Below are 100,230 nucleotides of genomic sequence, written 5' to 3'. Positions count from 1 at the left end.
TCCTAGAGTTGGGCGTGCTTGGGATTAGCGCGGCGATATTTGCCGTTGTGATCGCCAGCGTTGGCGCATGGGCAGCAATCACGCAATGGTTTAATCTACAATTTAGTGTGCCGTGGACGAGCTTGGCTATTGGCGGTGCGGCGTTAATCGTCTTACTGTTTGCCATTGCCATTATTTATGTGAGATTGGTGATTGGCCGTGGAATTATGGCTAGGGTAAGAGCGATGATTTAACAATAGTTTATTTTACGATTCCAACTCGTTTAAAACTGACTATTTGCTATACTAACGCCCATATTATCATTAGGGGTATGCGTGCCTATACCTCATTAACACCCTCTCAAACAGCATGGTAGCCTTATGAAATTCTCAAAGTTCGGTCAAAAATTTACCCAACCCACTGGCATCTCACAATTGATGGATGATCTGGGCGATGCGCTAAAAAGCGATCAACCTGTCAACATGTTGGGCGGTGGTAACCCTGCCAAAATTGATGCCGTTAATGAGTTGTTCTTGGAGACCTATAAGGCGCTAGGTGTTGATAATGATACAGGCGTACCCAATAGTAGCGCGATTATCAGCATGGCGAACTACTCTAATCCGCAAGGGGATGCCGCCTTTATCGATGCGTTGGTTAGCTTCTTTAACCGTCATTATGATTGGAACCTCACCTCAGAAAACATCGCTCTGACCAATGGCTCACAGAATGCGTTTTTCTATCTGTTTAATCTGTTTGGTGGTGCTTTCGTTGATGAAAACAGTCAAGATGAAAAGAACCAATCTATCGACAAGTCCATTCTACTGCCATTGACCCCTGAGTATATTGGCTATAGCGATGTGCATGTGGAAGGTCAGCATTTCACCGCGGTATTACCGCATATCGATGAAGTGACGCATGATGGCGAGGAAGGTTTCTTTAAATATCGTGTGGATTTTGACGCGTTAGAGAACTTGCCCGCACTAAAAGAAGGTCGTATCGGCGCGATTTGCTGCTCACGCCCAACCAATCCGACTGGTAACGTGCTGACTGATGACGAAATGGCGCATTTGGCTGAGATTGCCAAACGCTATGACATACCGCTTATCATCGATAACGCCTACGGTATGCCCTTCCCGAATATCATCTACTCTGACGCGCACCTGAATTGGGATAACAATACGATTCTGTGCTTTAGCCTGTCGAAAATTGGTTTGCCTGGTATGCGTACGGGTATCATCGTGGCCGATGCCAAAGTAATCGAAGCGGTCAGCGCGATGAATGCAGTGGTCAATCTAGCACCGACACGCTTTGGTGCAGCGATTGCTACGCCACTGGTCGAAAACGACCGTATCAAGCAGTTAGCCGATAACGAGATTAAGCCGTTTTATCAAAAGCAGGCGACCCTTGCCGTGAAGCTGTTAAAAGAAGCATTGGGTGATTATCCGTTGATGATTCATAAGCCTGAAGGCGCGATTTTCTTATGGTTATGGTTTAAAGACTTACCGATTACCACGGTTAAGCTGTACGAGATTTTAAAAGAAAAAGGTACGCTCATTGTGCCAAGTCAGTATTTCTTCCCTGGTGTCGATGTCAGCGATTATCAGCATGCGCATGAATGTATTCGTATGAGTATCGCCGCTGATGAGCAGACGCTGACTGATGGTATTGCAGCGATTGGTGAAGTGGTTCGTGAGTTGTATGATGAAGCCAAAAAATAAGATTAGCGGTGTCAAACTCGTTTAGCCTACCATACCTAGTACTTACACGAGTTTTTCTTGCTGCTCTAATTTTTGTGAATAGAACCATCATAAACTCGAATAGCAAAACAAAAAAAACGGGCTGATTAATAGTCCGTTTTTTTATGGCGCTTGGTCAATGATTTAGGCTTATTGATGGATGCCTGAAAGAGTGTCGTCCACTTATTCAATGCATAGAGCACGTAAGGCAGCAGGCACGTATTGATCAAATCGCGGAGGCTTGCGACCAGCTGTTCGTGGCTTAAGCCAGCCATGCCTGATGCTTCAATCGTATTTCGATTATCTAAATACTCGCCCAATAAGGCAATGCCCGTCACGACGACTAAAGCCATGAATGATCTGATGCTTTGCTTTTTAACGATAGGACGCAGCACAAGCAAACACAAAAGATAGATGCCGACGCCGACATAGATATGTAAGGCGTCTTTGGCAAGGCCAGATACTTCAATAACATTGATTTTAAAAGCGGTAAAATCCACTAGAGTATTCCAAATATAAGCAAGTAGAAAACGACTGAGAGTATCACTAAACCATGATGGCTAAACTATAATAGTTAAAGAGTGGCAGCTACAAAGTGATGGCTGAGCATAAAAAAGGCAGATTATATTATGGATAATCTACCTTCTACTAAATTAAATATTCACTTCACGTTTATCGCCTACTTACACATTCCACTCGACGAAATTTTTCAACAACTGCAAGCCAGCAGTATGACTTTTTTCTGGGTGAAACTGGGTGGCAAATAAATTGTCTTGGATGACACTGGCACAAAACGGTTGACCATAGTCACATATCGCTGCCACTTGTGAGCTGTTAGTAGGCTCGCAATAATAGCTATGCACAAAGTAAAAATGCGCATTGTCATCAATACCCTGCCACAATGGGTGGTCAAAATCCATACCGCTAATGGTATTCCAACCCATATGCGGTACTTTGATGGTAGCGCCCTGCTGATCCTTCCACATCGGGTCAAATGCTTCTACAGTGCCGTTTAAGATACCCAAGCAGTCTGTACCACCATTTTCAGCGGACTGCTCAAACAATGCCTGCATGCCCACACAAATAGCCATAACGGGCTTATTAAACACCGCATGGCGTATGACGTCATCAATCCCTGCTTCATGCATGCCAGCGATACAGTCACGCATCGCACCGACACCGGGGAAGACAATCTTGTCTGCCGCAGCGACAACCTTAGGATCATTGGTGATAGAGACTTCTGCCCCTACCACTGACAAGGCTTTACTGGCGGAATGCAAATTACCCATGCCATAATCTAGTAGCGCTATTTTGGTTACTTTAGCCATTAAAACGCCTCTTTAGTCGATGGTAGCGTATTAAGTGCACGCTCATCATATTCACAAGCCATACGTAGGGCGCGAGCAAAAGCCTTAAAGGTTGATTCGATTTGATGATGGCTGTTTTTGCCTTTGAGATTGTCTAAATGCACCGTCATCCAAGAATGATTGACGAAACCATAGAAAAACTCACTGAACAAATCAACATCGAAATTACCGACATGCGAACGGGTAAAGGGAATGTCCATGTGTAAACCCGGACGCCCTGATAGATCGACGACAGCGCGGGTCAATGATTCATCGAGCGGCGCATAAAAATGCCCATAACGACGAATGCCTTTTTTGTCACCCAATGCTTTGTTAAATGCTTGTCCAAGGGTAATACCAGTATCCTCAACGCTATGATGGTCATCGATAAAGGTATCACCGTTGCATTTAATTTCTAAGTCAAACAAACCGTGACGCTTGATTTGGTCAATCATATGATCCAAAAACGGCACGCCAGTATCTACAACCCCTTGACCCGTACCATCAAGATTGACGGTACAAGTCACTTGGGTCTCAGCAGTAATGCGCTCAACGGTCGCAATACGTTCAGGGCGACCGTGTAGATTTAGGTTTTTCGGTACATTTTGCTCAGGTGTATCAGCAGTCGTCATTGCATTGGCGGTCATGGCTACTCTCTATCAGTTTTTTATCAGTGAAAAGCGGTCAATAAATAAGGCGAAACATGCCTAAATATTTTACTAGTGTCTGGATCAGCGCTAGCAAAAAATGTATTAGAAAATGATATATACAAAAGATATCAAGGTATTAGGGTTTGTACGTACTAAATATCATCTAGCCTCATCATAGCAAACCCTAACATTTACTGCCACGACCAAGCGGTAAACCACGCACAAAATTACCGCATTCTGCTAAAATAGTGTGTTCAGTATTATTAATCATGACTTGCACTGACTTTTAGATATCATATTCTACAGCCCACTTTCTATGACTTTTTGCCGTGTTATAACTTTGTGCTGTGTCATACTGCTACTTTATACGATAGAAACTCTCTGTTTATAGGAACTGCTATGCCTTTAGAAGCGATCGCCATTAATAGCTTGGATGCACCACTTATCAAAAAACCTGCGCGCGACAATGAGCTAGCAGAGCGCTTGCAGGCATTATATGATAGCGATGATGCGCAGCCTGATGGTATCGAGGTATTAAATATCGTTGAGCAGGGTTTTAAGCGCGGGCAATATCTATATGTCGGTATGTTTAATGACAAGCCTATCGCTGCAGTTGCCTGTTTTGATGATGGGCAAACCGACGCCAAGCGTCTGCAATATTTAACGGTACATCAGCAAAATCGCGGTCGCGCTATCGATGCTAAGTTTATTAAACTGGTTTATGATGCCGAGGTAAAAAAAGGCGTACGTCAATTTGTCCCTGCCGATGCGGATATCCATCGTATTATGAGCGAGTATGATTTACTGCGTGTTAAAGACTAAATCGAGAGCAAAAACTGTTAATTTTGCCAATATTTGATTATTTATCGTCTTTTATCTTCTATTATGCAAAAACTACTTGACAGCAACGCCTATATTTAGTTTAATAGCGCCTCAACGAAGACGGCTCGATAGCTCAGTCGGTAGAGCAACGGATTGAAAATCCGTGTGTCGGCAGTTCGAACCTGCCTCGAGCCACCATTCGTTTAAGAATTCTAAAAAGCCCCAAACAGCAATGTTCGGGGCTTTTTTTATGTCTAAAATAAAAGCTTATGACAAACGCCTTCTTAATAACACCTCGCAACGTTCACGCGAGTCTAAGTCATAAACCGTCGCGCGGTAATCGATACCATGACGCCCTTCAAAAAATATCACTCTATCGCCCACTGCTAAAAAGCAAGAAGTGCGCGCATCATAAATGAAACCATCAATCACGAACGCCAAATCACGATCTATCTCGCGTACCGTATAAGTTTCTCCTTGCGGAATCAACCGCTCAAACCATGCGCTATGGGCAGCATTGGTGCTTAATACGCTGATGAGCAGCAGCACCGATATCATAAATATACTTTTTAACGACATCGTAACAGTCGAGCCAGCTAGACTGATGCTATTGAGGATGTTTTTATTAACTGTCATAACTTTAACCTACTCAGACCTGCTCAATGATTAATTCTATTCGCCATGCTTCTCATGCTAAACGCTTACTGTCACGGTTGCATAACATTTTTGTGCTGTTTTTTAGACAGCGGCGCTCAGTATACTCGATAGTATTGATAATGATAAATTTGACAGATGACGAATACTAATAGGGAAAAGCGATGAGAGCGTTCGATTACGATTTGGATTATAAAAACCTAGATTTGCGCGCGCAGCCAGAGCTTTACCGTGTCGGTCGCGGCGAACAAGGTGTATTATTGGTAGAGCCGTATAAGTCTGAAATCCTGCCACACTGGCGCTTTGCGACCCCTGATATTGCGCTTGAGAGCAGCGAGACAATTTATCAGATGTTTTTAGATTATCTGGCGGCCGATGACTTTGTCGGTGCAGATATGGCGCGCAAATTTATTCAAATGGGCTACACCCGCGCCCGTCGTTGCGCCAATCACAAAGGCGGCAAAAAATACAAGGGTGCTGTTCCCGATGATAAAAAAGGTCAGAGCGGCGCACATGGTCGCGAAGAGTTGCCACGACAAATCGAAGACCCAATCAAAGCAGAGTCAGCGCGCATATTTAAACAAAAATGGGACGAGTGTCGTGAGAACGAAGAGTATCTAAGAATGAAAAAGGAACATCGCGAACGTTATAAAGAGGTTGAATAAACATAAAAGATATCAATAAAAATTATCCTCAGCCTGAAAAGATAGAAACATTTATAATGACAGACTGTTAAATAATTGAATTCATGATTTGCTGTGCTAAGGTAATGAGGGCTTGGAGCTAATACTCCAAAGAAGTATAAAATTGATAGCGTGGGCAAATAATAATGACTGTAGATATTAAGCAACTTTTGATTTTTGATTTTGATGGCACGCTCATTGATAGTGTGCCAGATTTGGCTGATGCGACTAATGCGATGTTAACCACGCTGGGCAAAAAGACTTACCCTATCGAGACCATACGAAACTGGATAGGCAACGGCTCAAGATTGCTGGTAGAGCGCGCACTAGCAGGTAAGGTAGAAGTGTTAGAAGGCGAGTTGACGGTCGAGGAAGCCAATTACGCAGAGCACCTGTTTTTTGAGGCTTACAAAAATCTCAGTGGTAGCAAAACCGTTGCTTACCCAGATGTCGATAGCGGACTAAAAAAGCTAAAAACAGCAGGGTTTACGCTGGCCTTAGTGACCAATAAACCCATTCGTTTCGTACCGAAAATATTACAGTCTTTTGGCTGGCAAGACTTATTTAGTGAAGTGCTGGGCGGTGATAGTCTCTCAACTAAAAAGCCTGATCCAGCACCGCTACTGCATGTCTGTAAAGCGTTGAACGTCACTCCAGAACAAGCTGTGATGATTGGCGATTCTAAAAACGATATCTTAGCCGGACAAAACGCCAATATGGATACTTTCGGGCTGTCTTATGGCTACAACTACGGACAAGATATCCGTGAGCTAAATCCTACTGAAGCCTTTGATAATTTTGCGGCATTGGTAGAATATATTTTCAAAAATTATAAGATAGACAGCTAAAACTTGAACATTAGAATGATTGATTTAAGCCATTCTTTGAAATTATTATTTGCTCCGATAACTGAGCGCCTCAGACACATGAGCGCTTGTAATATCGATACTGTCAGCCAAATCAGCAATGGTACGCGCCACTCGCAATACTCGATGATAACCGCGTGCCGATAAATTCAGACGCTGCTGCGCGAGTTGTAAGAGCTGCTGTTCGCCTTCTCCTAGTTGGATATATTTATCAATCTCGCTAGGGCTAAGCTCATTATTGACCTTTTGTTGCCGCTGCATCTGATGTTTATGTGCGGCAATAACTCGAACGCGCACTTGTTCAGAGGTTTCGCCAGCTTGAGCATTTTGCAAATCTGCAATCGGTAATGCAGGCACCGTGATATGCAAATCAATGCGGTCGAGTAAAGGCCCTGACAGCTTATCTTGATAGCGTTTAATCTGTTCAGGTCGGCAGCGACAACGCCCTGAGGTATCGCCATCATAGCCGCATGTGTAATAATCCCAAATTACTGGCACAATACCCTTCAATATCACCTCTTTTCTATTCCAATACTTACCAATTAAATGGCAAAGATATACCAAATAGCTGTCATAAAATTTAATAAATGCTAAATAAGCGACAAATTATTATGAGACAAATGCGCAAAATAAAACCGACTAGAATGAGCGTATCAGGAAGAATTCCATATAAAGGTAAATCATTACCTTATGAATCAACTTTAGAGCGCGATTTAATTATAGTCTATGCCTTTCGAGAAGATGTGGAGGATATAGTTGCTCAACCAATTACTATACCTTTCGTCAAGAATGGCATTACTTATAAGTACACCCCTGACTTTTTTATCAAATTCGTAGAAGACGATGGTAAGCCAAATATGATTATTGAGGTTAAACCACATGATCTATGGCAAGCGAACTGGAGAGACTGGTCGGATAAGTGGAAGACGATGCAGCGCTATTGTAAAGACAATGGTTATGTATTTCATATTTATGATGAGAGTCGTATTAAGAATACAGCTTTAGACAACATTAATTTCTTAATGAAGTTTAAGAACTCCGCAATCGAAGAAGAGGATAAGGAAGCGGTTTTAGAGCAGGTTAGGCTTATGGGTACAACTACTATAGATTACCTATTAACACGTTTTTACATAGGCTCTTTCTTGCGCAATCACGGATTACGAGTAATTTATCATTTACTTGCTACTAAACGATTAAAATTTAATTTATTCCTCGAAATTAATGACTTAACAGAGGTATGGGTGGATTATGAATAATAGTAGAATTGCAGAAACTAACTCATCTATCTTCGAAAAACATTTAGATAATTTTCAAAAACTAGGTATCGATGTAGATACAATAAATGAGTCAACACCAACAACGAAAGGGTATGGTTTCATGATTGACCATGATGATGAGGGTTTAGATAGGTTTGAGATCAGGCGTGGACGTATTGATTTGCGTAAGGGGAAAACCTATCTAAATAAGTCTGATAATAAACACTATGAGCTAGTCGAGTACTTAAACGAGAGTACAGAGGTCGTAGTTCGTAGTGTTGAAACGGGTAAAACCAGTATTGTTAACATACAAAATTTGTCAAATATTAAAGATCAGAATAATGATCATATCAATGTCGATATTAGTGCTATTGGCGATGAAGAGTGGCAAAAAGCACAATCTAAGTTTGAGGCAATCAAGCCTATTATCAATACTGAGCATAGCTATAATCATCGAAAATTAATTATGGAACGCTCAAAGGAGATCAATGTCTCAATTCGTTCATTATATCGTTGGATCAAGCAGTATCAGGCTGTTGGATCTATTGCAGGACTGGTAGAGAAAAAACGAGGCTGGAAGGAAGGTGGATCGCGTCTAACTAAAGAGCAGGACGGTATTATTCAAAGAGCTATAAAAGCATTTTATTTGACTAAGCAAAGGGCTAGTTTAGAGCAGACTTATCGTGAAGTTTTTCGCCTTTGCTCTATGGAAAAGATCGACAAACCCAGTAAAAAAGCTATTAAACTACGTATCGATCAAATTTCAGAGTATGAGCAGCTCAAAAAGCGCGGTCAAATAGAGCTAGCTAGAAAAAAATTCAAACCCACACCCCATTCTTTTCCTAACGCAGATTATCCATTGAGCGTGATTCAAATAGACCATACACCTGTTGATTTAATGCTAGTCGATAACGAACACCGAAAATCTATTGGTAGACCATATCTAACACTAGCTATTGATGTCTATAGCCGAATGATTACGGGATATTACTTATCATTAGATCCACCGTCAGCAACCTCAGTTGCAATGTGTGTCGCAAGAAGCATCTTGCAAAAAGAGAGTCTTTTACTTGAGCATGGTATTGATCATACAGAATGGCAAGTGTATGGCTATCCGCAAAAAATACACGTTGATAATGGTGCTGACTTTCGATCAAACACCTTGGCTCGTTCGTGCGAGGTTCACGGGATTAACCTTGAATTTAGACCAGTAGCAAGACCTCAGTTTGGTGGACATATTGAACGTCTCATTGGTACGTTTATGAAAGAGGTTCATGGCATCAATGGTACAACATTTTCTAATATTAAAGAAAAAGACAATTATGACTCTGAAAAAGAAGCGACCCTTACTTTAGATGAGTTTGAGGTTTGGCTTCTTACCTTTATAACAAAGGTTTATCACAAGCGAATTCATAGCACTTTAGGGCGAAGTCCTACGGAACAATGGTATCTAGGTATTCATGGTGATGGTGAAAGCATTGGTACAGGCTTGCCATCATTACCAGAAGATTCAAAAACCTTACTATTAGACTTCATGCCAAGTTTTGAGCGAACCATTCAGCATTTTGGTGTAACTATCGACTCCTTACGCTATTACGACCCTTGTTTAAATGTTTTTATTAATGCCAAAAATAAAGATGGAAGTAAGAAACACTTTTTATTTAGACGTGATCCACGAGACATTAGTAAAATTTGGTTCTACGATCCAAGCTTACACCAGTATTTTACCGTCCCCTTTGCTAACCAGCAGCTACCAAGTATGAGTCTGTGGGAATATAAACAGATTCGTAAGCAGATTTCTGATAAAGGGAATGAGTATATAAGTGAACATCAAATTTATGAAGCTTTGACCGAGATGCGAGACTTAATCGAAGATTCTTCTAAAAAAACGAAGTCTGCTCGTAGACAAGCGCAACGTCAAAAGACACATGCAAAAAGTCAAACTATCGTAGCCAAAACAATAATGGCGAGTAAAAGACACAATGCCAATACTTCTAGTGATCTAGAGCCGTCCAACAGTAATGATATTCAAACAAACTTGCAGCCATCAATACAGACTTCTAAAAAATCTGAAAAGAGTGTCGTTGAACAAAATGGCCTACTTCTAGATACGACTGATTTTGATTTTGGAGATATTGAATAATGAATGAAATTATCGCTGATAACAAAGCGTCTTACCTTCATGTATATAAAGATTTCCGTCATCTTGTAGAATATTCTGATGACGATCGATTAGATTTTATTAACGAAGCTCGCTGGGTCAATTATGATGTAGCAGACAATATAATTTTAGAGCTAAACGGGCTTTTGAGGTTCCCAAAAAGACTAAGAATGCCTAATCTTTTAATAGTCGGTGATTCAAATAACGGCAAAACCAGTATTGCTCATCGTTTTTTCAGAAAGCATGGTATGCCAGTCGAAGAGAATGGCAATTTAGTCAAGCCTGTTATTTTTGCAAATGCTCCTTCAAGCACTAATGAAAAAGACCTTTATATGTCTATTCTAGAGGCGCTTCATATGCCCTATAGAACAAAGGATTCAGCATCTTCATTGCTCTATCAAGTACTTCATTTGTGCCGCGAGTATCAAGTCAAAATGATCATGGTTGATGAGCTTCATTCATTACTTACAGGTACACCAAGACAGCAACGTCAGGTAATGAATGCTTTGAAGACATTATGCAATGAATTACAGATACCGATTGTCGGTATTGGAACGCAAGATGCGAAACGTGTACTACACACTGATCCTCAGCACGCTAGTCGATTCGATATTGTAGAAGTTCCTCTTTGGAAATTAGATAAAAAATTTCAAGAATTACTTTTTCGACTCGAAAGCGTTTTCCCACTTAAAAATCCATCAGAGTTGCATCAACCCAAAACTGCTGCCCTTATTCATGCCGTTTCAAAAGGAAATTTAGGCAATATTCATAGGCTTCTGTCAGTTTGCGCCAAAGATGCCATTCTTAGTGGCACAGAACAAATTACCGAAGACATTCTGACTAAAAATAAAGATGTTCGCTCAACCGAAGGACTCAGGTAATGGTTAGCGTAAAACCATTACCCGTTGCTACGCCTCTTTTAGATGATGAAAGCATAAGCTCATGGTTACTACGGGTATCTTTAAATCAAGGCTGCGATCTTTCTACAATTCTTTTTTATCACTGGTCTAAATACAATTTGCGTCATCATGATTTTGATAAAGGCTTTCATCATATTAACAAGCAAATACATCAAGATATGGCTGTACTTGCTCAAACTGATACTAAATTTTTTGATAATAGAAGCTTGATACAGTTCAATGAAGATATTGGATTAGAGTATCGACCAAATATTAGCCTTACTTGGGTGTTACCTATTCCCAAATTTCATTCTAAAACGATGGTAGGCCATCAATATTGCGCTCAATGTATGCAAGAGGACAAAAGTGCGTATTTGAGATTAAAGTGGCGATTTAGTTGGATAGTTTACTGTGAACAGCACTTAATTTCACTACAAAGTTCGTGTTCTAGCTGCGGATTGCCGTATCAACCACATTTGATCAAAGCGAATCACCGATTTATCAATAGATGTCCTCATTGTCGAGAAAAGCTAAGCGCTGAAGCAGTAAATCAACTTTTATGTACAGATGCTTATGAGTTTCAATTGAAGGCTGAACAAGTATTGAGCGCTAATCAAGCAATAGTTTTTGGACATTCAATAACCTCTGGTGACTGGTTTGAGCTGACATTATTTTTCATCAACCTCATAAGAAAGAGTACTTTAGAAAAAGAATTAATCTATAAAAATTTAGTAGAAACCCTTGGTATATGTGGTATCGATGGTCTTAGGCTAAGCAAAACTAGAACGGGGCTAAAGTTTGATTACTTATCCTACGAGGAAAGAGTAATGCTTATCGCCTACGCCAACCAGATGCTCAAAATCAAATTTGATGACTGGCTATTAGCTTGTAAGAAAAATAATTTAACGCAAAATAGCTTTAGGTTGGGTAAGCGACCTATCATACCAAAAGCCTTTTTACCTATCTACAATGAGCTTCCTTCAGCTGTAAAGCGTCAAATTAAAGCAAACAGGATATCTGCTAAACCTAAGTCAGCAAGGGCGGTTAATAATTCTTGGGAAAGAATGCAATTACGAATTGAGAAGTTGAAAATATATGATAAATCAAAACCCAACAAGAGAGCTAGAAGAGCAACTAAGTCATAGTATATTCCAAAGCTACACTGATTTTAGTAAATTTCTTCGTAGTCGGACGGGCAAAAGAAACTTCGTTGCCCCTGCATACAGGTTTGATGAGTTTTTCAAAGAATGCGACTTACAATGGGGCAAGATACCCTCCTATAAGATTATAACTCACACCTTTGATAATCACTTTGTCCAAAAAAATATGCCTGTACTTGGATGGCTTTTAAAAACTCGTCAAATCTTTGTCGATGATACAACAGAGCAAATTATTATTTCACAAGCAGCTATCCAAGAAATGTTCGTCGCCTTTAATGATGATCCACCAAGCATACTGCAAGAATACTTACTTTTTTTGAATCAAAGACAGAAGCGTCGTCAGAGTAAGCCAAGTTCTGTTAGAACGGTCTTTCAACCCATAATTAGTTTATACCACCACTATGGCTTACAAGGCTGCCAAACGCCGTCACAAGCTCAAATAGATAGGTACTTGATCAAGAATAAGGGACATATAACGGCTATGATTTCTTTTGTTCAATACTTAAACGGTCATCACCAACTTAATCTCGTTTGTAAACGATCATCTAAGAAAATACCAATTAAGCCAGCTTATAGAATAGTTGGAGATAAGGATCGGCAAAAATTTGAGAGGCGATTTATAGCACTAGCTATGTTAACCAGACCGATAAACGATAAGGAAAAGATCCAATGGATCAATTATGGTATTAGGTACTTTCATCGATTTTTTATCAGCATAAAAACGCTATCAGATGTAGATATCAAGCCATGTAATGAGTATGAAAATTTAATGTTAGTTCAATATGATAATAAACAGTTTGCGTTACCCAAATTTTAATTAGCTTTTAATATTTTGTATTTTGTATACAGGTCTATAATAATGAGAGACATCATGTTTCACTTGATAATATGACACCCGCTGAGTACAGACGGGTGGCTTAGTTATTCTATAATGAGGTTATATTAAGAATGGGGTATTTACATATTGACAACCTTCAAGCCATATTTTCAAGCTTTCCATATACATGGCTATCTTAATTTGAGATTATTAATTAAACGACTACCATGTTAAAAAGAGAGGTTACCGATAATAAATACAGCGAGAACAATACTAAAATAAATAGGAACGAGACATTTTAAGCCAAACCTGAGCATCACTTGCTCCATACTGGAAGAGCTTTTTTGCGTGTTTTTTGCGAGAGTCAGTATCAAGACAATAATAGGTACTGAAGTAAAGACTGCAAATCCCGCACTGGCATTTTGTATCGCCGAAAATAGAAGCTCTCTATTATAAACTACCCCTAAGCTACTTTGCATATCCATCAATAAAGCATTCCCGCCAAGATTAGACCCTGTTATGAAGCCACTTAGCATACCTATCAAAGGTGAAGAAACATGGTATAAAAATGAGTTTTCATTACTATTTAAAATAACTACAATTTCATCTATGAATTGTGAAAAGTTCATTAACTGAGATAATAATATAAACACAAATAGAGTTGAACAAGCTTTGATTGTTTTATTAATAGGAATACTGATTTTAGTTGATTTGTTTTTGCTCATGATCAGTAGTATGGCTATCACGATAGCTAAAAAAGGACTTTTGATGAAAACTAAATCGACACCAACTCCATGAAAGGTAGTTGACTCTATTAAATAAGGAAAAAGAGATACTATAATTTTAAGAATAACAAGAATGATTATCACTAGAATATATGGAGATATATTCATCAATATGTTCTTATACTCAGAAATTAGACTAGAATTATTCTTAACTAACAAGAAGCTAAAGAAGATTAGAAAAGTTATCAGTCCAGAGAGTACTCCAGCAATCTCAACTTGTCCCATATAATTAAAAATCATTAATAATATTGAAATCGTTGAAGCAATAGAGATGCCAAAGATAAAATTTTTGTATTTTATTTCGTTTTCATTGAGGACGAATGAGCAGATTCCTCCTAAAACAATAAATACAAATAAACTCATACATGCTGTGAGAAAACCTAAAGATTCAATAGGTTGACTGGAAATTTTGGAACCAACAACCGTTGCTAAACCCAAGGTTCCCCAAGGCATGATATTCATACTTAACATAGAAACTTTCAAAGCAGTCTCTTGCTTCAAAAGAGAGATAAAAACAGGCACGGCTAGTATTAGAGATACACCGAAGCCAGTAATAGACTCTAGTGCAGGCAAAAGACCAAAGACCAGAAGCATAACCTTATGGTTTCTATCAATAGGCATTTCTTTTAAGTAGCCTTGCAAGCTCCTGTTGTACCCATGATCTTCAAGTATATTATTCAGAGTTAAGCCAGGTAAGATAACTAAGAATGCACTTAATGTAAGAATGATAGTATTCAATAAAGAATTGTAAAGGACTCCTAAGTCCAGTTGTAAGGACTCCATCATGTAACTAATAACGAGGGTAGAACACACGCCTATTAGTCCTGATACAAAACCACTTTTCTTAAATCCTATGATAAGCAACAGGCTTAGGATTAACGGCAGTAATAATAGAAATATCATTAAAATCCTTTGTAATATTCATACATTCTATCGTAAGCTTCTACAGCCGTTTTAATTGCTAATTTGGCTCCATAATGGATTTTTTCTACCTCATCAGAAGTTAGCTGGGGAACTTGATTACGGACTGACTCAATAAGCTCATATGTATGATGAGGATCTATAGTTTTATGTTTATCAAAATATATTAAACTATCATTAGATGTGATACCTACTCGTTTCATCCCTCTAATGATTTTTTCAAAATGACACTCAACCCATTGCTCTGTTGTAGTAAAACATCCATAAGCAGCAAGCTTCAAAGATGGTTTAGTTAATAAGGCATTAAAAATATTTGAAGTTAAGGAAAAGAACCACGGTTTTGTACTTCTCCATGTCAAAAATTCGTCATATGAGGATAGATCTCTTATTAACTGTCTCAACCAATAAGTATGAAAATTCTTTAACACACCACAGCCGCATTCATCCCATAAGTTTGATGCAGCCACTTTTTTCATCTGTCCTTGCAATCCAAACACTAGTAGGGAAACTTCATCATCTACATATTCATTTCTACAAATCTCAGTTTTTAAAAAGTGAATCATAGCTTCTCGAGACATCTCTTCTGCTACATAGTCGAAGAAATAATGGTTCATACCCTCGTTCCCAGTCGAATCGTCTTCAAAGTAAACAGCTAAAGACTCTTGGTCTTTAAATTCAGAGCTTAAGCTAACATCCAACCAATTTCTCAAAAAATGGTCTTCAAGTTCTACTTTCTTTTTAAGAAAGTTAGTCTCTAAAAAGGAGTCAGTTTCATTATATATAGGACTATCTTTATAATTATATATGTATGAATATATATTACTGAGAGCTACATTGATTTTTTCACCTCGTACCTCATAAGAGTCATTCTCACTAATATAATCTTTTAAGGCTAGTTCAGTGGTTATGTACGAATGAGATATATTGTCGATTTTATAAGTATCTACGGGTGGCCAATAGTTATCTTGCAGTTCGGGGTTATCTACGCGAATGCTATTTTTCTTTAACATGGTTGCTCCTCATATTATGGATTAAAGTGATCGGTAGAAAAACTAGGAGTTATATCTTTATAGATTTCACGAGCAACAGCTAAGTCTAGAACACCCATTCCAAAAGGAGAAAATATTCTTGGTTTGTTATATTTTATTTCTATAGTTTCCTTTATAAGACCCTCTGCACCAGAAACCATAAAGTTCCTATTTCCTGTTTCCATTTCGGTAAGGTGTAAAGAAGATCCTGCTTTAATACTATGATCGATATCATCAGAAAAATTATATGAGTTTTTGATAATATTGGTTGCTAAGTCTCTTAAAGACATATGTAAGACGGTAGGGTTGTGTCGGAATAAAGCCATATCGTCAACATAAGGCTCGACGGCTGAAGTGGCAAATAATATAAGGTCTGATTCCTTGATCGTATCCTCTAAACTTGCAATTTTTACCGAGACCTTCGAAACTATAGATTCTACTTTCTCTCTAAAATCTTCAGCTCTAGACTTATCTCTATCATGGACTTTTATTTCATCAATTCTGTATCCTACATTTATCAGGAACTGTACGGTTTCAAGAGAAATTAAGCCTGTTCCAATAACTCCTAGGCATTTGATCTCCAGACCCTTATGCAGGTATTTAACCCCTACAGTAGCAGAGGCTGCCGTACGAGACGAACTAATTTGACTCCCTTCTAAGCAAGCTATAGGATATCCCGTTACTCTATCATTTAAAATAATTGCGGATGAAGCCCTATTAAGTCCATTATTCACATTGGCAGGAAAACTGGAAATCCATTTAATACCAGCTATAGGTTGAGAGTCATCAATATGAGCAGGTAGAGCTATGATTCTATTTATACTAGAATCAGGAAACCTTAAAAAATAACTATCGGGATTTCTAGCTATTTCCTGACTAAATTGTAAATATGTTTTTTCTACTATATTTAAAATCCTCTTAGCATTACTAGCTATCCATGGTTCTACATCTTGCGAAGTAAATAACTTAAAATTTCGTGTATTATTCATAAAAGATCATCCCAAATTTTTCTTTAACCCAACTATCGCTGTATATAGTATCCAAATACTTATCTCCCATATCAGGAGATATTGCAACAACCACTGATTTTTCGTCTATTTTATCCAAATATCTGTCTACACCAGATAGAACTGTCCCCGTAGAACCGCCAAAAAAATAGCCTTTTTTTGCTAATTTTCGGCACATTGAAATAGTTTCATTCTCATTTATGTAAATTATATCGTCGTAGCTTGAGAACCTTCTAATAGCTGGTGGCGAGCTTGTTCCTAACCCTGGTATGAATCTTTTCCCTGGCTTACCTCCAAATGTGACAGAGCCTGTTGTATCAACACCTATAACCTTGGTAGTTGGAGAATACTTTTTAAAAAATGAAGACACACCACCTAATGTTCCTGTTGTTCCGATACCAACAAACAAATAGTCTACTTTTGCAAATGAGTTATAAATAGATTGGGCAGTAGAATAATAGTGAGCCTTGACGTTATTCTGATTCTCATATTGATTAACCCAAATTAATTCACTTTGAGTTTCCAATAGTGTCTTGATGTATTTTATGCGGCTTCCAAGATAGCCACCGTTTTCATCTTTACAATCAATAATAACTAACTCAGAACCATAGGCTTTGATTAATTGTTCGTTAAAAGGAGATATATTTACATCTGATACACAGATAAACTTATACCCTTTGTTGGCGCATACCATACTTAAAGCCAATCCTAAGTTCCCTGAAGAACTTTCAATTACTGTCATTCCCTTCTTTAAAACTCCCTCCTTCTCTAGTTGTTCAATCATATATACAGCTGATTTAACTTTTATAGAACCTGTCAATGATAGTCCTTCTATTTTTAGATAAATATTATGCTTCGACTCTTGGTCTAGAATATCTAAATTTAAGAAAATATCATCAAACATTAAATTAATCGGACTATCATATAACATACTCGTATATTCCTTTTACGAAGCTTAGTATTTAGCTAAAAAATAATGATAGTTGGCTTAAACTAGTCAGGACTCCTTTCTGAGAAACAAATAAATGACTACAAAAAATACAGACCTGTCTGTCTAACAAGCTATATTTATACCTAACAGCTGTTTGGAAGTCAACAAAATATCTCAAGTAAGATATGTTTGTGCATTAGTGGGTGTAATGGACGAGCGACATGCTAGAGTAATAAAATTTAGATAACTCGTTGTAAAATAATTAAATATTTTCTAAAAAAATGGTTTGATATTTAATTCTAATCTACCGGAATGCTCATATTTTATAAAAATACAGACAGGTCTGTATACAAAGAAATAAATCTAGTCTATACTTTTGTCTGTAACGAATATATTCAATATTAGACTTTGTTACTGCCTTTGAAAAATGAGACTAGAGCGTGCCCTACATTCAATCGATAGTAATCCAAATGGCTAGATCTTGCCAAATAGTATCCAATAGCTATGTAATAGCTCGATATTATCTACGCTACTTTCCTTGCTTGATTGCTATTTCTTGAAATCAGTGCACATCCTAAAAAGAGTGAATGATCTGAGACAGATACAATTGACATAATACTTAAGGATAGTATGTAGTGTTTACTAACTAAAATCTTACTACAGTTTAAGACCGTGATTCATATACCTAAAGGCTTATCTCAATTCCAAATGACCACATCATTCAATAAACTAAAACTAAGCAAGGACAAGCAAATTATGTTAGAGATAAGTCTGAAAGATCAAGAAAAATTCAGAAAGGAAGGTTTTTTACTGCTTAAGAATTTTTATCCAAAGGATTTTATAAGCTATATTAAAAATAAAATAGACGATCAGATAGACGCCCCTACTGATAAGTATCAGAGCGGGTTTAATCGACTAGCCTTTGATCTCTTCGAAAACGACCCAGTTGTTATCGACTTTATACAGTCTGATCGCTTTAAAGGGTTTATGAGTATGTTAACTCAAAGAAAAATGATCTTTGCTCAATCATTAGCTTTTGAACTTAAGAAGAAGGTAGATAAGGGATTTCCATATCATATTGGGACACAGAGTTTTGGATACCATCGTGCAGAGGATTTTGGCTGCACAATTTGGGCTCCTTTAATACCAGTTAGTGCCCCCCATTATGGAGGTATGAAGTATATCCCAAGAGATAAAATCTCAGGTTCATTCATGTATACGCAGGTAGATCCAGCAGTTTTTGAGATTGTCGAGAAAAGTACGGATGATGAAAATAGCAGATTAATTCTAGAAGATTACATGAAGATGCGAGATGAGCCTTTAAATAGTGACGGAATGAAGATGATACTAGATCATTTCGCCGTTCAAGACGATTTCGAGGTTGGGGATGCTCTTATTTTTGATAAAAATGTTATTCATAAAAGCGTGATGCTCGAAGATGGAGACTATGATAGTCGTACTGCATTTGTTATGAGATTTTTCTGCAGTGAATCAAAGTATGACCTTCAAAGAGCAATAAACCTAGAAGTGCCTAGAAAAAAATGGGAGTATGCAGGCCCTACTAGCTACCACCTAGATGTAGCAAAAGAAAATGGTCAATCTATCAAAGATAGTGAGTTCTTCAAAGAAAAATCGTATTGCTTTTTATAAGCTTGCTCTTTGATAAAGTTTAATAGTCTATTCATAGTATTCAGCCTAAAATACTTATATGTTTAGTCAACCACTCTATTCTTTTTGGACATGCAAGCTACCAAAGCTAGTAGTTAGGGCAGCTTGCACGTTTAAGCGTTTTTCAAACTAAAAATATCTAGATGGTAATAATCTTTTATGAATAATATTGTCATATATCTTCTTATAGCGTCAGCTACTATAGCAAGTCCAGGACCAGGTGTTATCCTCAGTATTACAAACTCACTCACCTACGATAGAAAGAGAACTACTTACGGCATACTAGGACTATCTCTAGGCATGCTGGCAGTAGCTATAGTTTCAGCTACAAGCATCGGTCTACTAATAGCTACATCTAAAAAAGCATTTCTAACAGTGCAGATAATTGGAGCGATTTATATCCTTTATATGGGTGCTAAAATGCTCCTTGGGAAAAGGAACTCTCTAAAAATAACATCTACAACAGATAATGTAGAAACTACAAAAACTTATGATGGTTGGAATCTATTTAAGCAAGGATTATTTACATCTTCTTCAAATCCAAAACCTATTTTATTCTTTATGGCAGTATTCCCTCAATTTATTGATTCTAACCAAGCCTACTTGCCACAGTTTCTACTACTTTCTTTGACATTTTGCCTTTTAGTAATCATTATCCACTCTTGTTACGCTGAGTTATTTTCAGTGGCCAGTAAGTACCTTTGGAAAGCTCAGGATAAACTGTATTTAATTACAAAAACAGGCGGCATTATTTTAGTAATACTAGCATTAATGTTAGTTGTAAATGCAGGGGAAACTCTACTAGGTGTTTGAAAACACTATATTTTCAACATAGTTTTAATAATTAGCCCTGAACTTACAATAGACTTTCCATCTCTAAAAGTAGTTTCATTAATTATAGCACCATCTAAAATAATTCTAATTTGATCAGCCATAAGTTCTGGGTTTTCTATAGAACATTCTTTTAAGATGTTCTTAATAGTATTAGTTATCCACATCTTATGGTTGATTATTATGGAGTTAAGCTTAACATCATGCATAAATTCATCTGTAGCTTTAATGAACATACAACCGAAAAAATCTTTCTGGTTGAACCAACTCTCATACCATTTTAAGAAGATTTCAAGCTTCTTTATCCCTTTTTCTTTATGTGAATTTAAAGTTTGTGTGATGCTGTTTCTTATAAGATTGTCACGATTTGTCAAACATTCTTGTATGAGTCTATCTTTGGATGGAAAATACTTATAAAAAGTCATCTTAGATACACTTGATTCACGTATGATCCTATCTACACCCACACTGACATATCCATGCTCATTAAACAGCTCACTAGCAGTTTTTAAAATATCTAGTTGCTTTTTTGACATAAAATAACTCTTTAGTTTTGAATCTGTTCTAAGTATAATCAGTAAAAATCTGTTCACTACAACTAGATATAGCTTGGCACAATAAGCTATATCTTATTTTTTACTCACAAGTATACAGAAAGGTCTGTATTAATATTAGGAGAGTGTATATTGTATAATTTAGATGAGAAAATTGCCAGACGAAATACAATAAGCCTACTTAGCAGTAGCATCCCAGAATCCTTATGGAATAACAATCAGGACAAAGTTTTAGACCTTAAGGCAGAGCTCGCAGAACATCATTTATTCAAGCATGACATCATTCAAACTCTTAACCAGGATAGCATTTGCTTAGATACATTGAAGTATATACATTTGGAGTATGAGAATAGTATTGTAGAGATTTTTACTGATGCTCTATTGATGGCACAGTTTCAAGCTAAGCAGTTAGATAAAAAAATATATTCGTCCGTGAAAATGTATCCTCGTTTTTTGCTAGGACTGAATATAGCAGACGAGTTTGGTTTTTCTTTTGAGACCAATGATGGCCTGACTCCTCTTAACTCACACTTCTGTCTTTTCAAAAAAGTCTTAGGGCAGTTAAACATAAGTTCAGAAATTGATTCGAATCACGCATATACAGAAGAATCTACCGACCTGAGAATATATTTGGAAGAAGCTTATGATGATTATATAAAGCTACTTTTATTACTTGCAGTTGCAGAGCAACAAGTTATAGCGTTTTCAGCTCCTTTAAAACAGGCTGTTGAGAATGCTGGAATAAACACCAAAGATGGCTATTATTATGTTCATGGTACTACCTCTGATATAACTACAGTAGCTTCAGATGACTATCATGAAAATGATCTATGGCTATTAATCACGCACTCACTGCACCTGCACTCTGTAGAAGACCTCCGAACTTACGCTTTAGAATACTGTCAACTATGGGATAATTTTTGGAATAAAATGTTAGTTTCTGTAAAGTCTACCTCTGTTAATATTCTATGAAAGAGGCTTTTTAAAAGAGTTCAATCCAAGTTAAGTGTAACTTCCGTTTGGATAAATATGCATCAATCCAAACGGAAGTTACACTTAATCCTAAAACGACTTAGTACAGATGCTCAGTTATGAATTAGTATCAACCACTTTTTAGATGCCGACTGGGTTGCTAAGCACACTACTTTAAATGCTGCCTGATCAGAGGAAGATACCTTACGCTTATTTACCGCAGTACAAAACACACTGTTTAGATAATCAATAGTATAAGTGGCTTTTTTAATGTCTTGAGGATAGTTAAGAAATACAGTTAAGCACTCCCAGTTATTACACCAAGGCTTAACCACCTGTGGGTACTTACTGTTCCCCATACTTTTAGATGATTAAGACTAGCCTTCGCTATTTCAAACTTATCAGCGCCACAGATCGCCTCTAAATCAGGCATTACTGCCTTTTTATCTATCTGTGGTACACACTCCATTGAATAACAGACCATTTGTACAATACACAGCTGAAGATTAGCGCTGGGGTAAGCCATGTTAATAGCATCGGAAACCTTTTTTACCATCAAGTTCCACACCTAGAGTCAGATAAACAGCCATATTCATAATATGCTTATTTTGACGCACATTAACTACAATGTAGTCTAGATAGACGATAGAATAGATATTGCTAATAATCTCATTCCCTTTTAAAAAAACTGCGAGCCCTAGTGTTATCTACTTTAAATACATAATAAGAGAGATTCAAAATGGATAAAGAATTTAGAATATTAACGCTTTCGGGAGGCGGTTATAGGGGATTATATACGGCCAAAGTTTTAGCCGATTTAGAGGAGCAAACTAATCAGCCTATTGGACGCTACTTCGACCTTATAGCAGGTACATCGATTGGTGGAGTAGTCGCTTTAGCAGTGGCGTATGAAGTTCCAATGAAAGACGTTGTCGATATGTTTGTAAAGCATGGAGAACGGATATTTACGAAACAGAGGTTCAGTTTCTTCTCCATATTCAAAGCCACTTATGGTAATGACTATCTGAAAGCACAAATAAGCCAATTCTTCTTAGATAAAAAAATAGGTGATTTAAAGCACAATGTGATAGTGCCTGCTATTAACTTCTCCGCTGGACGACCAGTGGTTTTTAAAACACCACATCACCACAGCTTTTTTCGTGATGCCAAACATGACATCGTGGATGTAGCTATGGCAACCTCCGCTGCACCCATATACTTTCCTAAATACCATTTCAAAGATGCAAATTATGTAGATGGTGGACTTTTTGCTAATAATCCAAGTCTACTGGCAATACATGAAGCCCAGCATTTTTTTGAAATACCTAAAGAGAATATATATTTATTACATGTAGGTACACTATCTTCTCATACTTCTGACGTATATAGGAAAAACCAGCAAGGGGGTATGACAGATTGGGCTAATGGTCTCTTTTTGAACAAAGCTCCTAAGAACATAATAGAACTCACTCTTGCAAGTCAGCAGCAAATGATGACTCATATGACTAAGCATATGCTAGGTAATAGGTATTTTGATATAGATTCAGATGTATCTAAAAATGCAACAAATTATATAGGGTTAGATAGAGCTGATGAATATGCAACCAAAGTATTACTTTCTCATGCCCACGAGGCTTCTAAAGATGCGTTAGGGACTCCATTTATATCAGCTTTACTTAAAAAACAAACTACTATACCTACTTGGGTAAATACTGAGGAGCAAGATAATGAATAATGAAATACCTACTAATAATTTTCATCGAGTTTTACGTAATGAACCAGAAGGTTTTTTTACTCAGTTATTGCCTACAAAAGATCAGCTAGATATTTTTAAAAACTGCAAAGATCTTGTGCAAGGAGCGCTTGAAGTTAAGCTTGAAGAAAAATATGGTACTAAACCAAAGTTTAGATTACAAGGTTCATGGGCTTATGGTACTTGTAATGTACCAAATCGCGAAGGTCAAGAAATAGATTTTGATTATGGGTGCTATCTGCCTGAAAATTGTTTCTCAGGCGATCAAGAAAATGATGCAGAAGTATTAATAGGCCATGTTAAGCAATGCTTATCTCAACTTTGTTTTAATCAAAATTGGCAGCTAGATGATACCAACCCAAGTTGTCTACGTATAAGGGGATTCATGGCAGACGCTCATTTCGATATTCCTTTGTACGCCGTTCCTAACGATATGTTTAATGACTTAAAGGATGTACCTATTTCAAGTCGTAAGAACTCAGACGTTGTCGAAAGTAACGAAAGCTTTGATGGTTTATCAAATCGGAAATATGAAGGATCTTTAAATTTCAGTGAAGATACTCAACCACAAGATTTATCAGATTTTTTTGGAGAGTCTAACTTTACTCGTAGTTCAGGCATTATTAACTTGAGTGAATCTTTTGAAAGTAACCAATTTGACAGTACACAAAAAAACGAGTCGACTCAATCTTATATAAAGGATATTTCGCTAATCAGAAATGATGGTAAGTGGAAAGTATCTAACTGTGAACGTGTTCGTGAATGGTTTTTGAAGGAATGTAGTGAACTTCCTGGTGAAGGCCAACAGTTAAGATCTATAGTTCGCTATATTAAGGCGTGGAGAGACTATAATTTTAACCCTGAACACCGCAAAGCACCTACTTCATTAGCGCTTATGATATTAACAGTTGATACGTATAAATACACTCAGCAACGAGATGATAAAGCGCTAATACAAGTAGTCTCGATGCTTCCTGATAGGTTTTTGCAAGACGTTACTTGCAAAGATATAAAAGATCATGAAACTGAAGTATTTAACGATTATAAAGATGATACACATGAGTATAGAACTGAAGATAATCGTTTGGCTAAACAATTTTATGAATCACTTGAATATTGTTCAACTAAGGCAACCGCCGCAAGACAATGCCTCACTCTCTTAAAAACAAGTCTTGGCGATAAAATAGCAGATAATGAGGATTTAGTTTCTATTAGTGTCATAGAGCCTAGTTCTAGACCTGTACAGGTAGCAGCAAGTGCAGCTATTATCCCGCCACAAATTGGCGGTTGATTTAGATTTATGAATCGTACTGATGTAATAATAGGTATTAGTAGTCGCTACCCTAACTGGACGTTTTCACGTAGAGCGCAGCCTTCATTGTATTTAAGAGGGCAAAATGAAGTAGTATCTAATCGAGCTTATCTCGATACATGGATTATACGTTTAAATATAAGTAGAAAATACCAGATAGAGCTACTAATACAGGTGTCCGATTGGGATTTTATAGAGTTGCCTTCTGTATATGTAAGGTCTATACCAGAAAGCGCTATCGAAAATCTTCTACCTTCACCTCACCTATTTCTTAAACGATGGGTGCTTGATGATAAGGTCTATTATTACCTGTGCTACGCATTGGTCAATACGATATCATTTGATACTTACGATAAATTATCTGTTGTCGAATATTGTTTCAATCAATCTAAAAACATAGTTACTAAACTGCTAACTGATCAGCATTATCGATCCAAAGATACAATGCAAGAAATCGTTTTTTTATGGCAACAAATAGCAACTCGTAATAGTGAAAATCATCAATATCATTTAAATAATACTACTGATATTGATGCTAATCCAAAATATTCAAAACACTACAGCTCTATTCTTTCTATAGTTAATGATACATCAGGCTACCATAATTTTGCAGTCTTAAACTTAAAAGAGCGTTCGAACACTCTATGTCATGTGATTAATTTAGGCAGCTCTTATCAGCCTCATTTCATTCCACGCCAATTTATAGATGAAAGCTCATTGAATGGAATCCCTTTTAAAACATTTAGCAACTGGTTGAAGAAGATTTCTTTGAGCGCCTATTCTCAACTTGAATCAGCTATCTTTGGATACGTTAATCATATCAAAGATATAGACATATCTGAGAAAGAATCCAACTATGATTTTACAGGATGCTTAATTATAGATAGTGAAACACTTAGCTTTAGAATTGACCTATCTTTATTAAACAAGGCTTATCAATACAAAGGAGACTTACATCTCTCAAAAAATTATCGACAAAAGATATTGAGTCAAAGTAAGATTTTTCTGCTAAGTTCTTTTAATTATACACCTCATCACATTTTTGAAAGGAATATCAAAAAGTTGGAACAGCCTAGTTTGATCGACAAGAAGGTATTAATAATTGGTTGCGGTGCTATCGGTGGTTATATCGCGTTAGCGTTAGCCCGTTTAGGTGCTGGGGCTAATAATGGAAAGTTGATCTTAATTGATAATGATAAATTATCTTCATTAAACTTAGGAAGGCACGTTCTAGGTAAAAACTATTTGTATCAAAACAAGGCTACTGTTCTAAAAAAAGAGATTGAGAATCAATTACCTAATATGAATATTGAAGCTTATCCCAGCTCTATTTTAAATAAGATGGGTCTTATGGCAGATGTGGATTTAATAATTGATGCTACGGCAAGTTCTGCTGTGTCTCAACGTATCAATGAAAATTACGATCAATCAGAAAAGATAACTGCACCTATTATCCATGCTTGGATTAGAAATAATGGTGAATGTGTCCAGTCTTTATTTTACGATAAGATGGTCGCAAGTGCCTGTCGCTCTTGTATTAATAAGAATGGACATCATATTCGAGCCGAATACGACGCACTAGAAGGAGGCGTAGAACCTATTACTGCTATTAGAGCCTGTACTGACTTTACACCCTATGCCGTTTCATCAAGTATGTCTACTGCCTCTTTAGTAACTGATATGGTATTAGACTGGTTGAAAGGAGAGGTAAGCCCACGTTATAGAACACGGTATAGTGAAAAGTGGCACGGGAAGAAACTACAAAGTGCTGACTTTTTACCACATGAGGACTGTCATGTATGTGCCAGACCATGATTAACAATACTTGGTTTTTTAAAAATGAATGTCCGATCCGTATGGTCAGCTTTGAAGTTCATGTCCTAGAAATAATAGATAGGTTTAGACAAAGGAAATATTATTCACAGCTAGAAAGCTGTGGCATTTTAATGGGTGAAAAACGGGGATTGCATGGCGAGGACATTCACGTTATGCACCTGTCTACACCGAAGATAACTGATTTTAGAACGCCCGTTTACTATAAAAGAGGCGTACATGGTCATCAAGAGCATTTAAATCAATTGCATGATTCTAGTCAAGGTCGTATTCAGTATTTAGGAGAGTGGCATACGCATCCACAAAAGAACGCTAAACCTTCTTCTACAGACTATAGAGAATGGAGTAAAACGTGCAAATACTTCAAAGAACAACCTGTATTATTTTTTATTGCAGGGGTGCATGAGGATTGGCTTGGTATCCAAAAAAATGAAGTATTGCATTTACCTACCTATTTTGTAAATAGAGGATCTTATTAGCTGGTTTTTCAGACAATAGCAATAAAAAACTATTCTAAAAAAGATGTTGACATATACGCCGTTAAACCGATTATTAGTAATGAATACATCAATCGACTAGTTAAAAAGAAGCTAGATGCTGTGTTAAATATAAGGCGTTTACATAACAAAACTTATAGAAATGACGCTGTCAAACTACTTCAAAGATTAATAAGCTATTAATGAAAGTGGTATAATTTTGCATATAATTTAAGTTGTAGAGAGCCTTTCCCAAACTTTGTGTAACTGCTTATAATCCACTAACAGGAGAATAAGCAATGACTACTCAATCTGACATTAAAAAGCTGGCTGAGCAAATGGCTGGTAGCATGAACAGCTTCGATGACATCAAAGACTTTCAGAAGCAGCTCATGCAGTCGTTTATCGATACTGCCTTAGAGGCTGAGATGGAAGACCATCTCGGCTACCCCGAGCATGAGAAAGCAGACAAGCCTAATAAGCGTAACGGGCACACTAAAAAGAGAGTCCGCAGTGACATAGGCGAGCTTGAGATCTCCACCCCCAGAGACCGCGACAGTAGCTTTGAGCCTGTACTTGTCAGTAAGCATCAAACCCGTATTAGTGGCCTTGATGATAAAATCATATTCCTTTACGCCAAGGGTCAAACCACCACTGAGATCGTAGAGAGCATTAAAGAGCTCTACGATGTCGACATCTCAAGCTCTCTTGTCTCAAGAGTCACCGATAACATATTAGAGGACATCACCGCTTGGCAGAACAGGCCGCTGAGCAGTGTTTATCCTATCGTCTATTTGGACTGCATCGTCGTGAAGATACGTCAAAACAAGCAGATCATCAACAAAGCCATTTACTTAGCCCTAGGCGTCAATCTTAGCGGTAAAAAAGAGCTGCTTGGTATGTGGCTATCAGAGAATGAAGGCGCTAAGTTCTGGCTGGGTGTTCTCACTGAACTACAAAACCGCGGGGTGCAAGATATCCTGATTGCCTGTGTTGATGGTTTAAAAGGCTTTCCTGATGCCATCAATACCGTTTACCCCAACACTCAGGTTCAGCTGTGTATCGTGCATATGGTGCGTTACTCAATGAAGTTTGTGCCGTGGACGGATAAGAAGGCCGTAGCGGCTGATTTAAAGGCAATTTATGGTGCTGATACGCTTGAGATAGCAGAGGCCAACCTTGAGCACTTTGATGAGACTTGGGGCACAGAGTACCCACATGTCATCAAGTCTTGGCGTAATAACTGGGAGGGCTTAACGGTGTTCTTTGAGTATCCGAAAGATATCAGAAAAGTGATTTATACCACCAATGCTATTGAGTCTTTAAACAGCGTGATTCGGACAGCGGTGAATAAACGTAAGGTGTTCCCGTCTGATCAGGCAGCATTCAAGGTAGTCTACCTAGCAACTCAGCAGGCGTCTAAAAAGTGGTCGATGCCAATCGCTTCTTGTACTAAAAGTTCTTTAAACTCAGCACTGTAAGTTCTACGTTTGGGTTTGTTAGGTGGTTGTGTTGTCATGTTAGTGTCCACGATTATTAATCGTGGACACTATCTCGCATTTTTTAAGTGAGGAAAAGATGGGATGGTCGGATGCTTACGTAATACCGCCATTGATAGTGATAAAGACTGTATCCCTTGTGAAGCGTTATGTTCAAATTAAAATATTTGCAGTCAACCCGTTGAACACTCTACGATTCTGATCAGCCTACTTACCACTATCTTTTTGCTAAAAAAAACCAGAAACTCTAGTTTCTGGTTTTTACATTGTCACTGATTATTTGCAAACTTTTAAGCCTCAACTTTCTCTTCGCTGAGGAGCCCTTTATTTATTAAACTTTGTTTAAATCTAGCTGATGCTTTACTAGCTATATGGTCTGAAATACGCTCACGATTTTTATAAATATCACTGTACATCTCTTCTTCAGTTAATTTATCTTTTCCAAGAAGAAATACATCTTTATTCTTTCTTACCGTGCTGTAAGTGTTACTATCAAACGCAAATGGAAATTCAGTTTTGTTTAACATGGTATATCTCCTTATTGGAATAATTGCAGCAACTCACTAATCAAAGTAATTTTGAAAGAAATGTTGATTGAGCTTATCTTCAAAATAATGTTTTCGCTTTTTCCAAATAAAGCCATCGCCTTTACTAATAATTGCTACATCAATCGCACCACCAACACTTTCCAATGAGGACGTAGTTCGTCTTTTCAGAAATGTTAGATAGATCAAACTCTCTGCAAGTTCCGCTAAATCTTCCTTAGATAGAAATCTTAAAGCTTGTAAAGTTGGTTGTATATGGGAGTTATGTAGAACAGATTCTATATTATTTTGCATCGATACCATAATACTTTCTTTAAACTCTTGCTTTAAAGTTTCTAGAAGCCCCTCATCAACTTCTCCCTCTGTATTCGCAATAATTGTATCGTTATAAGTATCTAAAGTACTCGATAGTGACTTATATAATGAATCATTGACAACATTATACACCTCAGGGTTCATGCCTCGAATAAAAGTATTCATTACATCAGTCTGTGCAAACGGAACAAGGTCGCAGTGATGTTCATCACTAATTGAGATATCACCAGTAACACTGTAACGAAGGTTCCCACTGACCACTCCATCCGTCTGGATAGAATATAGAGCTGGATATAATTGTTCATTACCGTAGCCTACAAAAACTAATCCTGTAAAGCCTAACAAAAAGCAATTAGATGATAAAATACTAATGAACAAATCAGCAATTTTTGCTCTTAATCCTTCAATATTATCTGAATGTAGTAGTAATGGAGTACTATTTATAAGTACATCATCAATAACTTCATAGATAAAATCCTCATTACTCTGCTTAAAACTTTTTAGATCTACCTCATCTAGACCTTCTATCTTATCTAAGGCATTGAAAATTAAGATATCTTGATCAACTATACTGTCTAGTATAGCTGCTACTTTTTTCACGCTGTCGATTTTCTCAGATGGTATATCTTCATACGAATCTAAATCTTGTAATACTAACAAAGTGTCATAATCACCCTGATCTAATAGTTGGTTTCCTACATCATTTATAATTTTATTGACTATGATCTGTAACTTCGTTGTAAGAAAAGCTTTTTCTTTTTTTCTAAAGTTCAATAATTCATTTTTTATAAGAAATTTCCTGAAATCATCGCTGTACTCTTTAACAGTTCTGAATGATCTTTTCTTTAAACTTTTTCTATACAACTTGATGATTAGCTCCCAAGGTGTATAAAGAAACTCTGCATTGTTAAAGATCATGATCGCAACTGGATGGTGTTTTGATAAAGTGAAGACTTTGTTAGCTGTATTAAAAACCTTGCTAGTTGATTTATCACCATTAGTAATTGTCGCAGCACTATCTGCGGCTAATGCCATACCTGTCTTATTTAAGATCGCTACAACTGCTGTCATATAATTCTCTTTGGTTTAAAAGCTCAAATACTCAAAATACAAACAAAACCTGATTTGCTTCATTTATCTGTTTTATAATCTATATATACGGCATTAAATATATATCAATCAATGGCTTAATATACTAAGCATACACTTTCCCCTATTAATATTTATATCTCAAAACTATTTTTTTAATGTTAGATTATCCATATCACCTATAGCTTCTATAAAACTCTGATCATGAGATACCAAGATAATTGCACCTGTATAGTCGTGTAATGCTTGCTGGAGCAAGTTTTTTGATTCTATATCTAAATGGTTGTCAGGTTCATCTAGTAGCAGTAAGGCTGGAGCAGTAGGACCACAAAACAAGCATGCAAGGGCTACTTTTAATTGTTCGCCACCGCTTAATGTATTGACTGGCTTGATTGCAGCATCTCCCTTAATTCTCAGTTGCGCCAATCGAGTTCGATATAAATCTTCTGTCCAACCAGACGCCTGCTGACGAAAATTATCTAATGCGGACAGATCTTTATCGAGAAAAGAAAAATGCTGATCCATAAGGCGATAGGACTGAGTAACTGCTATTTCACCTCGCAACGCTTCAAGCTGACCTGATATTACTTTTAGTAAAGTGGATTTGCCACTACCATTCTTACCAGTAATGGCAATGCGTTCGCCCTTATTCACGATCAAACTCAATGTAGTTGCCATGCCAAAAGGTAAGACAACATCAGATAGATGCAGCAGTGGATTACTGGTAACTTCGGGAGTAGCCGTTACGATGGCAAGCGGTTCTATAATCTCTAATTGTGCCTTAGCACTAGCTGCTTGTCCGCTAGCATTTTGTATTCGATCATCGTGTAGCTTCGCTTTACGTGATTGAGTAGCCTCTGAGCGCCCTAACTCACGATCTAGAATAATTTTACTTTGATTGCTATCTTTACGTTTATTTTTACCGCGACTTTGGCGCTGTTCGGTCTTCTCTTGAGCAACCTGCTGTTCTCGCTTGGCTTGCTGTAGTTCTTTTTTTGCCTGATCAGCACTTCTTTGCGCACCTAAAAGTAGCTGTTCTTGACTCTCTAGCCAATCATGCCAACCACCACGACTTATTGAAATCCCCATACTCGTTAATTCATAAACGATCTGTACTTGTTCTAATAAAATGGGATCATGTGACACTAATAAAACACCGCCATTAAAACTCTCTAGCCATTGAGCTAACCACACGCGACCATCCTGATCTAAATGGTTGCTAGGCTCATCAAGTATTAAAAACTTACATCCTTGCCTTTTTAATGCTAACAGTTTTAAACGTGTCTGCTCACCACCGCTAAGTGACTTAAATGGACGCTTAAGAACATCTAGTGATAGCTCACCTTCTGCCAATAAGGCGTCTGTTTCAGCTTCCCAATTCCACTTACCGTCCATAAAACTAAAATCTTCCGGTGTACCTTCACCATTGAGAATACGTGAGCTTACTCGTTGTATCTCACTAACACCTAAAACATCACCTGCGGTTCCTACTATTTCAGTTTCTCCCTGAGCCAAGTAGCCTATTTTGCAAAAGCGTTGTACAACACCTTCACTAGGCTGCAACCTATACTAGGCTGCAACCTATCTGCTAGTATTGCTGCTAAACAGGATTTTCCTACTCCGTTTCTGCCAATTAACGCATGTAACTCATTAGTCAAAAAAATATCAATTTCTGAAAATAAAGGCAATGATGATTCAGGAAAAACTAAACTTAACTGTCTTGCTTCTATTAGGTTTTGCATAAACCCTCTTTTAAAACGTATTACATTAGCCAAATAAATACAATCCAAGCTCCAATAGATGCTAAAAAGCAAAGTAGACTAGCTCTTTTACAATATGAGAATATGCGAAAGTTGCTAGAAGGAATAATGGACTCGTACCTATTAGCTCCTTCTAAAAGTAAGTATAAACGTTGAATACTTAGTTTATCAGCTAAATCTCTTTCACTTCTTATATCGGCATACAAATAAACAGCTCCAAAGATAATACCCAAGGCATTAGCGATAATGGCTCCTTTAAATAGAAATAACTGATTACTCTGTATGAACAGCAGGGAACTGTCAAGTGCTGGGGACATTCTAGTAATTTGAGACACTATGACTGAGAATACTCCAGAAGCGATAACAATAAGCCACTTCATCCATTCATAATCTTTTTCATTAGCAGTATTGTGCTTCTTTGCAAGCGCTCGGCCTATTTCGTCTAGTGTAGGTTTCAAAGCTTCATGACGATTATAAAAATCTACCGTGATTCCCTCTTTATCTAGTTTGTTATTGAACCTCCTTTGAAGAGCCTTCAACTCTCGCTTACTCATCAGCTCGTTACTCGCTTAATTGTCCAATGCAAAACTAATACCCCTAATAGAAGTAGGTAGCCAAACAACCAGTCTCCTTGTAATGTATCAATAACAACTAAAGGCGCTTGATTAATACCAACACTACCAGTTGTATTAGAAATATGGTTTTCAGCAATAAAGCTCAACGCAAAGTATCCGATTAAGGCAAAAAAAGTAAATATTATTGATAATTTTAAGAATTTTTCGTCGATTTTACGCATAGCTTACTTTTCCGTAATTAGCTTTTCTTTGAACATTAGTATGAACCCAAAGCTAAATATGAGACAGCCTAGACCAGCTACCAGTTGCTCTGACACAGTTGTTTGATGCTCCCAGTCATACGCTATGATGATTATCAGGATAGATATAATCCAAGATATAGTCGCAACTAAAGCAAATAATATTCTATTACTTGGCAGAAAGTTAGTAGACTGTAACCATTTAGGTTTCAAACACAGCCAGAAAGCCACAAGTGGGATTGCCAGCATGGGGAATACTAGGAAAACAGCTATATAATTGTTCATTCTAATCTTATAAGTTGTTAGAGTACTTTTATAGTTTATGAAATCCCACATGCAGCATGGGTCAACCCATTACCACAGAAAAACTTAATTTCAGTACCTTTTCCTATTTTAGTGACATAATAATTAAAGTACTATAGTCTAGTTATTTTTTAAAGTATATTCTAACCTTATTTGACAGGAGCAAACTCATGGCTGTCTACGTAGATTTTGCAAATATAAGTTTTAGGCAAGATAAGTGGTGTCACTTGCTGGCCGACAGTCTTGATGAGCTGCATGACTTTGCTTTGCTTATTAATGTAGACAAACGATGGTTTCATAAAAATGCCAGTTATCCTCATTATGATATTACTGTCAGAACCAGAGAAATAGCTATCAGTAGAGGAGCTTTACCATCAAATAGAAAAAAAATAATTGAATGTGCAAAAAAGTTAAAAGCTGAGCTTGAATACAATCGCTCTTTAACCCTGAATACGAATCAAATGAGCTTATTTTAAGTAAGGTGTTAAGATGATTATTAAAGAAGATTCGTTGGATGATCTATTGAACTCAACTTTCTCTCAAATCGTAAATTGCGGAGATGAGGTAGAGTCTTCAAAAGGGGGAAACAATGAAATTAGAAATGTTCAACTTATTTTAACTAACCCCAGAGCAAGACTAAGTATCTCAGAATCTAGAAGCAAACTGATCAGCTGTATAGGCGAGTTTTTTTGGTACGTGAACGGAAGTGATAGTATTGAGTTCATAGAGTATTACATATCAAACTACCGAGATTTTATCGACTATAAACAAGGTGAAAACGCCCCTGTTTTGGGTGCGTATGGTTCTAGAATGTTTGGTATAAAGAATCAATTTAAAGCGATTAAAGATCTTCTCAAACGAAAGCCTGAAACACGAAGAGCTGTAATATCGATATATGATAAAGAAGATCTTTTTAGGGACGACTCTAGAGACATTCCTTGTACCTGTTCATTACAGTTCTTCGTCAGAGATAATGCTCTCCACTTGACTACAATAATGAGATCTAATGATGCTACTAAGGGCCTAATACATGACTTATTTAGTTTTACCCTTATCCAAGAACTCATGTGGGCAGAGTTAGCGAAGGATAATGAAGCGTTAGAATTAGGCATCTATACACACTTCGTTGGCAGTCTACATATCTATCATGAGGATAAAACTACAGTTGATAATTTTTTACATATTGAAGGATGGCAAAACAAAGCTACGATGGAACCCATAAACCCTTCTTATTTAGAGAATGATTTTAATACCATTAAAGAATTAGAAGAAAAGCTGAGAACAAAGTCTTTACAGGACGACTTTGATATCCACAGCATTAAAGATATATTTTGGCAAGAGATAGCTATAATTCTATTGTCTTATTCATACGCTAAGCAAGGTAGACAAAGCGAATTAAAAGAGCTTAGAGATTTATGTAGAAGTGACCCTATACTCTATTTTCTAGATAAAAAAATTAATGAAATTAACAGAAAAAATTTTAAGTAGGGCGTTTATGAAATATCAAGAAAGAATCGATTATTCAGTCATATTAGCTAATGACATTACCGAATACCTTACAAACGAAGGGCTTTCTTGCGGGCTTTCTAGAATTTCATATGAGGTTTTAGCTATGCAAATTATCGAAAGCATGAAGCGGGTTAAATACTTCAATGCTGTTTCAAACAGAGATATTGATACCCGAAGGTTAGACCCTCAAGACACCATTTTTGACCCAGTAAGAGCAATTTTATACCTAAAAGACAGAAATTATGATGAAGCATGTTGGTTGACTTTTTTGTTAGTCTATACAGCAGAGAATTACCAATCAAATTGGAATTTCTTGAGGCAACTATACTCAGGTGTAGATGAAAAATTGACGTGGGAAGTTGCTAGTAATAATACTCAAATACTTCCTAGGTTAGCAGATAATCTTATCAACTCACAAAACAAACCAAAATTTGGTAATCATGCGAAGTTTAAGACTTTAAGAGATATACCTAGAGTGCTTGAAGATTACATAAACTTTGTTAAAGTTAATGGTGGTCATTATAACCTGTTCATAAATAACAGTTTAGAAGATCCTAAAGAACATTTTAGAATTCTTTTCCCAGTAATTCGACGCAATATACATAGCTTTGGGCGATTATCGACATTTGACTATTTGTCTATGCTATCTAAGACTGATTTGGTTAACGTTGAAGCTGATAGCTGCCATATCGTTGGGTCAACTGGTCCTAAAGACGGGGCTAAACTTATCTTTGGTAGTTTCTCAGATAAGCAATTAGATAGCTACGCTATGGGTCTAGCAGATCACCTCGAAATTGGCTATCAAGAGATGGAAGACGCATTATGCAACTGGCAAAAATCACCTAATGTATTTTATACTTATAAAGGGTAGTCAATTTAAACCCTACCCTTTATCACCTGTTATTTACATAATATGCCAAGGTTTAGCTAAGTACCTCTGGTATAGAGGAGTTATCGAATATAGGCCTATGTCTATCATTAAAATACCTGTAATCTATTTTTTGAGAAGATTTCAATACTCCTATAAGTAGGCTTGGTGACAGATTAACTTCGTTAGCGACCCTACACAAATTTGCAAAGCTAGAACGTTTGTCTCTACGTACTAATTTAAAATCAACTTTTTGTTCAATCTCTTTTAAGGTGAAAGGGTAGATTAACTGTGAAACCATAAATTCATCAGCTTCCTTTTCGCACTCATCATGCTGTTCATTATCTTTAGGTTCACCAAAATCGTAATGTGTCATTTCATCTTGGTGTAAAATTAGATGTGCAGCCTCATGAAAAAAAGTCTGCCAAAAGAGGTGGTCTTGATTGTATTTGTTAGTAATAACAATCATTCCTTTGCCCTCTATGAACTTTGATACGCCCCTTATAGGGCATTTATCCAAAGTGCTTAAGAACACTACGGCTACACCGCATTCAATACAAATTTCTAGTAAATCTTTCTTAAAATTCCTTAACCCTCTTTTTCTAGATAAGGTTTTAATTTCTTGTAATTTTTCTATAAAAAGAGACTTATTGAAATCGTTTAGGATATGTTGCTTCTTAAACTCTAACTCTGCCATACGCATAAATGCTGCAATGTTCAATGTTGAAAATTCATAGCTTCCAATTTTTTTATACCTTGATCCTAAGAAATTCTTGTATATACTTTCTTCGTTTAATGGACTCAAGTCTGAAATACCAAAAAAACTTTTTAAGTTCAATTGATCAAGGTATTTATAATCTGAACTTGGTAACCACGATCTTTTTTTCATCTCTTGAACAAGTGTATAGTAATCTTCAAAATTGCTATCGATATTGCTCTCTTGAAATCTTCTAATACTCTTCTCATAGTTGTTTTGTATATTTAACCAAAAATCTTCACTCCCACCTATAAGTCGAGCTAGGTAAATAGCTGTATCGGAATCGATATCTATCTGTTGATTGTTTAGCTTCTTAAGAAAACTGCCACTCAGACAAGATGGGTCAACATTACTTCCTTCCAGAAATTTTAGTATGGTTTGAGAAGGGTGGTAAACCCAATTAGGCTGAAAATCGTGTATCATTGCTATTTTCTCCTATGTATTTGAGTTTTAGTCTACTAACTGTTTCCCAGTCGTAACTTGCACTTTTACCCAAGTGTGACTTATTGGCTATAGAAAATTGAGCTACAATATCACTAGTCAAATTGACTTGCAAAGTATCTTTTTCAAAATAGAAGTCATTTTGAGTAGGTATATCTTGTAGAGTGTCCCCTGCTGCTAAGGTCGTCAAGATAAACTTTAGCTTTTCTCTAGCTTCTTCTGTAAGCTGATAGAAACTAAGAAAGTCGTCTATTGAGCTATCTCTTAGTTCTCTTGATTGATATGAAATGATCATCTTTTTTCCAGTAAGAGGCTGTTATGAGTGTGATTAGTGTTGTTGCCGCAGTAATAAAGCACGACGATAAATATCTATGCGCACAAAGGAAAAGAAGTAAGTTCGAATATCTATCGTATAAATTTGAATTTCCGGGTGGTAAAGTTGAGTCTAACGAGACTCACGAACAAGCACTCCACCGTGAGATATTAGAAGAGCTAGATGCACATATTGAAATAGTATCAATATTAAAAAAAATAGAACATCAGTACCCAGACTTTAAGGTTCATATCACTTTTTATAGATGCAGCATTTATGAAAAAGAATCTATAAAAAAAGTAGAACATAATAACCTATCGTGGCTTACAAAGCAGGAACTTCATGAGCTAGACTGGGCAGAAGCAGATATACCTATTATTAGGTTACTCTGAATATAATCGCGTTGTCGATAATAATACTAATTTTTATATTTGAATTGATTAGATTTTAAGTGTGTTATAAGTTATCTATACCGTTTCTGACCCAATTACTGTTAATCGAGTTAGGATGCTTAAACAAAGCTAACTTCCCATTGTAAAAGTTAGTAAATTCAGAGTTTAGAGTTCCGTTTAAACTTACAACTTTTGCTATCAATTCAACTAGCTTACCGTCCTTACTGAAAAAATCTTCATCATTGTCAGTTTTATAAGCGATGCCATTAAAACCTTTTACTCTTGTTCCATTGCTTTTTGAGTCATTTTTCTTCTTTAACTTTACTTCTCCAAACTCTAAAATATAATACTTATTTTCCGCAATTTGCAATTCTATGACTAAAACATACTCAGGCCAGTATAAATCATGAGCAGTAGAGTGTAACTTGGCTAAAGACATCACATAGAAATCGTCCTGCTCTTGAAGACCCTGACCAAAAGTAAACCAGCGTGCGGTTCCATGATTTTGTTTCGAGTACTCTTTAGCATGATTCCAAGTTTTATTAAAGCGAGATTGATCGTCTTCTTTTACATCAAAAAGTCCCTTGGCTAAACCTGTTGATCCTCTCCCAATTTTCTCTCCTACACCTAGTTCCTCTGGCATCTCTTCTTTTACAAAGCGTGTGCTATCATCAATAGGTTTAGAAATTATACCGTTTGTTAGTTTGTTGATTATGACTAGATCACCAATTCTCTCCAATCGTTCGAGTAATATTAAAGTCGTTAGATTATTTACAGGGTTGTGAGTAAAATCTAGATCTTCAATATTATCTGGTGGTATGTACTGCCTTACTGTCAAAAAATCTTGAATCTCTATAGATTCATCAGTGCTAAGTCGTCTTTTTGGTTGAAGAACAAGGTTAATAGGATCAAGTTTAGGTTCACTGATACCGATAATATTTGCGCATAATATTTTATCCCCGATAGGGATACCCTTAATATGTAAGGTCAAAGGTTGATACCAAAAATCAATTCGAACGTTTCTTTTTTTATTATCTTTAGCCTCTTGAATATTGTTGTGTATTTTCTCAACTTTTTTCCATACGTCTAAGTTATATTTTAACTGATGTAGAAATACTGCGTCTCTTTGAGTGAATTTTGGAGGTAATACAACATATTCATCAACTCCCTCGGCCTTCATTTTTTCTTCGATCTGTTTGTTTCTTGGAATCAGTTTTTTCTCTATAGTATCCAAATTATATCTACTAATAATACGTTTTATATCCATGGAATACCCATAATGGGTAATGAATAAAGATAAAGGGTGAACGATAATTTTATGTTCACCATCTTCAATATTTATTAATTGATTTTTATCATAGCCATTTATTTTTTCAAAGTATTTTGTACTATCGAATGGCATTTCATTTATTAGTTGGCTTCTTTTGATAGTTTCCTCAAATGTAGGATTTTCTTTAAGGTCTATTTCTGCTCCAACTCTCATATCAAAATATGCTTTTGAAAAAGAGTGAATATTATAATTATCTTCAACTTCAACTTCATAGGAATTAAGAACAAAGCGCTCTTCTGACTTACCATTTTTCCAAATACTACCGAAAGGTAATTTATGTATGTGGTTGATATGAATTCTTAACTTTAAATAGCTAGTAGCTTCTTCTCCATTTTCTTTTTTAATATACTTAGGCTCTGTTAAATTAGCGAATAAAACATCTACATAGGTAACTGTTCCGTTGCTGTTGGAGCTTGAGCTTGCATTAGTAGGTGCAATAAAATCCTTGTCATACCAAACGACCACATATTCAAAATTCTTATTAAAATGATTTATCGTATAATTACGGTCAGGTTCAGAATTAGCATCTGTATCATAATCAACCTGAGAATGAGGCTTTATGTAGTTACTAATGTCGAAGGAATTTTTATATTTTTCTCTAGGACTGTCTTTAGTAAAAAAATGGCTCATATAGTTCTCACATTTATCAATGATATTATTGTGCCATCAATTTAGATTTTTTGCCATTAATTTGGAACTATTACACCTGTAAATAACAGCGAATGACCACCAGCAGCGGCAATCTCTAGCGCGCGCCGTGCATGATGCTGTCCTTTGACATCAGCCAAATCCACTTGATAGCCAACATGCTGCTGTGCTGGACTCGGTTGTACAACGTCCAAAGATTCATAGGCTGCGCTTGGGTTCGCTAACGACTGTAAGTGGTCACAAACTGTCTTTAAGCTTTGCGCGGCTAGTATCGTCACACCATCCACACGGCTAGCCTCAGCACCATTATCAATCGGTACGATAAGCTGCGGTAGTTTTGGCTGCGGTTCGCTCAGCTCTTGTTCAGTTGTCTTTGCCACCTGCAATACTTTGGACGCCAGCGCCTCAGCTTTGATCGCTCGTGCCACCGCTAAGCTGCCTGTCACTTGCCGTAAATTCCCATTGAGCGCTAACTCACCGATAAACTCAAACCCTGATAATACTTCTGGATCCAATTGATCACTGGCTGCCAAGATTCCGATGGCAATCGGTAAATCAAGACGCGCGCCATCTTTAGGCAAATCAGCGGGGGCTAAATTGATAGTGAGACGACGATTAGGAAATTGAAAGCCAGAGTTCAGAATCGCAGAACGTACACGATCTTTGCTCTCACGTACCGCCGCCTCCGGCAAACCGACGATGGTCAATGCTGGCAACCCTTGTGACAGATGCACTTCAATAATGACCTTGGGCGCATGCAGTCCGACGACTGAACGAGTATAGACTTGGGCAAACGACATCAGCATTTTCCTAATATAGGGAATAATTGATAATAGAGCATTATGTATCAGTGCGCAAATGTCGTGTTTTCTTGTCTCATTTTATTTACTAGCATAGTTATCAACAGTTGTTATATGATAAACGGATGCTCTTTCGCTCAGTCTTATTCGGCTATGCTGCTCCAAAGATTATCCAAAGGTTCTCACCCCTGTTAACCACGTTATTAACGTATTGGATAATTTTAATCGTGCTACAAAGCACTAAAGATTAGCAAGAGTATTGGCAATAAAAGGATTTTATTGATCATATAAAGTTTGCTGGCGGCTTTTTGCTGCAGATTTATATAACACCTACTTTATATAATACCTACTACCATGGATGGATAAACTTATGAGCATAAAGATGCATAATCGGCGTGTGCCCACACTCACGCTACTGACAGTAGCAGTATCCTTAGGACTATTCGGCTGCTCAGATAGCGACAGTAGTTTCAATGACGATGATGTCATATCCCCTTCCACTAATTATGAAGCCGATATTCAGCGCACTGAGTTCGGTATACCGCACATCACCGCAAAGGATTACAAAGGCCTTGGTTATGGCGTCGGTTATGCATTCGCAGAAGATAATTTCTGCTCACTAGCGCGTGAAGTTGTAGTCGCTAGCGGTCAGAGTATGCTGTATCTAGGCGCTGACGGTAATTTGGCTAGCGATGCTTTTTATACGTGGTACAACACTGACAAGCGAAAAGCTGAATTTTTAGCAGCTCAAGACCCTGAAGTCATTGATGCTGTGACAGGTTATGCAGCAGGCTATAGCCGTTATCTACGTGATAAAGGCGTGGCTAATATCGATCCTGCTTGTGCCAATGCTGAATGGGTACGAGAGATTACTCTCGATGATTTATTGACGGTCTACGGTAAAGCCAATCTACGTGGTGGCTTATCTAATTTTGTCGGTCCCATTGTAGCAGCGGCACCGCCCTCTATTGCTGGCGTTCAGGGTAGCTCAAGAATGCGTAGTGTTCCAGTCGCAAACCCTGTCGTAGAGTCAGCACCTGCATTCAATATGGATACGATTAATGCGATGAGTGGCGGTAGTAATGCCTATGCCTTTGGCAAGGAGGTGACTGGTACTAGTAGCGGGGTCATGTATGGCAATCCGCATGAGCCATGGGATGGCGTCCAACGCTTCTATCAATTTCACTTAACGATGCCAGGTGAGCTGGATGTGATGGGTGCGGCTCAACAAGGTCAGCCTTTCCCTAACATCGGTTTTAATAAAGACGTGGCTTGGAGCCATACCGTATCCACTGCCAAACGTTTTACGCTTTATCAGCTTAGCTTAGTTGATGGAGATCCTCTCAAATACAATTATATTAATAGCGCTGGTGTGACTGAGCAGCGTGATATCGAAACCGTTCCTGTCACTATTCAGCTACCAAATAATCAGACGCAGGTTCACAATATTTATGTCTCACAATATGGACCTATGTTAGCGGTCAATTTACTCAATGGTCAATTACCAGCATGGGGCGCTAATAATCTAGCTTATACTATTCGTGATGCCGCCTCTGAAAACCCAAGAGCACTCAATCAGTGGCGTAGTATGAATAAGGCTACAAGCGTTGAGGACTTAGTCGATAGAATGCAAAGCGTCCTTGGTCTTGGATTTGTTAATACTATTGCTACCGACCGTAATGGTAAGGCACTCTATGCTGACATCTCAACCGTACCAAATGTGACCAAAACTAAGCTTGAAGCTTGTAGTAGTGCTGCATCTGGCCCCTTCCTTGGTGCGTTAATTGCCTCTGACTTGCCAGCACTGAATGGTAGTACCGCTGCCTGTGAATGGGGAGTTGATACAGACTCACCGCAAGCAGGTATTTTTGGGCGCTCAAAATTACCTTTCTTGATCCGCGATGATTATGTTGCTAACTCAAATGATAGCTATTGGTTAAGCAATTTAGAGCAACCACTGACTGGATTTTCACCGCTCCTACGTCGTCGTTTAGCCCCCTTCTTAGGTGCTAGTCCAGCAGCTGGTGTTCCATTGCTTATGCGCTCACGTATGGGACTGGTTCAAATACAAGATCGATTCAGTAATAAAGATAACTTAGGCGGTACTAACTTCAATTTAAACAATATGCAAGAGGTCGTCTATGGTAACCGCAGTTATGTCGCTGAGTTGGTACTCGACGACGTACTAGCAGATTGTCGAGCGAATGCTAGCATGCCTTTGACGGGTGGCTCTACTATTGATGCAACCAATGCTTGTAATATCTTGAGTAATTGGGATCGTCGTAATAATTTAGATAGCAAAGGTGCTCATGTCTTTAGAGAGTTTTGGCGTAATGTGGACTTTAATGAAACGACGGATACGATATTCAGTGTTAAATTTGATGCAAAAGACCCAGTCAATACGCCTCGTGGTTTAATTATTAGTGCGGATACACGTACTGCTTTAGGAGATTCCATTAAGTTCTTCCAAGATAAAAACATCGCTCTTGATGCGTCTTTATCTGATTTGCAGTATATCGTTGATGCTAGTAAAAACGACGAGCGTATTGCTATGCATGGTGGCTTTGGTCGTGAAGGTGTATTCAATGTTGCAGAAACGAGAGGCACAAGCGCTAATGATGGCGCAAACTACCTCATTAATTTTGGTCCAACATATATGCAAACCGTTACCTTTGATAAAAGCGGCCCTGTAGCAGAAGCCTTATTAGGTTACTCGCAAGCTTCTGATACTACTCGACCGTTCCATCGTGACCAGAGTGGTCGCTACTCAGCTAAAGAATGGATTCGTTTACCCTTCAATGCTAATGACGTTAGCAAGCAAGCCGTTGGCAATAAAATCCAGCTAAAAGAATAAGTTTGACGTAACTTGAATTAGTGATAACTTAAATTAGTGATAAAAAGACCTCAGATATATGCTGAGGTCTTTTTTACTTTATGGAAGCAGTCTGTTTGAATATCGTCGATGCATCATGATGCCAGCACTTAGCCAGCTAACCGCAAGAGGGGTATGAGTATAATTGCCAAAACCAAATGGACTTATCATAGACAGTTTGCATGTAAGAAAACTCGCCGACCACCCCACTGCAAACAAGGATTTGTTATACTAGTGCTTATTGATGGCTATAACTTTAGCAGCATATAGCGCTGTGAAAATTATTATTGATAACAAAGTTATTATGGTTATTAACGATCTATCAAACACCTACTGGCTTTTAAATATTTGGTCGTTAGAGATGTAAGAACAGTAATACTCAAGGTCAAAACGAGGAGTACCGCATGACAGAACATTCAGAATCAAATACTCAGCAACCTTACAATCGTGCAGGAGAGCAACCGACCACGACACGCCCTGTTATGCAATCAGAAAGTCCTTATGCCAGTACGCGTGGCAGTATGATGAGTAAGCAGCTACCTGCCTTTGATGAAGCTATTATTAATAAATACAATCGTTCAGGACCACGTTATACCTCCTATCCGACCGCTTTAGAGTTCTCACCCATCTCTGATGGTCTTGAGGCAAAGATCCTTCAGAACCGTGAAGCTCGTGCACCACTGTCTTTATATTTTCATATTCCTTTTTGTCGTCACCTCTGCTATTACTGCGCTTGCAATAAAATTATCACCAAGAAAAATAGCGACTCAGGCGATTATTTGCAGTATTTAATCGCTGAGATTAAGCACAAACGCCGCCTGCTATCTGTCCCAGAAGGTAGTAGTAAACCCCTCGTTAAACAGCTGCATTTGGGTGGGGGTACGCCAACATTTTTGCGTGATGAAGAAATGGTTCAACTGTGGCAGTTTTTACAAACTCAGTTTGAATTCTTACCTGAAGACAAAGGCGATTACTCTATTGAAATTGACCCACGTGAGCTGAGTGGCGAGACGTTAAAAGTATTGCGTAACCTTGGCTTTAACCGTGTCAGTTTAGGTGTACAAGACCTCGATGAAACGGTACAAATCGCCGTCAACCGTGTACATTCAGCAGAGCTCATTGAAAATGTGTTAAATGAGGCGCGGGATCTAGGTTTTCACTCTATCAATATCGACCTGATTTATGGCTTGCCGCATCAAACACCCGCAACCTTAGATAAAACGGTGCGCCGTATCATCGAGATGTCGCCGGATCGCTTGTCAGTATTCAATTACGCACACTTGCCAGAACGTTTTAAGGCCCAGCGCCAGATTAAAGAAGCCGATTTACCAGACCCAGCAGCCAAGCTTACAATGCTTGGCAATAGCATCAATACGCTGACCGAAGCTGGCTATCAATATATCGGTATTGATCACTTCGCCAAGCCTGATGATGAATTAGCCGTGGCGCAGCGTGAGGGCAAACTGCATCGTAACTTTCAAGGTTATACCATCATGGGCGATTGTGATTTATTGGGCTTCGGCGTCTCCTCTATCAGTCAAATTGCCAATGCCAATACCCGCTATATTTTGCAAAATGATACAGATTTATCAGTTTATCAAGCGAGCATCGATGCTGCACAAAGTAACTCGGCTGCCATGCCTGCAGTAAAAGTCATCAAAACATCTATCAAAGATCGCTTGCGTGAATATGTGATTATGAATCTACTCTGTCACGACTATATCGACTTTAAAGACGTCAATCAAAAATTTGGTATCGATGCCATCACTTACTTTATCAATGAGATTCAACAGCTTGGCGCCATGCAAGAAGACAAGCTCATCGATATGGACGCGGCTGGCATTCGCGTGCTACCAAAAGGTCGATTGTTAGGTCGTAACGTCGCCATGGTATTTGATGAGTATCTTGAGAAAAAACATAAGAATCGTTTCTCAAAAGTTATCTGATTGAGTGATTCCATACATTAAAAGCAGTCATAAAAAAGACCTTAATCGAGGTCTTTTTTACGGTGTTTAATAAAGCTGATGATTGACGAAAAATACCTCTAGGGCGTGTCCTCATTTCAAAAATGGTGATAAAAATGAGATAAATTGCAGTCAAACGAGGAAAATAGCACAGATAATATCGGGATATTAACCAGCTATTTAACGATGTTTGGCAAAATTTAGCCATTTTTTGTCCGTTTAGATATGATCAATTGAATTGAGGACATGCCCTAGCCTACTCAGTAGCCATCACCACATTCAGAAGGCATCACCATATATAGCCTATTTGCATCTTCTATTGTTTTTTCACTGTCCAAATATTTTTGCTCGATTGTGCTTTTAGCGTTGGCAATCATTGAATCCGTCATCGCAAAGTCATCGTCATTCAGTAGACCCAATGAGCCATCTTGACGCAACCATAAACCTTCTAACTTATCATGTGGATACTCTACAGTTGCGAGAACGTCGACTGCCAAGGTTTTCTTGACTGGTTTGATTGCCAATTCCTTCAGCAATTGCCAATTTTTTTCATCGGCTGCAATAAGCTGCTCCAGCGTTTGTTCATTAATCGTTAAACCCAATACATGATCTTGCTTGATATTATCTGTATTTAAAATATTCTCAATATCAGTCGCCTGCGAGAGATCAATTTTATAAATGAGCTTTTGCGCAGACTTGTCTTGCAGCGGAAACTTGCGATCATGTTCAATCAAATAAAACTCGTGATTGTTAATCGCAACGATACCCGAAGTCACATGGTGAGCATGATCGAGACGATACAAATACTGTGCTATTTGACCAGAGTATAGATTGATAGTGACGATGCGCGTCAAACTAGAAACACGACCTGAGTGATCAGGGTTGTCCATAGAAGACTCCATAATACCCACCAGTGTGCTCTGATCTGGAGTAATCGTTAATGCTTCCATACCGCGATTTGCACGACGTTTGATAAATTCTGCTGGTAGTAAAATCGGCTGACCATTAGCCATCACATTATTGCGCTCATCGCTCGCAAAGGCATTGATACGCTCAATCTCCACCCCCTGCGCATTGTAATGAACCAAATGAGGACCATACTCATCACTGATCCAAAAACTACCATCTGTGAGCGCAGCAAGACCTTCAGGATCTAAACCATTGATATCGTTTTTGATAGGATTGGTCACTGCATCAAAAGGTAGGTTGGGATTAATGGTCATCGGCTGGCCGTCGACATCGTAAGGGACTTCATTAGTTCCGCCGAGTGCTTGTGGATTCGGTAGCCCAGAGATAGGATTGCCATTTGCGTCTTTTAGCAGTATCTCTTTGATCTTAATAATTTGCCCAGTTGCTTGTAGCTCAAACAGTCCGATGCGCGGTGTATAGTCAGGTACTAAAAACTGTTTACCTTTGCCTGCACTACCTTCGAAATCCGCATTGGGACCGCGATCGGTGAGCACATAAAATTGATTGGCATTGGTTGGATGAGCCGCTGCATCTGAACCGAAACCACCCCCTCTAACCTCAAGCTTCCTCTCAGGATACGCAGCATTGATATGCGTATCATCTAGCACGGTATAAGGTAGTGCCGTGCCTTGGATAAAGTCTTTTATTTGAATGATTTCTGTATTAATATTTTTTATCGTCATTTTTTATCCCTGATATATATTTTATTCTTGTTAAACGAACCATATGAGTAATTTATTAGATGTAGCGTTCAGCACAATTGACAGTCGAAAAAATAGCCAGCGCCTAATAAGCTCACTGACCATTTTAAGAGTTAATGCTATAGCACATGGCTATACATGACCGATTAAACCTTAAGCTTATCACCCACCATACCCTTGATGGTACTTAAGATATCAGCAGGTAATACCACCATTTTTGCATTGTCAGACTCTGCCAGCTCACGAATCGCCTTAATATATTGCTCACCAAGTAAGTAGACAATAGGCATCTCTTCCTCGCCCATTGCATTAGTAATCAGGCGAATAGACTCTTCAGAACCTCTCGCCAATACCACTTGTGCTTCGGCATCACGACGTGACGCCTCTAAACGTCCATCTGCCTCTAAGATAGCCGCTTGCTTTTGACCATCAGCACGAGTTACTGTCGCACGGCGCAGACGCTCTGCCGCTGCCTGCTCTTCCATTGATGCTTGCATCGTTTGCGATGGATTAATATCTTGAATTTCTACTGTCTTTAGGGTGATACCCCAGTCCGCAATATCTTCTGATATCGCATGCTTTAGCTTCATTTTGATTTCATCACGGCTAGATAATGCACTATCAAGATCCATCTCACCGATAATTGAACGTAGTGACGTCTGCACCAAATTACGAATACCATATTCATAATCTTCAATGCCATAAACGGCCTTATCTGGGCGCACGATATTGATATACGCCACGGCGTTGGCAATGATAACAACGTTGTCTCGCGTAATGACCTCTTGTGAGGGAATATCAAGAACAATGTCTTTGGTCGTCACTTTATAAGCGACATCATCAACGAAAGGAATAATAAGGTTGAGACCTGGCTCTAGTGTTTGGCTATATTTGCCCAATCGCTGCACCACCCACTTATAGCCTTGTGGCACGATTCGAACGCCTTTGAAAACCGTAAAGACAACCAGTGCAACCAAAACCACCATGACAATGCTAAAGCTTTCCATAATTCATCCTTATTATTATAATTGCATGTCTTTATTAATCGCTGCCTGCGATTTCATACTGCTCACAATCAGCTCATTACCGACAATATCGGTCACCACCACTCGATCGCCGACCGCCACCGGCTCACCCGTAGTGCGGCACATCCACTCCGCTGCCCCAACAATAGGAACACTGAATCTGACGGTGCCCGCTCTATCTGGCTGTGGCTGGACGATAATCATGCCAGTTTCACCAACGATAACACTACCACCCAAGCCTGCTTTGGTGCGATCTACTGATAAGGGTTTAATAAACTTGAACCATGCCAGCAAGAATATGGCAGAAAGCACCAACCAAATAATAATTTGCACAGAGACAGAAATAGGCAATAGCCACGAAAGCGCGGCAACGATGATGGCAGCGGCACCAAACCAAAGGCTGGCGAATGTCGGCACAAACATCTCAATGATCAGCAATATGAAACCTAAGACTAACCAGTGCCAAGGTTCAATCATCCAAAGCATCTCCATCATCACTACATTCCCTATCTTTATCATTCTAACTTTTAATGTAGCACATTTTTGGTGTTAGTAATTTCTTAAAAATCATCAATATATGATGTGTATACTTCGAAAAATGTAAGAAACACATATTAAAACTTAGAGCATAAAAAAACGACCGCCAAAGCGATCGTTTCTTTTTTCTTTAATCAACTTATTAAAACTTAATGTGAGCACCTAAAGTTAATAGAGTAATATCTTCAGCGACATAATCATATTCAGCTTCAACGCTCATGCTAGGGTTAAAGTTATAACCCAAACCAATACCACCAGCAACACCACTATCGCTATCGCTTTCACTAATAGTGTTTCCAAGTACGTCACTTAAAGACGCATCAATCTCAGCTTTAGCAAACCCTAACTTACCTTTGGCATATAAACCAGTATTAGGGAATTGATAACGGTAAGTACCGTAAGCACCATAAGTTTTAAGGTCATATTCACCCTTAAGAAGTCTGGTACCTGTATCAATATCAGTGTCACTAGAGCCTACATATTCAACTTCAGCACCAAAGTTAGGATCAAAGTTATAACCAGCATAAATACCATAAGCAGTAGGATCATCTAGATCATCAGCATCTACCATGAACTTACCAGCTTTTACACCAACATACGGCTGACCTGCATAGTTAACTGCCGCTTGCGCGCTGACACTCAATAAAGAGCCAACTGATAGGGCGATCAAAGCTTTTTGTAAAGTATTCATATATCTTCCTGTTAAATAAAACTAAAAATACCATCTGAATGAAAATAACAGAGCATATAAGTTAGCTGAACTATTGTCGAATTCGAGATATTAACAGAACCTTATTTCGAATGCACTCTTTTTTAATGACGCTTACAGTGCTTTTTATCGTACAAAAAAACGCACCTCGAAGGGTGCGTTTTTTAGTTATCATACTGCTAATCAGAAACTTAGAATTTTAGCTGAGCACCAACAGTCATAAGATCTGCGTCGCTACCTAACATGTCATATTCAGCTTCAACACTGAAGTTTGGGTTAACCGAATAACCAAGGCCTACACCACCTGCAAGACTGGTATCATCGTTAGAAATGGTTTTTCTATTAGAGTCTTCAACGATATAGTTACCTTCGATTTCAGTCTTAGCAACACCTAGCTTACCTTTGGCATATAGCGCAGTATTTGGGAACTGATAACGATAAGTACCATACGCGCCATAGCTCTTGGCATCGATATCACCGTTATAATAATCGGCATCGCCTGAACCTACATATTCTGCTTCGATACCAAAGTTAGGATCAAAGTTGTAACCACCATAGACACCATAAGCAGTTGGCTTGTCAGCACCGTTTACATCTAGGTCAAACTGACCGACTTTTACACCAACGTATGGCTGACCAGTGTAACCGTTGCCATAAGATACGGCAGCTTGTGCACCCATGCTTAATAAAGAACCAGCTGCTAATGCAAGTAACGTTTTTTGTAAAGTTTTCATAGTATTCCCCTAGGGTTATATTTTTAATTATTTGTCTGTAAAGTATCTGGATGAGAAAAGATTATTGTTGCCATCTTCTCTCACTCGTTTAGCTGATAAATCGTTTTGGCTTTAGAACTTCAACTGAGCGCCAACAGTAAGTAGTTTGGCATCGACATCACTGTCCATCATTGAGTATTCAGCTTCGACACCGAAGTTAGGGTTCACTGAGTAACCAAGACCTACACCACCAGCAAGACCTGTGTCGCTGCTAGATTTCGAAACTTTAACTGGACCAACGGTGTAATCACCTTCTACTTCAGTTTTGGCAACCCCTAGCTTACCTTTAGCGTATAAGCCAGTATTTGGGAACTGGTAGCGTGCCGTACCATATGCGCCATAAGTTTTGGCATCAAGATCACCGTTTCTGTAATCAGCATCATCTGAACCTACATACTCTGCTTCGACACCGAAGTTTTGATCGAAGTTATAACCACCGTAGACACCATAAGCAGTTGGATCATCTGCATTGTCGATATCTAGATCAAACTGACCGACTTTGACGCCGACATACGGCTGACCAGTGTAACCGTTGCTATAAGAAGTAGCGGCCTGTGCGCCAACAGTTAACAAAGAACCAGCTGCTAGTGCAAGTAGCGTTTTTTGTAGAGTTTTCATTATTAGCTCCTTAAAATCAATTTGGACAAACAAGTTATCTATTTATATTGGCTTTTATAGCCCTATCGCCTTGTTTGCTAACGATGGGTATATAGTAACAAACTATTTCAAGTCGTCTGTCAGTGTTTGATGGTATGAGAGTTAAGATTTGCAAGTATTTATCAGTGCTTGGGTTACAAAGGCAAAGATATGAAATCTTTTGTTACAACCACTGAGTTTATGCAATAATCCCTACTCATTTCATCGCCTTTCTAGTAGAAATAAGCATAAAACAATAAGAGATACCGAATATTTTAAGGTAAAAATAATGACTGGACATATAACTAGCCGCTTGCAAGAAGCGCTTACAGCACTCAAAGCCACCCAACAATACCGTCAATTACCCAATCTTCAACATCATGGGCAATACGTTATTAGCGAAGGTAAAACCTTACTCAATATCGCCAGTAACGATTATTTGGGCTTAGGCGGCGATACCGAATTACAAAACGAATTTCTCAGTCAACTAACACAGTTATCAGTCGCACAAATGCCTAAAATGAGTGCGACGTCCTCACGCTTGCTCACTGGAAATGATGCACAACTACAAGCGCTAGAGTCTGAGTTGCAGGAATGGTATCAAACCGCTGTCGGCAAACAAGACATCTCTGCCTCAAAATCGGTGTTGGTATTGAATAGCGGCTATCATGCCAATCTTGGTATATTGCCAGCCCTGACAGCCTTGTCAGTCAAAACACTGATCTTAGCTGACAAGCTGGTACATGCCAGCATTATCGATGGGTTGCGGTTGAGCCAAAGCAAACTTGTCAGCTATCGTCGTTATCGTCACAATGATTATGAACATTTGGCGACGTTTATTGAGCAAGCAGCGCCAGACATTGAGCGCATCATTATTGTCACTGAGAGCATCTTTAGTATGGATGGTGATCGTGCGGATTTATGTCAACTGGTACAATTAAAAGCTAGCGATGCTCGTATCGAACTGTATGTCGATGAGGCTCATGCCATCGGTGTATTAGGTCATACAGGATTGGGGCTAGCGGAAGAAACACAGACATTGGCTGATATTGACTATTTGGTCGGTACTTTCGGTAAAGCGTTTGCCTCGGTGGGTGCTTATATCATGTGCGATGATGTCGTCAAGCAATGGCTAATTAACCGCATGCGTCCACTAATTTTTAGTACTGCATTACCCCCTATCAATCACGCATGGACGCGATTTATTTTAGCAAAAATGCCAATGCTAAATAATCAACGGGCGCATTTAGTGCGGTTGTCTACCAAGCTTAGTCAAGCCATCGAGCCAAGATACCGTGTGTCCCAGAACATCCAGCATCCACACTATGAATCACCTATTGTGCCTTACATCTTGGGCGACAATGCCAGCACGCTTGCCAAAGCACAACAATTGCAAGCAGCAGGTTTTTACGCCCTGCCTATCAGGCCACCCACTGTGCCTACAAACACCGCTCGTATCCGTTTGGTGATGAATGCCAAGCTGACAGATGAAGACTGCGAACAATTGATAAGACAATTATAACGCTGTTGTTATACATCAGCGACGTCAGTCCTGCTATCGATTGATAATTGGCTCACTTGGATATAATAAACCGTATGAAAACACTCGCCACGCCTGATAACTTTAGCCCCAGAAAACAAACCATCGCTCGTCATTTTGCCAATGCCAGCGACTATGACCAGCATGCCAATGTTCAGCAGCAAGTCTGTCAATATTTAATAGACAAACTCACTCACACTCAACACGATAGTGTGCTTGAAGTCGGTGCAGGAACCGGTCAAATGACCCGCTTACTCGCAGCATACATTCAAAGTCAATATTGGCTAATCAATGAATTATGCGCTGAACAAGCGGCTACTTTACAGTCCATAATGCCCAATGCTGACATAGCAATTGGCGATGCTGAAACGATGGACTTTGAGGATGAGCATAGCTTGATAATCAGTGCCAATGCAGTGCAGTGGTTTGATGATCCCTTAAACTTTGTTGCGCAATCAGCACGCCATTTACGAGCTGGAGGTCAACTACTGTTTAACACTTTTACGCCAAATAACTTTTTGCAAATAAAGACTCTAACGGATCAGGGTCTTCACTATCCCGATATCATTGAGTGGCGACTGGCACTGATTAGTGCGGGTTTTGAGAAAATTGAACTGTCCACTCAGCGTTTCGAGTTACCGTTTGCCAGTCCCTACGCTATCTTAAAACATATGAAGTTGACCGGCGTATCGACCAATCAGACGCAAGTAAAAGCCAACAGCACCCAGCCCTTTATGTGGACCAAGGCACGCTTGCAACAGTTTGAGTCTGATTATTGGAAACATTTTTCGGCGCAAGATGACGACGGTCAGCCTATCGTTCATTTGACTTATGAAGTACTGATAGTGAGTGCCTTTAAATTATAAAGACAAGATATAGAGTGGTAGGATATTTCTTATAAATAACAGCCATAAAAAAACGCATCCCGAAGGATGCGTTTTTTGTTTTAACTGCGTTTAGTTACTAAATCACAATTATTTTTTGTCTTCGTCTACTTCAGTAAACTCAGCATCAACGACGTCATCATCAGCTTGGTTGCTATCTGCTGCATTGTCCGCGCCTTGTTGGAACTGGCTTGGATCCATGCCCTCGCTACCTGCGCCTGCATCAGCATAAATCTTCTGACTAACTGGCAAGAAGGCATTGTCTAATGCTTCAAGCTTGGCTTTGATGTCATCATGATCATCTTCTTTCATCACCGCTTCAAGCTCAGTGATAGCAGCTTCTACTGTTGATTTTTCTTCAGCAGTTACCTTATCTTCAGCGTCTTTCAACGCTTTTTGTACCGCATGAATACGACCATCTGCTTCGTTACGAACTTGCGCTAAGTTAGCAAATTTTTCGTCTTCTGCAGCATTGGCTTCTGCATCACGAACCATTTGCTCGATTTCTTCATCCGTCAAGCCAGAATCTGCTTTGATCTGGATGCTTTGCGCTTTACCCGTACCTTTGTCAGTTGCTGAGATATTCATGATACCGTCAGCATTGATGTCAAAAGTAACTTCAATTTGCGGTAGACCACGTGGTGCTGGTGGAATATCCGTCAAATCAAAACGACCAAGCTGTTTATTTTGGTTAGCGATTTTACGCTCGCCTTGATAAACCTGAATGGTCACAGCTGGTTGGTTGTCTTCAGCCGTTGAGAATACCTGTGATTTCTTAGTAGGAATCATGGTGTTTTTCTCAATAACTGGTGTCATGACACCACCCATCGTTTCGATACCAAGCGTTAGTGGCGTCACATCAAGTAACAATACGTCTGTTTTTTCACCAGACAATACCGCGCCTTGAATCGCTGCCCCTGCCGCTACTGCTTCATCAGGGTTCACATCTTTACGTGGCTCCTGACCGAAGAACTCTTGTACTTTTTGCTGTACCAGTGGCATACGAGTCTGACCACCAACTAAGATAACATCATCGATGTCACCAATTTTTATGCCAGCATCTTCAAGGGCAATCTTACAAGGACCCATGGTACGTTGTACCAACTCTTCAGTTAAGCTCTCAAGTTTTGAGCGACTGATAGTGACCACCAAATGCTTAGGACCATTGCTGTCTGCAGTAATATAAGGCAAGTTCACTTCAGTACTTTGGGCACTTGATAACTCAATTTTCGCTTTTTCTGCCGCTTCTTTTAGACGCTGCATCGCCAATGAGTCACCTTTCAAATTGACATCTTGGTCTTTTTTGAACTCATCAACCAAATAATCAATCAATGCTGAGTCAAAGTCTTCACCACCAAGGAATGTATCACCATTGGTTGCTAAAACTTCAAACTGCTGCTCGCCATCAACGTCAGCGATTTCGATGATTGATACGTCAAAAGTACCACCACCCAAGTCATAAACAGCAACCGTGCTATCGCCTTGCTTTTTATCCATACCATAAGCAAGAGCAGCGGCCGTTGGTTCGTTGATGATACGTTTCACATCAAGACCAGCAATTTTACCCGCGTCTTTTGTTGCCTGACGCTGTGAATCATTAAAGTAAGCAGGTACGGTTACCACTGCTTCCGTAACTGGTTCACCAAGATAGTCTTCTGCTGTTTTTTTCATTTTTTTCAAGATTTCAGCAGAAACCTGTGGTGGCGCCAATTTTTTACCGTTAATTTCTACCCATGCATCACCGTTATCTGCTTTGACGATTTTGTAAGGCACCATACCGATGTCTTTTTGCACGACTTTGTCATCAAAACGACGACCAATCAAACGCTTAATCGCAAACAATGTATTGTTTGGATTGGTGACCGCTTGACGCTTGGCTGACTGACCAACCAGAATTTCGTCATTTTTATAAGCGACGATCGATGGTGTTGTACGAGTACCTTCAGCATTTTCGATGACTTTGACTTTGTCACCTTCCATTACTGCGACACACGAGTTAGTCGTACCTAAATCAATACCAATTACTTTACCCATAATTATTTACTCCTGATTTATTTTAAATATTTGTCTATCCAGACCGTAGTTGATCGCTTGTTACTATATATATCGGTTTACTTATGAATTTTTTCAAGTCAATAATCATGCAAAAACTGTCTTTCATGTGACTTTTTGTGAAAACCCTTAGTTATATTGGGGTTTAGTACACTAAAAATCCAGTTTTTGATATTACTGTCCCACACGCACCATGGCTGGGCGTAATAAACGACCGTTCAAGCTATAGCCTTTTTGTAATACAGTACCAACAGTATCAGCTTCCGCCTCTGCATCGATACCCACTGCTTCATGAAGATCGGCGTTGAATTTCTCGCCTTGCGGGTCGACCACTTCTATACCGTTTTTATGCAATACTGCTAATAATGCTTTATGCGTCAATTGCACGCCTTCAGCGACTGGATCATTGGCATCAGCGTTTTCGATAGCACGCTCTAAGTTATCAACGATCTCTAACAACTCTCTGGCAAATTTCTGTAGCGCAAATTTTTTGCTCTTATCCGCCTCTTGCTCCATGCGTTTTTGTGCATTGTAAGCTTCGGCATTGGCACGAGCGGTACCTTCTTTAGCTTCCTTCACCTCACCTTCTAGCTCAGCGATGCGGGCTTTAAAGGTGTCGAGATCGATTTCATTTTCGATAGTCATTTCTTCACCTGAGTTGTGTTGTGGATCAAACTCTTTCATGGTTTCTTCTAAAATACTGTCACTGTGTTCAATATTGTCATGCGCCACATTTTGCTCAGGGGATTCGTGGTTGGTATTTTTCTCGCTCATGATGGATGGCTCCTTAGAATTTTAATAATGACGATTGATATAAGAGGCAACAAACGCACTATTTGCTAGTGATACTGTGCTCTTATTAAATAATTAACCCGTCTTACACATTGTTGTTATGAGTACCTTCTACTAGCTGTTTGATAAAGGTGATGAAGGTAAATTTCAAGCCTAAGCCAAGGGAATTTTTCTAATTTACAACAAATATTGCCTAAATCTGGATTAAAGTGCTCAAAACAGAATTTCATAGGTGGTAAATGGCTATCCATGTTCGTTAACACAAGCTACAAGAAAGCAGTACTTATTCCAAAAAACTTACCGTTGGTACATAAGCCATTACCAAACAATACTCAACTTTATTTTTGATTACTCTATTATTGCTACAAATAGTATGGCTCATGTCAAAGTGAACACTCATATATGACAACGCATACTGACAATCATCAACGAGAAGTGTTATGTCTAAATCAACCGTGTTATCAATCAATGCGCTATTAAATAAAGCGCTGATGACGATAAAGCTCGCATCAACAGATCGTATAGATAATGGTATAAGAGAAGAAAATGGCACTCAAGAGAATCGTTTGACCGTCAAACAAAAAGTGCTTAGCTATAACCCGTTGACGACTTGCCAGCCGCATACCTTGCACTATGCCATGAAAGGAGTCGGCTATCTGCCAACGCCACTATTAGAGAGCTTGGTTGGTTATTTGAAAGGACCTAGCTCAAAACAATATCTGCACGCCGATGCTCACCTGCGTTTGATTCTCGCGGTGAATAGTAAGCTTAAAACGCCTCTTGAGCTGACACCAATGCATGAGCTGCGCGAAAGGTTCGCCGCTGACGCCGTGGCGATGCAAGCACCGCAGGTATGGCAGCAAGCAAGTGACAATATCATCGGCAACATGAAGCGATTTACGAAAAAAAATCAGAAGCTTGTGCATTGGGAAGACAAAGTGATTGCCAACGCTGATGATGGCGATATGACCATTCGCTGTTATCAATCAGACGCGAGCTCTCATGGCTTAGGGTTCAAAAAAGCGGATACTCATAATTCTGATGAAACAGTGCTGTTATATTTTCATGGGGGTGGATTTTGTATTGGTGATGTCAATACCCATCATGAATTTTGCCACGCGGTTTGTGAGCAAACGGGCTGGCCGATAGTTAGTGTTGATTATCGCTTAGCACCTGAGCATCCAGCACCAGCCGCATTAAAAGACTGTATCACTGCCTATGCTTGGCTGGCTGAGCATTGCCACACCTTAGGTGCTTTACCCTCGCGAATCGTGCTGGCAGGCGATAGTGCTGGCGGCGGATTATCCACTTTGATTGCTCAACAACTCACTGCGCCCTCGCAAATCGCATGGTCAGATCTGGGCATTGCAGGTCAAAAAATGTTCGATTTATTAGAGCGCTTACCAAAGCCACTTGCACAAATGCCTTTATATCCTGTGACGGATATCGAAACGGATTATCCAAGTTGGGAGTTATATGGCGAGGGATTATTATTGGATCATGCCGATGTGGCTGTATTTGATGCTGCTTGTTTAGATAACAGCCCCTTGCCACGCCAGCATATCCTTAACTGTCCGATGCTTGGTGATAATAGCAAAGTATGCCCGACTTACATTGTCGCCGCAGAATTAGACGTATTACGTGATGAAGCATTTGCTTATGCAAAGCAATTAAAGGTGCATGGTATAGCAGTCGAGACTCATACCATTCTGGGTGCGCCGCATGGTTTTATTCATTTTATGAGTATTCATCAAGGTATCGGACAAGCAACAGACGATATTATTAAAGGGTTTGCGAGTTTTGTGCGTGATGTTATCAATACCCAGTCACAATTAGCCGCATAGTTATCAATACGATTGTATAAGAAAGTGCTGGTTTATTTATAAAATAGAATGGTGCTGCCATTATTCAAACGTTACTTTTTTAAGCATTGTTTTTTTAAGCATTGTTTTCTTAAATATTACTTTCTTAAACGTTATCTTCAACCTGACCATTCAAAGTGATCAGCCAAATCTCTGAGCGCGAACCCAAGCGAAATGGAATGCCCCAAAAGCCGTAACCAGATGACACCACAAAGTGTCCTTTGCCCATGGCTTCATAGCCATAACCCAAGCGGTTGATGGCACTGACAATGAAGTTGGCGGGGAATATTTGACCGTTATAGGTATGCCCTGAGAGCTGTAAATCAATCGGCATTTGGCTGTGCTCAGCAATATCACTTGGTCTATGATCTAGCAGTATCACTGGCTGTGTAGTATCAACTTGAGCCAGTAGATCGGTTGTGGCTACTCGTTGTCTTTTATGGTTATCAAAACGCCCAACCAGCCAGATTGGTTGACCTTCATGCTCGATACCGATTACTTCATCATTTAACAACTGCACGCCAGCAGCACGCAACGCTTGGACAATCGGCTGCTCGTGCCCGTATAAATCATGATTGCCCAGCGTTGCATAAACACCATACGGCAGGCTTTTGCATAACTCCGCCAAGTTTTTCGCCATATTATATTTGGTAAATGCCTGTATATTGTCATCCATGATATCGCCCGGCATCAGCAGTATGTCTGCTTTATGCTGCACAATAAGATGATGCAGCCTATCTATTGCACCGCTACCAAACAGTCTCCCGATATGTAAGTCGCTAGCGACCGCAATACGTAATGGCTTAGCCAAAGGTTTATCAATATCAACAGATAACTCACGTACCACAGGCGCATAAGCACTATATAAGGCGTAAACAAATAACCCGATAAACACTGCCAATGCCAATATGCGCAGCCCAAAATCGACGGTAGCCGGTGTAGCGAGCGCATCACCAGTTAGCGATGTGACCAACCAATATCCACCATAAAATAGGCTGGTAACTAAAGCCGTCAATAGCATAAAGTGCATGACTAACATCCAACCACTGATCCAGCGATAGCTGTTTTTAAATGCTCTATTGACACTGAGTAGCAGCAAACCGTTGGTAATAACGAATACAATAACCCATACCGAAGTTTGCAAACCTGCTGTCTGCCAAGGCTGTAACCACCATTGCACGCTTAGAGCTGCACCGACACTAAACAGCTGCAATAGCACAAAAATGGTGATAAAAAATGCGTAGCGCATGAAAAATCCTTGAGTATGATGGCAGCCATGCAGTGTATTTTCAGCTGACAAGACGAGCAAAGTAGCTATTAGCCAGCCTAACAGCAAATAAAAGCCTCTAACATTTAGATATGGTAGAGGCTTTATCATTAGGGTAACACTGTTTATTTAAATGGCTCATATACCAGACTGTAACGTAATTATCCAAATCTCAGAACGCGTACCCAGTCTAAATGGTACGGGACCAATGCCATAACCAGAGGTCACCAAAAACTGCGTATCGTCTATTTTTTTGCTGCCATAGTTTAGTGGTGTCAACCAATCCATCAATATCGTTAACGGAAATATCTGCCCACCATGGGTATGCCCAGACAGATGCAAATCGACTGGCAGGGCGCTGACCTCATCCATCGCGCTAGGACGATGCTCCAAAAATATCACCGGTTTGTCTGTCTTTACTTGCGTCAATAACTCCTCGGCTGACAGTCTGGTACGATCAATATCATCTGAGCGCCCCACCAGCCACACCGAGTCATTTAATAGCAAACTCTCATTATCAAGCGCTTTGATGCGAGCCTCTTCCACCGCCTGTGTGATCTGTTGGTCATAACCGAAATAATCGTGATTGCCTAAAGTCGCGTAGACGCCAAGCGGTGCCTTTAGCTTTGATAACTGCTCATGCATATTGGTATTATCGTAAGCAATCGTATTATCATTCATAATGTCACCAGCGATAACCACGACATCGGGATGTTGCGCATCGATAAGGCGCACCATTTTCTTTATCTGCCGATTGCCAAACCATCTGCCCAGATGCGTATCAGAGACAAGCGCGATATCCATTGGTTTAGCCAGCGGTTTGTCAATCGTAACAGTTAGACGATGTACGACGGGCGAATAAGCATTAAATACCGCTAAGCTAACAATGGCGACATAAACTGTAATGGCAAAGGTAAGCAAGAGTATTGGACGAGATTTTTGTTTAAAGAGCCGATAGACAATGAGCGCAACTACAGAAGTTATCAAACCAGCATAAAACATAAAACCTTGCAAAATACTAACGACCAGATAAACGTGAAAGCGCTCACCCCAAAACTCAGTCAAGCCATAAATGAGAGCACTATTATTAATAATAAAGACAGCAGCTATCAGCACAGCTTTGGCGGCAGTCGTTTTTGGCTTTATTAACCAGTAAATAAGAACGGTGGTCATAACAGCTAGCAACTGAGTAAAAACGATGAAGAACCACATAGTAAGGTCTAATCAGATAGAGATAACGCTATCTTACGTGAAAAATTTGATGCTCTGGATATAGCCTCCTTTTTTCCACGAAAACTTCATATACTTTACGCCCAAGGTGCTGTTGCCACAAAACTAAATGGTTGCCACTAAACGTACTTTAACGTTTATCTGGTGCTATTTTGCAAACGCCATTGTCACAAGCTTGCATCAGCGCTTTGCCATAGAGCAACTTGGTCACCCAATTTGGAATTCTATAGCGATTGCGCGCGACATACGGATAAGCAAAGTCGCCAAGTTGTTTGACCACTGGCAAAAATAACAACGTTGACCATTTCACGCCGCCCGTTCTGTAGAGCAGTCGTACGGCATCCATGTGCGTATACCAATTGCCGTAGCTGTCTTGCATACACATATAAGTCATCGCATCCTTACGGCTAAATCCTGCGGCGGCCAACTCATCAACCCCCTCGTCTACAGGAACTAAGTGTATCTTTTCCGGTTGACGTTTTTTCATATTATGCGCCTCGGTGCTGCATATCACGCACGCATCATCGTAGTACATGGCAATGGACAAATTCGCTTGCTCTCTATAACTGTTGATATGATTTTGGATAATCATCTTACGACTCCTTTATGAGTGATATCTCAGTATCAAGACTATTAGATTTTTGAGTCACGCTAGATTGTTGGTGCTGATTGGCTGCGGCTAAAAGAGGGATGACTGGCTGCTGCGTCCATTGCGGTGCGGCAACATCTAAGCGCTTCGCCAGTGTTGGTAAATGATTGGTCGGCACCGCTGGGAACAGATGATGCTCGATGTGATAGAGTAAGTTAAAAGTCAGTAAATTAATCAATGGATGACGCTCACTGCGCGCATATACCACGTCATCACAACCATGATGGACGCTCCATACTGCAAAGAATCCCACCATGATATTGGCCAATATCATTACCAATACGTGATACATCAAAACTGGATGCATCGTGATAAAAGCGGTGGCAATCACTGCGAAAATGAGCAACAGATCAAAGCCAACGAGAATATGATTACGACGACTACCATGCGTCAAGCCAAACCACTGAATCGCAATCGAGAAAAGTCCGCCGCCCAATATCGCCTGATACCAAGGCAGACGAGCCCAATTACCCTCGACATCGCTGTCTCCAAGTGGATCTCTATGATGATTGAGATGTGTGTGCCGAATAGCATGCGTGCTACAGAGCATCGTGATACTGAGAAAAAACAGCATGAGCTCAGTGGCAAGCTTCCCTACTCCCAACGTTCGATGATAACAATCATGGGCTTGTCTAAGCGCGGCGGTAAAAAAGAAAAAAGTCGCCACAAGTGCAGGCAACCACCACCCTTGCCACGCGCTCCACCATGACAATAATAAAAAAGGCAAAGATAAAAAAATATTATAAACAGTCTCGCTCAGACTAAGCTGTCGCAAATCTTGCCATTCAACACTGTCTAACGAAGGATGACGCATGATGTTCTCCTTACTTGGTGATAAGCAGTAGCTGTCTTGCTGGCGCGACCACTTAATTTAATCGGCTGTTTTAATTTACTTTATTTCTGTCAATAATGAAATTTAAAGTTAAATTTTATTTGTGTTTAGGTAATGCGATAAGACCTGTAATCACAGCGCTGGCTCCACCTATCAAGCTAAGAACCAATCCAAATATTATTTTCTCTAAAAAAACATCTGTTGCTATAATCCAAACTGAAAATATAAAAGTACTAAAGAATCCAATGAAGAATAACGGTACTATTTTTAGTATGGAGTCAAAGACTATCTTCAACTTACATATAGTTAATCCAGCTACTAACGTAGGGAGCAAACCAAAAAAGAATCCGCCTACAATAGAAGCTAATAGCATTTTGAAAATATCTGTTAACTCTTGCCTAAAAATATTACCGTCAATTACAAGCATCACAATCATATATAAGCAGACAATCAGACCACCTATCGCACCTCCCAACAATCCATAAGTTCCTATTACCTTAGCTTTAGGATAGCTGGATGCTGTCGCTGTAGCGCTAATCTCAATATCACTCATACACACCTCTATTTAGGTTTCACATGAAACAAAGCATCATGTAAATAATAATGATGTTTCACATGAAACAGTCGCTTAATGATTTACGAACTCTGCTCTTCTAAAGCTTGCTTCAGTGTTGGCTGTTTAAAATCATAACCTGCGTCCTGTAATGCTTGCGGCACTACTTTTTGACCATCAATTAATAGAGTCGACATCTCACCAAATATCAGCTTAAGCAGAAAATTGGGTAAAGTAAAAAAGGTGGGACGGTGTAGCCATGCTCCAAGCGTTTTGGTAAAAGTATGATTGGTCACTGGATTAGGCGCAGTGAGGTTATACACCAGCACTGGCGTATCATTGATAGTTTCTAACGAGTGATCATCGGTAGTCTGAGTGTCCGCATAATTAGCAAGATGCTTTTCAATGATGAATATCACTGCCCCAACCCAGTCTTCACGACTGATCCAGCTCATGATTTGCTTACCATCACCCAACTGTCCACCGACGCCCATTTTAAATGGGGTTAATAACTTACCGAGCATCCCGCCATCAGGATGGATAACCACGCCCGTACGCACGATAGCCACAGGCACGCCATGTTCAGTGGCTTTGAGCGCTAACTGCTCCCATTCATGACATAATTGATGGGCAAAATCAGTTTCAAAATCACTGCTTTCGGTAAGAGGTTTATCGCCTTGTGCGCCATACCAGCCAATCGCAGAGCCGCTGACCATTAGCTTGGGCTTAATACTGATGCGCTTCATAAATACCAATAAGGATTCGGTAGGCTTGATACGGCTGGCGAGCAACTGCTCCTTGCGCGCATCGCTCCAGCGCGAGTCAGCAATGCCTGCGCCTGCTAGATTTAAGATAACATCAAAGCTTTTATCCGAACTCGCTAGCTCATCGTAGGTCATCATGCTGATCGCTTCAGGATGCGTTTGGCTGCTATCGCGTGTTAGCCATGTAATATGTAAGTCCTTATCCTGCGTACGATAACGTTTGATAAGCTCGTCACTAAAAGCACTGCCTAAAAAGCCTGAGCCACCACTGATTAAAATATTCATGTCCTACTCCCTATATTTTTCGCTTATCGTTTAGTAAAACTTAATCCGTTATAGTTATCGTCTACTTTTTTAGTACTAACATCAAAATGACTTTTACATACTTTTGGTAAAGCAATGCGGCTGGCAATCGCTGAATTGATTGCGCCAAACAATCCTATACCAATCATAAAGGCCAGTAGCACGCCAACCTCTATCCATGAGTTGATGCCTAAATATAGGATGATTGCACCCATATAACCTGCTGACGTTATAAACCCCACTAAAAATGTCGTGCTTAGACTCTTATGATCACCGCGCCATATATTCTTATAAGCGACGATAACACCCGTTAATAAAGCAGGAATAGAACCAAGCAGACCAACATAGAGTAATGGCTGGTAACCAATTTGGGCAAAATCCGCATTCCTAAAAACAAACAATAAACCCAGTTCTGAAATCAACCCACCAATCATACTACCAAGCCCTGCAAACAAAATAATCACTTGTAGATAAGGATACACACCTAACTCATTATTCGTTTTCATTCTATTTATCCCATTAACATTCATCGTTAATTCAGTATAAATACGGCGTTGCCAAAGCCAATGAAATTCATGTGGATAATTGGTGGATAAGTATCTTGATTTTGTTTTGCCTACTGATTAAGCAAAACGCTTACGAATAGGACAGTCACTATCATTACTATTTTGAGATTTATTCTTTAATTGGTTCCAACGATGATTAATAAAATCTATGACGTTAACCATACTTGGCAATACATGTGCTTTGGTCAGATGTGGCGTTGCTGCATCTAAACGCTTGGCAAGCGTCGGTAAATGATTGGATGGCACAGCAGGAAAGAGATGATGCTCTACGTGATAAAGCAAATTAAAGGTCAGCAAGTTGACCAAAGGATTGCGCTCAGTTCGGGCGATTGTCTCATCACAATCATGATGCACGCCCCACACCGCAATGATGCCAACACTGGCATTGGCCAACATCATGGTCAATATGTGATACATCAATACTTGCGCTAACATGGTCAGAGCAGGAACAGTTAAAGGAAATACGGTCAGTACGAAGGTAACCAAGACAACTAAACCAATCAAAGCAAACTCTAGCCACGCCAATTTTTGATTGCGACGGCTACTTAGACGCAGTCCTTGACGATAAATATCGAGTCGATAAGTTATCCCGCCGAGCAGCGCTTGCCACCATGAGCCTTTTGCTAGACTGCCCTCAATGTCACTATCGCCCAATGGATTGCGGTGATGTTCCATATGGGTGGCTCGAATGCTGTGCAAACTGGTCATTAGTAGTACGCTGAGCAACAGTAATATTCCAGTAGTCGTGCTTTTAGCTGTCCCTAAACTATGATGATAACCATCATGGGCTTGGCGGAAAGCAGCAGCAAAAAATAAGTAAGAAGTCCCGCATGCTAAGACATACCATGAGTGGCTGGCGAACCACCAAGACAACAATAAAAACGGATAAGGCAAAATAACGTTGTAAGCGATTTGACCGCGCGTTAACTGGCGCAAGTCTTGCCACTCGACTGCAGCAACAGCCTTTTTAATGGCTGGCTTTTTATTAGCGTGTGTCTGATTGACTGTCATTTTACACATCCATTTGTTATTACTATTTTTTGTTGCTGCTATTTTATAGAAACTTATCTCACTTAAACTTAACTGGCTTTTATAGTTATTACATATATTTCTGTCAAAACAGAAATTATATTGCAAATTTTTTATTTTAAATTACACAGCTAACTATTAACGTAAGACCTTTTTAATACTAGCGCCCAGTTTTAGGACTTTTTTGAGGATGCTTGTGGGCAGTTTAAGCATCTCAGATGACCATGTGGTTAGGGTACTAACAAATTCTTGGGTATCACGAATACGTGACTTTACCTCATTATTTTCATGTTCAAATTCAGGACTGTCCATCAATTCTTGTAAGAACTGTACTGTTGGCTCAAGCTCACGCTTTTGTCGTTCAACCACGATGATGCGTGCAAGCTCCCAAACGTCAGTATTGGTCGTGAAGTGATCGCGACGATCACCTAATATGGAAACCTTTTGTACTAAGCCCCAATGCTGCAACTCTTTAATACTGTTTGAGACGTTAGAGCGAGCAACACCAAGTGTTTCGGTGATTTCTTCAGCATCTAATGGCTTACCAATGATGAATAACAACGCATGAATCTGTGACATGGTGCGATTGACGCCCCACTGCGAGCCCATTTCACCCCAATGTAAGATAAATTTTTCGGTCACAGGATTTAGTTTCATGATTAATATGTACTCTACTTTATAAGTTTTGATTATTTTATTTACTTATCTTGCGCTATTCTTTTATTTCTGTCAATAGTGAAATCAACAGATAACACTCATCATTTGGTTGACTGTCATGCGCTAACGAATCACTAAACCCGTGGTTGCGTCACGAATTTGGCTCGGTAAAGTATAGCCTAGAGTGTCAGCCTGCAAGTAGCTGATTTGCTCGCCAAAATATCTATAGGCATCAGTAAAAGTCATAGCAGGCGGTTGCCCTGATGGATTGCAGCTTGTGGAAACCAATAGCCCAAATGAGTTTTGAACGTCGACCAGTTGTTGACACAATTGACGAATCATAGGATGCGCAATAACTCTAACCGCCACTGTTTGATGCTGCCCTGTGATCCAAGGAGGGATAGTCGTTTCAAGTGTCTGAGGGATAGGCAGTAGCCATGTATGGGCTTGCTTACCTTGTAGCTCTATACTGTCAGTATCTGCCTGCCAACTCTTGATGATTTGTTGGCGCTGACCTTCTTCTAAAGGCTCTAGTAACGGCATTAAACGCTCAGCGCTGTCAGTAATGACGATCATACCTTTGGCTTGTGGACGCTGTTTAATGGATAAAATACGTTGAACGGCTGCTTCGTCATAAGCGTCACAACCGATACCCCAAACGCTTTCGGTGGGATAAGCAAGTAGCTGTCCTTCTTTAAGCCATTTGGCAGCTTGAATGACAGAGTCAGTAGTAAAAGATGTGGATTTTTCCATAGCTTGAGGGCTTCAAAAAGGTAGAAATTTAAGCACTCATCATAACATAAGACTAAGAAAAATTAGGGCTGCGAAGTTTAAAGCGACCTTATTAGCAGCTACCTAGGGCGTGTCATCAATTAGCACATTAGTACGTTTAGTGGTCTTAAAATGGCTAAATTTTGCTAAACATGGTCAGCAATTTTGTCAATATTAACGGCAATTGCTTCCTTGTTTATCTACAATTTTTCTCATTTTAAGCCTCACAATCTAATTGATGACACGCCCTAGATTGTACTGTCGTCAATCACTTGGCAGTAGATAGGTGAAAAGCCTAAAGCGGTAGAAAGTACGATTTTAAACGCGCAAATACCGTCCACCTTGCACACTAATGATGCCTAATAATTCAAGCTCCATTAACTGTCCAATCAGCTGCGGTGTGACAATTTTGGTAGCGATAATCAGCGCATCTAAATCCTGCCCGTGCCAATCAAGCTGCTCATAAACGAGGGTTAAATGCTCCGGTACGACGATAGCACTGGGAGCAGATTTGATATTAGAGGGTATTGGATGGTTAGCCATTACAGCGATGCTTTTATCTTTATTTGTATGTTTAGTAGCTTTGCTATGATTCGTTTGAGAGCCATTAGATTCGGTAATATCTATACCACTATCCACAGTATCTTTTGATTTATGAGAATAACTTTCATAACCCAACTGAGCATTGACGTCTTCTAGCACTTGCTGTGGATGATAAATTAAGGTCGCACCTTCACGTATCAAATGATGACAGCCTTCTGCATTGCTATTATCAATATGACTTGGAATGGCAAAAACTTGCTTACCCTGTTCCGAGGTTAAACGCGCGGTAATCAGCGAACCACTCTGAATGGTCGCCTCCGTCACAATTGTGGCGAGGCTCAATCCAGCGACCAAACGATTACGCCGTGGAAACGTATGCTTATGTGGCATTGTATGCGGCAATAGCTCACTAATAATACAGCCGCCTTGCTCAATTATTTGGGCAAACAATTTATCATGATGATTGGGATAATTGACCTCAATACCCGTACCCATTACCCCAATCGTTCGACCTTGATATTCGGTATCTGCCTGTGCTAAAGCGCCTAGATGTGCTCGTTTATCAACACCCATGGCAAGACCGCTGGTGATGATATAACCAGCTTGCGCCAAATATTGCGCGATATCAAAGGTGATTTTTTGGGCATGGGCAGTGGGTTTTCGGCTACCGACGATCGCAATTTGCGCTTGACGCAAACGCGATTTATTGCCTCGGTAAAATAATAAAGGCGGTGGGTCATAGATTTGCGAGAGCTGTGCGGGATAATCAGGCTGGTCAGCAAATAGCAGACCATAGCGCCCTTCGATGAGCGCTTGCTGAATTTTATCGATACTGGCTTGCGTTTGCTCTGGCTGTTCATGACGGGCAAGATGGCTATGATGAATACCCAATTGCCGCCATGCATCTACTTTGGCGTACCAAGCAAGCTCTGCTGTGCCAAAAGAAGTAATGAGCTTATGATAAGCAGATAATGATGCATTCACCTCAGTCCACAGCGCCAGTACTGCGCGCTGCTCATTTGATAAAGAAGAAGTAACTGCCATCATAATCATCTAGCTCGTATAGGCTAAGTTAGTGTGTCCCGTCCAAAAATAAGCATGTTCTCACTTATAGTGTACTCATTTATAGATATGGCGGTGGTAACAGCTGGTCGCCGACGTTTAATGGTAGCTCTGAATCAAGCACATAAGCATAGCTAATATTATCGAAAGTATTGAATACCATGACCATACCGCTTGGCTCATTTGGTAAGCGTACTGGCGTGTCATTGTCTTTGGTATCGCGGATCAAGGCCCCTTTTTGATATACAGTCAATACATCACCAGGCTTAGCACCATGGGTACTACCTAAATTGATAGCAACGACACTACCCTTCGCTGCTGAGCTGATTGAGTCCATGACGCGGACAATCATGCCACCACGACTGACCGTTGCAGGGGCTGGATAAAACACAGGTGGAATAGAGTTATTCAACTCAACGAATACGCGATCACCTTCACGCACTTCTTTGTCGTAACTGTCGGTGAGCTGCAAACTGCTGACGCCGTTGGTTTCTGTCGAAGTAACCAAACCCGTCGCAACTTGCGTGACCTCTAAACCGATAACTTCTTGGGTTTTTGGCTCAACATATAGCTCTCCTTCACGGTAGATACCATAACGCTGACCGACGATCAGTGGCACACCTTTGGCATACACTTTATCGCCGCTAGCGGTAATTAAGTTGCCTTTTTTAGAAGCCAATATATAAGGGGTGGTATTAAAATCTTGTGGATTAACGATGACTGTCTTATCTAACCAGTGTTGAATAGCAGACCACGGAAGCGGTGGAATACTGTTGGCTGTTGAAGTGACTGAGACTGTGCTAGATACCACGTTACCCGTTAACTGCTTTTCAACTCCAGCACAACCTTCGCCAGTATCAACACCAATTAAGGTTTTACCTTGAATCACACATAAGATAAGGATGTCGTTAGGATAAATAAGATTGGGGTTTTTGATTTGCTTATTGGTTGCCCAGATTTCTTTCCAGCGCCACGGACTGTCTAAATAACGTCCTGATATGTCCCACAACGTATCGCCTTTTTTGACGATATAGCGATTAGGCGCATCCGCTTTGATGGCTGGTGGTGGATTGTTAGCGTGGGCAGCACTCATTAGCATTGCACTACTAAATGTCGTGATTAACAGTGCTTTTGCTATCGTTTTTAAGCTCATCTTCATTGTTATATCCACAATATGTACCGCTGTTGTCGCCACAATTAGTACCATTTAGATCTATTACTTAACCTTAATCTTTGACTGTCATTAAAATAGTGACAAGCAATGAGGGTCGTAAAAGGATTTAACTGTACGATTATCATGACGCTTATAGGGCAGCTGTTCAGTGTAATTGGCTGGTATGATTACTAAAAAAGCGTCTAGCAAAATGATGAGTCGCCGACGCTGTTTCTAATATTACAATTATATCTACCATAACACAATCATAAACACTTTATTACAATGGCGTAACTTTTGTATGAATATTATTTCTATAGTTTGTCATTGAATTTTATAGAGTTCCTCATGAAAATAAGCATTAAAATCCACTCTGATTTATGCTAGATTTGGTATCACATGCTGCCGAATTTGCTCAGCGACCAATTCGGCATCATTATCAAGCACCACCACATGCTGCGGTAACGCTTCTAAGCCTTCGGTATGGGCGGGGCGTGCGATTTCTATCGGTCCAATAGCTTCGATGATCGTATCGGCAAATTTCACTGGCAGTGCGGTTTCGGCACAAACAATCACCTCGCCTTTGCGCTGTAATTCTTTGGCAACCTTGATACCATCAGCGGTATGCGGATCAACCAACTCTCCATGCTGCTCATAAAGTGTTTTGATAGTGTCGAGACGGTCGGCATGAGTAGATTTACCCGCAGCAAAACCGTAGCGAGTGTTAACCGCCTCCATTAGGTCAGACAAATCAAAACCTTGACCAGATTTCACACCTTCAAACAACTCATGAACGCGGGCGCTGTCTTTATCTAATAAGAGATAAACAAAACGCTCAAAGTTAGAGGCTTTAGAGATATCCATTGAAGGACTTGAAGTAATATAGGTTTTTTCAGTCGGACGCGGCTGATAAGCACCTTGATTAAAGAAGTCGTTGAGTACATCGTTTTCGTTAGTTGCGACGATTAAACGCTCAATCGGCAGACCCATCTCTCGTGCTATATGACCGGCACAAATATTACCAAAGTTGCCTGATGGCACGCTAAAGCTCACCTTTTCATCGTTGTTTGAAGTGACGGCAAAATAGGCTTTAAAGTAATAAACGATTTGCGCAAGGATACGACCCCAGTTAATAGAGTTAACCGTACCTAGATTATAAGCCGCTTTAAATTCAGCATCTTGTTGTAGCGCTTTGACAATATCTTGGCAATCATCAAACATGCCTTCGATGGCGATATTATGAATGTTTTTATCAGTCAAGCTATACATTTGCGCGCGCTGGAATTCGCTCATTTTACCGTGCGGTGACAGCATAAAGACTTCGATATTTTCTTTACCACGCAAAGCATATTCTGCCGCACTACCTGTATCGCCACTGGTGGCACCAATGATGGTAATACGCGCGTCTTTTCTTTTAAGCACATATTCAAAAGCATTACCCAAAAACTGCATGGCAACATCTTTAAATGCCAATGTCGGACCGTTCGACAAGCCTAAAATGTATAAGTTATCTTCAAGTTTGCGGACAGGAACAATCTCATCAGAGCCAAATACCTCAGCAGTGTAAGTGCGCTCAATGATATCTTGCAAATCAGCCGCAGGAATATCAGTGGCAAAACGCTGCATAATCGCCATCGCAAGCTGTGGATAGCTCAGCGCGCGCCACTCAGTAAGCGTCGCACTATCAATATTCGGATAGTGCTCAGGCAGCATCAATCCACCGTCTGGGGCAAGACCCATTAATAACACATCACTAAAATCCATCGGCGCTGTCTGACCACGGGTACTGATATATTTCATTAGATTGTCCTGTCTACAATGAGATTATTAGTTAAAACGGTTTATTCAGCAGTTTTTTGCAATAAGGCATAATAAAAACCATCGCCGCTCTCGCTATCAATTGGCAAGCACTGACGACCAATCGCCTGTTCAATACCCCAATTACAATCGTCGCTAAATTCAATGGCTACTACATTGTTATAGTGAGTCATAAAATCCTGCATCTGCTCAACGTTTTCTTGCTTTAGGATAGAGCAAGTGACGTATAAGAGGTAACCACCAACTTTAAGTTGTGGCCATAGATTATGCAAGATATCGGCTTGTAGCAATGCCGTTTGCTCAACGTCTTCTTCAGTACGCAAAATACTGATATCAGGATGACGACGGATTACGCCTGTCGCTGTACAAGGTGAGTCTAGTAATATAGCGTCAAATACGAGCTTACTCTTTTTCTTACCCGCCCCTTGCCATGTGGTCGCATCAGCACAGACAATATTAAGCTCAATATTTTTCTCAGCTTGCTGCAAGTCGTGCTGACTTAGGTTTAAGCGCTGTAAATTAGTATGAATACGCTCGATACGTGGCGCTTCATTATCTATCGCAGTAATCTTAACTTTCGAAATCACAGGCGACGTTTCAGCATCGTCTTGTTTCACGTGAAACAACGAAGACTCATTTGAGCTGATTAATTCCAACCAATGAGCAAGCTTACCACCCGGCGCTGCACAAGCATCTAAAATGCGGATCTCGTTGTTATTGGTGTCTATATCGCCGTCTGCATCGTCGTTTTTAACACTCAGCTTATTAATTAAAGCGTTATGAATAAGCGGCGCGGCAAGCTGAGCATGCATATCTTGTACACTAGCAGCTCCTTCAGCGAATTGCGGTAAGGCATTGACTGCGGTACTTTGATGTAATCTTAACCCTTTGGTTAATATGCTATTAGATGCAGCTGCATCCGATGAGCTGGGTAAATTAAAACCACTCGTTAGCTCAACCAAATCTGCTTCAACTTCAAATTCCACCAAGGCTTGCTGATAATCCTCTACCGAGGTAACCGCTGTATTCACGCGCAAAAACATTGGCGCAGGTTGACGTAACCCTTGCATCAGATCGTCATACTGCTCACTCCAATCTTGCTTAAGCTGATAGGCAAGCCAATTCGGTAAGCTGTGTTTTTTATCACATTTCTTACGGAACTTACTTGGGTTCTTAGCGACTTTACGCAAAATAGCATTAATTAAGCCCGTCGCGTGCGCAAATTCGATTTCTTTTGCTGCTTCAACCGTTTCATGAATCGCCGCATGGTCAGCCACTTGCAAATAAAGCAGCTGGGTTAAACCTACTTGAATCGTCGTACGTACTTCTTTTTCATCAATAGAGTTATCAGCCAGACTATCGAGTAGACGCTCAAGGGCGTACCATTGGCGCAACGTGGTTAGCAATAGCGCATGGGCAAAACCTTTATCACCGTCATGCAAACTGTTTAATAGCGGATCAAGGACGCTCGCTAGCGACTGACCATTTTGAATCGCCAGTAAAGTGCGAATCACGCGGACGCGGACGCTACCATTCATGATAAGGTTACTTGACGGTTTGAGCTTATTGTTTCTTGGCGCAGTGCTTCTCATTAAATTGAATTTCCTTGACGTCTAACAATTAGCGTCTGATAAAAGTTGGATTGTTTGGTATTAAATTAAAAATATTAAAATAAATAAGGTTAAGCGGTATTAAACTGATTTAGGAGCAATTATTTTGAGTCTGCTGTGAACTGGTCACCATCATTCAGTTGGTTGCCATGGCAGATTTGCTCGGCTGTCATCGGTTTACCACCAGCAAACTGTAATTCGGTAATGGCTAAAGTGCTGGCTTGCAGTTTTTCGAGACCATTATCAATATTACTATCATGACCACAAGCTACCAATATCGCTTTGCGTCCAACGCTGATGACTGTACCAGCAGGCTGATTGGTTTGCTGCGACGGATTCACAGGCAGACTTGCTAAAATCTTGACACGCTGCCCTGCCAAAAAAGTATAAGCACCTGGCCATGGCGTCAGTCCACGAATTTGTCGCTCAATTTCAGTAGCGGATTGTGTCCAGTTGATTTCGCCTTCGGTTTTGACCAGTTTTTCAGCATAATTGGCTTGACTGTCATCTTGAGGTACAGCCTGTGCTTGATAATGTGGTAAGTCCTTTAGCACGGTAATAATGGCCGTCGCACCAAGCTCAGCCATTTTATCATGGAGGCTGGCAGCTGTATCATCAGCCTTAATAGGTGCGCTGACTTTATAAAGCATGTCGCCAGTATCAAGCCCTTTATCCATCTGCATAATAGTGATGCCGGTCTCACTATCACCCGCCAATAATGCACGGTGAATAGGTGCTGCACCGCGCCAGCGTGGTAATAAGGACGCATGAATATTGAGGCAACCATAAGTCGGTGTGGTCAATACACCAATCGGCAATATCAAGCCATAAGCCGCGACAATCATCACATCTGGCTGATAACTACGCAGAGTCTCACGTGCGATCAACCCTTCACTACTAGATTTTTTAAAGGTGAGAGGCTGCTCGACGGCAATATCATGAGCCAATGCGACTTGCTTTACTGCAGAGGCCGATAATTTTTGACCCCGTCCTGCCTTACGGTCGGGTTGCGTATATACAGCGACGATGTCTATATTCAATGCTTCTTGCTGGCTGATAAGCGCCTCAAGACTAACGGCGGCAAACTCAGGAGTGCCAGCAAAAGCAACTCTTAAGCGCTTACTAGATGAGCAATCTTTCGTCGTAGATGGCATGGATAAATCGGAGGCAGAAGCAATTATAGTCATAAACAGGCATTATATAGGGTTGATTGACTCATTATAGGTGAGTTTACGATGTTGTGCCATGGTTGTAATAACGGTAATCGAGCGTTACCAATGATACGGTTTGTCTTTATAATAGAAAGCAAGAAGGGCGCTCTTATTGATGAGTTTATTTACAAAACAATGCGTGATTGAGCGATATTCCACTGCCATTCACCATTTTTTTCTAGATAATAGCTGTAAAACCGTAAAAGTTAAAACGACTTGAATAAACCAACTACTGTGCCAAACTGATTACTTACTCACTATGTTTCTTGTGTCGATATAGGACCACGCTTTCATGCAACAGTTTCAGTCCTTACAGCGCTTACTCATATTTTATGCACTGACCTTGCTGGTCATGTTGTCTATCTATTATTTTGCGCTGTTTCACGAGATGAAAAAACACAGTGAACAACACAGTATCGATACTTTCCATACATTGCAGTACGAAGTCACTGAACGTGATGATCTTCTAAATCCTGACATTAAAAGGATTTTAGAAAAACCCGTATTTGAAGACATAAGCTATCAGCTGGTTTTTATGATGCCCTCTGGGCAGACTTATATCCATCGCCATACTCAGCCCAATGAGCGTGCTTTTGCTAACGTTACGTTTCCTATCATTAGCTCATCCCCTTCTAATAACGGCAGTCATAGTGCTTACACGCTCAATAATCGCAACTTAACCGGCACCATTAAACTCAAAAGTGGTCATCAGCTTTATATTATATTGCGCCATAAGCCGCTTATCATTGACTGGATATCTTATCGCTACTGGTTGCCATTGATGGCAGCGATCATGCTTTTTATTATCGCTTTGCTGTATATGCTCAATCGTCGCACCAATTGGGAACAGCTGCTGATTTATACGGACAATCTAAGTAGCCACGCAAAAGAAGCCTATAGTCCGCCGCCTTTTTTGCAAAAAAAATCTACGCCTGAGTTTCTGCGTTTAGGCCATGCGCTGAGCCGTGTCAGCTACCAGTTGCATAATGACTATCGCCGCATTAAAACTTTAACACACCGTCTTGAACGTTTGGTTGATCAATCCCCTTTACCGATGCTGATGATCATGCGTCATGGTCAAATCAGCTTTTTCAATAAACGCTTTGAACAAATATTCATGTCTTTACCGCAAAGCGATAGCAACTATGAACTGACGGATTTTATCGCGGGTAAAGATGAATCCACGCAACGATTGCTGCAAACGTTATCCAACCTACGCGTTACTCGTACCTTAACCGTCTATGGGTTAGAAAATGAACAGGCTTATCAATTGCACGTTACGCCATGGTTTGGTGAACATGGTCAGGTTCACGGCTTTACCGTACTGCTGAATAACGTTAATGAATTTGCCAGTCAAATAGGGCAATTACAGCAAAAAAATCAACGGCTACAACGCCAAATTGATGAATTTAATACGATTAAATCGACGATGGGTCATGATTTGCGCCTTCCATTAGAAGCAATGATTGACACGCTAGAACCGATTGATCCTGAGACATTGACTGCTGCGCAGAATGATATTTTAATATCCTTAATTAAAAGCAGTCAGAGTATGCTCACGACGCTTAATAAGGTGCTAGACATTGAAGAGATAGCGGTAAGAAAAACCCGCTTAAGCATTGAGCCTGTTGATATTTATAGACTGGGGCAACAGGTCAGTCAGTCATTTATAGAAAGGATAAGGCAGCAAGGACTTGAGCTGCTGTATTTTTTTGCACCTGACGGTCCGCGTTGTATTGATACAGACCATCAGCGCCTACAGCAAATCTTGTACGACTTATTAGATAACGCAGTGAAATTTACCACTTCTGGCTATATATCACTGACCATCGAAACGGTCAGTAATGCAGAGCTATTAGCAACAAAAAACCGAAGCTTAGTAAATCTTAATAAAGACCCTACACTGATTAAAAATAGTCAAATCAACAAAGACAATTCCAATCATGCCTCACACGACTGGATTCGTTTTAGCATAAAAGACAGCGGTATGGGCATCGATATAGCGAAGCAACATCAACTGTTGGTTCAGCTTAATAAAAGCAGCAACCAAAACACCCATCGAAACGTTAATTACATGCAAAATAACACGACTGGGCAAGGGCTAGGACTAAATAACGTCAATAGTTTTACGCGATTATTGGGTGGTTTTATTGAAATAAAAAGCACGATGACTGAAGGCAGCAGTCTGAATCTTTATCTGCCTTGCAGACGTCCAAATTATCAGCCTATTTATCATCATAGTCAGCATTTGACTCATATCCATCTAATAGCAGTGATTAAACAACCACTACGTGCCAAACATCTGCGCGATTTTTGCGCATATTTATCGATGCCAGCTACTATCTACACTTCTATAGATAAATTAGAGCTACAACAATTAAACGAAAAAATGGCACAAGACGAGCAAAGACTCGCCCCTATCTTGCTATTAGATTACGAATATTATGAAACCCTGTCTATTGCTTCCGCTAATCAGGCGATAGGGAATGATGATAGACAACAAGCATTAAATACCCTACTCGATAATCCGTCGCTACCAAAGATACTACTTAGTATGAAACCTGAGCGCCGTATTCCCTCTATATTATTAGATAAATATGAAGGATTTTTGAGCAAACCATTAGATGCGACTTTATTGCTCTCTGAATTACTGCGCTTAACCTTACCAGCGAGACAGAAGCTGGTTCAAGCCATAGAGATAAAAGAAGAGAATAAGCAGCTAGCAAACGAAGCAGATAAAGCTGCCAACGAGAATGTATTGCCACTTATCTTGGTAGTAGAAGACAGTCCAACCAATCAGAAAATAACGTGCAAGATATTGAGTAAACTTGGTTATCGCAGTGTGGTCGCAGAAAATGGTCAGCAAGCGTTAGATATGCTACAACAACAGCGTCAAGATATCTCACTCATTTTGATGGACTGTCGCATGCCTGTCATGGATGGACTACAGGCTACCCAAGCGATTCGTGCGCAAGGCGATAAAATTGCGATTGTGGCGCTAACTGCAAACAATACCAAAGAAGATCGCGATGCTTGTATAGAAGTAGGAATGGATGAGTTTTTAGCAAAGCCGATCAATAAAAAAGAGCTAGAGTCGGTTTTACAGAGCTTCATAAAATCATGACAATCTGTAAAACTGACTCTTCAGGTTTAAACCATTACTTTATAAATCAATTACTTTATAAATCAGCTAATTCATGAACCAATTATTTCATAAAACCATTATCTGCTAAAAATGCTTCTGTAATTTGGCTTTGCGGACTTGGCGTATTCATACCACTGGTTTGCGACTTATTTAACAAACGTTCTAAATAGCGCGCGACGATATCCACTTCGATGTTGACCTTATTTCCAACCAGCCAATGCTTAGCGATATTGGTCACTTGTGCGGTATGAGGAATGATATTTAAAGAGACAATATTGTCTCTTACAAGATTGGTCGTCAGACTAATACCATCAACCGTGATGGAGCCTTTAGTCGCTGTATAGTGCGCCAGCTCTTGTGGTATCTCAATTTCGATATAGATAGAGCGCGCATCTTGTTGCAGCTTGCTGACCACGCCGACGCCGTCGACGTGACCAGCGACGATATGACCACCAAAACGCGTGGTTGGTAGCATCGCTTTCTCTAAATTCACTGTGTGACCAGCTTTTAAAGTTTCTAATGCGGTACGAGCGATAGTTTCACGTGAGACATCGACCGAGTAATGATTACTACCTAGGTCTACGACGGTTAAGCAGATACCATTGGAGGCAATAGAATCTCCTAGCTTCACATCATTAAAGTCCAAACCATTAGACTCTATCGTCAAACGTATATCACCGCCCGTAGGCTGCATGCACTTAACCTTTCCAACACTCTCTATAATTCCAGTAAACATATCGACCTCATTTCATTATGATGTTGTCTTTATAGACAATATATCTTGATCTATTAATATTGTGGCAGCATTTGTCTAAGCCAGTTTTTTTAGTGCAACTTGAGCTTAATTAAGTCTATGATGGGATAGATTGTGGATAAGTACTGATAAATCAACTCATAACGTATTAAAACACGCATTTCCGTTAAGTTATCCACAGAAAACTAGATGTTGGCTAATATTAAGAAAGATTAACAGTGAAACCTAAGTTACTGATTATATTGGATTAATATAAAATTTTTTATAAAAGACCTATTTTTCTGTTTCATGTGAAACAAAGTTATACACAGTTTCATGTGGAACTTTGTACGACACTAGCTGCTTATCCACATTGAGTAAAAATTTAGCACAGACTGTGGATAAGCTGTTTATAAATAACAAGTTATAGCGGGAATAAAGTCAATTTAAGGTCAGGACTTAATGTTTCATGGCCATAAATATTAAAACGCAACTGCTGAGCTAGAGACAATGGGTTAAAATCGACCATCGGTCTTGCTTGCGCGCCTAACAAACAAGGCGCCTGATAGACAATCAACTCATCTACCAATTGTTGGCTTAAGAAGCCACCAGCAACACTAGCCCCTGCCTCTACCAATACGTCATAACATTGATGATCACTGACTAATTTTTTTAGTAATTCAGTTAAGTTATCTTCGCGCCAATAAATCGTATCCGGTCGACGGCATAACTGATAGTCAGACTGTAAGCTATATTCTAAGCGCTGACGCCTATCGAGTACGACAACTTTAGGAGCAGGAACTTGTTTAGGTGGCACAGCTAATTGGTTGGAACGTACATTAAGCTGTGGATTATCCGCGATAACCGTCTCACTACCGGTAATAATCGCGCCACTTTGTGCACGTAGCTTCTGCACATCTTCGCGGGCAGCCGCTGAGGTAATCCATTTCGACTCGCCAGATGCCATCGAGGTACGACCGTCAAGGCTGGTGGCAATTTTAAGTCGTACATAAGGCATCTGGGTGCGCATTGCCTTTAAAAATCCACGATTTAAAGCTTCTGCTTGCTCGGTTAATATACCGACTGTCACTTCAATCTCAGCCTGCTCTAACAGTTTTACACCGCGTCCTGCCACTTGCGGATTGGGATCGAGCCCTGCGATTACGACACGTTTCACACCAGCATTAATAAGACCCAAAGCACAAGGTGGCGTACGCCCTGTATGACTACAAGGCTCTAAAGTCACATAGGCGGTTGCATCTAAAGCTCTTGCACCCGCTTCTTTTAGCGCAAATACTTCTGCATGAGGCTGACCAGCTTTCGGATGAAACCCTTGACCGACGATCGCTTCTGCTTGCACGATGACACAGCCTACCGCTGGATTAGGTCTGGTGGTATATAAACCCTGTTTGGCTTGTTCGATCGCAAGCATCATAAAGTAGCGGTCTTGCGCATTCTGAGTATGGTTTGAGAGCGTCATAAAGAGATACACTTAATAAAAAAGTAGAGGGTAAAAACTATTTAACGTTATCGTCAGCTTTTTCATTTGGGCGAATATTGGCAATCTCTTGATGGAAAGCATCAATATCTTGAAAGTCGCGGTAAACACTAGCAAAGCGCACATAAGCAACATCATCTAACGTTTTAAGCTCACTCATGATAATCTCACCCAACACCTTGCTACTGATTTCGCGCTCACCCATCTGTCTAACACGCTTCTCAATACGGCTTATCATCGCTTCTTGTTCATCAATGGTGATAGGGCGCTTTTGTAGAGGTAATAAGATAGAACGGCGCAGTTTTTCGTTATCATAAGGCTCAATTTTACCGCTTGACTTGATGATTCTTGGCATCACCACTTCTACCATCTCAAAAGTAGTGAAACGCTCTTGGCAGCTATTGCATGAGCGGCGACGACGGACTTGCGCACCTTCTGCCGCCAGACGCGAATCAATAACTTTAGTCTCTGACGCGTTACAATACGGGCAATGCATAGCGTTTCCTTATTTCAATATTAAGCGCAAGAATCACAGTCACTATTTATAAGACCGAATGATAAGACCAAACTATAAGACCGAAATTTCTGAGAATTAACGAGCTGCATCAGGTAATTCAAAAAAATCGGCTGATTATTTTCCAATACAGAAACTACCAAAGATTTTGCCCAACAAGTCATCCGCACTAAACGCTCCCGTAATCTCACCCAAACTGTTTTGAGCTTGGCGTAAGCTTTCAGCGACTAACTCTCCTGCTTGAAAGACCGTTAACTGCTCGTGCGCCTCTGCTAAAGAGTCGGCTGTGCGTCTAAGTGCATCTATATGACGTGTGCGAGCAATTAGGCTGTTTTCTGGTGGATGAAAACCGACCTTAGCACACAAGGCTTCGACTAAATTATCGATACCAGCACCTGTTTCACATGAAACATTAACTTGTTCATAACCACGTTCTTTTATTGCGATTTGCGAGACAGAGTGTATTTGACTGCTACTATCATCTAGTAAATCACTTAACAAATCACTCTTATTAGCAATGATCAATAAGCGTTTGGCCTCTGGTAACTCACCAAATAATTGTTCTGCAAGCTGTAACGGTGTATCTTCTTCTTCAAGATCACGAGTCACATCGTAGACCATCAGTAGCATATCAGCCTGTGTAATGGCGGTACGCGCGCGTTCAATCCCAATACGCTCTACCGTGTCTTCAGTCTCGCGCAGACCTGCAGTATCGGTCAAATGCAACGTCAAACCATTGAGCACGACGGTTTCTTGTAGCGTATCGCGCGTTGTTCCAGCAACGTCAGTAACGATAGCACGTTCTTGCCCTGCCAGACGATTCAGCAAGCTTGATTTACCCGCATTTGGTCTACCTGCCAACACCACATGGATACCATCACGTAAGAGCTGACCTTGCTTGGCAGTCGCTAATACTTGCTGTATCTTGTCTTGCGTTTGCTCAAGTTTACTTTGTATAACACCGTCTGATAAAAAATCCACGTCTTCTTCATCAGGGAAATCAATCGCCGCTTCAACATGCAAACGCAGATGAATAAGCTGCTCTAATAGTTGATTAATCTTCTTTGAAAACTCACCACTTAGCGAGCGAATGGCACTACTCGCAGCGGCAGCACTAGTCGCATCAATGGCATCAGCGATAGCCTCTGCTTGTACCAAATCCAATTTATCATTATCAAAAGCACGATAAGAGAATTCCCCAGCACCCGCTTGTTTTGCGCCCAGCTCAAATACCCTTGCTAGCAGTTGGTTTTGTAGAATCATGCCGCCATGCCCTTGCAGCTCAATCACATCTTCCCCTGTGAACGAATGCGGGCCTTTAAAGTACAGCACTAACCCTTCATCGATGACTGTACCATCAGCCTGATAAAAACGACAAAAACTGGCCATACGTGGCGTAAAAGCAGACTTACCCGTTAGTGTACAGGCAATGTCATAAGCACGCGCACCTGACAGACGTACAACACCAACGCCACCTCTTCCAAGCGGTGTGGCAATAGCCGCAATCGTGGCCAAGCCAGATGCTTTAGGTGGTTCAGATGCTTTAGGTACGTTTGACGCCATCTCTAGGGAATCCACAATTACTCTCAATAGCTAAAAACTCCATTATAGACGGCTGGACACAGACTGACAAAGCAAACTTTAAATAGCCATGCTTTGCGCTTATTTTATTTCAGATCAGTGAGGGATAATAGAAATGTCACGCATAAAAAAACCACCGCCGTAGCGATGGTCTTTTATCAATTGATGAGCTACTTAGTCCAATACTTTCACAGTACGACGCTTTTGCTCTTCTTCGACTTTTTTATTGACAATATATTGCTGAGTCATACTGAATAAGTTGTTGACTGTCCAGTATAGTACGAGACCCGCTGGGAAAAACAGCATGAAAGCAGTAAAGATGATTGGTAAAAACTTCATCACTTTCGCTTGCATCGGATCAGCTGGCTGCGGGTTTAGCTGCTGCTGTACAAACATCGAGGCACCCATCAGCAATGGTAAAATAAACCAAGGATCCATCGCCGATAAATCCTGAATCCATAAAATCCAAGGCGCATGACGCAGCTCAACACTCTCAACCAACACCCAATATAGTGCTAAGAAGATAGGCATTTGCATCAAGATGGGCAAACAACCTGCCATTGGATTGACTTTTTCTTCTTTATAAATAGCCATCATTTCTTGCGACATCTTCATTCGATCGTCGCCATGCTCTTCTTTAAGTGCGGCTAATCTTGGCGCAATCGCACGCATCTTCGCCATCGAATAATAGCTCTTATTCGAGAACCACATCAGAGCAATTTTGACTAAAATCGTCAATACAATGATTGACCAACCCCAGTTACCGATGACTTTATGAATACCGTCCAAGATAGCAAATAAAATCTTCGATATTGGCCATAACAACCCATAATCGACTGTTTTATTAAGGCCTACTGCCACATCTTTTAGCTCAGACTGTACTTTAGGGCCAGCGTATAACGTGGCATCTAATGTCACTTGTTTATTTGGCGCGACATTGACAGGTTGACTGTTGAAACCGATGAAGTAATCATCGCCTGTTTCACGGCTAAAGAAAGTAGCGGTAAAGTTTTCAGGTATCCATGCTGATACAAAATAATGCTGCACAACACCAACCCAACCTTTATCACTACTAACAGCTAGCTTACCATCATTAAAGTCTTTAAATTTGAGCTTATTATATGGATCATCAGGAGTACCCCAAGCGCCGCCTAAGTAAGTAGCCATACTAAGCGCACCCTTATCAGACATACCTGGATCTTTACTGTCATCACGTTTCAACTGGGCAAATAGCTGACCTTGCCACGGTTGTGTAGAAGCATTTTGTATTTGATAGCTAATATCAATCGGATATTTATTTTCAGTAAAGGTAAATGTCTTAGTAACGGTCACGCCATCTTTTTTATAAGTAAGCGGTACTGACAGCGTCTGTTGCCCTGCTTCCATGACGTAATTATTAGCAGTATGGTTGTATTTGGCACGACCTTCCGCAGTATCAATACCGTTAGGACCAATAAGACCAGACTGAGCCACATACACGCGATTACTATTATTCTCTAGCAATACGAAAGGCTTATCGCTATCGAGCGTTGCGTCATACTGCTTAAGAGCAGCATAAACAATATCGCCGCCTTCTGGGTTGATCTTTATATCATAGCGATCGGTAGTGACCGTGATTAATCCCGTGTCTTTAGCAGGCGTTGCCGTCACAGCATCATTAGCGACTGTATTGTTATCAACAGGCAACGTCTGTACCGGAATATCACCTGCGGCACCAGTTGTCGAAGGGATATCAGCACCTACTGAAGTAGTGGTTTCTGACACCGCATCTACAGCTGGCGCATCGGCATAATCATCTCGCCATGCCAAAATCAGCAGATAAGCGGTGATTAACATCGCAATGATGATCATCACCCGAAATATCTTTTGCATAAACCTTTCCTAGATTAAAAAATTAGGGAATGAAAAATTAGGGCATGTGTCATGACCGTACAATTATCATCATATGTGACAACAGTATTGCCAGTCATTTACATAAAATGTGCATCATTTTACTAAAAATCCGCCTTAAATGATACCAAGAGTGTGGATAACTTGTGGGTAACTAAATAGATATCCACAACTTCGCAGTCGATGACGAACGCTATGTTAGTTTCATCATATGGTTTAAGCGAGACACATAGCCTTTATTATCTCTAAAAACATATAAACCTTGAACTTTGACACTAGTAGCTAGTGCGTTAAAAGGTACATATTGATAATGATAAGAGGATAACGGTAGCGGCACAAAATCAATGCCGTGTCCACCCAAAGGATGACAACTGCTGATACGTTTTAATAATAACCAACTGCCTGCTCGGACTCCATGCCATGCCAAAGCTTGTTTACCATAATTCGAGCACGTAGGGTAATAGCGGCAACGAGCAGGTAATAGTGGACTTATTAACTTTTGATAAAAAACAATAAAATAATAAATAATTTTATAAAGAATATTATTTAAATTAATAAATAAAAAATTCATTTTATTTTTTTTCTACTTTTTTAATAATATTAATTATTTGATTCTTCAATTCTTTATTATCTATATCTTTTATAGATTTTTTGACAATAAAAACAATATCTTTGTTTTCTAAAGAATGAGCCTTTACACGAAAATGTTCACGTATTTGACGCTTGATTAAATTTCGCGCGACAGCCGTAGGAACTTTACGCTTGGTAATGGCCATCCCGACTCGCGGCTGACCATGATCATTGGTACGCACAAATGCCATTAGATGGCTCTGATGAAGCTTACGCTCAGGTGCATCAAAAACCTCACGGAAGGCTGCAGGCGTGAGCAAACGCTGCTCTTTGGTGAAGCGGGCATTAGCTGCCGCTGAAACAGTATTGGACATAGCACAACCTAGTATAAGAGCGAATAACGGTAGCGGAAATAATAGCGCAGAAATAACAACAAAGTACAGAGACAAAAAAAGCGCCGATGTGGGCGCTTTTAATATATGGCTAAGTGTCAGTTGTGGTGATTGACTATCGCAATCTATAAATAATAGAAACACAACAAGCACTATAAGCCATGCTTATCGCAATCTACTGATTATACAGTAAGACGATGACGTCCTTTAGCGCGGCGACGAGCTAAGACCTGACGGCCTTTTTTAGTTGCCATACGAGCACGGAAACCGTGAGTACGTTTACGCTTGATCACGCTTGGTTGGAATGTACGTTTCATAACTCACCTATCAAAATAATGGACTAAATTCGTAATAACGGAGGATTATACCACCGCATAGAATCTTGGTCAATGAACTAATTTAATCTATGTCGATGCAGACAGATATTTTGACAGAGGAAATATCATTTTAAATGATTCATCGTGTGTAAAGTTCATATTCATAACTCAAAAATAACGACTCAGTTAATTAATTCAGTGATGGATTCCCAAAAGTTATCCACAGTTTGTGTCGAAATCTATAATAATTAACTATTAATATATATAAGTATTGTTGTTATTGGGAGCTCGATTATCTGTGGCTAAGTAAGTTTTCCTTTTTATTATCAATATATTGTACTATGGGTAAACCTGTGGATAACCTGTGGGTTAAATATGGATAACTCACCTTTCAAAGTTATGCACAAAAGTATCCACAGCCTTATCCCCAAAAAACAAGGTTTTATCCACAGGGTATTTGTGTTAGATTAGCCCCTACTTAATATGTGGCTTCGTATAGTTTATCAACGTAACTTCCAATATGGTTTCCAACGGAAATAATTGCGGAAAATATGAAGGGCTACGCAACAGATCACACTGCTAAAACACAAATATTATTTCAAATTATAGGGTTAGTATTTTTCATGATAGACACAGCAAATATTTGGGATAAATGTCTAAATGACCTACGATATAACGTCAAAGACAACGTATTTACTATGTGGTTGAGACCATTGTCAGCTCATCAAGAGGCGCAAACGCTGACTATACTTGCTCCTAATGATTATTTTGTGACTTACATCAAAAAAAACCACTTGCAAGAGATACAGCAGCTGGTTGCTAAGCACAGTCAGGGAAGTATCGAAGAGGTGGTTGTGCGTGTTGATAACGCTGGCCGCGATAACGAAGACAATCGTCAATTGCAATCAGGGTCTTTGTTTGATGAAGATAAACCCTCCCCTACCCCTGCAGACCATAAGTTTGAAACCATTCATCATAACAATGCAAAAGCAGATATTGATGCCAATATGCGTCACGCAGAATTGGTTGATTCTGCTGATGCCAAGTCGTTAAGTTATCTAAATCCTGACTTTACTTTTGAAACTTTTGTCACTGGAAAATCTAATAATTTGGCTTATAAAGCCTGTTATGAGCTTGGTAAGCGCCAATCAAAAAATCGACACAATCCTTTATTTATATACGGACCTTCTGGTTTGGGAAAAACACATTTAATGCATTCTGTAGCACATCGCTATTTAAAAAATAATCAAAGTTTTTATTATTTCACTTCTGAAAAATTTATTAATCAATTGGTTTATTCATTAAGAAATAATAAAATAGAAGATTTTAAAAAGAAAATTAAAAAAGTGGATTTATTGATTGTAGATGATATTCATGTATTAGCAGGAAAAACCAAAAGTAGTAATGAGTTTTTGACATTATTTGCAGATTTTACCAGTGGTGATAAACAACTGATTTTGGCTTCAGATCGTCATCCTTCGCAAATGACCGAATTCGATGAACGTTTTAGATCGCGATTTTCTTGGGGGCTAACTGTAGCAGTTGATCCGCCTGAGATTGATACTCGTGTGCAAATTTTGCAAAAAAAAGCAGCTTCATATGGTATGACACTGCCTAAAGAATGCGCATTATTCATCGCTCAAAATGTGGTTTCAAATGTTAGGCGTTTAGAAGGTGCTCTAAATCAAGTCTTTGCCAATGCTAACTTGACGGGTGCACAGATTACTCTTGAAATGGTGCAATATGCGCTAAAAGACATCGTCGCGATGCGTGTGCAAGCTGTGAATATGGATAATATTCGCAAAGTGGTCGCTGAGTACTATGATGTGACCATCAAAGAGATGATGGGTCGTAAACGCACACGCAGTATTGCTAGACCGCGTCAAATAGCGATGGCATTATCGCGTGAGTTGACTGGTGATAGCTTTCCTGAGATTGGTCAATCATTCGGTGGTCGCGATCATACAACGGTGATGCATGCTTGCGATAAAGTTAATGAGCTACGAGCAGCTGATCCTGCCTTTGATAAGGATTACAAAACACTGGCATTGATGCTGCAAGCGGGTTAGCAGGTCGCGGTATCACTATGTTTTAGTAGATTGATATGGTTTATAATATTAAAAATACGAGTAGACAGACAGCGAATGGATTATAGTCAATAGACAGGGTATGATTAAGCCATTATTGTTAAGTTTTATAATAAAAATCATTTAAATAAGAGTAACCAAGCATGCAATTATCGATTAATCGAGAGTCGTTACTAAAAGCCATTAATTTGATCGCCAAGGCTGCTGATAAACGGCACAATATGGTTATTTTGGGCAATATCAAGCTACAGCTATCCGAATCAACGCTTATTTTGACGGCTTCTGATTTAGAAGTAGAGCTGACATCGACTTTAAAACTGCCTGCTGGTGCTTGTGTTGAAGCTGGTACCACGACCTTACCTGCAACAAAATTAAAAGACATCTGTAAATCATTGCCTGCACAAGCTCAAATTAATTTGGCCACTCAAGAAAATGAACGCTGCTTATTAACCAGTGGCAAGAGTCGCTTCACCTTAGGGACATTACCTAGCGAAGATTATCCGAGTTTGGGTAATCCCGAAAATATCACGCCATTGACCATCAGTCGCAATCGTCTTATCGATTTGATTCATAAAACGCAGTTTGCAATGGCGATTCAAGATGTACGCTATTATTTGACTGGCATGTTGTTTGATGTGTCGCAACAGCAGCTGACGACGGTTGCAACCGATGGGCATCGATTGGCTTTGGCGCGCAGCGTTATCGATGTCAGTGCTGATTTAAATATGCAGGCTATTTTGCCCCGTAAAGCTGTCATTGAGCTTGAGCGCTTGGCCTCTGAGCTAGGAAAAATGCTTGGTGAGCAAGACAATCAGGTCACCTTGAGCTTCGGTCGTGAGTTTTTGCAAGTGAGCTTACCCTTTGGTGACGTTGATAGTGCCGGGCAGGTCAATCAGAACCTGATGGTTACTTTCACTGCGCGTCTGATTGATGGAAAATTCCCTGATTATCGCCGAGTGATGCCAAGTAATACGGATAAATTGGCTTTATTCAATCAAGCAAAAATGACGGACGTACTGCGCCGTGTCGCGATTTTGAGTAATGAAAAATCTCGCGGTGTGGTGTTTAATTTTGCCAGCGATGGCATGGTAGAAGTGCGTGCTAATAATGCAGAGCAAGATGAAGCGGTGGAGATGATACAGGCGAAGTATCAAGGTGAGCCGATGGAGCTGTCTTTTAATGCGGCTTATTTACAAGATGTGCTTGGTGTGATTCAAGGTGATTTGCAAATGCACATGAGTCAATCAAACGCGTCGGTGCTAGTCAATCAGCTGAATGATGAGTTCCATCAGTATGTCATTATGCCAATGCGTATATAGTTTCTGTATAATTTCTATATGTTTTCAATAGGCTTAATAGCAGGGACTAAAGACACTCAGTTTGCACTAAAAAATTAAGGTAAGCTGAGAGTCTTTGATTAAAATCCAGTATTTTAAATTTAATTATTATTAAACTTTTGCCTATTATTATAGGTAGCGTCAATAGGTGGCTGTCGGCATTATGATTGAACGTCTACAAATATCCAACCTACGCAACCTGACGCACGTCAATCTACATGCAACAGCTTGCAACGTCATTATCGGTGCCAATGGCAGCGGTAAAACCTCATTACTTGAAGCCATATTTCTGCTATCAAGAGGAAAAAGCTTTCGTCATCACCAGCCAAAACGCTATATTCAGCACCATCAAAATACAGCGACTGTATACGCTAGACTCAATAATAGTAGTACCTTAGCTATCCAGAAACAAGCTGACGCGACCACAATTCTACGTCTGAATCAAACCACTGTCTATAACCAAAGCATCTTAACTGAGCAGCTACCAACGCTACTGATAGATCCATCGACGATGGATATGTTAGAGCAGGGTAGTGCTAGTCGTCGCCAGCTGCTAGATTGGCTAGTGTTTCACATGAAACAAGGTTTCCACCCGCAATGGCTCGCCTATCAGCGTCTATTAAAACAGCGCAATAGTTTGCTAAAAAAGACACGTCATTTGACCCAAGTGCAGTTCACTGAACTAAAATCGTGGGACAAAGGACTTAGTAATCATGCGGCACTGATTCATCATTATCGCGAACGCATATTCGCAGAATGGCAGCCTTATTTTGCTGAAAGTATCGCGCAGTTATTACCCGCTTATGCGGAGCAATTGAGCCTTAGCTATAATGCTGGTTACGATACTACTGTTGCGCTGGATATACAGCTTAACGAGCGCTTAGAACAGGATTTGCAACTGGGATATACTCGTATCGGTAATCACCGTGCTGATGTTCATGTGCATTGGCGTTCTAATGACTCGGCAGCGTCGAATAACGAACTCTCAGATACAATGCATGAAGCGGACACTAACCTCAAAGTACCTGTTATAAAAGAGCAGGCAGCCAATGTGTTGTCGCGTGGTGAAAAAAAGCTATTAATCACAGCACTGCGTTTATCGCAACTGCCATTACTGCTAAATACCCAAAAAACTAATGACCTATCAAATGATAGTGCTCAGGTGACACCAGTGGTATTGCTAGATGATATTACTGCAGAGCTTGATTATAGGGCGATAGATATTCTATTGTCGACGTTAGCGCAGCTGCCATGTCAGGTATTTATGACCAGTTTGACCGACGATATTTTGCCTTTGGTGCATCAATATTGGTCAAAACCCAGTACGTTTCATGTGAAACAAGGTCAAATCTTTAGTCCTTAATTATTTCCTTTATATTATTTCCTTTCTCCACGGGCTTTCATATCGATACTTATCTACCTGTCGTTTCGTAATGATATAGGCTATTTTTTCGAGCTGGTTTTATAGGCATAAAACGCTCAGTAAACAGTGACTTAGAGGCAAAAAAATGCTAAAATGGGGCTTTATTTTTGTCCTGTTCTCAGCAAGTTGTTTGATGACGTTATATAGGTATTTTCCAATGCCTGTAAATTTCTAAGTATTTGATAAATAAATGTTTTATTTGCTCTCTTGGTTTTTATAATGTTTAAAAAAAGAAGCCGATGTTAGAGAGAAAAAGCGCGGACTTGAAACTCTTTTTAAGTCGCTATCAACACTCAAGAATTTTTAGCTAATCGTGTTTTAGCTGGTAATGCTTATCAAAGGTTTTGACTATAAAAATTAAGTCTAAAATAACGTTATGAGGCGTCATCGTAGTGGTGCGCTAATAACAAACGGCTGATTATGGCTAGATTAAGGAATGCACATGAGTGATTCATTACCTACCGACCACGAGAAACTGACGTCAGACAGCATTGCTGAAACTACGGCACCAGCGGTGGTTCCTGAAAGTTTACCTTCTGATTATAGCTCCAAAGATATTCGTGTATTGCGCGGGTTAGAAGCGGTACGCGTACGCCCTGGTATGTACATCGGTGATACGGATGATGGTACAGGCTTACATCATATGGTCTTTGAGGTGGTGGATAACTCTATCGATGAGGCTCTGGCGGGTCATTGTGATCAAATCGATATCATTATCCACGAAGACGAATCTGTGAGCGTCATGGATAATGGTCGCGGCGTGCCTGTCGATATCCATCCAGAAGAGGGTGTATCTGCGGCGCAGGTCATTATGACTGTCTTGCATGCAGGCGGTAAGTTCGATGATAACAGCTATAAAGTATCAGGCGGCTTACATGGTGTTGGTGTCTCGGTCGTTAACGCCCTATCGAAAAAGCTTGAAATGAACATCTGGCGTGAAGGTTATCACTACCATCAAACCTATACTGATGGGGTGCCTGATGCGGACATTCAGCAGATGGAACCAACCGACAAAACTGGTACGCAAATTCGCTTTTATCCAAGTAGCGATGTGTTTACTGGCACCATCTTTGAGTACGATATTTTAGCGAAGCGTTTGCGTGAGCTATCATTTTTGAACTCGGGCGTACGCATTGTTTTAACGGATGAGCGTATTGATAAGCGTCATGAGTTTGAACACAAAGGCGGCTTGTCAGAATTTGTCAGCTATATCAATGCTGGTAAAGATGGCATCAATGAAGTCTTTCATTTTGTGAGTGAGCAAGATGATGGTATCAGTGTCGAAGTGGCGTTACAGTGGACAGATACTTATAACGAAAAAGTGTTTTGTTTCACCAACAATATTCCCCAAAGGGATGGTGGTACGCATCTATCTGGCTTTCGTTCAGCGTTGACGCGTTGTTTGAATACCTATATGGATCGCGAGAATCTCTTTAAAAAAGAGAAGGTCGTTGCTACTGGTGATGATGCGCGTGAAGGTCTAACCGCTATCGTATCCGTTAAAGTTCCAGATCCTAAGTTTTCGAGTCAAACCAAAGATAAACTGGTATCAAGTGAAGTGAAATCTGCTGTCGAATCAGCAATGCATGATAAGTTTAATGATTATCTGCAAGAGAATCCAAGCGCTGGTAAGGCTATTGCTGGCAAAATAATTGATGCCGCTCGTGCTCGTGATGCCGCTCGTAAAGCCCGTGAGATGACGCGTCGTAAAACCACGTTAGATATCGCTGGTCTGCCTGGTAAGTTGGCAGATTGCCAAGAAAAAGATCCGGCATTGTCAGAACTTTACATTGTGGAGGGTGACTCTGCAGGTGGTTCAGCAAAACAAGGTCGTAGCCGCAAAACCCAAGCGATTTTGCCATTGAAAGGTAAAATCCTAAATGTAGAGCGCGCACGCTTTGACAAAATGCTGTCTTCTGCTGAGGTTGGTAACTTGATTACTGCGCTTGGTTGCGGCATTGGTCCAGACGAATATAATCCAGATAAAGTACGTTATCATAAAATCATCATTATGACCGATGCGGACGTTGATGGATCACATATTCGTACCCTGTTGCTGACTTTCTTCTTCCGTCAAACGCCTGAGTTGATCGAACGTGGTTATATTTATATCGCCCAACCACCGCTTTATAAAGTGAAAAAAGGTCGTCAAGAGCTGTACCTAAAAGACGACGAAGCACTCAAAGCGTACTTATTGTCTTCAACGATTGATAATACTAAGCTGCATATCAGTGCGGATGCTCCTGCTATTACTGGTCAAGCGCTAGAAACGCTACTAAATGATTATAACCAAACGCAGCTTATCAAAGCCCGTTTGCAGATTCGTTTCCCAGCGGTGTTATTGGATGCGCTGACGCATACGCCGAAGCTTAGCACTGATATGACTTATGATTTGCCTGCGATGCAAGCTTGGCAAGAGGCGATGCAAGCTCAGCTTGAGCACTTCGGTAGTGACTTGAGTCCGGAGATTGAACTGGTCAATATCCATGCGCCGCAGCCTAAAAATATGGATGCTGCTGCTGCTGATTTATTGGGTATGAAGCCTGTCATTGAAGTTGAAGGCGCGGAAAATGTTGACGCTGAAGCTCCAGTAGCAAAAGCACAGTGGCTACCGCGTATTACGGTGTATGTGCACCAGTTAGCTCATCATTATCTGCTAGATGCTAGCTTTATCAATTCCGGCGAGTACAGCAAGTTGCTGCGTTTGTCTGCTGAATGGAATACCTTGCTTGCAGAAGATGCCTTTATCCGCCGTGAAGCAACGACTGGTACGACCAAAGATATCCCTGTACGCGACTTTGATTACCTCTGGCAGCAGATGATGCTTGATGCGCGTCGTGGTCTAGCAATTCAGCGCTATAAAGGGCTGGGTGAAATGAACGCAGATCAGCTCTGGGATACCACGATGGATCCTGAAAACCGTCGTATGTTACGTGTGACGATTGAAGACGCGATTGCGGCGGATCATATGTTTACCTGCTTGATGGGTGATCATGTTGAACCGCGTCGTATCTTTATCGAAGAGAATGCGTTAACAGTCTCTAACCTAGATATTTAAATAGCATAATATTGTGACTCACTAAAAAACCACCGCTTTGGCAGTCAAGGCGGTGGTTTTTTAATGTTAGAATTGTTTCACGTGAAACTTGGTTTACGAATTGCTTTAGATAATGGATATAGAAATGATCGAAGTTTTTTTACTTGCGATAGCCTTGGCGATGGATGCATTTGCGGTCGCGATTGGGTTAGGGGCTAAGTCGCAAAAGCACTCATCTGCTTATGTGCTGCGTTTAGCGGTTTATGCAGCACTGTATTTTGGTATTGCGCAGGGTGTGATGCCGCTGATAGGTTATCTATTGGGTGCAGTATTGCTAGGCTGGTTGGCGACTGCTGCACCGTGGATTGGTGGTGGGATTCTTATTATGCTTGGCGCTAAGATGTTATATGAAGCATTTAATGGTGAGATTGAAGCGGTATTAGCAGACAGTTTCGATGAAAATATACAAGAAAAAATCAATCATCGTATGATGTTTACATTGGCTATCGCTACCAGTATTGATGCGATGGCAGCAGGCTTTACTTTAAACTTACTGGCACTTAATGCGTGGTTAGCCTGTTTAATCATCGCTATTGTCACCGCTGTATTTGGCTTTTTTGGTATCTATTTAGGTAAGCATTCAGGTACGTGGCTCGAGGATAAAGCTGAGATACTTGGTGGATTAGTATTGATAGCCATTGGCATAAAGGTGATGTTTATTCGTTAATAAGCATCATTATTTGAATTGATTCTCTACAATAAAAAGCACCCCTTTGATGATCAAAGGGGTGCTTTTTTAATAAAGACTTTGTTTCACGTGAAACAATAACTATTTTATATTAACTACTATTTACTCTTCGTCAGTATCAAAACGCCATGCGAGTATACGCGTGCTTTTTTGACCTTGGCTCATCTCAATGATGCGCATTTGGGCAACACCAAGTTGTTTTAATAGCAATTGCATAGGCTTCACGTTTTCTGATTTTGAGACTAAACTTGTGAACCAGCCAACATGCTCAGCAAAGTCTTGACTCTCTTTTGCCATCTTAGTCAAAAAGGCAATCTCACCGCCCTCAGACCACAGCTCTTTATGCTGACCACCAAAGTTTAGGTTTTGTGCTGCATTACCAGACTTGGTTGAGCTACGGCTAATTTGTGCGTTCTCATTCTTACCGCGATGTCGTTGTAAATTATGCTGCTTACGACTATTGGCTTCCATCGCTTCTTCTAATGAGGCATGGAATGGCGGGTTGCAAACCACCACATCAAAGTAATCTTGGCGACCGATGATATTTTTAAAAATAAATTTAGGTTCGGTCTGTAGTTTGACTTTAACCGCACTTTTTAGCTTTGGATTGGTCTCACAAATAAGCGCGGCGGTATTGACCGAAATAGGGTCAATGTCTGAGGCGGTAAATCGCCAACCGTAGCTTTGGCTACCAATAATCGGATAAATCGCGCTGGCACCAGTGCCAATATCGAGGGCGTGGATTTCTTTGCCAGTCGGCGGGGTATTTTCTTTATTAACATGCGTCGTTTGCGCGAGTAAATCGGCAATATAATGAATATAATCGGCACGTCCCGGAATCGGTGGACATAGATAACCTTCCGGAATATCCCAAAATTTCACACCATAATAATTTGCTAGTAGTGCCTGATTAAGTACGCGCACGGCGGCACTGTCTGAGAAGTTAATCGTCGACTCGCCTTTAGGATTGGTAATGGTGTGCTTAGCAAGCTCAGGCAAAGCGCGAGTCAATACTTCAAAGTCATAACGACCTTGGTGCGGATTGCGCGGATGTAGCTGCCCTAATTTTTTAGCAGTTTCAGGCGATCTGTTTCGGTGATTATTGGCGGTCGGGCGACGGTTCATAGGCTTACTGGTCATAGTATCAGGCTTTGATGTTTGAATATAATGCACCATTTTAGCAGATTTCATGAGTCACTAGCGTCTTATCGGCTACGTAAAATCAGATTTAATCCCAATATTATCATCGCTGTACCTAATACGCGGTCGATCCAATGTTCAAAACGCTGAAAGCGACGATGAATGGCAGGAATAGACAGTAACATCACCACGGTACTAAACCATGCCATCTGCAAGACCATCATCCATACGCCATAAATAGCCAGTTGCCAAAGCGGTATATCGGGTGATAGTACGAGGGTAAATATCGCCACGAAATATACTGGTGCTTTTGGGTTAAACACATTGCAAAAAAAGCCACGCCGTAGGATGGAAGCGGTTGAGTCTGTATCAGTAGGCAGTTTTTTATTAGAAATGGCTTTATCAGAAAGTTCGGTATGATTGGTAGAAGTCGTTTGCTTAATAAGCATATCTTGTGAAACGTGAACACCTGAATCTATTAGCTCTACTGGATTTGCTAATTCTGATATTTTTTCCGGTTTGGCTTGAATACCTTGCCATCCTAGATAAATAAGATAACTACCGCCCAACCATTTAATAGCAGTGAGTAGTGGCTGCGAATGGGCAATCAGTGTTGCTAGTCCTAGCACCGAATAAATGATGTGTACGGCAAGACCCAAGGTAATACCAAAGCTACAAATCAAACCGGTGCGCCTCCCTTTTGCCAAGGTTTGCTGCGAGACTAATACAAAATCAGGACCCGGAGAGGCGGCAGCGAGTAGATGGACGCTGGTGATAAGCAAAAAACCGTGCCAAAATTCCATAAAATGCTCTGAGTCATGTCTTGAGTTGGATAATAGTTGCACATTAGCGTAAATGAGGTCAACTGATATTGGTACCAGCTATTGAGGCTCATGCTAAAACGATGCTTGCGTTGCACGTAGCGTATGTCTATATTGAAAGTAAGTTACATGATTTTTAGCAGTGTTAATTCGCCATAGGACAAACCATAAAACGATCGCTCTAATAAGGATAAAAACATGACTACGGAAAGTAATAATAGTAATTCCACTAGCAGTGACACTCGCATTACCTATGACGTCCAAGATTACATCTGTTTGATCGGGCTCAATCGCGCGGATAAACGCAATGCCTTTGATAGCCATATGATTAAGCAACTCTCTGAGGCACTCACTCAATACGAAAATGATGCCAATCTTCGCTGTGCGCTGATATTCGCCCATGGAGAGCATTTTACCGCTGGGCTTGATTTGATGGAGCTACAAGATAAATGGGATAAAGGCGCATTTGAATTCGATGAAACCCAAATAGATCCATGGGGAATCGGTGGCAAACTGCGCACTAAACCAGTCGTCGTCGCAGTACAAGGCACTTGCTTTACCGCTGGGATTGAGTTGATGCTCAATAGTGATGTCGTTATCGCTAGTGATAACTGCAACTTTGCGCAAATGGAAGTTCAGCGCGGTATTATGCCGTTTGGTGGTGCGACTGTACGCTTTGTAGCAGCAGCTGGCTGGCAAAAAGCCATGCCGTATCTATTAACAGGTAAAAACTTTGACGCGCAAACGGCTGATAGATTGAATTTGGTCAGCGAAGTGGTGGCAAATGGAGAAGAATACGAGCGCGCGCTAACTATCGCTAAAGAGATTTGCAAAGCTGCACCGCTTGGCGTACAAGGATTACTATCCTCAGCACAAGAGGCCAGTCGCAATGGCGCAAAAGTAGCATTAGCTAATATTCATGGTTATCTGCCACATTTGTTTCATTCAGAAGATGCCAAAGAGGGTGCGATGGCGATGGTTGAGAGACGGGAAGCTGAGTTTGTGGGACGGTAAAAAACAAACTAAAGTTAATTAAGTATATTTTCAGCAGATATATGTATGGTAAAGTTAGGTGTTTACCATACACAAAGTGGATATAAAGGGATGTCAAAACTAAAAAATAACGCTATTGCCTCTGTACAAGGTATTACTTACCAGAACTTAGTTGCTTTAGAAAAATGCTTAGAGTTGACAGAGGATCAAACACTCTATATAGAGATTTGGGGTGATGTGACTATTGAAGATGATTCACAAGTTGAAGTCAAACACGAAAAAGGTAGTTTAAATAATCTTAGTCAAAGCTTCTGGAAAACTGTAAGCAATTGGTTAGACAATGATAAGTTTAAATCATATTCTGAACTTATATTACTTACTACTCAAAAATTAAATGAAAATAGTTTATTTAAAGGTTTCAATGAGAAATGCGTCGAATCGAAGATAAAAGTGTTGGAAAAAATACAGAATGATTACTCAACTCAGACAGTTAAGAGCGATACGACTTTAGGTTACCTTACAACAGTAATGTCAGCTAGTAAAAGAGACAATCTAAGGATCGTTTTAGAAAAGTTCAGCCTGATTACTGAAGCGCCTAGCTATACTGAAATACATGAAAGGTTATGTCAAACTCACGCTAGCTTCCTGTCTGATGGAAAGGATAAGAGTTATATAAAGGTGCTAACAGGTTATGTGCATAATCAGATAGCTCAATCTAATGGTGAAATAAAGTATGAAGAGTTTACTGAGGAAAAGAGAAGAATCAGTCAACAACTAATTTCCAAAGTTTTATCGTTTCCAGCTACTTATGTAAGTTATCAACCAAGTGAGGAAGAAGAAGCAAAAGCATTGGAATTACCGTTCGTTAAAAAAATATATGATATTGAATATGATGATGAGATTAGTATAGAAGCTATTGAACACTTTTATAGACAAAGAAAAACTGTGTCGGAAGAAATGCAGGGGTATGAAAATAGAGATTATAGAAGTTATGAAGATAACTTGAGAAACCAACATAAAGCAGAGTATAGACTATCGTCTTTGGATACCAAAATAGAAACACAGATCAAAGATTCTAAAAGATTTTATTTGAAGTTTTTAGCTACTCCTGCGTCTCCTTTTCAAAACTATAATGATACCCCCGTATTCTTTAGAAATGGATATTTACATGAATTGATTAATGAAAATGATGACATGATATGGAAACTAAAGGTAGATGATCAATGACTAAGCTTACTGATAGCCTATATGTTATCCACAATAACCCTTTCATTATGGCTCCACTATTCACTAATTTTTTTGATTCCGTGACAGAGTCCGAAAATAACTACTTATTTTGTTATTTATTACTTCCATTAGTTCTTAATGTAGATAGGAGAGATTTTTTAAATAAGAGTACTGTTAGAAGCTCTGTACATACTTTCAAAAACAAACAGAATCTCCTGATAGGTCTTGCAGATGACGTTCAGTACTATAAGGAAATAACCCATCACAGCATACAACACGCAATAGATAGTGATTGGATAGTTATTAATGAAAACTTGTCTGTTACGGTTGATGAAAACCCTAAAAATATACAAAGCAACTTAATCAAGTCCTACAGCGCATCCCAGAAAATGTATCATATTTTAGGGGACTTGGATGTACTTACTATATATAGATTACTTGGGATTAAAAGTGTATGAAAGCGCATGTTATCTCTATAGGGATGGTCGATAAAATCGATAAAGTACATTATGTTGAGTTTGGGTTAGGAGTAAATATAATTACTGGTAAGTCTTCAACAGGTAAAAGTGCCATTTTAGAGATTTTTGATTATTGTATGGGGAGTTCAGAAAATAATATCCCACACGGAAAAATTACACAGCATGGAACGTGGTTTTTCACCATATTATCATTAAACTTAAAATACTTAGTTGTTGCAAGGAATCTTGTCGATGATAGCCGTTACATCAATGAAGTGTCAGTAGCTCCAAACCCTAAAGATATTGATAGTAGTTACTTTAAGGAAGATTATCAAATACGAGATAAAAAAAAGTTTAATCCAGAATTAGGTAGATATTTCAATTTAACTATAGATGATATAGAGGAAGACCTAGAAGATAGAGAATACCGAAAAAATAATGCTAGAAAAGGAAGACCTTCTATACGTAACATTATGCCTTTCTTGTTGCAGCATCAAAACCTGATAGCCAATAAGCATGCTATATTTTATAGATTTGATGAGAACAAAAAAAGAGAAGATACTATTGACCAATTCAAAATTTTTGTTGGATTCGTCAAGGGTGAATACTTCAGTTTGAAACAACAACTATCTAATTTAATTAGAGAAAAAAAAGCAATTGAAAGACTGATAACGAAAAATGAATCGGAAGAGTCTATACGTATAGCTAGAATAAAATCAATTTTAGATGTCTATTTTGCAACTACAAACACTCCTTTGTTTCTGGAGCAGAAGGCAACCGCTGAATATATATATCAAAATCATAAGCGTTATTTAAGGTTCATAGCTGACAAAAATTTCAATACAAATAATGATACTGTTACTGATGGAACTAACGATAACTCATTAGTAGATTTCAATACTCTTTTAGATAGTAGAGTTGATTTGGAAGCTAAAAAAAGAACTCTTCTACACAAAGCTTTAGATGTTGAACGAACAATTAACTATACAGAAACAGTATTTATACCGTCAGCAAGTAAATCTAGTGACGCATTTAGTTCAACAATCTATTCTAATTCACAATGTTACTTTTGCAGCCATGATAATAATAACAATTACAAAACAGCTAACAAATTGAATAATGCTCTAGTTTGGCTTAATACTGAATTATCAAAGACGAATTATCAAATTGATTCATTTAGACATACTAAAGCTGAGTTAGACTCAGAAATTAAAGAAATTGATGGCAAGCTCAAGAAAGTGAAAAAAGAAATAGCTGAAATTAGATCTATCGAAGAGAAGTTGAAAAACAAAGAAGATCTTGATAATCAAGCTAGTAGATACGTAGGTAGATTAGAGGAGTATTTGGAAAGTCTTGATAGTTTGAGTGATCTTAATGATAAAAATTATGACAATATTATCAAAGATATAGAAGACATTGAATCTCAATTAAAAGAAGAGTTTAACGTAGATAGTAAAATAAGAACAGCTGAAACGTATATCAATAAGCAAATGAATAAGATAGGCGAAAAATTCGACTTTGAAGAAGATTATAAACCTATCAACTTAAAGTTCTCGTTATCAAACTTTGATCTTTACTACAAGACAGACGATGATAAGAAAATATACTTACGCTCTATGGGTAGTGGCGCGAATTGGCTATATAGCCATCTTTCATTATTTCTAGCATTGCATAGATACTTTTGTAAGATAGGCGATAAATCAGTTATACCTCCTATTTTATTTATTGATCAACCTACTCAAGTATATTTTCCCACAAATATAGAGGACAACTCAAACGAGTTTGATGCTCAAGATCTTGTTGAAAAAAGGGGTAAGCCTGAAAGTCTTGATGCTGATATGAAATCTGTAAAAAATATTTTCGAGCAGTTGGTACAATTTTGTAAAGATACTAAAGATTTAACAGGTATAGAACCGCAAATTATTATCACTGATCATGCTGATGGACTAACTTTAGATAATGTTACTTTCGATGATTTAGTTGTAGCAAGATGGCGAGATCGTGGATTTATTTATCCTTTACCTAATGAGAGTGTTAATATTAAATCTGACGATATCAGTAAAGAACAGATGCCCATTGGTATCAAAGGTGAACAGCTTAATTTTCTAGACCCACCTACTAGTTGAAAGTTATATAAGTTCTAATTTCTATTTGACCTTCGCTACAAAGGCGCGTTTTAGCCCTGACATGAGAGCCGTAAAAAATTGCACCGCAATTTTATGCTTGCAAGAAAAACTCTCTTAAATGAGAGTTTCTTAAGGCTATCCTGCTGGAATAGGCGTGTTGCGAAGGCTAGGTTTTGGGGCAGTATCGTGACCAAACAGGAATGACCCAAACCGTAGCCACAGAAAATCATAGATTTTCTCTTGCGTCAGGTCAGGGCGAAGCAGTACTTCGCTTGATCCATCCTCACACCTAGATAAGCAGATAATAGCGAATGGCAGGATTGGCTCCCCTTATTACTGCAACGGTTTCACCTTCTAATCCGCAAATTCTAAACTA

General features: G+C 39.7%; 89 protein-coding genes, 1 tRNA gene and 3 pseudogenes. 39 read left to right on the top strand and 54 right to left on the bottom strand.

Annotated elements, in window-relative coordinates:
• A partial coding sequence (locus ACT3S4_RS10360; RefSeq protein WP_444761001.1) for a hypothetical protein occupies positions 1–233 on the top strand: 233 nt, incomplete at its 5' end.
• Between the two features lie 126 nt (positions 234–359).
• On the top strand, positions 360–1,697 hold the full coding sequence (locus ACT3S4_RS10355; protein ID WP_444761000.1) for a valine--pyruvate transaminase: 1,338 nt from the start codon (positions 360–362) through the stop codon (positions 1,695–1,697).
• 125 nt (positions 1,698–1,822) lie between these two features.
• Here the strand turns inward: ACT3S4_RS10355 and ACT3S4_RS10350 are convergent, their stop codons facing one another.
• The 3 genes from ACT3S4_RS10350 to hisB all read right to left on the bottom strand — a co-directional run bounded on the left by ACT3S4_RS10350 (position 1,823) and on the right by hisB (position 3,708).
• Positions 1,823–2,215 (bottom strand): hypothetical protein, encoded by a 393-nt coding sequence (locus tag ACT3S4_RS10350; protein WP_109592215.1) that lies wholly within the window; start codon positions 2,213–2,215, stop codon positions 1,823–1,825.
• Positions 2,216–2,398: 183 nt separating this feature from the next.
• On the bottom strand, positions 2,399–3,043 hold the full coding sequence (gene hisH, locus ACT3S4_RS10345) for an imidazole glycerol phosphate synthase subunit HisH (protein ID WP_109592217.1): 645 nt from the start codon (positions 3,041–3,043) through the stop codon (positions 2,399–2,401).
• Complete coding sequence (gene hisB / locus ACT3S4_RS10340) at positions 3,043–3,708, bottom strand: imidazoleglycerol-phosphate dehydratase HisB (RefSeq protein WP_227681625.1); 666 nt, start codon at positions 3,706–3,708, stop codon at positions 3,043–3,045. Before hisB ends, hisH begins: the two co-directional genes overlap by 1 nt.
• A 402-nt stretch (positions 3,709–4,110) precedes the next feature.
• Here hisB and ACT3S4_RS10335 point away from each other — a divergent pair, with 402 nt between their 5' ends.
• Positions 4,111–4,533 (top strand): hypothetical protein, encoded by a 423-nt coding sequence (locus ACT3S4_RS10335; RefSeq protein WP_250163370.1) that lies wholly within the window; start codon positions 4,111–4,113, stop codon positions 4,531–4,533.
• A gap of 122 nt (positions 4,534–4,655) precedes the next feature.
• Positions 4,656–4,731, top strand: a tRNA-Phe gene (locus tag ACT3S4_RS10330).
• 69 nt (positions 4,732–4,800) lie between these two features.
• On the opposite strand, the gene ACT3S4_RS10325 is transcribed toward ACT3S4_RS10330, so the two are convergent.
• Complete coding sequence (locus ACT3S4_RS10325) at positions 4,801–5,169, bottom strand: hypothetical protein (protein ID WP_296240884.1); 369 nt, start codon at positions 5,167–5,169, stop codon at positions 4,801–4,803.
• Positions 5,170–5,351: 182 nt separating this feature from the next.
• Here ACT3S4_RS10325 and ACT3S4_RS10320 point away from each other — a divergent pair, with 182 nt between their 5' ends.
• Together ACT3S4_RS10320 and ACT3S4_RS10315 are read left to right on the top strand one after the other, a co-directional pair.
• Positions 5,352–5,852 (top strand): DUF4385 domain-containing protein, encoded by a 501-nt coding sequence (locus tag ACT3S4_RS10320; protein WP_444760999.1) that lies wholly within the window; start codon positions 5,352–5,354, stop codon positions 5,850–5,852.
• Positions 5,853–6,016: 164 nt separating this feature from the next.
• Positions 6,017–6,718 carry a phosphoglycolate phosphatase gene (locus ACT3S4_RS10315; RefSeq protein ID WP_444760998.1) on the top strand — a complete coding sequence of 234 codons (702 nt, stop codon included), beginning with the start codon at positions 6,017–6,019 and terminating at the stop codon, positions 6,716–6,718.
• A gap of 45 nt (positions 6,719–6,763) precedes the next feature.
• Here ACT3S4_RS10315 and ACT3S4_RS10310 read toward each other — a convergent pair.
• Positions 6,764–7,207: pseudogene (locus tag ACT3S4_RS10310) on the bottom strand (ATP-binding protein); the annotation flags it as partial.
• 140 nt (positions 7,208–7,347) lie between these two features.
• Between ACT3S4_RS10310 and ACT3S4_RS10305 the strand changes: the two are divergent.
• The 6 genes from ACT3S4_RS10305 to ACT3S4_RS10280 are packed head-to-tail and all read left to right on the top strand — an operon-like array spanning position 7,348 to position 13,133.
• On the top strand, positions 7,348–7,992 hold the full coding sequence (locus ACT3S4_RS10305; RefSeq protein WP_301450861.1) for a TnsA endonuclease N-terminal domain-containing protein: 645 nt from the start codon (positions 7,348–7,350) through the stop codon (positions 7,990–7,992).
• The gene (locus ACT3S4_RS10300) at positions 7,985–10,135 is read left to right on the top strand and encodes a Mu transposase C-terminal domain-containing protein (protein ID WP_301450862.1); all 2,151 of its coding nucleotides are present in this window, start codon (positions 7,985–7,987) and stop codon (positions 10,133–10,135) included. Before ACT3S4_RS10305 ends, ACT3S4_RS10300 begins: the two co-directional genes overlap by 8 nt.
• A complete protein-coding gene (locus ACT3S4_RS10295; protein ID WP_444760997.1) occupies positions 10,135–11,034 on the top strand; it encodes a TniB family NTP-binding protein in 900 nt (299 codons plus the stop codon). The genes ACT3S4_RS10300 and ACT3S4_RS10295 overlap by 1 nt, the downstream gene beginning before the upstream one ends.
• Positions 11,034–12,197 (top strand): TniQ family protein, encoded by a 1,164-nt coding sequence (locus ACT3S4_RS10290; RefSeq protein WP_443524893.1) that lies wholly within the window; start codon positions 11,034–11,036, stop codon positions 12,195–12,197. The genes ACT3S4_RS10295 and ACT3S4_RS10290 overlap by 1 nt, the downstream gene beginning before the upstream one ends.
• Positions 12,148–13,029, top strand: coding sequence for a hypothetical protein (locus ACT3S4_RS10285; protein ID WP_444760996.1), 882 nt, complete (start codon positions 12,148–12,150; stop codon positions 13,027–13,029). Before ACT3S4_RS10290 ends, ACT3S4_RS10285 begins: the two co-directional genes overlap by 50 nt.
• Positions 13,030–13,055: 26 nt before the next feature.
• Positions 13,056–13,133 carry an IS3 family transposase gene (locus ACT3S4_RS10280; protein ID WP_443525528.1) on the top strand — a complete coding sequence of 26 codons (78 nt, stop codon included), beginning with the start codon at positions 13,056–13,058 and terminating at the stop codon, positions 13,131–13,133.
• 126 nt (positions 13,134–13,259) lie between these two features.
• Here the strand turns inward: ACT3S4_RS10280 and ACT3S4_RS10275 are convergent, their stop codons facing one another.
• The 4 genes from ACT3S4_RS10275 to sbnA are packed head-to-tail and all read right to left on the bottom strand — an operon-like array spanning position 13,260 to position 17,701.
• Positions 13,260–14,717, bottom strand: coding sequence for an L-lactate permease (locus ACT3S4_RS10275; protein WP_444760995.1), 1,458 nt, complete (start codon positions 14,715–14,717; stop codon positions 13,260–13,262).
• Positions 14,717–15,745, bottom strand: a complete 1,029-nt coding sequence (locus ACT3S4_RS10270; RefSeq protein WP_301449134.1) for an iron-containing redox enzyme family protein — start codon at positions 15,743–15,745, stop codon at positions 14,717–14,719. Before ACT3S4_RS10270 ends, ACT3S4_RS10275 begins: the two co-directional genes overlap by 1 nt.
• Before the next feature lie 14 nt (positions 15,746–15,759).
• Positions 15,760–16,752, bottom strand: coding sequence for a 2,3-diaminopropionate biosynthesis protein SbnB (gene sbnB, locus ACT3S4_RS10265; RefSeq protein ID WP_301449133.1), 993 nt, complete (start codon positions 16,750–16,752; stop codon positions 15,760–15,762).
• Positions 16,745–17,701, bottom strand: coding sequence for a 2,3-diaminopropionate biosynthesis protein SbnA (sbnA, locus tag ACT3S4_RS10260; RefSeq protein WP_301449132.1), 957 nt, complete (start codon positions 17,699–17,701; stop codon positions 16,745–16,747). Before sbnA ends, sbnB begins: the two co-directional genes overlap by 8 nt.
• A 756-nt stretch (positions 17,702–18,457) precedes the next feature.
• Here sbnA and ACT3S4_RS10255 point away from each other — a divergent pair.
• Both ACT3S4_RS10255 and ACT3S4_RS10250 read left to right on the top strand, forming a co-directional pair.
• The gene (locus ACT3S4_RS10255; protein ID WP_301449131.1) at positions 18,458–19,351 is read left to right on the top strand and encodes a hypothetical protein; all 894 of its coding nucleotides are present in this window, start codon (positions 18,458–18,460) and stop codon (positions 19,349–19,351) included.
• Positions 19,352–19,528: 177 nt separating this feature from the next.
• Positions 19,529–20,182: a LysE family translocator gene (locus tag ACT3S4_RS10250; protein ID WP_301449130.1), complete on the top strand. Its 654-nt coding sequence runs from the start codon at positions 19,529–19,531 to the stop codon at positions 20,180–20,182.
• A gap of 5 nt (positions 20,183–20,187) precedes the next feature.
• Here ACT3S4_RS10250 and ACT3S4_RS10245 read toward each other — a convergent pair whose 3' ends face one another.
• On the bottom strand, positions 20,188–20,736 hold the full coding sequence (locus ACT3S4_RS10245) for a TetR/AcrR family transcriptional regulator (protein ID WP_301449129.1): 549 nt from the start codon (positions 20,734–20,736) through the stop codon (positions 20,188–20,190).
• A gap of 150 nt (positions 20,737–20,886) precedes the next feature.
• On the opposite strand from ACT3S4_RS10245, the gene ACT3S4_RS10240 reads away from it, so the two are divergent.
• Positions 20,887–21,726 (top strand): hypothetical protein, encoded by an 840-nt coding sequence (locus tag ACT3S4_RS10240; RefSeq protein WP_301449128.1) that lies wholly within the window; start codon positions 20,887–20,889, stop codon positions 21,724–21,726.
• Positions 21,727–21,839: 113 nt separating this feature from the next.
• Here ACT3S4_RS10240 and ACT3S4_RS10235 read toward each other — a convergent pair.
• Positions 21,840–22,400, bottom strand: a pseudogene (locus ACT3S4_RS10235) (transposase); the annotation flags it as partial.
• Between the two features lie 65 nt (positions 22,401–22,465).
• Here ACT3S4_RS10235 and ACT3S4_RS10230 point away from each other — a divergent pair.
• The 5 genes from ACT3S4_RS10230 (at position 22,466) to ACT3S4_RS10210 (ending at position 28,581) form a co-directional block, all read left to right on the top strand.
• Positions 22,466–23,461: a CBASS cGAMP-activated phospholipase gene (locus ACT3S4_RS10230; RefSeq protein ID WP_444760994.1), complete on the top strand. Its 996-nt coding sequence runs from the start codon at positions 22,466–22,468 to the stop codon at positions 23,459–23,461.
• Entirely contained in the window at positions 23,454–24,770 is a 1,317-nt protein-coding gene (locus ACT3S4_RS10225) for a CBASS cGAMP synthase (protein ID WP_301449126.1), read from the top strand. Before ACT3S4_RS10230 ends, ACT3S4_RS10225 begins: the two co-directional genes overlap by 8 nt.
• Positions 24,771–24,779: 9 nt before the next feature.
• Entirely contained in the window at positions 24,780–26,606 is a 1,827-nt protein-coding gene (locus ACT3S4_RS10220; RefSeq protein ID WP_301449125.1) for a ThiF family adenylyltransferase, read from the top strand.
• Positions 26,603–27,103 carry a Mov34/MPN/PAD-1 family protein gene (locus tag ACT3S4_RS10215; RefSeq protein WP_301449124.1) on the top strand — a complete coding sequence of 167 codons (501 nt, stop codon included), beginning with the start codon at positions 26,603–26,605 and terminating at the stop codon, positions 27,101–27,103. The genes ACT3S4_RS10220 and ACT3S4_RS10215 overlap by 4 nt, the downstream gene beginning before the upstream one ends.
• 296 nt (positions 27,104–27,399) lie before the next feature.
• On the top strand, positions 27,400–28,581 hold the full coding sequence (locus ACT3S4_RS10210) for an IS256 family transposase (protein ID WP_444760993.1): 1,182 nt from the start codon (positions 27,400–27,402) through the stop codon (positions 28,579–28,581).
• Between the two features lie 308 nt (positions 28,582–28,889).
• Here the strand turns inward: ACT3S4_RS10210 and ACT3S4_RS10205 are convergent, their stop codons facing one another.
• The 6 genes from ACT3S4_RS10205 to ACT3S4_RS10180 form a co-directional block, all read right to left on the bottom strand.
• Complete coding sequence (locus ACT3S4_RS10205; RefSeq protein ID WP_301449122.1) at positions 28,890–29,126, bottom strand: hypothetical protein; 237 nt, start codon at positions 29,124–29,126, stop codon at positions 28,890–28,892.
• Positions 29,127–29,162: 36 nt separating this feature from the next.
• Positions 29,163–30,530, bottom strand: coding sequence for a hypothetical protein (locus tag ACT3S4_RS10200; RefSeq protein ID WP_301449121.1), 1,368 nt, complete (start codon positions 30,528–30,530; stop codon positions 29,163–29,165).
• A 165-nt stretch (positions 30,531–30,695) separates the two neighbouring features.
• On the bottom strand, positions 30,696–32,063 hold the full coding sequence (locus ACT3S4_RS10195; protein WP_301449120.1) for an ATP-binding cassette domain-containing protein: 1,368 nt from the start codon (positions 32,061–32,063) through the stop codon (positions 30,696–30,698).
• 5 nt (positions 32,064–32,068) lie between these two features.
• Positions 32,069–32,290 (bottom strand): hypothetical protein, encoded by a 222-nt coding sequence (locus ACT3S4_RS10190; RefSeq protein ID WP_301449119.1) that lies wholly within the window; start codon positions 32,288–32,290, stop codon positions 32,069–32,071.
• 20 nt (positions 32,291–32,310) lie between these two features.
• Positions 32,311–32,862, bottom strand: coding sequence for a hypothetical protein (locus tag ACT3S4_RS10185; RefSeq protein ID WP_301449118.1), 552 nt, complete (start codon positions 32,860–32,862; stop codon positions 32,311–32,313).
• Positions 32,862–33,104, bottom strand: coding sequence for a hypothetical protein (locus ACT3S4_RS10180; RefSeq protein WP_301449117.1), 243 nt, complete (start codon positions 33,102–33,104; stop codon positions 32,862–32,864). The genes ACT3S4_RS10185 and ACT3S4_RS10180 overlap by 1 nt, the downstream gene beginning before the upstream one ends.
• Positions 33,105–33,595: 491 nt before the next feature.
• Here ACT3S4_RS10180 and ACT3S4_RS10175 point away from each other — a divergent pair, with 491 nt between their 5' ends.
• The 3 genes from ACT3S4_RS10175 to ACT3S4_RS10165 are packed head-to-tail and all read left to right on the top strand — an operon-like array spanning position 33,596 to position 35,805.
• A complete protein-coding gene (locus tag ACT3S4_RS10175) occupies positions 33,596–33,901 on the top strand; it encodes a DUF4031 domain-containing protein (RefSeq protein WP_079692940.1) in 306 nt (101 codons plus the stop codon).
• A gap of 13 nt (positions 33,902–33,914) precedes the next feature.
• Positions 33,915–34,913 (top strand): thymidylate synthase, encoded by a 999-nt coding sequence (locus tag ACT3S4_RS10170; protein WP_301449116.1) that lies wholly within the window; start codon positions 33,915–33,917, stop codon positions 34,911–34,913.
• Between the two features lie 7 nt (positions 34,914–34,920).
• A complete protein-coding gene (locus ACT3S4_RS10165; protein ID WP_301449115.1) occupies positions 34,921–35,805 on the top strand; it encodes an alpha-glutamyl/putrescinyl thymine pyrophosphorylase clade 3 protein in 885 nt (294 codons plus the stop codon).
• A gap of 52 nt (positions 35,806–35,857) precedes the next feature.
• Here the strand turns inward: ACT3S4_RS10165 and ACT3S4_RS10160 are convergent, their stop codons facing one another.
• A complete protein-coding gene (locus ACT3S4_RS10160; protein ID WP_301449114.1) occupies positions 35,858–36,982 on the bottom strand; it encodes a hypothetical protein in 1,125 nt (374 codons plus the stop codon).
• A complete protein-coding gene (locus ACT3S4_RS10155; RefSeq protein ID WP_301449113.1) occupies positions 36,960–37,295 on the bottom strand; it encodes a hypothetical protein in 336 nt (111 codons plus the stop codon). Before ACT3S4_RS10155 ends, ACT3S4_RS10160 begins: the two co-directional genes overlap by 23 nt.
• A gap of 23 nt (positions 37,296–37,318) precedes the next feature.
• Here ACT3S4_RS10155 and ACT3S4_RS10150 point away from each other — a divergent pair, with 23 nt between their 5' ends.
• Positions 37,319–37,705, top strand: a complete 387-nt coding sequence (locus tag ACT3S4_RS10150) for a (deoxy)nucleoside triphosphate pyrophosphohydrolase (protein WP_079692945.1) — start codon at positions 37,319–37,321, stop codon at positions 37,703–37,705.
• 64 nt (positions 37,706–37,769) lie between these two features.
• On the opposite strand, the gene ACT3S4_RS10145 is transcribed toward ACT3S4_RS10150, so the two are convergent.
• Positions 37,770–39,665 (bottom strand): hypothetical protein, encoded by a 1,896-nt coding sequence (locus ACT3S4_RS10145; protein WP_301449112.1) that lies wholly within the window; start codon positions 39,663–39,665, stop codon positions 37,770–37,772.
• A 74-nt stretch (positions 39,666–39,739) separates the two neighbouring features.
• Positions 39,740–40,483 (bottom strand): annotated as a pseudogene (locus ACT3S4_RS10140) (magnesium chelatase domain-containing protein); the annotation flags it as partial.
• Between the two features lie 370 nt (positions 40,484–40,853).
• Here ACT3S4_RS10140 and ACT3S4_RS10135 point away from each other — a divergent pair.
• Positions 40,854–43,337 (top strand): penicillin acylase family protein, encoded by a 2,484-nt coding sequence (locus tag ACT3S4_RS10135; protein ID WP_444760992.1) that lies wholly within the window; start codon positions 40,854–40,856, stop codon positions 43,335–43,337.
• Positions 43,338–43,759: 422 nt separating this feature from the next.
• On the top strand, positions 43,760–45,301 hold the full coding sequence (gene hemN / locus ACT3S4_RS10130) for an oxygen-independent coproporphyrinogen III oxidase (RefSeq protein ID WP_109592231.1): 1,542 nt from the start codon (positions 43,760–43,762) through the stop codon (positions 45,299–45,301).
• Positions 45,302–45,579: 278 nt separating this feature from the next.
• On the opposite strand, the gene ACT3S4_RS10125 is transcribed toward hemN, so the two are convergent.
• The 6 genes from ACT3S4_RS10125 to ACT3S4_RS10100 form a co-directional block, all read right to left on the bottom strand.
• On the bottom strand, positions 45,580–46,971 hold the full coding sequence (locus tag ACT3S4_RS10125) for an esterase-like activity of phytase family protein (protein ID WP_109592234.1): 1,392 nt from the start codon (positions 46,969–46,971) through the stop codon (positions 45,580–45,582).
• 164 nt (positions 46,972–47,135) lie between these two features.
• A complete protein-coding gene (locus ACT3S4_RS10120; RefSeq protein WP_045447605.1) occupies positions 47,136–47,996 on the bottom strand; it encodes an SPFH domain-containing protein in 861 nt (286 codons plus the stop codon).
• Positions 47,997–48,011: 15 nt separating this feature from the next.
• Entirely contained in the window at positions 48,012–48,509 is a 498-nt protein-coding gene (locus tag ACT3S4_RS10115; RefSeq protein WP_087816353.1) for an NfeD family protein, read from the bottom strand.
• 184 nt (positions 48,510–48,693) lie between these two features.
• Positions 48,694–49,242, bottom strand: coding sequence for a porin family protein (locus tag ACT3S4_RS10110; RefSeq protein WP_087816351.1), 549 nt, complete (start codon positions 49,240–49,242; stop codon positions 48,694–48,696).
• Positions 49,243–49,451: 209 nt separating this feature from the next.
• Positions 49,452–49,994 carry a porin family protein gene (locus tag ACT3S4_RS10105; protein WP_045447596.1) on the bottom strand — a complete coding sequence of 181 codons (543 nt, stop codon included), beginning with the start codon at positions 49,992–49,994 and terminating at the stop codon, positions 49,452–49,454.
• Positions 49,995–50,105: 111 nt separating this feature from the next.
• Positions 50,106–50,651 carry a porin family protein gene (locus ACT3S4_RS10100; protein WP_198330224.1) on the bottom strand — a complete coding sequence of 182 codons (546 nt, stop codon included), beginning with the start codon at positions 50,649–50,651 and terminating at the stop codon, positions 50,106–50,108.
• A 307-nt stretch (positions 50,652–50,958) separates the two neighbouring features.
• On the opposite strand from ACT3S4_RS10100, the gene ACT3S4_RS10095 reads away from it, so the two are divergent.
• Together ACT3S4_RS10095 and ACT3S4_RS10090 are read left to right on the top strand one after the other, a co-directional pair.
• The gene (locus ACT3S4_RS10095; protein WP_444760991.1) at positions 50,959–52,191 is read left to right on the top strand and encodes an 8-amino-7-oxononanoate synthase; all 1,233 of its coding nucleotides are present in this window, start codon (positions 50,959–50,961) and stop codon (positions 52,189–52,191) included.
• A 74-nt stretch (positions 52,192–52,265) separates the two neighbouring features.
• Positions 52,266–53,075 carry a methyltransferase domain-containing protein gene (locus ACT3S4_RS10090; protein ID WP_444760990.1) on the top strand — a complete coding sequence of 270 codons (810 nt, stop codon included), beginning with the start codon at positions 52,266–52,268 and terminating at the stop codon, positions 53,073–53,075.
• A gap of 108 nt (positions 53,076–53,183) precedes the next feature.
• Here ACT3S4_RS10090 and dnaK read toward each other — a convergent pair whose 3' ends face one another.
• Together dnaK and grpE are read right to left on the bottom strand one after the other, a co-directional pair.
• Positions 53,184–55,127: a molecular chaperone DnaK gene (gene dnaK, locus ACT3S4_RS10085; protein WP_444760989.1), complete on the bottom strand. Its 1,944-nt coding sequence runs from the start codon at positions 55,125–55,127 to the stop codon at positions 53,184–53,186.
• 192 nt (positions 55,128–55,319) lie between these two features.
• Entirely contained in the window at positions 55,320–55,919 is a 600-nt protein-coding gene (grpE, locus tag ACT3S4_RS10080; protein ID WP_193011610.1) for a nucleotide exchange factor GrpE, read from the bottom strand.
• Positions 55,920–56,377: 458 nt separating this feature from the next.
• On the opposite strand from grpE, the gene ACT3S4_RS10075 reads away from it, so the two are divergent.
• Positions 56,378–57,781, top strand: coding sequence for an alpha/beta hydrolase (locus ACT3S4_RS10075; RefSeq protein WP_444760988.1), 1,404 nt, complete (start codon positions 56,378–56,380; stop codon positions 57,779–57,781).
• A gap of 124 nt (positions 57,782–57,905) precedes the next feature.
• On the opposite strand, the gene ACT3S4_RS10070 is transcribed toward ACT3S4_RS10075, so the two are convergent.
• From ACT3S4_RS10070 to fmt, 15 genes are all read right to left on the bottom strand, one after another.
• A complete protein-coding gene (locus ACT3S4_RS10070; protein ID WP_109592242.1) occupies positions 57,906–59,048 on the bottom strand; it encodes a metallophosphoesterase in 1,143 nt (380 codons plus the stop codon).
• Between the two features lie 156 nt (positions 59,049–59,204).
• Entirely contained in the window at positions 59,205–60,239 is a 1,035-nt protein-coding gene (locus ACT3S4_RS10065; protein ID WP_444760987.1) for a metallophosphoesterase, read from the bottom strand.
• Positions 60,240–60,426: 187 nt separating this feature from the next.
• Positions 60,427–60,888 carry a thiol-disulfide oxidoreductase DCC family protein gene (locus ACT3S4_RS10060; RefSeq protein ID WP_109592246.1) on the bottom strand — a complete coding sequence of 154 codons (462 nt, stop codon included), beginning with the start codon at positions 60,886–60,888 and terminating at the stop codon, positions 60,427–60,429.
• Between the two features lies 1 nt (position 60,889).
• Positions 60,890–61,759: a fatty acid desaturase family protein gene (locus ACT3S4_RS10055; protein ID WP_109592248.1), complete on the bottom strand. Its 870-nt coding sequence runs from the start codon at positions 61,757–61,759 to the stop codon at positions 60,890–60,892.
• 115 nt (positions 61,760–61,874) lie between these two features.
• Complete coding sequence (locus tag ACT3S4_RS10050) at positions 61,875–62,330, bottom strand: hypothetical protein (protein WP_109592250.1); 456 nt, start codon at positions 62,328–62,330, stop codon at positions 61,875–61,877.
• An 83-nt stretch (positions 62,331–62,413) separates the two neighbouring features.
• On the bottom strand, positions 62,414–63,379 hold the full coding sequence (locus tag ACT3S4_RS10045) for a TIGR01777 family oxidoreductase (RefSeq protein WP_109592252.1): 966 nt from the start codon (positions 63,377–63,379) through the stop codon (positions 62,414–62,416).
• Between the two features lie 23 nt (positions 63,380–63,402).
• Positions 63,403–63,903 (bottom strand): hypothetical protein, encoded by a 501-nt coding sequence (locus ACT3S4_RS10040; RefSeq protein ID WP_444760986.1) that lies wholly within the window; start codon positions 63,901–63,903, stop codon positions 63,403–63,405.
• Positions 63,904–64,020: 117 nt separating this feature from the next.
• Positions 64,021–64,974, bottom strand: coding sequence for a fatty acid desaturase (locus tag ACT3S4_RS10035; RefSeq protein WP_444760985.1), 954 nt, complete (start codon positions 64,972–64,974; stop codon positions 64,021–64,023).
• A 156-nt stretch (positions 64,975–65,130) separates the two neighbouring features.
• Positions 65,131–65,649, bottom strand: a complete 519-nt coding sequence (locus tag ACT3S4_RS10030) for a GbsR/MarR family transcriptional regulator (RefSeq protein WP_444760984.1) — start codon at positions 65,647–65,649, stop codon at positions 65,131–65,133.
• A gap of 123 nt (positions 65,650–65,772) precedes the next feature.
• On the bottom strand, positions 65,773–66,402 hold the full coding sequence (locus tag ACT3S4_RS10025) for an L-threonylcarbamoyladenylate synthase (protein ID WP_109592258.1): 630 nt from the start codon (positions 66,400–66,402) through the stop codon (positions 65,773–65,775).
• Between the two features lie 336 nt (positions 66,403–66,738).
• Positions 66,739–68,010: a DNA-processing protein DprA gene (gene dprA, locus ACT3S4_RS10020; protein WP_109592294.1), complete on the bottom strand. Its 1,272-nt coding sequence runs from the start codon at positions 68,008–68,010 to the stop codon at positions 66,739–66,741.
• A 76-nt stretch (positions 68,011–68,086) separates the two neighbouring features.
• A complete protein-coding gene (locus ACT3S4_RS10015; protein ID WP_227697689.1) occupies positions 68,087–69,184 on the bottom strand; it encodes a LysM peptidoglycan-binding domain-containing protein in 1,098 nt (365 codons plus the stop codon).
• Positions 69,185–69,556: 372 nt separating this feature from the next.
• Positions 69,557–70,978: a threonine synthase gene (thrC, locus tag ACT3S4_RS10010; protein WP_109592260.1), complete on the bottom strand. Its 1,422-nt coding sequence runs from the start codon at positions 70,976–70,978 to the stop codon at positions 69,557–69,559.
• Between the two features lie 41 nt (positions 70,979–71,019).
• Positions 71,020–72,588, bottom strand: a complete 1,569-nt coding sequence (locus ACT3S4_RS10005) for a transcription antitermination factor NusB (RefSeq protein ID WP_444760983.1) — start codon at positions 72,586–72,588, stop codon at positions 71,020–71,022.
• A 119-nt stretch (positions 72,589–72,707) separates the two neighbouring features.
• A complete protein-coding gene (fmt, locus tag ACT3S4_RS10000) occupies positions 72,708–73,760 on the bottom strand; it encodes a methionyl-tRNA formyltransferase (RefSeq protein WP_413786186.1) in 1,053 nt (350 codons plus the stop codon).
• A 349-nt stretch (positions 73,761–74,109) separates the two neighbouring features.
• Here fmt and ACT3S4_RS09995 point away from each other — a divergent pair, with 349 nt between their 5' ends.
• The gene (locus tag ACT3S4_RS09995; RefSeq protein ID WP_444760982.1) at positions 74,110–76,941 is read left to right on the top strand and encodes a response regulator; all 2,832 of its coding nucleotides are present in this window, start codon (positions 74,110–74,112) and stop codon (positions 76,939–76,941) included.
• A gap of 82 nt (positions 76,942–77,023) precedes the next feature.
• Here the strand turns inward: ACT3S4_RS09995 and ACT3S4_RS09990 are convergent, their stop codons facing one another.
• The 8 genes from ACT3S4_RS09990 to rpmH form a co-directional block, all read right to left on the bottom strand.
• Positions 77,024–77,698, bottom strand: coding sequence for a riboflavin synthase (locus tag ACT3S4_RS09990; RefSeq protein ID WP_109592268.1), 675 nt, complete (start codon positions 77,696–77,698; stop codon positions 77,024–77,026).
• A gap of 421 nt (positions 77,699–78,119) precedes the next feature.
• Entirely contained in the window at positions 78,120–79,175 is a 1,056-nt protein-coding gene (gene ribD / locus ACT3S4_RS09985; RefSeq protein ID WP_109592270.1) for a bifunctional diaminohydroxyphosphoribosylaminopyrimidine deaminase/5-amino-6-(5-phosphoribosylamino)uracil reductase RibD, read from the bottom strand.
• A gap of 37 nt (positions 79,176–79,212) precedes the next feature.
• Positions 79,213–79,689: a transcriptional regulator NrdR gene (gene nrdR / locus ACT3S4_RS09980; protein ID WP_045442876.1), complete on the bottom strand. Its 477-nt coding sequence runs from the start codon at positions 79,687–79,689 to the stop codon at positions 79,213–79,215.
• A gap of 135 nt (positions 79,690–79,824) precedes the next feature.
• The gene (gene mnmE, locus ACT3S4_RS09975) at positions 79,825–81,270 is read right to left on the bottom strand and encodes a tRNA uridine-5-carboxymethylaminomethyl(34) synthesis GTPase MnmE (protein ID WP_109592272.1); all 1,446 of its coding nucleotides are present in this window, start codon (positions 81,268–81,270) and stop codon (positions 79,825–79,827) included.
• Between the two features lie 192 nt (positions 81,271–81,462).
• Positions 81,463–83,160: a membrane protein insertase YidC gene (yidC, locus tag ACT3S4_RS09970; RefSeq protein ID WP_444760981.1), complete on the bottom strand. Its 1,698-nt coding sequence runs from the start codon at positions 83,158–83,160 to the stop codon at positions 81,463–81,465.
• Positions 83,161–83,371: 211 nt separating this feature from the next.
• Positions 83,372–83,749: a membrane protein insertion efficiency factor YidD gene (gene yidD, locus ACT3S4_RS09965; protein ID WP_109592274.1), complete on the bottom strand. Its 378-nt coding sequence runs from the start codon at positions 83,747–83,749 to the stop codon at positions 83,372–83,374.
• Position 83,750: 1 nt separating this feature from the next.
• Positions 83,751–84,122, bottom strand: a complete 372-nt coding sequence (gene rnpA, locus ACT3S4_RS09960) for a ribonuclease P protein component (RefSeq protein ID WP_109592276.1) — start codon at positions 84,120–84,122, stop codon at positions 83,751–83,753.
• Positions 84,123–84,322: 200 nt separating this feature from the next.
• A complete protein-coding gene (gene rpmH, locus ACT3S4_RS09955) occupies positions 84,323–84,457 on the bottom strand; it encodes a 50S ribosomal protein L34 (RefSeq protein ID WP_007394757.1) in 135 nt (44 codons plus the stop codon).
• 623 nt (positions 84,458–85,080) lie between these two features.
• Here rpmH and dnaA point away from each other — a divergent pair.
• The 5 genes from dnaA (at position 85,081) to ACT3S4_RS09930 (ending at position 93,068) form a co-directional block, all read left to right on the top strand.
• Positions 85,081–86,526 (top strand): chromosomal replication initiator protein DnaA, encoded by a 1,446-nt coding sequence (dnaA, locus tag ACT3S4_RS09950; RefSeq protein WP_109592278.1) that lies wholly within the window; start codon positions 85,081–85,083, stop codon positions 86,524–86,526.
• Positions 86,527–86,687: 161 nt separating this feature from the next.
• The gene (gene dnaN / locus ACT3S4_RS09945) at positions 86,688–87,863 is read left to right on the top strand and encodes a DNA polymerase III subunit beta (RefSeq protein ID WP_109592280.1); all 1,176 of its coding nucleotides are present in this window, start codon (positions 86,688–86,690) and stop codon (positions 87,861–87,863) included.
• A 181-nt stretch (positions 87,864–88,044) separates the two neighbouring features.
• Entirely contained in the window at positions 88,045–89,244 is a 1,200-nt protein-coding gene (recF, locus tag ACT3S4_RS09940; protein ID WP_444760980.1) for a DNA replication/repair protein RecF, read from the top strand.
• Between the two features lie 502 nt (positions 89,245–89,746).
• Positions 89,747–92,362, top strand: a complete 2,616-nt coding sequence (gyrB, locus tag ACT3S4_RS09935; protein WP_444760979.1) for a DNA topoisomerase (ATP-hydrolyzing) subunit B — start codon at positions 89,747–89,749, stop codon at positions 92,360–92,362.
• Between the two features lie 124 nt (positions 92,363–92,486).
• On the top strand, positions 92,487–93,068 hold the full coding sequence (locus ACT3S4_RS09930) for a manganese efflux pump MntP (protein ID WP_444760978.1): 582 nt from the start codon (positions 92,487–92,489) through the stop codon (positions 93,066–93,068).
• Positions 93,069–93,191: 123 nt separating this feature from the next.
• On the opposite strand, the gene rlmF is transcribed toward ACT3S4_RS09930, so the two are convergent.
• Positions 93,192–94,229 (bottom strand): 23S rRNA (adenine(1618)-N(6))-methyltransferase RlmF, encoded by a 1,038-nt coding sequence (rlmF, locus tag ACT3S4_RS09925; RefSeq protein WP_444761002.1) that lies wholly within the window; start codon positions 94,227–94,229, stop codon positions 93,192–93,194.
• 65 nt (positions 94,230–94,294) lie between these two features.
• The gene (locus ACT3S4_RS09920) at positions 94,295–95,032 is read right to left on the bottom strand and encodes a LysE family translocator (RefSeq protein ID WP_109592286.1); all 738 of its coding nucleotides are present in this window, start codon (positions 95,030–95,032) and stop codon (positions 94,295–94,297) included.
• Positions 95,033–95,248: 216 nt separating this feature from the next.
• On the opposite strand from ACT3S4_RS09920, the gene ACT3S4_RS09915 reads away from it, so the two are divergent.
• The 4 genes from ACT3S4_RS09915 to ACT3S4_RS09900 are packed head-to-tail and all read left to right on the top strand — an operon-like array spanning position 95,249 to position 99,854.
• Positions 95,249–96,064, top strand: a complete 816-nt coding sequence (locus ACT3S4_RS09915) for a crotonase/enoyl-CoA hydratase family protein (protein WP_109592288.1) — start codon at positions 95,249–95,251, stop codon at positions 96,062–96,064.
• Positions 96,065–96,109: 45 nt separating this feature from the next.
• Positions 96,110–97,270, top strand: coding sequence for a hypothetical protein (locus ACT3S4_RS09910; protein WP_109592290.1), 1,161 nt, complete (start codon positions 96,110–96,112; stop codon positions 97,268–97,270).
• Complete coding sequence (locus ACT3S4_RS09905) at positions 97,267–97,728, top strand: three component ABC system middle component (protein ID WP_227676087.1); 462 nt, start codon at positions 97,267–97,269, stop codon at positions 97,726–97,728. Before ACT3S4_RS09910 ends, ACT3S4_RS09905 begins: the two co-directional genes overlap by 4 nt.
• The gene (locus ACT3S4_RS09900) at positions 97,725–99,854 is read left to right on the top strand and encodes a DUF3732 domain-containing protein (protein ID WP_444760977.1); all 2,130 of its coding nucleotides are present in this window, start codon (positions 97,725–97,727) and stop codon (positions 99,852–99,854) included. Before ACT3S4_RS09905 ends, ACT3S4_RS09900 begins: the two co-directional genes overlap by 4 nt.
• The last annotated feature ends 376 nt before the right edge of the window (positions 99,855–100,230 follow it).

The organism is Psychrobacter sp. AOP30-A2-5, from assembly GCF_052378115.1.
In the GTDB taxonomy this organism is placed as follows: domain Bacteria; phylum Pseudomonadota; class Gammaproteobacteria; order Pseudomonadales; family Moraxellaceae; genus Psychrobacter.
The sequence above is the reverse complement of the archived record's forward strand: the minus strand, read 5'-3'. Positions and strand labels throughout refer to the sequence as shown.

Bases quoted from the DNA above. Each gene is read 5' to 3' on its own strand.
- ACT3S4_RS10355 (WP_444761000.1), top strand. From the start codon at position 360: ATGAAATTCTCAAAGTTCGGTCAAAAATTTACCCAACCCACTGGCATC.
- hisH (WP_109592217.1), bottom strand. From the start codon at position 3,043: ATGGCTAAAGTAACCAAAATAGCGCTACTAGATTATGGCATGGGTAAT.
- hisB (WP_227681625.1), bottom strand. From the start codon at position 3,708: ATGACCGCCAATGCAATGACGACTGCTGATACACCTGAGCAAAATGTA.
- ACT3S4_RS10335 (WP_250163370.1), top strand. From the start codon at position 4,111: ATGCCTTTAGAAGCGATCGCCATTAATAGCTTGGATGCACCACTTATC.
- ACT3S4_RS10325 (WP_296240884.1), bottom strand. From the start codon at position 5,169: ATGACAGTTAATAAAAACATCCTCAATAGCATCAGTCTAGCTGGCTCG.
- ACT3S4_RS10320 (WP_444760999.1), top strand. From the start codon at position 5,352: ATGAGAGCGTTCGATTACGATTTGGATTATAAAAACCTAGATTTGCGC.
- ACT3S4_RS10315 (WP_444760998.1), top strand. From the start codon at position 6,017: ATGACTGTAGATATTAAGCAACTTTTGATTTTTGATTTTGATGGCACG.
- ACT3S4_RS10305 (WP_301450861.1), top strand. From the start codon at position 7,348: ATGAGACAAATGCGCAAAATAAAACCGACTAGAATGAGCGTATCAGGA.
- ACT3S4_RS10300 (WP_301450862.1), top strand. From the start codon at position 7,985: ATGAATAATAGTAGAATTGCAGAAACTAACTCATCTATCTTCGAAAAA.
- ACT3S4_RS10295 (WP_444760997.1), top strand. From the start codon at position 10,135: ATGAATGAAATTATCGCTGATAACAAAGCGTCTTACCTTCATGTATAT.
- ACT3S4_RS10290 (WP_443524893.1), top strand. From the start codon at position 11,034: ATGGTTAGCGTAAAACCATTACCCGTTGCTACGCCTCTTTTAGATGAT.
- ACT3S4_RS10285 (WP_444760996.1), top strand. From the start codon at position 12,148: ATGATAAATCAAAACCCAACAAGAGAGCTAGAAGAGCAACTAAGTCAT.
- ACT3S4_RS10275 (WP_444760995.1), bottom strand. From the start codon at position 14,717: ATGATATTTCTATTATTACTGCCGTTAATCCTAAGCCTGTTGCTTATC.
- ACT3S4_RS10270 (WP_301449134.1), bottom strand. From the start codon at position 15,745: ATGTTAAAGAAAAATAGCATTCGCGTAGATAACCCCGAACTGCAAGAT.
- sbnB (WP_301449133.1), bottom strand. From the start codon at position 16,752: ATGAATAATACACGAAATTTTAAGTTATTTACTTCGCAAGATGTAGAA.
- sbnA (WP_301449132.1), bottom strand. From the start codon at position 17,701: ATGTTATATGATAGTCCGATTAATTTAATGTTTGATGATATTTTCTTA.
- ACT3S4_RS10255 (WP_301449131.1), top strand. From the start codon at position 18,458: ATGTTAGAGATAAGTCTGAAAGATCAAGAAAAATTCAGAAAGGAAGGT.
- ACT3S4_RS10250 (WP_301449130.1), top strand. From the start codon at position 19,529: ATGAATAATATTGTCATATATCTTCTTATAGCGTCAGCTACTATAGCA.
- ACT3S4_RS10245 (WP_301449129.1), bottom strand. From the start codon at position 20,736: ATGTCAAAAAAGCAACTAGATATTTTAAAAACTGCTAGTGAGCTGTTT.
- ACT3S4_RS10230 (WP_444760994.1), top strand. From the start codon at position 22,466: ATGGATAAAGAATTTAGAATATTAACGCTTTCGGGAGGCGGTTATAGG.
- ACT3S4_RS10225 (WP_301449126.1), top strand. From the start codon at position 23,454: ATGAATAATGAAATACCTACTAATAATTTTCATCGAGTTTTACGTAAT.
- ACT3S4_RS10220 (WP_301449125.1), top strand. From the start codon at position 24,780: ATGAATCGTACTGATGTAATAATAGGTATTAGTAGTCGCTACCCTAAC.
- ACT3S4_RS10215 (WP_301449124.1), top strand. From the start codon at position 26,603: ATGATTAACAATACTTGGTTTTTTAAAAATGAATGTCCGATCCGTATG.
- ACT3S4_RS10210 (WP_444760993.1), top strand. From the start codon at position 27,400: ATGACTACTCAATCTGACATTAAAAAGCTGGCTGAGCAAATGGCTGGT.
- ACT3S4_RS10205 (WP_301449122.1), bottom strand. From the start codon at position 29,126: ATGTTAAACAAAACTGAATTTCCATTTGCGTTTGATAGTAACACTTAC.
- ACT3S4_RS10200 (WP_301449121.1), bottom strand. From the start codon at position 30,530: ATGACAGCAGTTGTAGCGATCTTAAATAAGACAGGTATGGCATTAGCC.
- ACT3S4_RS10190 (WP_301449119.1), bottom strand. From the start codon at position 32,290: ATGCAAAACCTAATAGAAGCAAGACAGTTAAGTTTAGTTTTTCCTGAA.
- ACT3S4_RS10185 (WP_301449118.1), bottom strand. From the start codon at position 32,862: ATGAGTAAGCGAGAGTTGAAGGCTCTTCAAAGGAGGTTCAATAACAAA.
- ACT3S4_RS10180 (WP_301449117.1), bottom strand. From the start codon at position 33,104: ATGCGTAAAATCGACGAAAAATTCTTAAAATTATCAATAATATTTACT.
- ACT3S4_RS10175 (WP_079692940.1), top strand. From the start codon at position 33,596: ATGGCTGTCTACGTAGATTTTGCAAATATAAGTTTTAGGCAAGATAAG.
- ACT3S4_RS10170 (WP_301449116.1), top strand. From the start codon at position 33,915: ATGATTATTAAAGAAGATTCGTTGGATGATCTATTGAACTCAACTTTC.
- ACT3S4_RS10165 (WP_301449115.1), top strand. From the start codon at position 34,921: ATGAAATATCAAGAAAGAATCGATTATTCAGTCATATTAGCTAATGAC.
- ACT3S4_RS10160 (WP_301449114.1), bottom strand. From the start codon at position 36,982: ATGATACACGATTTTCAGCCTAATTGGGTTTACCACCCTTCTCAAACC.
- ACT3S4_RS10155 (WP_301449113.1), bottom strand. From the start codon at position 37,295: ATGATCATTTCATATCAATCAAGAGAACTAAGAGATAGCTCAATAGAC.
- ACT3S4_RS10150 (WP_079692945.1), top strand. From the start codon at position 37,319: ATGAGTGTGATTAGTGTTGTTGCCGCAGTAATAAAGCACGACGATAAA.
- ACT3S4_RS10145 (WP_301449112.1), bottom strand. From the start codon at position 39,665: ATGAGCCATTTTTTTACTAAAGACAGTCCTAGAGAAAAATATAAAAAT.
- ACT3S4_RS10135 (WP_444760992.1), top strand. From the start codon at position 40,854: ATGAGCATAAAGATGCATAATCGGCGTGTGCCCACACTCACGCTACTG.
- hemN (WP_109592231.1), top strand. From the start codon at position 43,760: ATGACAGAACATTCAGAATCAAATACTCAGCAACCTTACAATCGTGCA.
- ACT3S4_RS10125 (WP_109592234.1), bottom strand. From the start codon at position 46,971: ATGACGATAAAAAATATTAATACAGAAATCATTCAAATAAAAGACTTT.
- ACT3S4_RS10120 (WP_045447605.1), bottom strand. From the start codon at position 47,996: ATGGAAAGCTTTAGCATTGTCATGGTGGTTTTGGTTGCACTGGTTGTC.
- ACT3S4_RS10115 (WP_087816353.1), bottom strand. From the start codon at position 48,509: ATGATGGAGATGCTTTGGATGATTGAACCTTGGCACTGGTTAGTCTTA.
- ACT3S4_RS10110 (WP_087816351.1), bottom strand. From the start codon at position 49,242: ATGAATACTTTACAAAAAGCTTTGATCGCCCTATCAGTTGGCTCTTTA.
- ACT3S4_RS10105 (WP_045447596.1), bottom strand. From the start codon at position 49,994: ATGAAAACTTTACAAAAAACGTTACTTGCATTAGCAGCTGGTTCTTTA.
- ACT3S4_RS10100 (WP_198330224.1), bottom strand. From the start codon at position 50,651: ATGAAAACTCTACAAAAAACGCTACTTGCACTAGCAGCTGGTTCTTTG.
- ACT3S4_RS10095 (WP_444760991.1), top strand. From the start codon at position 50,959: ATGACTGGACATATAACTAGCCGCTTGCAAGAAGCGCTTACAGCACTC.
- ACT3S4_RS10090 (WP_444760990.1), top strand. From the start codon at position 52,266: ATGAAAACACTCGCCACGCCTGATAACTTTAGCCCCAGAAAACAAACC.
- dnaK (WP_444760989.1), bottom strand. From the start codon at position 55,127: ATGGGTAAAGTAATTGGTATTGATTTAGGTACGACTAACTCGTGTGTC.
- grpE (WP_193011610.1), bottom strand. From the start codon at position 55,919: ATGAGCGAGAAAAATACCAACCACGAATCCCCTGAGCAAAATGTGGCG.
- ACT3S4_RS10075 (WP_444760988.1), top strand. From the start codon at position 56,378: ATGTCTAAATCAACCGTGTTATCAATCAATGCGCTATTAAATAAAGCG.
- ACT3S4_RS10070 (WP_109592242.1), bottom strand. From the start codon at position 59,048: ATGCGCTACGCATTTTTTATCACCATTTTTGTGCTATTGCAGCTGTTT.
- ACT3S4_RS10065 (WP_444760987.1), bottom strand. From the start codon at position 60,239: ATGACCACCGTTCTTATTTACTGGTTAATAAAGCCAAAAACGACTGCC.
- ACT3S4_RS10060 (WP_109592246.1), bottom strand. From the start codon at position 60,888: ATGATTATCCAAAATCATATCAACAGTTATAGAGAGCAAGCGAATTTG.
- ACT3S4_RS10055 (WP_109592248.1), bottom strand. From the start codon at position 61,759: ATGCGTCATCCTTCGTTAGACAGTGTTGAATGGCAAGATTTGCGACAG.
- ACT3S4_RS10050 (WP_109592250.1), bottom strand. From the start codon at position 62,330: ATGAGTGATATTGAGATTAGCGCTACAGCGACAGCATCCAGCTATCCT.
- ACT3S4_RS10045 (WP_109592252.1), bottom strand. From the start codon at position 63,379: ATGAATATTTTAATCAGTGGTGGCTCAGGCTTTTTAGGCAGTGCTTTT.
- ACT3S4_RS10040 (WP_444760986.1), bottom strand. From the start codon at position 63,903: ATGAAAACGAATAATGAGTTAGGTGTGTATCCTTATCTACAAGTGATT.
- ACT3S4_RS10035 (WP_444760985.1), bottom strand. From the start codon at position 64,974: ATGACAGTCAATCAGACACACGCTAATAAAAAGCCAGCCATTAAAAAG.
- ACT3S4_RS10030 (WP_444760984.1), bottom strand. From the start codon at position 65,649: ATGAAACTAAATCCTGTGACCGAAAAATTTATCTTACATTGGGGTGAA.
- ACT3S4_RS10025 (WP_109592258.1), bottom strand. From the start codon at position 66,402: ATGGAAAAATCCACATCTTTTACTACTGACTCTGTCATTCAAGCTGCC.
- dprA (WP_109592294.1), bottom strand. From the start codon at position 68,010: ATGATGGCAGTTACTTCTTCTTTATCAAATGAGCAGCGCGCAGTACTG.
- ACT3S4_RS10015 (WP_227697689.1), bottom strand. From the start codon at position 69,184: ATGAAGATGAGCTTAAAAACGATAGCAAAAGCACTGTTAATCACGACA.
- thrC (WP_109592260.1), bottom strand. From the start codon at position 70,978: ATGAAATATATCAGTACCCGTGGTCAGACAGCGCCGATGGATTTTAGT.
- ACT3S4_RS10005 (WP_444760983.1), bottom strand. From the start codon at position 72,588: ATGAGAAGCACTGCGCCAAGAAACAATAAGCTCAAACCGTCAAGTAAC.
- fmt (WP_413786186.1), bottom strand. From the start codon at position 73,760: ATGCCATCTACGACGAAAGATTGCTCATCTAGTAAGCGCTTAAGAGTT.
- ACT3S4_RS09995 (WP_444760982.1), top strand. From the start codon at position 74,110: ATGCAACAGTTTCAGTCCTTACAGCGCTTACTCATATTTTATGCACTG.
- ACT3S4_RS09990 (WP_109592268.1), bottom strand. From the start codon at position 77,698: ATGTTTACTGGAATTATAGAGAGTGTTGGAAAGGTTAAGTGCATGCAG.
- ribD (WP_109592270.1), bottom strand. From the start codon at position 79,175: ATGACGCTCTCAAACCATACTCAGAATGCGCAAGACCGCTACTTTATG.
- nrdR (WP_045442876.1), bottom strand. From the start codon at position 79,689: ATGCATTGCCCGTATTGTAACGCGTCAGAGACTAAAGTTATTGATTCG.
- mnmE (WP_109592272.1), bottom strand. From the start codon at position 81,270: ATGGCGTCAAACGTACCTAAAGCATCTGAACCACCTAAAGCATCTGGC.
- yidC (WP_444760981.1), bottom strand. From the start codon at position 83,160: ATGCAAAAGATATTTCGGGTGATGATCATCATTGCGATGTTAATCACC.
- yidD (WP_109592274.1), bottom strand. From the start codon at position 83,749: ATGAATTTTTTATTTATTAATTTAAATAATATTCTTTATAAAATTATT.
- rnpA (WP_109592276.1), bottom strand. From the start codon at position 84,122: ATGTCCAATACTGTTTCAGCGGCAGCTAATGCCCGCTTCACCAAAGAG.
- rpmH (WP_007394757.1), bottom strand. From the start codon at position 84,457: ATGAAACGTACATTCCAACCAAGCGTGATCAAGCGTAAACGTACTCAC.
- dnaA (WP_109592278.1), top strand. From the start codon at position 85,081: ATGATAGACACAGCAAATATTTGGGATAAATGTCTAAATGACCTACGA.
- dnaN (WP_109592280.1), top strand. From the start codon at position 86,688: ATGCAATTATCGATTAATCGAGAGTCGTTACTAAAAGCCATTAATTTG.
- recF (WP_444760980.1), top strand. From the start codon at position 88,045: ATGATTGAACGTCTACAAATATCCAACCTACGCAACCTGACGCACGTC.
- gyrB (WP_444760979.1), top strand. From the start codon at position 89,747: ATGAGTGATTCATTACCTACCGACCACGAGAAACTGACGTCAGACAGC.
- ACT3S4_RS09930 (WP_444760978.1), top strand. From the start codon at position 92,487: ATGATCGAAGTTTTTTTACTTGCGATAGCCTTGGCGATGGATGCATTT.
- rlmF (WP_444761002.1), bottom strand. From the start codon at position 94,229: ATGACCAGTAAGCCTATGAACCGTCGCCCGACCGCCAATAATCACCGA.
- ACT3S4_RS09920 (WP_109592286.1), bottom strand. From the start codon at position 95,032: ATGGAATTTTGGCACGGTTTTTTGCTTATCACCAGCGTCCATCTACTC.
- ACT3S4_RS09915 (WP_109592288.1), top strand. From the start codon at position 95,249: ATGACTACGGAAAGTAATAATAGTAATTCCACTAGCAGTGACACTCGC.
- ACT3S4_RS09910 (WP_109592290.1), top strand. From the start codon at position 96,110: ATGGTAAAGTTAGGTGTTTACCATACACAAAGTGGATATAAAGGGATG.
- ACT3S4_RS09905 (WP_227676087.1), top strand. From the start codon at position 97,267: ATGACTAAGCTTACTGATAGCCTATATGTTATCCACAATAACCCTTTC.
- ACT3S4_RS09900 (WP_444760977.1), top strand. From the start codon at position 97,725: ATGAAAGCGCATGTTATCTCTATAGGGATGGTCGATAAAATCGATAAA.